This is a genomic window from Streptomyces sp. LBL (assembly GCF_029893585.1).
GTDB lineage: Bacteria > Actinomycetota > Actinomycetes > Streptomycetales > Streptomycetaceae > Streptomyces.
Genome location: NZ_JARXYX010000038.1, coordinates 1 through 94,306, shown reverse-complemented (window position 1 = coordinate 94,306; position 94,306 = coordinate 1). Strand labels below are relative to the sequence as shown.

Below are 94,306 nucleotides of genomic sequence, written 5' to 3'. Positions count from 1 at the left end.
CGGTAAGCGGTCTCGGCGTCGCGCAGGGACTGCTGGAGGACGACCGCGGAGACCTCGCCCAGCCAGGACCGTTCCGCTGTCCGCTTGGCCTCGGTAATCAGCCTCTTCGACAGCTCTGCGGCCTTGGGGAACGGCTGCTCGGCCTTGCGGGCGTCTTCACGGGCGCGGACCGCGTCGTTGAACACGACACGGGCGCATCCGAACGCCTTCGCCAACGCCCTCTGCTGGCCGGTGTCCGGGTACAACCTGAAGGCGTACCTGAGCTGCATGACGATCACGATACATACTTGGGTTATGGCTGAGATGCAGAAGATCAGAACTGGTAGGCACTGTACTTTCGTGATGCACGTCCACTTGGTCTTCGTGACCAAGTTCCGGCATAAAGTGTTCACGGATGATCATCTGACGCGTATGGAGGAGATCATGCGCTCGGTGTGTGCGGACTTCGAGTGCGAACTGGTGGAGTTCAACGGCGAGAACAACCACGTCCACCTGCTGGCGAACTTCCCGCCCAAGATCGCCGTGACCAAACTGGTCAACTCCCTCAAGGGTGTCTCCTCCCGCCGCCTGCGCCTGGGGGTACCGCCCGGCCGAAGGCTGGGGGAGAGTTCCCCGACCTGGAACGGCACTACTGGCGGGCCAACAAGCTCTGGTCCGGGTCCTACTTCGCCGGAACCGTCGGTGGCGCCCCGCTCTCCGTGGTCAAGCAGTACATCGAACAGCAGAACCGGCCGGTGTGAGCGCCGCCCGGCTCCGCCGGACTTGAATCCGCGACGCTCCGCGTCGCCACCACCAGATTCGCCTCACCACCGGCCTGAAGGCCGATGCACTGCGAATGAATCCCGGTAGCTCTTATGTCATCCAGGCAGCCGGTACTCCCTCGTGCGCGACCCGTTCTGGCGGCCTTTCCTCAGCCCGGTCGCGGACCGCGACGCCCAGCACGTGTTCGAGATGACCGACCTGATGCTGTACGCCTTCCAGGGGCGGACGGATCTGCTGAACCCGCTGGGTGACTGAGCGCGGACGGTCCGGTCAGCGGCGACGACACCTGCGGGCGAGCCCGAACGGGTCAGCCGAAAGGCTCAGCCCCGGACGGCCCAGCCCCGAACGGGTCAGCCCCGGTGCCGTCGCCGTTGTCGCACCGTAGGTTCGGGGCCATGCGCTCCGTCGTCGTCGCCGCTCTGGTGTCCGCGTCCCTGCTCGGCCTCGGTGCCGCACCGGGCGGTTCGCCGCCGCCCCTGCCCTCTCCCCTGCCCCTGCCCCTGCCCGCGCGGATGGCCGACACCGGGGGCGGCAGCCAACTGATCACCGCGGTGGCCGCGAAGACCGGCTCCACGTCGGGGACGCTGACGTGGTGGGAACGGCACAACGGGCGGTGGGCGAAGGCCGGTTCGGCGGCCGCCCGGTTCGGGGCGAAGGGGCTCGTCGAGGGGGCCGCGCGCCGGCAGGGGACGAACACGACGCCCACCGGGCTGTACGGCCTGCCGTACGCCTTCGGGATCAAGGAGGCGCCGGGAGGGACGACGTACGGGTACCGGGCGGTTCGGAAGAATTCCTGGTGGTGTCAGGACAATGACTCGCGGTTCTACAACCGGTGGGTGGAGCCGAGACCCGCGGACTGCCGTGCGGGTGAGTCGGAGCGGTTGATCTCGTACGAGCAGCAGTACGCGTACGCGTTCGTCATCGGGTTCAACTACGAGAAGCCGGTGCGGGGGCGGGGGGCCGGGATCTTTCTGCATGTCAACGGGCGTGGGGCCACGGCCGGCTGTGTGTCGGTGTCCGCGGCGGCGATGCGGCGGATGCTGCGGTGGGCCGAGCCGTCCAAGAAGCCGCACATCGCGGTGGGGACGGCGGGAGGCGGTACCGCGATCACGCGGTACTGAGCGTGACCGTGAACGTCGTCGCGCCGGGACGGCTCTCCAGGCTCACGCGCCCGCCGTGCGCCTCCACCACCGCCGCCACGATCGACAGGCCCAGGCCCGCACCGCCGCCCGGGGACCCGGACTTGCGGCGGTCGGCTCTGGTGAAGCGTTCGAAGACGCCGGGGCGGAGGTCTTCGGGGACCCCGGGGCCGTTGTCGTGAACCTTCAGAACGGCTGAGGGGCCCTCGGCGCCCGGGGTGATGTCCAGGATCACCGTCACCTTCGTGCCCACGGGTGTGTGCAAACGGGCGTTGGCCAACAGGTTGGCCAACACCTGTTGCAGGCGGTGTGCGTCGCCCGGCACGGTCACCGGGTCCTCCGGAAGGTCCAGCTCCCACTGGTGGCCGGGGCTCGCCGCCCGGGCGTCGGTGACCGCGTCGAGGATCAGGCGGGTGAGGTCGACGGGGGCGCGTTCCAGCGGACGGCCCGCGTCCAGGCGGGCCAGCAGCAGCAGATCGTCGACCATTTCGCCCATCCGGGACGACTCGGCGGCGATGCGGTCCAGGGCCCGGGTGACCTCCGGCGGCACCGGGCCCGGGTGCAGCAGCGCCAGCTCGGCGTGACCGCGTACCGACGCGACCGGGGTGCGCAACTCGTGGCTGGCGTCGGCGGCGAAGCTGCGCAGCCGTTCCTCGCTGGCATGGCGTTTCGTGAGCGCGTCCTCGACATGGCCGAGCATCCGGTTGAAAGCCCCGGCGACCCGGCCCACCTCGCTGCGCGGGTCCGACTCGGGGACCCGGGGCGGGAGGGTCACCTCGCCGCTGGCCAGCGGGAGTTCACTGACCCGGGTGGCGGTGGCGGCGACCCGGCTCAGCGGCCTGAGCGACCAGCGCACCCAGAGGGCGCCCGCGACGCCGGTGGCGGTGAGGGCCGCGCCGAAGACGATCGCGGCGACCAGTTCCAGGCGGTGGACGGTGGCCTTCACCGGCTCCAGGGGCAGGCCGGTGATCAGGACGTCACCGTCGACGCCCTGGGACGCCCTGACCCGGTAGGCGTCGAGTGCGGACAGGTGGACGCTGTGGCCCCGGCCGTCGCGCGGGACCGCGCTCAGTTGACGCGTGTCCCGTGGTGTCAGGGGGACGTCGGTGACGGTTCCCGGCCGGACGACTGCCGCGTTGGTGACCGCGTCGCCGACCAGGCGGGCGCCGAACGTCCCCGTCGTCTGCCTGCGGGTGTCGCCGTGCTCGTCACCGTCGTGATCGTCGGGCAGCCTCCCGCCGTGTTCCAGGCTCTCCGGGAACTGGTTCCCGGCCTGGTCGAGCTGCTCGTCGAGACGACTGGTGAGGAATCCGTTCAGCTCGACGACGGCGGCCACGCCGACGGCGGCGCAGCTGACCGCCAGCAGCACCACCAGACCGAAGGTGAGACGGGCCCGCAGGGTGCGTGGTCGCGGCAGGCGCCGCAGGGTGGGGCGCCTGAGCGTGGGGCGCCGCAGGGTGGGACGTGGCAGGCCCCGCAGGAACCTCATGCGGTCACCGGCTTGAGCACGTACCCGGCCCCGCGGACCGTGTGGATCATGGGCTCCCGGCCGGCGTCCACCTTCTTGCGCAGGTACGAGATGTACAGCTCGACGACGTGGGCACGGCCGCCGAAGTCGTACGACCAGACCCGGTCGAGGATCTGCGTCTTGCTGAGCACCCGCCGCGGATTGCGCATGAGGAAGCGAAGGAGCTCGAACTCGGTCGGGGACAGCTCGATCAGCTCCCCCGATCGGGTCACCTCGCGGGCCTCCTCGTCCATGACCAGGTCACCGACGGTCAGCCGCGGCCCCTCGTCCAGCTGTCGGGCCATGCCGGCGCGGCGCAGCAGTCCGCGCAGCCTGGCCACGACCTCCTCCAGGCTGAAGGGCTTGGTGACGTAGTCGTCGCCGCCCGCCGTGATGCCCGCGATGCGGTCCTCCACCGCGTCCCGCGCGGTGAGGAACAGCACGCAGACGTCCGGCTTGACGGTGTGCAGCGAGCGCAGCACGGCGAAGCCGTCGGTGTCGGGGAGCATCACGTCGAGGACGACGGCGTCGGGCATCAGCTCCCTGGCCTCCGTCAGCGCCGAGGCGCCGTCGCCGGCCGAGCGGACCTGCCAGCCCTCGTAGCGCAGGGCGCCGGAGAGCACCTCGGCGAGGTCGGGGTCGTCGTCGACGACGAGGACGCGCAGCGGGGTGCCGTCGGGGCGGGTGAGCGCGGGGCGGCCGGAAGGAATGGTGTGCATGGCCCTTCCAGGATCACCCCTCGCGCGGGCGGCGGGCGGCGGGCCGGCCTCTGAGTTTCCTGTGAGTGAGGTCGGAGGGTGCCCGTTCAGAGGGTGCTGAGAGGTTCGGGCCGCAGAGTTGCGTCCAGGACAGGCGAAAGGACGTACCTAATGACCACCGCGTACGAACGGCGGACGGCACCGGCCGTGACGCCGACCGCACGCCGCTCCCCCGCGGGCCCGGTGCTCGCCCTGCTGTGGGCGGGTGCGGCGGCCGTCGTGGCCCTGTGGTGGGCGGACACCGGTTCGGTGGTGGGCGCGGCGGGGTGGCTGACCGGGGCCGGGCGGATCGCCGGGCTGCTGTGCGGGTACGCCTGTGCAGTGCTCGTCGCTCTGATGGCGCGCGTTCCGCTGTTGGAGCGACGGATCGGCTCCGACCGGGTGGCCCGCTGGCACGCCATGGCCGGCCGGTACACCGTCTGTCTGCTGGTCGCGCACATCACGCTGATCCTCCTCGGATACGCGGCCCAGGACCGCGCCTCGCTGTGGCACGAGACGGTCACGGTGGTCCTCGACTACCCGGACATGCTGAAGGCGTCCTTCGGCACGGTCATCCTGTTCGCGGTGGGTATCACCTCGGCGCGCGCCGCACGGCGACGGCTCAGCCACGAGTTCTGGTACTACGTCCACCTGCTCACGTACGTCGCCGTCTTCCTCGCCTTCTTCCACCAGCTGACGCTGGGCAACGACCTCAGCGGCAACGCCCTGGCCACAGCCGCCTGGTACGCGCTGTACCTGGGTGTCGCGGCCCTGGTGGTCTGGTTCCGGTGCCTCGTGCCTGTGCGGCTGAACGTGCGCCACCGGCTGCGGGTGGAGTCCGTGCACCGGGAGGCGCCGGGCGTGTACTCCGTCGTCGTACGGGGACAGCGGCTGGACGAGCTGGGTGCGCGGGCGGGGCAGTTCTTCCGCTGGCGGTTCCTCGGCGGGGGCATGGGCTGGACATCGACGCCGTACTCGCTGTCGGCACCGCCCCGCCAGGACCTGATGCGGATCACCGTCAAGGCCCTCGGCGACCACAGCGCGGCCGTCTCCCGGCTGCGGCCCGGCACGCGGGTGTGGGCGGAGGGCCCGTACGGGTCCCTGACCGCGGACCGGCAGACCGCCCGGAAGTCCCTGCTGATCGCGGGCGGCGTCGGCATCACCCCGCTGCGGGCCCTTTTCGAGACGCTGCCCGGCCACGTCACCCTCCTCTACCGGGCGCGTACGGCCGAAGACCTCGCCCTCGGCGGCGAGCTGGAGGACATCGCACGGTGGCGCGGCGCACAGCTGCTGTACGCGCTCAACGGGCCGGACGGGCGGCGCCCGAGCCTCACGGCCCAGTCCCTGCGTGCGACCGTCCCCGACCTCGCCGGGCACGACGTCTATGTCTGCGGGCCGGACGGCTTCGCCCGCGAGCTGTACGAGGCGCTGCGCGCGGCCGGTGTGCCGGACCGTCGTATCCACCACGAGTCGTTCGATCTGTGAGGTCCCGGAGTGCACGCGTTGAAGAAGAACCGCCCGCTGCGCCGGATCGTGCTGGCGAGCGCCGCCACCGTCTCCGGGATGGTGATGCTGCTGTCGCTGAAGCCGCACTCGACGCCGACGGCGGCCCTGGCCGTACCCGCGCCGTCGAGCAGTTCGAGCAGTTCCGGCGGATCGAACGGGTCCGCCGGATCGAACGGGACGAGTGGCTCCGCCACCGGCACGAAGACCGTCACCGGCGACACGATCCAGACCCGCTGGGGCCCCGTCCAGGTCCGCATCACCCTCAAGAACGGCAGACTCACCCAGGTGACGGCGGTCTCCTACCCCACGGACAACCCCCGGGACCAGGAGATCAACAGCTACGCCCTTCCCAGGCTGCGCGGTGAGGCCCTCGAAGCCCAGAGCGCGCACATCGACGCCGTCTCGGGGGCCACGTACACGAGTGACGGTTACCGCCAGTCACTCCAGTCCGCACTGGACTCGGCACGCGGCTGAACACACCGGCGTCGGGGCACGTACCTGTGGGCCAAGGGACCACCTCGCCACCCCCTTGCCCCGTCCCCGGAGGAACCGTGACCACGACGCTCGCAGGCGGCCGCGCCGCCCGCCGCCAGACGATGCGCCGCATCCGCCCGCGCCGCTCACCGGCGACCCTCCTGCTGATCATCGTCTGGGCCGGCGCGGCGGGCGTGCTGTGGCTGTGGTGGTCCAACACCCCGTCGATCAGCGACAACAACGGCAAGATCCTCAACGCGGGCCGGATCACAGGTCTGCTCGCCGGCTATCTGATGGCGCTCGTCGTGCTGCAGATGGCCCGGGTGCCCGCGCTGGAGCGCCGGGTGGGTTCCGACCGGGTGGCACGCTGGCACGCGATGAGCGGTCGCTACACGCTCTGCCTGACCCTCGCCCACGTCTTCCTGATCATGTGGGGCTATGCCCTCCAGGCCGGCAAGGGCCTCGGCGACATCGTCCAGCAGACCATCGACTCCATCAACCAACTGCCCGACATGGGCAAGGCCGCCATCGGTGTCGGCGTGCTGTTCTTCATCGGGCTGATCTCGATCGGCCCGGTCCGCCGCCTGATCCCGTACGACACCTGGTACCACGTGCACCTGCTGACGTACGCGGCGGTGTTCCTGACGTTCTGGCACCAGCTGACCACCGGCAACGACTTCGCGGTCGAGCCCGTCGCGAAGACCGTCTGGTACGGGCTGTACGGCTCGGTGACGGCCCTGGTGGTCTGGTACCGGATCCTCACTCCGATCCGGCTGAACCTGCGCCACCGGATGCGCGTCGAGGCGGTCATCGAGGAGACCCCCGGCATCGTGTCGGTGCTGATCGGCGGGCGGAAGCTGCACCGGATGGGCGCTGAGGCCGGCCAGTTCTTCCGCTGGCGGTTCCTGGCGCCGGGCATGCGGTTCAGCTCGCACCCGTACTCACTGTCGGCGGCCCCGCGCCCCGGCATGCTGCGGATCACGGTGAAGGCGATCGGCGACCACAGCGAACGGCTGCGCGAGCTGAGGCCCGGCACCAAGGTGTGGGCCGAGGGACCGTACGGCGCGCTGACCGCGTCCCGCCGCAGCCGCGGCAAGGTGCTGCTCGTCGCGGGCGGCGTCGGCATCACCCCGATGCGGGCGCTGTTCGAGACGCTGCCCGGCGCGGCCGGTGACATCACCCTCCTCTACCGGGCCAACAGCACCCAGGACCTGGCCCTGTGGGACGAGTTGGCCACGATCGCCGACGAGCGCGGGGCCCGGCTGATGTACGCGGTCAACAGCCCGGACGGGGAGCGCCCCGACATCTCGGCGGACCGGCTGCGGCAGAAGTTGCCGGACATCGAAAAGCACGACGTCTTCATGTGCGGGCCGACCGGCTTCGCGCAGTCCGTGTACGAAGCACTGCGCGGCGCGGGTGTGCCCGCCCGCCGTATCCATCACGAGTCGTTCGAGATGTGAGCGACGGGATTCAGGAGCTGTTGAAGCGATGAGGAAGAGTCACCCCGTACGACGCGTCGTGCTCGCGACCGCCGCCACCGTGTCCGGCGTCGTGCTGCTGCTGTCACTGAAACCGTCGTCCGACCCGGCCTCCGCGGCGGCCGGCGGCGCAGCGCCCCAGCCACCGCTGGCGCAGGAGTCGGCCCAGGGCGGTGCCCAGGCCGCCGGGACCGGCACGGTCACCGGAGACGCGGCCCAGACCCAGTACGGCGCCGTGCAGGTCCGGCTGACCGTCGCGGGCGGCAAGATCACCAAGGCGGAGGCGGTCCAGGCTCCCAAGGGCGGCACCAGCGACCAGAAGACCGCCCTCTCCGTGCCCAAGCTCAACCAGGAAGCGGTCGCCGCGCAGAACGCGGAGATCGACGCGGTGTCGGGGGCCACGTACACCAGCAACGGCTACAAGCAGTCCCTGCAGTCGGCGCTGGACAAGGCGAAGGCGGCGTCCTCCCAGGGTTCCTCCCAGGACCAGGGTTCCTCCCAGAACCAGGACGCGGGCAGCGCTCAGGCCGCCAAGACCGTGACCGGTGCCGTCGCCCAGACCCAGTACGGCCCGGTCCAGGTCCGTATCACGGTCGCGGGCGGCAAGATCACCAAGGCGGAGGCGGTCCAGGCTCCCAAGGGCGGCACCAGCGACCAGAAGACCGCCCTCTCCGTGCCCAGGCTCAACCAGGAAGCCGTGGCGGCGGGCAGCTCGGACATCGACTCGGTCTCCGGGGCCACGTACACCAGCGCCGGGTACAAGCAGTCCCTGCAGTCGGCGCTGGACCAGGCCGGTGGGTGACACGGTGGCCGAACCGGCACAAGCTCCCGCCGCGGTACGTCATGTGGAGGAGGTCATGGGGACGGTCTTCTCCTTTGACGTCCGCGGCGGGGATCCCGAGGCCGTCCGGGCGGCCTTGCGGGAGGCGGTCGACGGGCTGCACCGGGTCAACGAGGTGTTCACGACCTACCGCGACGACAGCCAGGTCTCCCGCCTGGCCCGGGGCGACCTCACCGTCGAGGAGTGCGATCCGCTGGTCGCCGAGGTGCTCGCCCTGGGCGCCGAGGCGGAACGGACGAGCGACGGCTGGTTCAGCATGCGCTACGAGGGCCGCCTCGACCCCACCGGCATCGTCAAGGGCTGGGCCGCGGAACGCGCGGCCCGCCGGATGGCCGAGTCCGGCGCGACCGGAGTGAGCGTCAACGGCGGCGGAGACGTCCAGATGTTGGGCGTGCCCGGCCCCGAGCGCCCCTGGCGGGTCGGCGTCTCGGACCCGCTCCGCCCGGGCGGTCTGGCAGCGGTCATCTCGGCCGCGGGGGCCTTGGAGCTGGCGGTCGCCACGTCCGGCACCGCGGAACGCGGCGCCCACATAGTCGACCCCCGCACCGGCCGCTCCGCGGTGACCGACCTCGTCGCGGTGACCGTGGTCGCCCCCCAACTGACCTGGGCGGACTGCTGGGCGACGGCGGCCTTCGCGAGGGGTTCCCGGGAGGCGCTGGGCTGGCTGGAGAGCCTGCCCGACGTGGAGGCGTTGCTGATCACGGCGGGCGACGAGGTGCGGTGCACTAAAGGCCTGGCAGCTCGACTGGGGTGAGTGCGTCTCCCCCAGGGCGCGGGGCTGTGTCGATGTGCGCCTCCGCAGCGTGAGCGCGACCGGCCACGCGATGTGCGGCTCCCCCGCGTGAGCGCGCCCGGCCACAGAAGCCCCGCAGCCGGCGGCCCGCGACGGGCCCCGCCCCCTCAGCTTGTTGTTCAACCTCGCCGGGTCAGGTGACCCGGCGAGGTTGAACAACAAGCTCAGTTGCCGTTCTGGGCCGACCTCAGCAGGTGATCCGCCAATGCCTGTCCCCCCACCGGATCCCGGCTGATCAACAACAACGTGTCGTCACCGGCGATGGTCCCCAGGATGTCGTGCAGCTCCGCCTGATCGATGGCCGAGGCGAGGAACTGGGCCGCGCCCGGCGGGGTACGAAGAACCACCAGGTTCGCCGAAGCCTCCGCGGAGATCAACAGCTCCGCCGACAGCCGCCGCATCCGCTCCTCCTTCGCCGACCCTCCCAGCGGCACCCGGGGGGTACGGAATCCCCCCTCGCTCGGCACCGCGTAGATCAGGTCGCCGTCGGTGTTACGGATCTTCACCGCGTTCAGCTCGTCCAGATCCCGGGAGAGCGTCGCCTGTGTGACGCTCAGCCCGTCATCGGCCAGCAACTTCGCCAACTGGCTCTGCGAACGCACCGGTTGCCGGTTGAGGATGTCCACGATCCGGCGGTGCCGGGCGGTGCGGGTCTGCGGAAGGGCAGGCCCGGCGGTCTGCTCGTGATCCTGCGCCTGGCTCATCGTCGTCTCATTCTCCGGATCATCCGTCCCCCTTGGCCGCGTCCAGGATGCCGGGCAGCGCCTGAAGAAACGCGCTCACTTCCGCGTCGCCGAGATTCAGCGGCGGCATGAGCCGTACCACCTCGGGGGTGGGCGCGTTCACCAGGAAACCGGCGTCCTGAGCCGCCTGCTGCACCGTCGGCGCGAGCGACTCGGTGAGCACGATACCCAGCAGCAGGCCCGCACCCCGGACATGGGCGATCAACGGATGTCGAGAGCCGCCGTCGGCGCCCTCGATTCCGTCCCGCAGCTTCTCGCTCTGCCGCTTGACGTTCTCCAGCAGCCCGTCGCCGGCGATGGTGTCGAGTACGGCGAGTCCGGCCGCGCAGGCGATCGGGTTGCCGCCGAAGGTCGTACCGTGCTGCCCCGGCTGGAGCAGTTCGGCGGCGCGTCCGAAGGCCACGGTCGCGCCGAGCGGCAGTCCGCCGCCCAGTCCCTTCGCCAGCGTGACGACGTCCGGCAGGACACCCTCGTGGGCCTGGTACTCGAACCAGTGCCCGGTCCGTCCGATCCCGGTCTGCACCTCGTCCAGCACCAGCAGCGATCCGGTCGCCGCTGTGATCGCCCGGGCCGCCTTGAGGTAGCCGACCGGGGGCACCACGACCCCGTTCTCGCCCTGGATCGGCTCGATGATCACAAGGGCGGTCTCCTCGGTGACCGCGGCGGCCAGCGCCTGCGGGTCGCCGTACGGCACATGGGTCACGTCGCCGGGCAGCGGCAGGAAGGGCTCCTGCTTGCCGGGCTGCCCGGTGAGGGCGAGGGCACCCATGGTCCGGCCGTGGAAGCCGCCCTCGGTGGCCACCATGTGGGTCCGCCCGGTCAGCCGGCCGATCTTGAACGCGCCCTCGTTGGCCTCGGCGCCCGAGTTGCAGAAGAACACCTTGCCGTCGCGGCCGAAGCGCTGGATGAGCCGTTCGGCGAGCGCGACGGGCGGCTCGGCGATGAAGAGGTTGGAGACGTGCCCGAGGGAGGCGATCTGCGTGCTGACCGCCTCGACGATCGCCGGGTGGGCGTGGCCGAGCGCGTTGACCGCGATGCCGCCGACGAAGTCGACGTACTGCTTGCCGTCGGCGTCCCACAGCTTGGCGCCCTCGCCGCGCACGAGGGGCAGCCGGGGGGTGCCGTAGTTGTTCATGAGCGTGCCCTGCCACCGTGCGGTCAGTTCCTCGTTGCTCATGACTCCCCCTCTTGCTCGTCGGGCACGACCATCGTGCCGATTCCTTCGTCCGTGAAGATCTCCAGCAGGATCGAGTGCTGGACCCGGCCGTCGATGACGCGGGCGGTGTTGACGCCGTTGCGTACGGCGTGCAGACAGCCCTCCATCTTCGGCATCATGCCGGAGCTCAACTCCGGCAGCAGCTCCTCCAGTTGGGAAGCGGTGAGACGGCTGATCACCTCGTCGCTGTTCGGCCAGTCCTCGTAGAGGCCCTCCACGTCCGTGAGGACCATGAGCGTTTCGGCGCCCAGTGCGGCAGCGAGCGCCGCGGCCGCCGTGTCGGCATTGACGTTGTAGACACGCCCCCCGTCACCGTCGTCCTGGCTTCGGGCGATCGACGAGACGACCGGGATACGACCGTCGGCGAGCAGTGCCTCGATCGCGCCCGTGTCGATCGCGGTGATCTCACCCACCCGCCCGATGTCGACCGACTCGCCGTCGATCACCGGCTGGTGCTTGGTCGCGGTGATGGTGTGCGCGTCCTCGCCCGTCAACCCCACGGCCAGCGGGCCGTGTTGGTTGAGCAGTCCGACCAGCTCGCGCTGCACCTGTCCGGCGAGCACCATGCGTACGACGTCCATGGCGTCCTCGGTGGTGACCCGCAGGCCCGCCTTGAACTCGCTGACGATGCCGTGCTTGTCGAGGGCGGCGCTGATCTGCGGGCCGCCGCCGTGCACGACGACGGGCTTGAGGCCGGCGTGGTGCAGGAACACGACGTCCTGGGCGAACGCGGACTTCAGGTCCTCGTCGATCATGGCGTTGCCGCCGAACTTGATGACCACCGTCTTGCCGTTGTGCCGCACCAGCCAGGGCAGCGCCTCGATGAGGATCTGGGCCTTGGGCAGGGCGGTGTGCTTACGCGTAGTGCTCACGACGAGTACGCGCTGTTCTCGTGGACGTATTCGGCGGTGAGATCGTTGGTCCAGATGGTGGCGGTCTCGGAGCCGGCAGCGAGGTCGGCGACGATGTGCACCTCGCGGTAGCGCATGTCGACCTTGTCCCGGTCCTCGCCGACACCGCCGTTCTTGCAGACCCAGACGCCGTTGATGGCGACGTTCAACCGGTCCGGCTCGAAGGCGGCCTTGGTGGTACCGATCGCGGACAGGACACGGCCCCAGTTGGGGTCCTCGCCGTGGATCGCGCACTTCAGGAGGTTGTTGCGGGCGATGGAGCGGCCCACCTCGACGGCGTCGTCCTCACTCGCGGCGTTGCGGACCTCGACCTTGATGTCCTTGCTCGCGCCCTCCGCGTCCCGGATCAGCTGCTGTCCGAGGTCGTCGCAGACGGTCCGTACGGCCTCGGCGAACTCGGCGTACTCCGGGGTGACTTCGGCGGCGCCGGAGGCTAGCAGCAGCACGGTGTCGTTGGTGGACATGCAGCCGTCGGAGTCGACGCGGTCGAAGGTCGTCCGCGTGGCGGCGCGCAGGGCCTTGTCCAGTACGCCGCTGTCGACGTCCGCGTCGGTGGTGAGGACGACCAGCATCGTGGCGAGACCCGGGGCGAGCATGCCCGCGCCCTTGGCCATGCCGCCGACGGTCCAGCCTCCCCCAGACTCCGTCCGGGGGGACCCCCAGGTCACGACGGACGTCTTGTGGACGGTGTCGGTGGTCTTGATGGCGATGGCGGCCTTCTCGCCGCCGTGCTCACTCAGGGCCTTTGCCGCCTGCTCGACTCCCGGCAGCAGCTTGTCCATCGGGAGCAGGACACCGATGAGTCCGGTGGAGGCGACGGCGACCTCGCCGGCCCCCAGTCCGAGCACGTCCGCGACCTTCTCGGCGGTGGCATGCGTGTCCTGGAAACCCTTGGGCCCCGTACAGGCGTTGGCGCCCCCGGAGTTGAGGACGACGGCGGTCAGCTCGCCGCCCTTGAGGACCTGCTCCGACCAGAGCACCGGTGCGGCCTTGACGCGGTTGGAGGTGAAGACGCCCGCGGCGGCGCGGCGGGGCCCGGTGTTGACCACGAGGGCCAGGTCCGGGTTGCCGTTCTCCTTGATTCCGGCGGCGATTCCGGCCGCCGTGAATCCCTGTGCTGCCGTGACGCTCACGGTGCGACTCCGATCGTGGAAAGACCGAGCTCCTCGGGAAGCCCGAGGGCGATGTTCATGCTCTGGACGGCACCGCCGGCGGTGCCCTTGGTCAGGTTGTCGATGGCGCTGATCGCGATGATGCGTCCCGCGACCTCGTCGTACGCGACCTGCACCTGAACGGCGTTGGAACCGTAGACGGACGCCGTGGCGGGCCACTGGCCCTCCGGCAGCAGATGGACGAAGGGCTCGTCGGCGAATGCCTTCTCGTAGGCGGCCCGGACGGACTCGGCCGTGACGCCCTCCTTGGCGGCGGCGCTGCACGTGGCGAGGATCCCGCGGGGCATCGGCGCGAGGGTGGGCGTGAAGGAGACCACGACCCGCTCCCCCGCCGCCGCGCTGAGGTTCTGGATCATCTCGGGCGTGTGCCGGTGGACGCCGCCGACGCCGTACGGCGACATGGAACCCATGACCTCGCTGCCCAGCAGGCCGGGCTTGGGCGTCTTGCCCGCGCCGGAGGTGCCGGAGGCGGCGACGATCACGGCCTCGGCCTCGGCGAGTGCGGCGGCGTACGCCGGGAACAGGGCCAGGGAGACGGCGGTGGGGTAGCAACCCGGTACCGCGATGCGCTTGGCCCCCTCCAGCGCGGCCCGGCCACCCGGCAGCTCGGGGAGGCCGTACGGCCAGGTGCCGGCGTGCGGGGAGCCGTAGAACTTCTCCCAGTCGGCCGCGTTCTCAAGCCGGAAGTCGGCGCCCATGTCGACGACGAGCACGTCCGGGCCGAGCTGCTCGGCGACGGCGGCGGACTGCCCGTGCGGAAGGGCGAGGAAGACGACGTCGTGTCCGGCGAGGACCTCGGCGGTGGTCTCCTGGAGGACACGGTCGGCCAGCGGCAGCAGGTGCGGCTGGAGCGCGCCGAGTTTCTGACCCGCGTTGGAGTTCCCGGTCAGGGCGCCGATCTCGACCTCGGGGTGCGTCAGGAGCAGCCGCAGGAGCTCCCCGCCCGCATATCCACTCGCTCCGGCCACCGCCGCGCGTACCGCCATGTCATCCTCCTTCTAGATGGCATGACTATACGTTTCATTGCACGTTTATGCAATCCATGCTGACCATCCCGGCCTGTGTGGTCGCGGAGCTGTGATCCTGAATGACCTGGTCGTGCAGTCGTGCCGTATGCCGGCGATCCAGCCGTCGCCGGTCGGCCGGGTTGAAGTGCTTCTCCAGTTCAGGAGAGCAAGGGCAGGCATAGTCGAAGCCAGGGCCGCCGGGGTGCGCGACGAGCACTGGACCCCTCCCGGCCACGTGGTGATTCATCCGGATGCCGTCGACGCTCAAGGAGCTCATACGATGTGCTTCCTGCCCGTTCAGACGGGTTGTGCCTGACGGGCCCCAAGCTGTACCTGCCGCCGAATCGGGCATGGCCTCCGGGCACGCGGCAACGGATGGGACGGGAGTGGAGCGGGATGGGCGAGTTCTGGCCAGTGCCGGATGTGCTGAGATATCTCGCCGGGAGCTGGCGAGTCGAACGGTCGGCACGGGATCTGGCGAGCGGCGGAGCAGGGGAGTTCACCGGGACGACCCGTTTCGGCCCACTGGACGGCGGTGGCGGACTGCTGCACCGGGAATCCGGAACGTTCGTGTGGCAGGGCGTGCCACGTCCCGCCGAGCGCACCCTGTGCTTCCTGTCCGGGAGTTCACCGGCCAGGGCGGACGTGCGCTTCGCCGACGGCCGTCCCTTCCACGACCTGGACCTGACCACCGGGCACCACGTCGCCGACCATCCTTGCTCGGCCGACCTCTACCGCGGCGAGTTCACCGTTCTGTCCGCGGACCACTGGCGGACGGTGTGGCGGGTGCGCGGCCCCGCCAAGGATCTCGCGCTGACCACTGACTACGCCCGCGAGGACTGAGTGGTCACGCCGTCGAAGCGGAGGTTCCAGCGCCCGGCCCGGCCGGTGACGGCGGTCGTCGACAGGGGCCGAACGTCGATGTTCCAGTAGGTCGAGGGCGGCGCCCGGAGCACGTGGACCAGGGCGGCGCGGATGACTGAGGGCTCGGCCACGGCGACGATCCGGCCGCCGTCCTCGAAGGGCCGGGTGTCGAGCCAGTCGCCGACCCGGGAGATGAACGCCGCCAGCGACTCACCGCCGTGCGGGACGGCCCGCGGGTCGGCGAGCCAGGCGTCCACGGCCGCCGGCTCACGCGCCATCGCCTCGCCGAGCGTCAGTTGGCGCCAGCGCCCCATGTCACAGTCCCTCAGGGCGAGTTGCACGAGCGGCGCATAGCCGAGGGCCTCCCCGGTGACGCGGCTGCGCGGGGTCGGCGAGCAGTAGCGCAGTTCGGCCGCCGCGAGCGGGATCAGGTCGTGGGCGACCCGCTGCACCTCGTCCCATCCGGCCTGGTCCAGCGGACGGTCGTCCTCGAAGCGTTCCGCCAGCAGCGGGGAACTGCGTGCGGCGGCGACGAACGTGACCCGAAGTGGCATGCGGCGATCGTGCGGCGCCGAAGTGCGCAGGTCAAGAGGTGTTACCTGAGAGTTGCCCCGAGCCGGTGGCCGGAAATCAACGTCAGGCACGCCCGTCTCCGGCGGCTAGAGCACCTCGTCGCACGCGGTACGGAGACGTCGTACCCCCTCCACGATCTCTCCCGCGCCCGCCACCGCCGCGAAGCTCAGCCGGATGTGGCCGGCGGAGGATTCGGCGCTGAAGTACGGGCGGCCGGGGGTGATCGCGACGCCCGCCCGGAGGGCGGCGGACATGAGGGCCGGCTCCTGCCCGGAGCCGAAAGCCTGGGAGGTGCCCCCCGTGCCGTCGGGCAGCCGGAGCCACAGGTGGTAGCCGCCCGACGGAACATGGGGCAGGGCCAGTTCGGGCAGTTCGAGTCGCAGCGCGGCCGTCATGGTGTCGCGGCGGGTCTTCAACTCGGCCGAGATCGCGCGCAGATGGCGGGGCCAGGCAGGCGAGCCGACCAGTTCGAGCGCCGCCTCCTGCATCGGCCGGGGGACGAAGAAGCTGTCGACGACCTGGATGGCGCGCAGCCGCTCCAGCACCGGACCGCGCGCGGCGAGCGCACTGACCCGGAAGCTGGGTGAGGTCGCCTTGGTCAGCGAGGAGACGTGGACGACGACTCCGTCGGGGTCGTCGGCGGCGAGCGGACGCGGCAGCTCGCCCGCGTCCTCGTGCACGAGCCGCCGTACGAAGTCGTCCTCGACGACGAACGCGCCCGCCTCGCGCGCGATGCGCAGCACCTCGCCACGCCGCTCGGGCGCGAGCACCGCGCCGGTCGGGTTCTGGAACAACGGCTGGCAGACGAAGACGCGGGCGGCGGTGGCCCGGAAGGCGTCCGCGAGCAGGGCCGGCCGTACGCCGTCCGCGTCCACCGGCACCGGAACGGGCCGCAGACCGGCCGCCCGGGCGATCGCCAGCATGCCCGGATACGTGGGTGATTCGACGAGCACCGGCGCACCCGGCGGCGCGAGGGCGCGCAGGGCGGTGGTCAGCGCGGACTGGCCGCCCGAGCTGATCAGCACCTCCGCGGCCCCGACGCCCCCACCGGGCCCGCCGATGCTCCGCGCGAACCACTCCCGCAGCTCGGGCAGCCCCTCCATGGGTGGTCTCCCCCACGCGCCCGGCCGCCGTCCCGCGCGGGCCAGGGCCGCCGACATCGCCCGCTCCGGTTGCAGCGAGGGATGGAGATAGCCGCCGTTGAACTCGATCACGCCGGGCGACGGCGCGCTCAGCGAGACGAGGACGCCGGACGCGTCCACCGAGCGCGGTACGAGGTCGGCGGTGCCGTCCGCGCTCAGGGCCACCTCCTGCCAGGACGTGTCCCCGGCCGGTGCGGCCGACGCACGCGGCCGGGCCCGGAAGGCCCCGGCTCCGGGCCGCGTCACGACCAGCCCCTCGGCGGCCAGTTGCCCGAGGGCCCGCGAGACGGTCACCGGGCTCACCCGGAACCGTTCCACGAGCGCGCGACTCGACGGGAGCTTTCCACCTGGAGAGTAGCGGTCCAGCTCCCTTCGCAGCCGTTCCGCCAGTTCGCCCACACTGCTACGCTCATGCATGAGAGCACAGAGTAGCGCTATCGGACCGACCCGGATAGCGGTCACCACCACCCCGGCCGCGAGGCCCACGGCCTCCGGCACGCTCCTGGCCGCCCTCGGCGTCGTCGCCTTCTCCCTCACCTTCCCGGCCACCGCCTGGGGTCTGGAGGGCTTCGGGCCCTGGTCCCTCGTCGCCGTACGCTGCGTGCTCGCCGCGCTGATCGCGGGCGGCTGCCTGCTGGCGCTGCGCGTCCCGCCGCCCGACCGACGGCACTGGCCGGGTCTCGCGGTCGTCGCCGCCGGCGTCGTGGCCGGGTTCCCGCTGCTGACCACCCTCGCCCTGCGGACCTCGACCACCGCCCACGCGGCCGTCGTGGTCGGCCTGCTCCCGCTGACCACCGCGCTGCTGTCCGCCCTGCGCGTCGGCACCCGCCCCTCCCGCGCCTTCTGGGCGGCGGCCCTGACCGGCGCGGCCGCGGTGGCCGCCTTCACCGTGCAGCAGAGCGGCGGCGCCCTCAGCACCGCCGACCTGTACCTGTTCGGCGCGCTGCTGGTGTGCGCGGCCGGCTACACCGAAGGCGGCCGGCTGGCCCGGATCATGCCGGGCTGGCAGGTCATCGGCTGGGCGCTGGTGCTGTGTCTGCCGCTCGCCGTGCCCGGCGCCGCGGTGGCGCTGGCGTACGAGCCCGTCCACCTGACCGCGCACAGCGTGGCCGGCCTGCTGTGGGTGGCGGTGGGCTCGCAGTTCCTCGGCCTGGTCGTCTGGTACCGGGGCATGGCGGCCATCGGCATCCCCAAGGCCAGCCAGTTGCAGTTGGCCCAACCCCTGCTCACACTGGTGTGGTCGGTGCTGCTGCTCGGCGAGCACCTGACGGTGGCCGCCCCCCTGACGGCCGCGGCGGTGCTGGTGTGCATCGCCGTCACCCAGCGGACCCGAGGCTGAGCGGCGTGCACACGGCGGTTCCCACCGGGCCCCGGCGCCGTAAACTGGCCACGAACCGCTGCTCCCGTACCTGGTGAGGAGGCCCGACAGATGCGTGCAACCGTGGGCGACCAGCTTGTCCAGCATGGCAGAGTGGTCGGACAGCAGGACAAGATCGGCGAGATCGTCGAAGTGATGGGCCAAAAGGGCAACCCCCCGTACCGCGTCCGCTTCGAGGACGGGCACGAGGGCGTGTGCTCGCCCGGCCCCGACACCCAGATCCGGCACCGGGAAACCCGCCGGTGACTCAGCGCGGGGGTTTCGCCGGCTTCGTGTAGTGGTCGGCGACCACCCGCGCCATCGCCCCGATCCGGTCCGCCGCGACCTCCTTGGCCGCGAAGAAGACGTGCCCGCGCGCCTGCGGGTGATCCCGGGCGAGGGTCAGATGGCGGGACAGCTCGGCCGGGTCCTGCCAGGCTGCGGGCTGCGCCGGATCGCCGGCCTTGTAGAGCGCCTCCCCCAGGTACAGCTTCGTCCTGCTGCCCTTCGCGACATCGGCCCACCAGCGCAGCAGTTCGGCATAGTCGGCGGCGGCGAAGCCGATGTTCCAGTACAGCTGCGGGACGATGTAGTCGATCCAGCCCTCACGGACCCACCTGCGGGTGTCCGCGTGCAGATCGTCGTACGTCTGCACACCCGCTTGCGTCTGAGAGCCGAGCGGGTCGGTGGCGGCGTTGCGCCATACCCCGAAGGGGCTGATGCCGAAGCGGGTGGCGGGGCGGATCCGCTTGATGCGGGCCGCCGTCTCCCGTACCAGCTTGTCGATGTTGTCGCGCCGCCACGCGGCCCGGTGGGGGAAAGCGCCGCCGTGACGGTCGTAGGCCGCGTCGTCGTCGAAGGTCTGGCCCGCCACCGGGTACGGGTAGAAGTAGTCGTCAAAGTGCACCGCGTCCACCGGGTACCTCTTCACCGCGTCCAGCATCGCGTCCTGCACGAAGGCGCGGACCTCGGGCAACCCCGGGTTGTAGTAGAGCTTCCCGCCGTACGGCACCACCCACTCCGGGTGCTTGCGGGCGGGATGGGAGGCGATCAGCCTGGTGACGTCCGTGTGGTTGGCGACGCGGTACGGGTTGAACCAGGCGTGGAGTTCCAGGCCCCGCGCGTGCGCCTCCTCGACCGCCGTGCCGAGCGGGTCCCAGCCGGGATTCTGGCCCTGGGTTCCGGTGAGGTACTGCGACCAGGGTTCGTGGGGCGAGGGCCACAGCGCGTCGGCCGTCGGACGCACCTGGAACACCACGCTGTTGAGGCGGGCCCGGGCGGCCGTGTCCAGATGTGCGAGGAGCTCGGCGCGCTGCCGGTCCGCCGACAGCCCCGGCCGTGAGGGCCAGTCGCGGTTGCTCACCGTCGCCAGCCAGACCCCCCGCATCTCGGTGGTCACCCGCCGCTGCGGCGCGGCCGTCGCCCCCGATGCCGACGTGAGCGTCGACAGCGCGGCCAGCGTGAACGCCCGACGTGACAGTCTCCCCATCCGTACAACCCCCATACACCCTGGATCCACCCGGTCACGGACCGTTTCCGCGCCCCCAGGATGCCCGAACCCCGGCGATCGATCATTGATACTTGGGAGTAACGTGCACGAACGGAGCAGGCACCGGACCAAGGGCGGACCTGCCACAGCCGTACATCAGCGAAAGGGACGATGTGACCGACATCGAACGCGTCGGAGTGGTCGGCTGCGGCCAGATGGGAGCGGGCATCGCCGAGGTGTGCGCCCGCGCCGGCCTGGACGTGAAGGTCGCCGAGACCACCGGCGAGGCCCTGGAGATCGGCCGGACCCGGCTGTTCAACTCCCTGGCCAAGGCGGCGGAGCGCGGCAAGATCACCGAGGAGGAGCTCGACGCGACGCAGGCCCGCCTCGGCTTCACCACCGACCTCGGCGAGTTCGCCGACCGTGACCTGGTGATCGAGGCGGTCGTCGAGAACGAGCAGGTCAAGACCGAGATCTTCCGGGTGCTCGACCAGGTCGTGACCCGGCCGGACGCCATCCTGGCCTCCAACACCTCCTCGATCCCGCTGGTGCGGCTGGCGGTCGCCACCGCACGGCCCGACCACGTCATCGGCATCCACTTCTTCAACCCGGCCCCCGTGCAGCAGCTGGTCGAGCTGATCCCGGCGCTCACCACCTCCGAGGGCACCCTCAGCCGCGCCCAGGTCTTCGCCGAGAAGGTGCTCGGCAAGCACGCGATCCGGGCCCAGGACCGCTCGGGCTTCGTGGTGAACGCGCTGCTGATCCCGTATCTCCTGTCCGCCATCCGGATGTTCGAGTCGGGCATCGCCAGCCGCGAGGACATCGACAACGGCATGGAGCTGGGCTGCGCCCATCCGATGGGCCCGCTGAAGCTGTCCGACCTGATCGGCCTGGACACGGTCGCGTCGGTCGCGTACTCGATGTACGAGGAGTACAAGGAGCCGCTGTACGCCGCTCCCCCGCTGCTCCAGCGCATGGTGGACGCGGGCCGGCTGGGCCGGAAGTCGGGGTCGGGCTTCTACACGTACGGCTGACACACCCACGGCTGACACACCCACGGCTGAGAGACCTGCGCCTGAGACACCCACGGTCGAGACACCCACGGCCGAGTGCACAGTGCCCGTGCCAGGGTGCTGATGACACAGTGCGACGCCCGCGGGCCCGGCACTCTTCGGAGAATCTCTTCGGAGTGCCGGGCCCGCGGCGTTCACACACCGTGTGCGCGCCGGGCCCGCATATGCCCCTCGCACACTCTCCCCACGTACCCGGCAGGCGAGTTGACTCTTCATGCGCATGCAAGGGATGTGACGACTACCGGAAAGGAACGGACTTGTGACCATCGATCCCGATCATCCCGTGGTCCCTGGCGAACTCGCAGAGTTACGCCGACGCCTCGACGTCGCCTACGCGCGCGTCGAGGGAGGACTGGCTCTGCTGAGTCACCGGACCGAGGAGACCGACAAGGAAGTCGACGACCTGAGCGCACGGGTCGTCGCACTGGAGCACGCCCGCTGGCCGTTGCCCGCGGTCGCGGTTCTCGCCACCGTGGGCGCGCTCGTCGTGACGATCTGGCAGGCTCTCGGCCGCTGACACCCAGGACACGTGCCGGTCGGTTCAGGGCATGGCGTCCTGACCGAGCCGGAGATGATGCAGCAGGAGTAACGCGGCCGCCATGTTGGCGGCCGGGACCTCCCCGCGGGCGACCATGTCGGGAACGAGCTTGAGGGGGACCCATTCCCGGCGGTCCGACTCGAAGTCGTCCACGGGGTGCCCGACGTAGTCACCCTCGCCCGACCAGTAGATGTGGTGCCGGGCGTCGGTGAGGCCGTTGGACGGCTCCACACTCATCAGGTGGTGCAGAGGTCCCGGCCGCCAGCCGGTCTCCTCCTCGAGTTCCCTGGCGGCCGCGCAGGCGATGTCCTCGCCGTCCTCGACGACGCCCGCCGCGAGTTCCCATCCCCAGCTGTCGGTGATGAAGCGGTGGCGCCACAGGAGGAGGACCTCGTTGGCCTCGTTCACCACTGTGGCCACGGCGACGGGCCTCAGCCGTATCAGGAAGTGGTCCAGGTGCCGGCCGTTCGGCAGTTCCACATCTGCCAGGTTGACGGTGAACCAGCGGTTTTCATACACAGTTTGTTCGTTCTGTTTCGTCCACTGCACTGTTCTGCCACCTTCCATCGGGTAAGTGGCAATATGGCAGCAGGAATTGTGGACTGTCGGCGCGTGGGTGCCCGTCTACAACGGTACGCGCAGGGCCCCGTCGATGAGTTCGGCTGCCTCGGACGTGCCCGCGCAGCCGCTGCGCACCAGGCGTTCGCGCACCGCTCTGAGTCTGTCGCGCAGCCGCTGGGACTCCATCCCCCGCGCCTGTTCGGCCATCTGCACCGCGGTGACCACGGCCTTGTCGGCGTTGCCCTGGCGCAGTTCGATCGTGCTGAGCATGGCCAGCCGGTGCACCCGGCCCCTGTCGTGGGCGGGGTTGTCGACGGCGGCCATCGCGTGTTCCCGCGCCGCCGCCAGCTCGCCGAGGCTGAGCAGCGCCTCCGCCACCTGGACGTTGACCAGTCCCGGCTGGACATAGCCCGTCTCGTCGGGCTCGTAACCGCGCCGGATGCGTTCGGTGGCCAGCTCGGCCCGCCGGATGCAGGACAACGCGCCGCTGCCGTCGCCGAGGTGGGCGTACGCCTTCGCCTGCATCGCGTACAGGTCGGAGGCGAGCGCGGGGGTGATGTGCTTGCCGGCGGCCCGCAGCGCCGCCTCCGCGAAGGCGACGGCCTGCCGGTACTCCCGCATGAACAGCGACTGGTTGACCAGCAGCGCGATCACATAGGCGCCGAGTCCCCGGTCCCCGCTGGCCTTCGCCAGCCTGAGCGCCTGGTGGAAGTAGCGCTGGGCGAGTCCGTGCGCGTCGGAGTCGTAGGCGCAGATACCGGCGACCGCGACCAACCCGCCGGTGGCCCGGTGCAGTTGACGACCCGTCTCGTCGGTGTAGCTGCCGCGCAGCAGTGGAGCGGCCTCGGCGTTGAGGAAGCCGACGATCCGGCTGCGGGTCGCCATGCCGCCGGCCTTGCGGTACATCTGCTCGTAGTGGGCGCGGGCCGCGCGCAGCATCTCGATGTCGGCCGAGGTGACCCGGTGCCGGCCGCCGCGCGAGACGTCGACGTCCTCGGGCGGGTTCTCCCACTCCCACACCGGCATGACGGCGGGCGTGCCGGTGACCGCCGGCGCACCGAGGATGTGCGGGCGCTGCTGTTCGTCGGAGCGCCACAGGGCGGTGGCCCGCTCGACGAAGCCGGACAGCGAGGTGCCGTGAGGGGCGGAGGGTTCTCCGGGGACGCCGAGTCCGATGTCGTCGAGGGTGACGGGGCGGTGCAGCCGGGCGGCGAGCACCTCGCAGATCACGTCGGGCACCTGGCCCCGGGGCCGCTGTCCCTTCAACCACCGTGCCACGGCGGTGTGTTCGTAGCGGAGGGCGAGCCCGCGGGCCCGGCCCGCCTGGTTCACATGGGCGGCGAGACCCGCGTGCGAGATCCCCGCCTCGTCCAGGATCGCGTCGAGCAGAGTGTTGGGCTGCATGGGAGGCCCCCGGTGGCTCGGTGCGGTCAGCGTAGTGCGTCCGCCTTCACACGGGGTGTGATCCGACTACTCGAATCCGCGCTGTGTGCGCGCTGTCACGGAGAGTTTCCGGCCGGTTGACTGAGACGCCTTGAAAGAGGCCGACCGGGCCGTCGGCTCCCCCTCGTACAGCGCGGCGGCCCGGTACCGCATGTGCGGCAAGCGGATGGCGTCCCATGGCCGGGAAAGGCTCGGGCAGGGGCTCGGGCAGGGGCAGGGGCAGGGGCTGAACCCACGTGCGGTCCGGGGTTGGCTGAAGGTCAAAGGTGCGTGGTCGGCTGCGGGGGCGTGGTGGCCGCTCGTGCCCGCCCGGCGGAGCCAGGCGTCTCACCGTGCCGCGTTCCTGAGGTGTCTTTGCGTTGCCGGTCGTTGCGCAGTACGAGGAGGGCCACGTCGTCCGTCGGGGCGCCTCGGGTGTGGTGCAGGAGTGCGGTGAAGACCGAACCCAGTACGACCTGCGGGACGGCCGCGGGCCGCTCACGCACGGCCTCGGACAGGGCGCCGGACAGGGAGAAGAACCGGCCGCGCGCGTCCCTGGCGTCCTCCGCCCCGTCGGTGTGCAGGACCAACGCCTCGCCCGGAGACAGGTGCCCGCACCGCTCGGGCGGCACCTCGGGCGGGAGCGGGAACGGGCCGAGGGGAGGCAGCGGGTCGGTGCGGGCGAGGGGTTCGGCACTCGTGCCGCTGAGCAGATACGGCCACGGATGGCCGCAGTTGAGCGCGCGCACCTCACCGTCCCGGTGGATCTCCAGCAGCAGGACGGTGACGAACTCCTCGGCGACCGGGTGGTCTGGTTCCGGGCCGGCCGAGGGGTGTTCGGCTCGCGCGCGCTCGCGCAGGTGTCGGGCCAGGGCACGCTCCAGCCGTCGTAGGACACCGTCGAGTCCGGCCTCGTCGTGCACGGCCTCGCGGAAGCTGCCGAGTACGGCGGCGGCGGTGCCGATGGCGGCGAGTCCGTGTCCGCGGACGTCACCCATCACGATCCGTACGCCGTGCTCGGTGGCGACGGCCTCGTACAGGTCGCCGCCGATGGTGGCACCGCGGTCGGCGGAGAGTTGGGCGGCGGCGACGCTCAGCCCGTCGATACGCGGCGGCAACGGCCGCAGCAGCACGCTCTGGGCGACACCCGCGACCCGGCGGATCTGCCGGAGCTCACGCAGCAGGATCCGATGGGCGCGGAGTACCAGTCCGGTGCCGACGGCGAGGAAGAAGGTACTGGTGGCCACCCGGGCGCCCAGCCCGCCCTGTTGGGCCAGCGGACAGGTCAGCTTGTACGTGACCGCGAGGGCACCCCAGATCGTGGGCAGCGCGAGCGCGAAGGCCCGCCGCAGTGGCCGCCGGTCCGGCGTCCGTGGGTCCGTCCGGATCCGTCCCGCCCTGCGGGTAACCCCAGCCTTGATACGGATCATGCCGATGGACCCCCGTTTTGGCCCTGCCAACGCAATCGGACCGACCTCGAAAGGCCGGTCCGATTGTGTCGAGCGCATGGGCCGGACGGGGCGGATCACCGGAAGAAGTCACCCTATTGAGTGAGGTGGCTGCAACCCCCTGAAAGGCGCCCTTCAGACGCTCTCAGCCTCGCAGTACGGCCCCCGTACGCTCCCCCGCCAGGGCCACCGCCGCATCCCGAGCCGCCGAGGCCTCATCGACCGTCAGTGTCCGATCAGCCGCCCGGAACCGCAACGCGTACGCCAGCGACTTCTTGCCCTCACCCAACTGCTCCGCGTTCTCGTACACGTCGAACAGCCGGATCGCCTCCAGCAGTTCACCGGCCCCCTCACGCAACGCGGCCTCCACCTCGGCGTGCGGTACGAACCCGTCGACCACGAGGGCGACATCCTGCGTGGCGACCGGGAACGTGGAGATGCCGGGCGCCCGCACCGTCGCGTCGCCCGCCTCCTCCAGCGCGTCCAGGTCGAGCTCCAGCGCGCAGGTGCGCGCGGGCAGCCCGAGCGCCTTCAGCACCCGCGGATGCAGCTCGCCCGCATGCCCCACGACCCGCTCGCCACCGTCGGCGACGACCGCCAGCTCGGCGCACCGGCCCGGGTGCCACGGCCCGTACTGCCCCCCGCGGACGACCAGTTCGGCACCGGCTTCCCGCGCCACCGCACGCGCCGCCTCGACCGTGTCGGCCCAGTCGGCCGGACGGCCCTTGCCCCACCAGCCGGCCTGCTCGCGGGCGCCCGCGAGGACGACGGCGGCATGGCGCGGCTGCTCGGGCAGTGTGGCGTCGAGCTCGGCGATCTCCTCGTCGGTCGGCCGCCGGTCCACCGGCAGGGCCGCGGCGATCCGCTGCTCCTCGCGTGGCTGGAAGACCAACCCGGTCTCGAAGAGCGCCAGGTCGTGCGAGCCCCGGCCGTCGTTGCGCCGCAGGGCACCCAGCAGACCCGGCAGCAGCGACGTACGGAGTGCGGGCTCCTCGTCGTTGAGCGGGTTGACCAGCTTGACGACCCGGCGAGCCGGGTCGTCGGCGGCCAGGCCGAGCTGGTCGAAGACCTGCTCGCTGACGAAGGGGTGGTTCGGCGCCTCGACGTACCCGGCACCGGCCAGCACCCGGCCGACGCGGCGGTGCAGCCGCTGCCGGTGGGTGAGGCCGCGGCCCGCGGGGGGCCTGGGCAGCGTGGAGGGCAGGTTCTCGTAGCCCTCCAGGCGGATGACCTCCTCCGCCAGGTCGTTCGGGTCGCGCAGGTCGGGCCGCCAGGACGGCACGGTGACGATCAGCTCGTCCTCCCCGCCCGTCGCCCGGCCACCGCCCCTCAAAGACGCGTTCCACGCGGCGGTATTTCCCATGACGTCGCAGCCGACCTCCTGGAGGCGGCGTACGACGACCTCGCGGCCGTACTCGACACCCGCGACCTTGTCGGGGTGGTCGGCGGGGACGGCGATGGAGTGCGGCGCGGACGGGGCGATGACCTCGGTGACGCCGGCCTCGGCGGTGCCGCCGGCGAGCAGCACGAGGAGGTCGACGGTGCGCTGCGCGGCGGCGGAGGCGGCCTGCGGGTCGACTCCGCGCTCGAAGCGCCGCGACGCCTCGGACGACAGCTTGTGGCGGCGGGCGGTGCGCGCGATCGAGACCTGGTGGAAGTGCGCGGCCTCGATGACCACGTCCGTCGTCGCGTTGTCGAGGTCGTCGTGGTCCGCGATCTCCGTGTCGGCGCCGCCCATGACACCGGCGAGCCCGATGGGGCCACGGTCGTCCGTGATCACCAGGTCGTCGGCGTGCAGCTTCCGCTCGACGCCGTCGAGGGTGACGATCTTCTCGCCCTCCTCGGCCCGGCGTACCCCGATCGTGCCCTGGACCAGGTTCCGGTCGTAGGCGTGCAGCGGCTGGCCGAGCTCCATCATCACGTAGTTGGTGACGTCGACGGCGAGCGAGATCGGGCGCATGCCGACCTTCTGCAGTCGGCGCCGCAGCCAGATCGGGGAGCGGACCTCAGGGCTCAGGCCGGTCACCGTGCGGGCGGTGAAGCGGTCGCAGCCGGCCGGTTCCGTGACGCGGACCGGGTAGCCGTACGCGTTGGGGGCCGGGACGTCGAGGAGGGCCGGGTCGCGCAGCGGCAGGCCGTAGGCGATGGCGGTCTCGCGGGCGACACCGCGGATGGACAGGCAGTCGCCGCGGTTGGCGGTGACGGCGATGTCCAGGACCTCGTCGACCAGTTCGAGGAGCTCGATGGCGTCCTTGCCGACCTCGGTCTCCGGCGGCAGCACGATGATGCCGTGGCTGCCGTCGTCGCCCATGCCCAGCTCGTCGCCGGAGCAGATCATGCCGTGGGACGTCTTGCCGTACGTCTTGCGCGCGGAGATGGAGAAGCCGCCGGGCAGCGTGGCGCCGGGCAGGACCACGACGACCTTGTCGCCGACGGCGAAGTTCCGGGCGCCGCAGACGATCTCCTGCGGCTCACCGGTCCCGTTGGTCTGGCCGACGTTCACCGTGCAGAAGCGGATCGGCTTCTTGAAGCCCTCCAGCTCCTCGATGGTCAGCACCTGGCCGACGACCAGGGGGCCCTTGAGGTCGGCGCCGAGGTGCTCGACGGTCTCCACCTCGAGACCCGCGGAAACGAGCTTGGCCTGGACGTCACGGCCGGTCTCCGTCGCCGGCAGGTCGACGTACTCCCGCAGCCAAGAAAGCGGGACCCGCATCAGATCTCCATCCCGAACGGCCGGGTGAACCGGACGTCACCCTCGACCATGTCTCGCATGTCTTCGACGTTGTGGCGGAACATCAGCATCCGCTCGATGCCGAACCCGAAGGCGAAGCCGCTGTACTTCTCCGGGTCGACACCGCAGGCGGTGAGCACCCGCGGGTTGACCATGCCGCAGCCGCCGAGTTCGATCCAGCCCTCGGACGAGCAGGTGCGGCAGGGCCGGTCGGGGTTGCCGACGGACTCGCCGCGGCAGACGTAGCAGACCATGTCCATCTCGGCGGACGGCTCCGTGAAGGGGAAGAAGTTGGGCCGCAGCCGGGTCTTCATGCCCTCGCCGAACAGGGACTGGACCATGTGGTCCAGGGTGCCCTTGAGGTCGGCCATGGTCAGGCCCTCGTCCACGGCGAGCAGCTCGACCTGGTGGAAGACGGGCGTGTGGGTGGCGTCCAGCTCGTCGGTGCGGTACACGCGGCCGGGGCAGATCACGTACACCGGCAGCTCACGGTCGAGCAGCGAGCGGATCTGCACGGGCGAGGTGTGGGTGCGCAGCACGACGCCGGACTCGGTGCCGCCCTGCGGGCCCTGCACGAAGAAGGTGTCGGCCTCGCCGCGGGCCGGGTGGTCGGGGCCGATGTTCAGCGCGTCGAAGTTGAACCACTCGGCCTCGACCTGCGGGCCCTCGGCGACCTCGTAGCCCATGGCCACGAAGATGTCCTCGATGCGCTCCGAGAGCGTGGTGAGCGGGTGGCGGGCGCCGGCCGGTACGCGGTCGTACGGCAGTGTGACGTCCACCGCCTCCTCGACGAGCACCCGCTGGTCGCGCTCGGCCTCCAGCTCGGCCTGACGGGTGGCCAGGGCCTTGTTCACGGCGCCGCGGGCCTGGCCGACCAGCTTGCCGGCGGCGGCCTTGGCGTGCGGGGGCAGGGCGCCGATCTCGCGGTTGGCGAGGGCCAGCGGGGAGGTGCCCCCGGTGTGGGCGACCTTGGCCTCCTGGAGTGCGTCGAGGGAGTCCGCGGCGGCGAAGGCGGCGAGCGCCTCGCCCCGCATCCGCTCGATCTCTTCCGGTTTCAAGGCCTCGACCTCTACAGGGTCGTACGACTTATTCGGTGCCGACATCTCTTCCCGTGCTTCCGATTGGCTGGCTGAAGGTCCCCGTCACCGACTCACTCAGAGGTCAGAGGGCCGTCCATGGGACACATGGGTGCCAAAGGCCGAGTCTAACGGGGTGGGGATGGACGAATGCGCCCGCGGGCCGCTCAGGTCAGGTAGGCCGGAGTGCTCACGGGCAACGTAAATCGGAACCGGGCGCCGCCGCCGGGGGCGCGGCCGACCGTGATGGTGCCGCCGTGGGCCTCGACGATGCCCTTGACGATGTAGAGCCCGAGGCCGGTGCCGCCGCGCTTGCTGCCCCGCCAGAAGCGGGTGAAGACGCGGTTCATGGACTCCTCCGGGATGCCGGCCCCCTCGTCGCTCACCGTGACCGACGTGGCAGCGTCCTGATGGCCTTCGCCCTCTCGGGGGGACGTGGCGGGCGTGATGTCGATGGTGACAGTTCCCTCGCCGTGCCGCACGGCATTTTCCAGCAGGTTGCTGAGCACCTGGTCGACCTTGTCGGGGTCGGCCCACAATGCGGGCAGGGGCTGCTCGATGCGGAGCAGGAACCGGTCGGCGGGCAGTCCGGCGGCGACGTAGGCCTGGATGTGGCGGCCGACAGCGGCGCCCATGTCGACGGGCTGGCGGCGTACCTCCAGCCGCCCGGAGTCGATGCGTGATATGTCGAGGAGTTCGGCGATGAGCCGGGTGACCCGGTCGGCGTCCGCGTCGACGGTCTCCAGCATCAGGCGTTTCTGGTCGTCGGTGAACCTCTCCCACTTGGCGAGGAGCGTGGCGGTGAACCCCTTGACGGAGGTGAGCGGGGAGCGCAGTTCGTGGGCGACGGTGGCGATCAGCTCGGCGTGGCTGCGCTCGGTGCGGCGGCGGGCCTCGGTGTCGCGCAGCTGGACGACGACACGGCGGACGGGTCCGGTGGGCCGGGTGCGGACGTACCGTGCCGAGACCAGGACTTCCCGGCCGCCCGGCAGCAGGAGGTTGCGCTCGGGCTGGCTGACCCGGATGGCGAGGCCGCCGTACGGGTCGGTCAGCTGCCACCAGCGCCGCCCTTCCAGGTCCTCCAACGGGACGGCCTTCTCCAGCCGCTGCCCGAGGGCGTCGGCGGCGGGGACGGCGGTGATGCGCTCGGCGGCGGCGTTGAAGCAGATCACCTGTCCGTGCTCGTCGGCGACGACCAGGCCGTCGGGCAGCTGGTCGGGGTCGATGCCGAGCTCGGCGAGGCCACCGGGCCGGGGCGCGGGCGGGTGCCGCACATCCCGTGACCCCGGTGCGCTGCTCGTGCCGACCCTCATCCCCGTACCCCACCTCCCAGACGGCCGCTCAGCCGACGCAGTGGGCCTCCGAGCTGGTCACCCTACTAGCTCTCGGTGACGGAGCGGCACCCTCCGGAGGCGCGCTGTGCACGGGCCGACGCATAGAGACATACGGCGGCGGCGGTGGCGAGGTTCAGGCTCTCGGCCTTCCCGTGGATCGGGACGCGCACCACGGCGTCCGCGAGCGCGCGGGTCTCCTCCGCGAGCCCCCAGGCCTCGTTCCCGAACACCCAGGCGGTGGGCCCGCCCATGGTCCCCCTGTCGAGCTCGTCGTCGAGGTCGTGGGCTCCGGCACCGTCGGCGGCGAGGATACGGATACCGGCGTCCTTGAGGCCCTCGACCGCCTGCTCCACGGGGACACCGACGGCGACGGGCAGATGGAACAGCGACCCCACGGAGGCCCGTACGGCCTTGGGGTTGTAGAGGTCCACGGACGCGTCGGTCAGTACGACGGCGTCGGCGCCGGCGGCGTCCGCGCACCGCAGTACGGTGCCGGCGTTCCCGGGGTCCCGGACGTTCGCGAGGACGGCGACGAGCTGGGGGCGGGCGCTCAGGATGTCCTCGAAGGGGGTGTCGAGGAACCGGCAGATCCCGACGAGGCCCTGGGGGGTGACGGTGGTCGAGATGTCGGCGATCACCTGCTCGTCGGCGAGGTGTACCCGGGCCCCGGCGGCACGGGCCTCCCCCACGAGGTCGGCGTACCGCTCCGCGGCGGCCGGCGTAGCGAACAGGTCGACCAGCGTGTCCGCATGCCCTGCGGCCTCGCGCACGGCCTGCGGCCCCTCGGCGAGAAACAGCCGCTCCTGCCCCCGGAAGTTCCGCTTGGCCAGCCGGCGGGCGGCCGAGACGCGGGGGGAACGGGGGGAGATCAGCTCGGGGGTGGCGGCGGCCATGCAACTCACCTTCGGTTACCAGTGTCGGTCACCAGTTTCGGTTACCGGTCAACACAACGGACCCGCGGGCACTGCCCACGGGTCCGTTCAGTCACGTCGGCTCGCAGCCGTCGCGGTGATGCGAGGCGTCACGCCGCCTTGGGCGCGTTGACGTCGCTCGGCAGCGCCTTCTGGGCCACCTCGACCAGCGCGGCGAACGCACCGGCGTCGTTCACGGCCAGCTCGGCCAGGATCTTGCGGTCCACCTCGATGTTCGCGGCGTTCAGACCCTGGATGAAGCGGTTGTAGGTGATGCCGTTGGCGCGGGCAGCGGCGTTGATGCGCTGGATCCACAGCCGACGGAAGTCACCCTTGCGCTTCTTGCGGTCGTTGTAGTTGTAGACCAGCGAGTGGGTGACCTGCTCCTTGGCCTTGCGGTACAGGCGCGAACGCTGACCGCGGTAGCCGGACGCCGCCTCGAGGATCGCCCGGCGCTTCTTGTGGGCGTTGACTGCCCGCTTGACGCGTGCCACTTTTAACTCCTTGTAGCGGGGCCGCGGTGGGACTCACGCGGCCCGGAAACGATTGGGTCCCGGTCAGAGATCAGGCGCGCGACGCGCGCCCGATGTCACTTGCCGAGAAGCTTCTTGATCTTCTTGGCGTCGCCCGGGGCCATCTCGGCGTTGCCGGTGAGGCGGCGCGTCACGCGCGACGACTTGTGCTCGAGCAGGTGGCGCTTGCCGGCACGCTCACGGAGCACCTTGCCGGAGCCGGTGATCTTGAAGCGCTTGCTGGCACCGCTGTGCGACTTGTTCTTCGGCATAGCGCCGTTGTCTCCTCGTCGGTGGCGCTCCGGTGCCCGGTCGGGAAAACCGGGCACGGTGGAGCGTCGTACTGGTATCGGTTACGTCCTGGGGACTCACGTCCCCCGGGATCACGCCTCGGCGGATGCCTCGGCCTTGGCTTGGGCCGCCTCAGCCGGAGCTTGGGCCGCCTCAGCCGGAGTCTCGGCGGAAGCCTCTTCCGAGGTCTCGGCAGAGTCCTCGGTGAACTCCTCGTCGAACTCGTTCTCCGCGGCGTTCTGCGACTTGCCGGGGTTGGCCTTCGCCTCAGCCTTGCGGGCTTCCTGCGCCTGGCGAGCCTCGGCCATGGCCTCGGTCTTCTTCTTGTGCGGACCGAGAACCATGATCATGTTTCGGCCGTCCTGCTTCGGGTTCGACTCGATGAAGCCGAGGTCCTGGACGTCCTCCGCGAGACGCTGCAGCAGTCGGAAGCCGAGTTCGGGCCGGGACTGCTCGCGACCACGGAACATGATCGTGATCTTGACCTTGTCGCCCTGCTTGAGGAACCGGACGACGTGACCCTTCTTGGTGTCATAGTCGTGCGGGTCGATCTTCGGCCGGAGTTTCATCTCCTTGATGACCGTGTGCGCCTGGTTCTTGCGCGCCTCACGGGCCTTCATGGCCGACTCGTACTTGAACTTCCCGTAGTCCATGAGCTTGCACACAGGCGGACGGGCGGTCGCCGCCACCTCGACCAGGTCCAGGTCGTACTCCTGTGCAAGCTCCAGTGCCTTGGCCAGGGGGACGATGCCCACCTGCTCGCCACTGGGGCCGACAAGTCGCACCTCTGGAACGCGAATCCGGTCGTTGATGCGGGGCTCGGCGCTGATGGATCCTCCTCGGTTAGCACCACACGGCGGTCTGGCGGACAGCCGCGTTTGTCTCTTTTGACAGACCTGAACGCCCCGAAGCACAAAAAATGCCCCGGACGATCACAGGCGGGGCTCCAAAACACTACCGGAGCACCGCCGCGATGATCGCGGGGCGCGCTTTCGGGCGACTCCATCGTCCGTACGGAACGATGGTGGCCGCCTGACCGGGGTGACCCGCCGTCCCGGGGGACAGTCAGGTGGGAGATCGGAGCCTCCACTTGAGGCCGGTCACACTTACCTACATGTACGTCCGGCCGGTCGTCACACAAGGTTAGCAGCTAGCCGGGGGTGGTGCGAACCGGCGTACACCGGGGCCTATCGTGTGGGCATGAGTGACACCCCTCCTGAGTCCCCCGAGTCCCCCGACTTCGACGCCATGACCCGCGACATCGCCGAGGTCCCCGCCGTCGAGGTGATCGTGACGGTGGCCGTCAACCTGATGAGCGCCGCCGCCGTGAAGCTCGGTCTGACGGAGGAGGGCGACGCGTACAAGGACCTGGACGAGGCCCGCAAGCTGATCCACGCCCTCGCCGGTCTGCTGGACGGCAGCGCGACCGAGATCAGCTCCTTCCACGCGGCTCCGCTGCGGGACGGCCTGAAGTCACTCCAGCTGGCCTTCCGCGAGGCGTCCCTCGTCCCGGACGAGCCGGGCAAGGGCCCTGGCGAGAAGTACACGGGTCCGATCTACGGCTAGATTCCCGACAGTCTCATCCGCGTGCCCGCGACTGCTTCATCGTCGTACGTACAAGGGCTCGCCCGGCGGCGTCGCCCCGGCCGGCAGCAGCGCCAGGTCGAGGCCGCGCACCAGGCGGGCCCTGAGTGTTTCGTCGGCGGCGAGCCGCTCGGCGACCGCGCGGGTCGCCTCGGCCGGAGGCGCGGACGGGTCCAGTACGAGGGCGAGGATGCCGTCGGCCTGCCCGGGCCCGAGGTGGGCGCGGACCACACCCGGCTCGGCCGCCACCGCGGTCCGTACCGCGTCGCGCACGGCCGGGTCGGCGAGCGGGTCGGCCGTCGTCCGGCCCTCCGCGAGCGCGAGCAGCGCGGGCCCGGTCAACTCGTAGGGCACCGGTCCGGCGAGGTCGAGCACGATCGTGTCGGCCTTCTCGTGCGCGGCCGCCTGCAGGGCCTGCCGCAACGGTACGGCGACGGGGCGTGCCGCCGGGTCCCAGCGGGCCAGCGAGTCGGTGGACGTGAAGGCCGGGAGGGCGGTCCGGTGACCCGCCTTCAGCGTCGGTACGGCCATGTCGCTGGTCTTCTCGCGGCGCAGCCCGCTCTCGTCCTCCTCGACCTCACCGAGGACGGCCACCACGGGAACCAGCAGCCGGGCACCCCGGAGCGCCTCCAGGACGGGGCCCTCGGCGTCGCGGTCCTCGGCCCAGGCCGCGAGCGCCGCGCTCAGCCGGGGATCGGCGGAGCCGTCGTCGTCGGAGAAGCCGGAGTCGGGAATGTTCTTGTTCGCCACGGTCACCGACCCTATCGGGGCGGGCGTACGCCTCGGCCTCCGCGTCTGTGTCTTCGGCGGCTTCGGCGGCTTCGGCCGCTTCGGCCGCTTCGGCCGCTTCGGCCCGGTGACCGGTCAGTGGCGGACCAGGCAGAAAGGGTGTCCTGCCGGGTCGGCGTAGATGTGCCAGTCGCGTCCGGCGGAGCTGCCGTCGAGCAGGGTCGCGCCCGCGGCCAGCACGTCCTCCTGCGCCCGGTCCAGGTCCGTGACACCGAAGTCCAGGTGGAACTGCTGGGGCCGGTCGGGATCCGGCCATTGCGGGGCCCGGTGGTCCGCCACCCGCTGGAAGGCGAGCACGAGGCCCGACGGCGCGTGCAGCGTGGCCCAGCCGTCGCCGAGCGCCCACCGCCGGTCCGGCTGGTTGACGGCGCCGCCGAGCAACGAGCGGTAGAACTCGGCCAGCTGACGGGGATCCGCACAGTCCAGGACCACGCACTGCAGGTCGGCGATCATGTCCAGCCGTCGTGGGTCTCGTAGCCGTCGTGGGGGCGGGGTGCGCGGCGGCGACCGCGCCACAGGACGACCGCGCCGATCAGCAGCAGCCCGCCGACGCCGCCCGCCAGGGGGGCCACCCAGCCGGCCGGGCCGTCATCCTCCTCGGCGCTGTCCGGGCCGGGGCCGAAGTACTTCTCGCCGTACGAGGCGGACCGCAGGCCCTCCGGCTCGATCCGGCCGGCCTCGGCGAGCGCGGCGGACGGGTCGATGAAGCCGAAGCCCCGGGAGTCGTCGCGGCCGTCGGCCGGGGCGTTGCGGGCGGTGTCCTCGAGGAGCTTCTTGATCTGGGCCGGAGCCAGGTCCGGGTGGGCGGCCTTGATGAGCGCGACCGCGCCGGAGACGAAGGCGGAGGCCGCGCTGGTGCCCCAGCCCTCGTAGTACTTGTGATCCGGGGCGGCGATGACGACGTCGACGCCGGGGGCGCTGACCGTCGCGTACCAGCGGCGGGTGGAGAAGGAGGCGCGGGTGCCGTACTTGTCGACGGCGGTCGCGGCGATCACGCCCGGGTAGGCGGCCGGGTAGGAGATGTGGTCGCCCTTCTCACCACCGTTGCCGGCCGAGGCGACGACGACGGAGCCCTTCTTCAGGGCGTACTGGACGGCCTCGTCCTCGGCGGGTTCGGGGTGCGCGGAGGCGGAGTCGTCGCCGAGGGAGAGGTTGATGACGTCGGCGCCCTGGTCGGCGGCCCAGCGGATGCCGTCGGACAGGGCGTTGCCGCGGGTGCTGCGGGCCTTGGCGCGGGCCGGGTCGCCGTCCTCGAGGATCACGCGGACGGGGAGGATCCTGGCCTCGGGGGCGATGCCCATCACACCGTCGGCGTTTCCGGGGCCGTGTCCGTGAGCGGCGATGATGCCGGCCATCGCGGTGCCGTGGACGGCCCAGGCGCGATCGCCGTCCTGCGCGCCGAAGCCGACCATGTCCTTGGCGGCGAGGACGTTGCCCACGAGGTCGGGGTTGTCGGCCTCGACTCCGGTGTCCAGGACGGCGACGGTGATGCCCGCGCCCTTCGTGGTGCGCCAGGCCTGCTCGGTGTGCATGGCGTCGAGGGCCCACTGCTGGGCGCGGATGCTGTCCGCGTGCGCCGCGGTGGGCGGTACGAGGGCGACCGAGGCGGCGAGGAGGACGCTCAGGAGACCGGCCTGGCGGGGCCTGACACCTCGTCCGATACGACGTTCGGTACGGCCTTCGGTACGACGTTCGGTACGGCGCCCGATACGACGTTCTCGGCGCCCGACGCGGCTCATGAGGGCTTCTCCGTGGGCGAGCTGACGGTCTTGCGCAGGCCGCGTTCGACGCGGTCGGCGAGGCCCTGTGCCTCGTAGCCGAGGCCGGCCTGGGCCGAGGCGGTGGCGGCGCCGGACGTCATGGCCTCCTGGGCGGACTGCGGGTCGTCCACCGTACGGCCGTCGGCCCAGCCGGAGACCGCGTACACGACGACGGGGGCGTCCGTGAGGACGGACACGGTCCAGGAGGCCCGCTGTCCGGGGCCGAAGCCGGCGGCGAGGGTGCCCTGGGCGGCGTACGGGCGGGGCATGAGGTCGGTGCGGCTGCCGAGGTCCTCGCCCTTGAAGCGCCGGGCGAGGGTGCTCATGGCGGCGCTGTCGGCCTTGGTGAACAGCAGGCCGACCGTGGTGACGTAGCTCTGGGTGGCGTCCGTGTAGGTGGCGCGCAGGAGACGCTGGCAACCCACGGGGGCGAGGGCCTCGCGCAGCAGGGGGTCGAAGGCGTCCTTGCAGCCGGTGTCCGGGGCCACGACGATCCGCGTCCAGGCGCGGTCGGCGCCACCGGGCCCCGCGCCCTGTCCCTCGACGGTCGGCGGGAACAACTGGTCCACGGGAACGCTGTGCCACAGCCCCGCGGCCACGGCGAAGGTGTCCCGCGCCCCGGTGTCCCCGGGCTCTCCCATGAGCCAACTCCCGGTCACGGACCCGCCGATGAGCCCGAGTCCGAGCACGACACACGCCGCCGCGACGGCGACTCTCGGTCGGACCCACAGTCCGATCCCCCGCGGCCGCACCCGCTCGTCATACCTCTCAGGCTCCCCGAACGACACCACAGGCCGCGTGGACCCGAGGGCTCCGCCGGGCGTCATGGGAGCGCTCCAGGAGAGAGCGGGATCCGGAGAGAGGCCGGGAGATTCGGAGCCGCGTGGGGGGTGCGGCGGTTCGGCGGGCTCGGGGGGAAGTGTGGGGGTACGGCTTTTGGGGGTGGCGGCCGCTGCGGACGGGGCGGCCTGCGAGCGGGGTCCGGGGCCGCCCGGCGAAGCCGCCGAGCCGTACGACCGGACGCGAGCGGAACCCGGACGAGAGCCCGGCCGCTGCGGTCCCCGGGCGGGGTCGGACGGGGCGGCCTGCGAGCCGGGCCCCGGGCCGCCGGGCGAAGCCGCCGACCCGTACGACTCGGTGTGCGCCGAGTCCCGGTCGGCGCCGGACTGCGCGGAACCCGAGCCGGGCCCCGACGGCGCCGACGCCGGGTCGGCGGGGATCGGGCGGAGACGGAACGTTGTCTCCGACGCGTTTTCGGCGGGCGCGGAGGTACGGCGGGGCGCTACCGCAGGTCGATGGCTCGGGCGGGGCGGTATCCGGCCCGACGCCGTGGCTCCCTTGCCCGACGGAGGCGGCAGGTGCCCTCCGGTCGCCGGGTTCGTACTCGGCTTGGGCGGCAGGTGTGTCACCGCGGCCGGGTTCGCCTTCGGCTTGGGCGGCAGGTGTCCTCCCGCAGGCGGGCTCGCACTCGGCTTGGGCGGGACGCGTCCCGGCGCGGCGACGTCGGCGCCCGACTGCGGTGGCACGGGGCCCCTCGCGGACGCGTCGGCACCAGACCGCGGCGCTACCGGGTTCCGCGTGGGCAGCGGGTCTCTCGTCCGGGGCGGTACGCGGCCCGGAGCCACCGGTCCGGCGTTCGACTGTGGCGGTACGGAACGCGGCGCCACCGGGTCGTCACTCGGCCGCGGAGCCACGGAATCCGGTACGGCCGGCCTGGCAGCGGCCCGCGGAGGCAGTGGATCGAACACGGACGGCTCGGTGTCCGCATACGGAGCAGTGGAGTCCGGCGCGGACGTTTCCGTGCCCGGCCGCGGCGGCGCGTCCGGGAAGCGGGCCGACGCTCTCGGCGGGGGCGGCGGGGAGGCGGAACCGTTGGCTGCGAAGGGCGGGGTCCGCAGGTGGGGGAAGCGGGCGCCGAAGCTCTGGAAGGACGGCGTACGGCGTGCCTCGTCACCGTCGGACTCACCGTCGCGGCGACCAGCCGACGAACCGGAACCGGAGGAGGAACCAGAAGTCGAACCGGAGGACGAACCGGAGGATGGATGGGAACCAGAACCGAGACCGGAGCCTGAACCGGAACCGTTCTCGGGCATGCTCCCGCCGGCACCTGCCGGACCGCTCTCCTCGCCCCCCGCGGCGGGCGGTTCGGGCGGGCGTGGGGGTATGGGGGCGCGCCGCGCTTCCGTGCTCATGCCCCCCCGTTTCCTCGTGCCCGGGCCGTGTCTCGTACGCGGGCCGGTGTCACCGTCGACCGGGCCCGGCGTGGACTCCGCCCGTCGGGGCACGCATACCCACACGGGCGGACCGGCATCCCGCGTGCGGCCTCGCGGCCAGGGACGGAACGGTCCTCCGTACGTGCGCGTCACTCTACGGGTTGTCGGCGCTCTGACGGGAACCAGTTCGTGAGCCCGGGGCATCTGCCCGGAACATCCCCCTACCCTGCGGTAATCCAGTCTGGCAGGCTGCGACCATGACCACGCGCCCCGCCGACCGGGCCCGTTACAACCGGGCCACCGCCCATCTCGACGCTCCCCTTGCGATCGTGGACCTGGACGCCTTCGACGCGAACGCGGACGACATCGTCCGTCGCGCCGACGGCAAGCCGATCCGTCTCGCGAGCAAGTCCGTACGCTGCCGGGCCCTGCTGGAACGCGTGCTCGCGCGGGACGGCTTCGCGGGCATCATGTCCTTCACCCTCGCCGAGTCCCTCTGGCTGGCCCGGAGCGGATTCGACGACGTCCTGCTCGCCTACCCGTCCGCCGATCGCGCGAGGTTCGCCGAGCTGGCCGCCGATCCCAAGCTCGCCGCCGCCGTGACCGTGATGATCGACGACCCGGCGCAGCTCAGGCTGATCGACGACGCCCGCGCCGGCGGACGCGAAGTCATCCGGGTCTGCCTGGAGTTGGACACCTCGCTGAAGCTCCTCGGGGGCCGCGTGCGAGTCGGGGCGCGCCGCTCGCCGCTGCACTCCCCCGCCCAGGTCGCCGACATGGCCCGTACGGTGGCCCGGCGGCCGGGGTTCAAGGTCGTCGGGATCATGGCGTACGAGGGGCACATCGCCGGTGTCGGGGACGCCGTCGCCGGGCAGCCGCTGCGGTCGCGTGCCGTACGGCTGATGCAGGCCGTCGCCCGCAGGGAACTCACCGAGCGGCGTGCCTCGGTGGTGGGGGCGGTGCGGGCCGTGGTGCCCGACCTGGAGTTCGTCAACGGCGGCGGCACGGGCAGTGTGCAGCACACCGCCGCGGAGGACGCGGTCACCGAGATCGGCGCCGGGTCGGGACTGTACGTACCGCGACTGTTCGACAACTACACGTCCTTCAGCGGGCGCCCGGCCGCGCTCTTCGCCCAGCCCGTCGTGCGACGGCCGGGCGTCGGAGTCGTGACCGTCCTCGGCGGCGGCTACCCCGCCTCCGGCGCGCCCGGCCCCGACCGGCTGCCGGTGCCCTACCTTCCGGAAGGTCTGAAGTACGACCCCCAGGAGGGGCCCGGCGAGGTCCAGACCCCACTGCTCGGCGCCCCCGCCGACGACCTCCTCCTCGGCGACAAGGTGTGGTTCCGGCACGCGAAGGCCGGTGAGCTGTGCGAGCGGTTCGACGCACTGCACCTGATCGAGGGGGACGCGGTGACGGCGACGGTTCCGACATACCGCGGGGAGGGCCACACCTTCCTCTAGCCCTGACACTGCGGCTCACTCCGGCTCGACGTGCCGCCTCGCTCCGGCTCGCTCTGGTGCGCCGCGTCATGCTCGTCCCGGCACCTCAGGACGCGGCGGCCTACAGCGGTGTGACGTAAGCCCCCGAGATCCCGCCGTCCACAAGGAAGTCGGAGGCGTTCACGAAGGAGGAGTCGTCGCTGGCCAGGAACGCGACGGCGGCGGCGATCTCCTCGGCCTCGGCGAACCGGCCGAGCGGGATGTGCACGAGCCGACGGGCGGCCCGCTCCGGGTCCTTCGCGAACAGTTCCCGCAGGAGCGGGGTGTTCACCGGGCCCGGGCACAGCGCGTTGACCCGGATGCCCTCCCGCGCGAACTGGACGCCCAGTTCACGGGACATCGCGAGGACACCGCCCTTGGAGGCCGTGTACGAGATCTGCGAGGTCGCCGCGCCCATCCGGGCCACGAAGGACGCGGTGTTGATGATGGAGCCCTTGCCCTGTCGGCGCATGTAGGGGATCGCGGCCTTGCAGCACAGGTAGACGGAGGTCAGGTTGACCTCCTGGACACGCTTCCAGGCCTCCAGTCCGGTCTCCAGGATGGAGTCGTCGTCGGGCGGGGAGATGCCGGCGTTGTTGAAGGCGATGTCGACGCTGCCGTAGGTGTCGTTCGCCGTCCTGAACAGCGCCTCGACCTGCTCGGGGTCCGTGACGTCGACCTTCACGAAGGTCCCGCCGGCCTCCTCGGCGGCGGCCTTGCCGCGGGTTTCGTCGACGTCTCCGCAGACGACGTGCGCGCCCTCGGAGGCGAGGCGGCGGGTGGTGGCGAGGCCGATGCCGCTGCCGGCTCCGGTGATGACGGCGGTGCGGCCGACCAGGCGGCGGCAGATGATGTCGTCGGATGCGGTCACTGTGCGGGGCCCTCCGTGCTGATGAAGACGTTCTTGGTCTCGGTGAAGGCGGCCAGGGCGTCCGGGCCGAGTTCGCGGCCGATGCCGGACTGCTTGAAGCCGCCGAAGGGCGTCCAGTAGCGGACGCTGGCGTGGGAGTTGACGGACAGGTTGCCCGCCCGGACCGCCTGGGAGACGCGCAGGGCGCGGCCGATGTCCCGGGTCCAGATGGAACCGGAGAGGCCGTACTCGGTGGCGTTGGCGAGCCGGACGGCGTCCGCCTCGTCGTCGAAGGGCAGGACGACCGCGACCGGGCCGAAGACCTCCTCGACGGCGACGCGCGCGTGCGGGTCGACGCCGGTGAGGACGGTGGGCGGGAACCAGAAGCCGGGGCCTTCGGGGGCCTTGCCGCGGATGCCTTCGGCTTCGTCGGGCACGTACGAACGGACGCGGTCCAGCTGGGCCTTGGAGATCAGTGGGCCCATCTGGGTGCTCTCGTCCGCGGGGTCGCCGACGCGGACCGACTCGATCCCCGGGGCCAGCAGGTCCAGGAAACGGTCGTAGGCGGAGCGCTGGACGAGGATGCGGGTGCGGGCGCAGCAGTCCTGGCCGGAGTTGTCGAGGAACGACATGGGTGCGGCGGCCGCGGCGGCTTCGAGGTCGGCGTCGGCGAAGACGATGTTGGGGCTCTTGCCGCCGAGTTCGAGGGTGACCCGTTTGAGGAGCGCCGAGCCTTTTGCCAACACCTGTTTGCCCACGGCCGTTGACCCGGTGAAGACGATCTTCGCGACGCCGGGGTGCTCGACGAGCGCGTTGCCCGCGACGGGGCCGTGCCCGGGCAGCACCTGGAACAGCCCCTCGGGCAGACCTGCCTCCAGGGCGAGTTCGGCCAGGCGCAGGGCGGTCAGCGGGGTGGTTTCGGCGGGTTTCAGGAGCACCGCGTTGCCGGCCGCGAGCGCCGGGGCGGTGCCCCAGGCCGCGATCGGCATCGGGAAGTTCCAGGGCGCGATGACGCCGACGACGCCCAGCGGTTCGAGGATCGTGACGTCCAGCCCGCCCGGAACCGGGATCTGGCGGCCGGTCAGCCGTTCCACTCCCCCGGCCGCGTAGTCGAGCAGGTCACGGACGTTGCCCGCCTCCCAGCGGGCGTTGCCGACGGTGTGACCTGCTTCCCGGACCTCCGACAGGGCGAGTTCGTCGAGGTGTTCGTCGACCTTCGCCGCGAACCGGCGCAGCAGCCGGGCCCGGTCGCCCGGAGCCAGGGCGGCCCACCCGGCCTGCGCCTTCGTGGCGCGTACGACGGCCGCGTCCACGTCGGCGGCGGTGGCGGCCGGGACGGTGGCGATGACCTCCTCTGTCGCGGGATTCAGTACGTCCAGTGCGTGCTCGGAAGACTGGGAAGACTCGGCAGCCTCCCAGGAGGCAGAAGACTCGGAAGACAAGGAGGGCCTCACAGGCGTTCGAAGGAGCGGCGCAGCTCCCAGTCGGTCACCGCGGCGTCGAAGGCGTCCAGTTCGACGCGTGCCATGTTGCGGTAGTGCGCGACGACCTCGTCACCGAAGGCGGCCTTGGCGATCGGGCTGTTCTCCCAGAGGTCGGCGGCCTCGCGGAGCGTGGTGGGGACGTGGGCGTAGTCGGCGGTGTACGCGTTGCCCGTGCAGGCATCCGGGAGCTCCAGCTTCTGCTCGATGCCGTACAGGCCGGCCGCCACCAGTCCGGCCACCGCGAGGTGCGGGTTGACGTCACCGCCGGGCAGCCGGTTCTCGAAGCGCAGGGAGCGGCCGTGGCCGACGACCCGGAGGGCGCAGGTGCGGTTGTCGTACCCCCAGGCGACGGCGGTCGGGGCGAAGGAGCCCGGCTGGAACCGCTTGTAGGAGTTGATGTTGGGGGCGTAGAGGAGCGAGAAGTCCCTCAGCGCGGCCAGTTGCCCGGCGAGGAAGTGGCGCATGACATCCGCCATACCGCCCTCGTCCTGGGAGGAGCCCGCCATGGCGTTGTCGCCGGCCGCGTCCGCGAGCGAGAGGTGGATGTGGCAGGAGTTGCCCTCGCGCTCGTTGTACTTGGCCATGAAGGTGAGCGACACGCCCTCCTGGGAGGCGATCTCCTTGGCGCCGGTCTTGTAGACGGCGTGCTGGTCGCAGGTGACCAGGGCCTCGTCGTAGCGGAAGACGATCTCGTGCTGGCCGGGGTTGCACTCGCCCTTGGCGGACTCGACGGTGAGGCCGGCGGCGGCCATCTCGTTGCGGATGCGCCGCAGCAGGGGCTCGATACGGCCGGTGCCGAGCACCGAGTAGTCGATGTTGTACTGGTTCGCCGGCGTGAGTCCCCGGTAGCCGGCGTCCCAGGCCTGCTCGTAGCTGTCCTTGAAGACGATGAACTCCAGCTCGGTGCCGACCTGGGCGGTGAAGCCGTACTCGGCGAGACGCTCCAGCTGGCGGCGCAGGATCTGGCGGGGTGCGGCGACGACCGGGGAGCCGTCGCTCCAGGCGAGGTCGGCGATGAGCATGGCCGTGCCCGCGTTCCAGGGCACCCGGCGCAGGGTGGACAGGTCCGGGTGCATGGCGAAGTCCCCGTATCCCCGGTCCCAGGAGGACATGGCGTACCCGTCGACGGTGTTCATCTCGGTGTCGACGGCGAGGAGGTAGTTGCAGCCCTCGGTGCCGTGCTGGAGGACCTCGTCGAGGAAGAAACGGGCGGCGAACCGCTTGCCCTGGAGCCGCCCTTGCATGTCGGGGAAGGCCAGGACGACAGTGTCGATCTCACCGCCGGCGACGAGGGTGTGCAGCTCCTCGACGCCGAGCGGGGGTGTGCGGTCTGCCACGTGAAAGCCTCCTTCGGCTTCTTCGGCTTCTTCGGCTTCTCGGCTTCTTCGGTCAGCCGGAAGCCCTAAGGTATTCCGGAGAACCATTGCTTGGGAAGGGGGCGCGGCCATATGTCGCTGGCGGCTGACGGCGGCCCGGACGACCGGTTGACGCCGGTGCTGCGGCCGGTTCGGGCGGGCAACGGCTTCGAGGAGGCGTTGGAGCAGATCCTCCAGGTCGTCCGGCTCGGCCTGGTGCCGGGCGGGGAACGGCTGCCGGCGGAGCGGGACCTGGCGGAGCGGCTCGGGATCAGCCGGGTGACCCTGCGCGAGGTGCTGAAGGTGCTCCAGGACCAGGGGCTGGTCGAGTCGCGGCGCGGACGGTACGGCGGAACGTTTGTCCTGCCGCGCGCGGACGCCGTCGGCGAGGACGAGCTGCGGCGGCGGGTCACCGAGGTCGACATCGAGGACGTGCTGCGCTTCCGGGAGGTGCTGGAGGTGGGTGCGGCGGGCCTGTGCGCCGCGCACGGACTCTCGGCGGACCAGGCGCTCCGGCTGCGCGGGGCGCTGGCCGCGACGCGGGACGCGCCGCTCGCCGAGTACCGCCGCCTGGACACCCTGCTCCACCTCACCCTGGCCGAACTGTGCGGCTCACCCACGCTCACGGCGCAGTACGCGGCGGTACGGGCCTCGGTGAACGACCTCCTCGACTGCATCCCGCTCCTGGTGCGCAACCTGGAGCACTCCCAGCGCCAGCACGCCGCGCTGGTCGAGGCGGTACTGGACGGGGACGCGGACGGGGCGCGGGAGATGATGCGGGAGCACTGCGCGGGGACGGCGGCGCTGCTGCGGGGTTTCCTGGCGTGACGTACGGCCCGCCGGGCTGAAAGGTATGACAGAAGTCCATTGAGAAGCGGAGGAAGTACATGCCGGGCAGGCCACTGATCGGTGTCAGTACGTATCTGGAGGCCGGGGCGCGCTGGGGCGTGTGGGAACTGGAGGCGGCCCTGCTGCCCGCCGGGTACCCGCGGCTCGTACAGCGGGCGGGCGCACTGGCCGCCATGCTCCCGCCCGACGCTCCCGGGCACGCCCTCGCGACCGTCGCCCGCCTCGACGGCCTGGTGATCGCGGGCGGCCCCGACGTCGAGCCGGTCCGCTACGGGGCCGAGCGCGACTCGCGCACCGGCCCGCCCGCCGTCGCCCGGGACACCTGGGAGCTCGCCCTCGTCGACGCCGCCCTCTCCGCCCGCGTCCCCCTGCTCGGCATCTGCCGGGGCATGCAGCTGCTGAACGTGGCCCTGGGTGGCACCCTCGTCCAGCACATCGACGGGCACGTACAGGTGCCCGGCGTCTTCGGCCGCCACCTCGTGAAGCCGGTGCCGGGCACGTCGTACGCCGATGTCGTCCCCGAGGAGACCGCGGTACCCACCTTCCACCACCAGGCGGTGGACCGCCTGGGCACGGGCCTGATCGCCTCGGCGTACGCGGCGGACGGGACGGTGGAGGCGATCGAGCTTCCCGGGCCGCACTGGGTGGTGGGCGTGCAGTGGCATCCGGAGATGGGCGAGGACGTGCGCGTGATGCGGGCGCTGGTCGAGGCGGCTTCTTCGCGGTCCGCCGCCCGGTCTGGCGGGGGTGGCGGGGGGGCCTAGGACGGCGGCTGGGAGCGAACGCACGGAAGTCCCGGAGCGCGGGAGTCCGGGAGTCCGGGAGTCCGGGAGTCCGGGAGCGCGGGAGTCCAGAAGCCCGGGAGCCCAGAAGCGCGGGAGCCCCAAGGACGTCCGCCTACCCCCGTGTCAGGGACAGGAGGTCCCTCGCCGGGCCCACCGGTCGGTGGCCGGTGGGCCACACCGCCCTCAGATCCCGGGCCAGTGAGACTCCCTCCACCGGTACCCTCACCAACCTCCGCATCGCGAGCTCCTCGCCCACCGCCAGTTCGCTCAGTACCGCCGGCCCCGCCCCGCTCACCGCCGCCGCCTTGACCGCCGTCGTGGACGACAGCTCTATCAGTGGCCGCGCCAGGCCGCCCAGTGCCGTGTCGAGGACCTGACGTGTGCCCGAACCCTCCTCGCGGAGGATCAGTGGTGTCACGGCCAGTTCGGAGGCCTCCAGCGGACGGCGACGTCGCGCCCAGGGGTGCCCGGGTGCCGTCACCACGATCAGACGGTCGTGGGCGATGACCACGGAGTCCAGCCCCGTGGGGACACTGAGCCCCTCCACGAACCCCAGGTCCGCCTCGTCCGACAGCACCCGCTCCGCCACCGCCGTCGAGTTGCCGGCGAGCAGGGACACCGCGGTGTCCGGCCGCTGGGCGCGCAGCGCGAGCAGCCAGCCGGGCAGCAGGTACTCGGCGATCGTCATGCTCGCCGCCACCCGGAGCCGGGAGTCGCGGCGGTCCCGCAGGGCCTGCGCCCCGGCGTCGAAGGCCTCCGCCGCCGCCACTATCCGCCGCGCCCAGTCCGTGACCAGCGCCCCGGCGTCCGTGAGCCGGGAACCGCGTGGTGAACGGTCCACCAGCGCCACCCCGAGCTGGCGTTCCATCGAACGGATCCGGCTGCTCGCGGCCGGCTGGGTGATCCCCAACTCGCGGGCCGCCCCGCCCAGGCTGCCGAGCCGGGCCACCGCCAGCAGCAGCTCCAGCGCCCCAAGATCCGGCACCCGGTGCGCCACCGAGCCGCCGCCCGCCTGGCCCTGCCTCTCCACGCCGCCCATAAAGACAGCTTATGCCCTGATGGAGTCATACTCCCTGGTCGTGACTGACCACGGCCGGTAGCAGACTGACCACGGACCGGTCGCGGACCGGTCGCGGACCGGTCGCGGACCGATCACGGACCGGTCGAAGGCCGGTCGCGACCTGCTCAACGCCTGGGGCACCGCCACCGGGCGCATCGTGCACTCCGTCCGTGGCCCGCTCAGCGGAGGGCTGCTCGCAGCACCTCGCCCAACAGGTCGTGGCGCCTCGGCCGGCGAGGGCCCGCACCACCCGCACTACCGCTGCCGGTCCTGGACCGCCTCGATGTGTTCGGCCACCGCGACGACGATCACCCGGGTGTCGGCCACCGTCGCCCGCCAGCGATGGCGCACGCCGCCGGTGAGGTACAGGGTGTCGCCGCGGCCCAGCCGGTAGGCGCGGCCCTCCGCCTCGATCTCCACGGCGCCGTCGGCGACGTACATCAACTGGTCGTTGCGGTACTGGAATTCACGACCCGCGTCGTGGTCGCCGGTGAACTCCGAGGCGTGCATCTGGTGGTGACCACGCACCAGGGAACGTACTTGGGGAGCGAGCAGCGGCTCGGTGCCCTCCGCGCGGACCACGTCGACGCTGCACGCCGGGTCGGCGGCGGCGAGGAGTTCCACGGCGGTGGTGCGCAGGGCGTCGGCGACCTTTTCGAGGGAACTCCGGCTGGGGCGGGCGCGGTCGTTCTCGACCTGGCTGAGGAAGGGGACCGACAGGCCGCTGCGCTCGGCCACGACGGCGAGGGTGAGCTCCAGCGCCCGGCGCCGGCGCCGCACGGCCGCGCCCACCCGAAGGGGCTGTTCTTTGTGGTCGCCCATCGCTCCGGCTCCCTCCTTCGCTCGTCGGTCCGTCGTCCGAGTGCCCCGGCTGGGGCGCACACCGCTCCTGATGGCTTGTCTGCACCCTACGCATGTTCGGCGAACCGTTTCATGCGGCCGTCATATCGAGGTCACGCGGTGTGCGGTCGTACCTCACAATTCGCGCCAGCGGAACGGCCCCGAAACGGCTGAGCCGAGCGTCGGACGACGGTCCTCCCACGGGGGCGCGGGCGTCCGTCCACCGGCTGCTCACGCGACACGACGAAGCTCGGGCGGGGGCGTAGCTCTATGTGGTTGGCCGGATCCTTTCCGTGCGGCGGGGGTCGAGCCGGGAGATGACCCGAGGGGCGGACCCCACCACACGCTGTCAGGACGCGTGGGGAGGCCGCCCCTCGGGCGGCTTCGATACAGCAACCACTGCGGCCACTACAGCCACCGGGGCCGCTACGGCTACTACGGCTACTACGGCTACTACGGGGTCATCCGGCCGACCATGTCCGGGTGCTCCTTCAGCCAGGCGGCGACCGCTTCCTGCTCGTGGCCCTGACCGGTCTGGTTGATCTCGGCCTCCAGGCTGCCGAGCTCGGCCTCGCTCATTTTGAAGTTCTTGATCCACTTGGTGAGCTGCGGATACTGCTCGGGGAACTTCTTGTTGGAAATCGTGCGGATGGTGTTGCCCTCGCCGAAGAGCTTCTTGTCATCCTTCAGCTTGGTGAGGCCGTACTGGCTGTACGCCCAGTGCGGCGACCACAGGACGACCGCGACGGGCTCCTTCTTGGCGTACGCGCGCTTGAGTTCGGCGAGCATCGCGGGCGTGGAGCCGGCGACGATCTTGTACTCCTTGTCCAGGCCGTAGCCGGGCAGGACCTTCGTCTTGAGCAGGTTCATCTCGCCGGTGCCCGGCTCGATGCCGATGATCTTCCCGTTGAAGAGGCCGGCCTTGCCCTTGAGGTCCTCGTAGGACTTCACGCCCTTGACGTACGAGGGCACCGCGACCTCCAGCGAGGTCGGCTCGTACCAGGTGCCGAGGTCCGCGAGTTTGTCCTTGCTCTGGTCCCAGTAGTTCTTCTGGGCGTACGGCAGCCAGGCGTCGAAGTTGAGATCGAGGTCGCCGGAGGCGAGGCCGGTGTAGACCGGGCCGACGTCCATCTGCTTGAGGTCGAGCTTGTAGCCGCGCCGCTCCAGGACGTTCTTCCAGAGGTAGGTGACGGCGATGTCCTCGTCCCAGGGGAACCAGGCCACATCGATGGGATCCTTGGCCTCCGCGGGAGTCGAGCCGGAGCCGCCCGCGACCGGAGCCAGCTTGTCGACCACACCCGGGTTCTTCTTCAGCCAGGCACGCACGGCGTCCTGCTGTTTGCCCTCGCCCGCCTTGTTGATCTCGGCCTCAAGGCTGGTGAGCTGCTTCTCGTCCATCTTGAAGTTCTTCAGCCACCCACCGACGACCGGGTTGGCGGCCGCGAAACCCTTGCGGGCCAGGGTGTGCACGCCGTCGCCCTTGCCCCAGGCACCCTTCGGGTCCTTCAGCTTCTTCAGGTCGTAGTCGCTGTAGGCCCAGTGCGGCGACCAGAGCGTGACGACGATCGGTTCCTTCTTGCTGTACGCGCGCTTGAGCTCGGCCAGCATCGCCGGCGTGGAGCTGTCGACGACCTTGTACTCCTTGTCGAGGCCGTACGTCTTGAGGACCTTGTTCTTCAGAAGGGAGGTCATGCCGGCGCTGGACTCGATGCCGGTGATCTTCCCGTCGAACGTGGCCGCCTTGCCCTTGAGGTCGTCCAGCGAGTCGACGCCCTTCAGGTACGAGGGCACGCTCAGCTCCAGGGACGTCTGGCCGTACCAGGAACCCAGGTCGTCGAGCTTGCTGCCGTACTTCTTCCAGTACTGCTCGTGGGTGGTCGGCAGCCAGGAGTCGGTCTCGAAGTCGACGCTGCCCTGCGCCAGGGAGGTGTAGAGCGGCCCGGCGTCGAACTGCTTGGCGTCCACCTGGAAGCCGCGCTGTTCGAGGATCTCCTTCCACAGGAAGGTGGAGGCGACGCCCTCGTCCCAGGGGATGTAGCCGATGCTGACCTTCTTGCCCTGGCCGACGTCCTTGCCGTCGGCGACGGCGGTGGAGCCGTCCGAGGTGGAGCCGAAAATGCCCATGCCGCCCGCCACGAGGGCGAGGACGACGACACCGATCACGGCGAACTGCGGGCGGGGCCGGTACGACCAGACCTTCAAGCCCTGTGCGGCACGTGCCTTGGCGGCGGCGCGGCGGCCCAGCGGGGAGACCTGGGTGCCCAGGGCGCTGGTCATACGGTCGAGGTAGATCGCGAGGATCACGATGGCGACACCGGCCTCGGAGCCGAGGCCCACGTTGAGCTGGCCGATGGCCTGGTTGACGTCGCCGCCGAGGCCCTCGGTGCCGACCATGCCCGCGATCGCGGCCATGGACAGGCCGAGCATGATGACCTGGTTGACGCCCGCCATCACGGTGGGCAGTGCCAGCGGAAGCTGGACCCGCAGCAGGATGTCGCGGGGCGTGGTGCCGAACGCGTCGGCCGCCTCGACCAGTTCCTTGTCGACCTGGCGGATGCCCAGCTCGGTCATGCGCACGCCGGGGGCGAGCGCGAAGATCAGGGTGGCGACGATGCCCGCGGGGGCACCGGTGCCGAAGAACAGGATCGCCGGGATGAGGTAGATCATCGCGGGCAGCGTCTGCATGAAGTCCAGGACCGGCCTGACCAGTCCGCTGACGCGGTCGGAGCGCGCCGCCCAGATGCCCACCGGCACGGAGATCACCAGCGCGATGATCGTGGCGACGAGGACGAGCGAGAGGGTCACCATCGCGTCGTCCCACAGTTCGAGGGAGTCGATGAAGGCGAATCCCGCGAAGGTGAGGACACCGGCCAGGGTGCCGCGCAGCCAGAACGCCAGCACCGCGAAGATGCCTGCGAGCAGCAGGGGTTCGGGCGCGTGGAGGACGGCGTAGATGCCGTCGTAGGTGCCGGTGAAAATGCTCTTGAGGAAGTCGAAGAGCCAGGCCATATGGCCGAGCAGCCAGTTGACCGCGTCGTTGACCCAGTCGCCGAGCGGGATCCTAGGCACGGGCCACCACCTTCTCACCGTCGGGGTTGTCGCACGAGACGGGTTCGCTGATCTCGTCGCCGAGGAAACGGATCAGCCGCTCCCGCGGCACGACACCGATGACCTGGTTCTCCCCGTCCACCACCGAGACACGGTGCGACAGGCGGGCACTGATCGCGCAGAGCTCCGTGAACGAGGTGCCGGCCATGGCGGTTTCACAGCTGCAGCTGGGGCTGCCGCCAGAGACGGACGTGTCCATGACGGAGGAGGCGGTCAGCACGCGGGAGCGGTCGACGTCCTTGGTGAAGGAGGCGACGTAGTCGTCGGCGGGCCGGACGAGGATGTCCTCCGCCGTACCGATCTGGACGATGCGGCCGTCGCGCATGACGGCGATCCGGTCGCCCAGCCGCATGGCCTCGTTGAGGTCGTGGGTGATGAAGACGATCGTCTTCTTCAGGGACTTCTGGAGCTCGATGAGCTGGTCCTGCATGTCACGGCGGATCAGCGGGTCCAGCGCGCTGAACGACTCGTCCATGAGGAGCAGGTCGGCATCGGTGGCGAGGGCGCGGGCCAGGCCCACGCGCTGCTGCATGCCGCCGGACAGCTCGTCGGGCCAGGATTTCTCCCAGCCGGCCAGTCCGCACAGGGCGAGCGCCTCGGCGGCCCGCTCCTCGCGCTCGCGCCGGGGAACGCCCTGAACGGCCAGGCCGTAGGCGGCGTTCTCCAGGACGCTGCGGTGCGGGAAGAGCGCGAAGTGCTGGAAGACCATGCTGATCTTGTGCGCGCGAACGTCGCGCAGGGCACGGTCGCTGAGAGCGGTCAGGTCCTGCTCTTCGAACCGGACGTGGCCCGCGGTCGGCTCCAGGAGGCCGTTGAGCATCCGCAGCAGCGTCGACTTTCCGGAGCCGGACAGACCCATCACCACGAAGATCTCGCCGGGTTCCACGGTGAAGGAGGCGTCGACCACGGCGGCCGTGATCCCTTCGCCGCGCAGTTCCTCCCGGTCAGCGCCCTGGCGGAGCCGCTCAACCGCGTCGTCGGGTCGTCTTCCGAACACCTTGTAAAGCCCTGCGGCCTCAAGTCTGGATGACACGCGTACCTCTAGTCTCGGCGGGCAGAAGCAGAGACGCGGGCCGCGATCATCGAAAGGCAACCAGCGTCTCTTAGAGGCGGCGCCTGCCCAGACACCGCTGAGACAAACGCACAGGTGTTCCAGTTCACATGGCGTTTACGTCCGCCCGTACCGCCGCCATGCCCCCTCGCTCCTCCGTCGTCCCTCCGACGCCGCCTCCGGTGCGACGTCGGGCGACACCTCCGCCGACGGGTTTTCGGCCGACCGCCATTGTCGGTGCGGTACGGCATGATGCGTGGCGTGACCGGACGACTGATGCTCCTTGACAGTGCCTCCCTCTACTTCCGTGCCTACTTCGGCGTCCCGGAGTCCGTGAAGGCCCCTGACGGCACGCCGGTGAACGCCGTGCGCGGACTGCTGGAGTTCATCGACCGCCTCGTGAAGGACCACCGGCCCGATCACCTGGTGGCGTGCATGGACGCCGACTGGCGGCCTCAGTGGCGGGTCGAGCTGATCCCCTCGTACAAAGCGCATCGCGTCGCCGAGGTGCACGAGGCGGGCCCGGACGAGGAGGAGGTGCCCGACACCCTCTCGCCGCAGGTCCCGATCATCGAGGCCGTCCTGGACGCGCTCGGCATCGCCCGCGTGGGCGTCGCCCGGTACGAGGCGGACGACGTGATCGGCACGTTCACCGCGCGCGCGAAGGGCCCGGTCGACATCGTCACCGGCGACCGCGACCTGTACCAGCTGGTGGACGACGCCCGTGAGGTACGGGTGCTGTACCCGCTCAAGGGCGTGGGCACCCTGCAGTTGACGGACGAGGCGTGGCTGCGGGAGAAGTACGGGGTCGACGGCAAGGGGTACGCGGATCTGGCGCTGCTGCGCGGCGACCCGAGCGACGGTCTGCCCGGCGTGCCCGGGGTCGGCGAGAAGACGGCGGCCAAGCTGCTCGCGGAGTTCGGTGACCTGGCCGGGATCATGGCGGCGGTCGACGACCCGAAGGCGAAGCTCACGCCGACGCAACGCAAGCGCCTGGACGAGTCACGGCCGTATCTGGCAGTGGCGCCGAAGGTCGTCCGGGTCGCGGACGACGTCCCGCTGCCGGAGGTCGACACGGCGGTGCCGCGCACCCCGCTCGATCCCGCGGCCTTGGAGGAGCTGGCGGCGCGCTGGGGGCTGGGTGGATCGTTGCAGCGACTGCTCACCACGCTTGTGGCGTAAGCAGTGATCTCGCTCTCTGCGTGCTCTGCGTGCTCTACGTGCTCTACGTGCTCTACGTGCGAGTTTCACCGGAGCGCGGGCAAACTTCCGCTCAAGAGACCGAGGTCATCTGCTTGGGAGCTTCCACCGGGGGGAGATACTAGTTAGGTTAGCCTAACTACAGGATCAGGGAGGCCGCCATGGCAGAACGACCGGGACGCAAGCCGCGCAAACCGCACACTGCACAGGTCATCCGTACTGAACGGCTGACTCCCCATATGCAGCGCGTGGTGCTCGGCGGCGAGAGCCTGGCCGAGTTCTCGCCGGACACCTGCACCGATCACTATGTGAAGCTGCTCTTCCCGGCCGGGGGCGCGACCTACCCGGAACCCTTCGACATGGAGCGGATCCGCGAGGAGTTCCCGCGTGAGCAGTGGCCGGTGACGCGGACGTACACCGTGCGCGCCTGGGACGCCGAACACCGCGAGCTGACGCTGGACTTCGTGATCCACGGCGACGAGGGCCTGGCCGGCCCCTGGGCACTGCGGGTGCAGCCGGGCGAGACGGTCCGCTTCCTGGGCCCCGGCGGCGCCTACGCTCCCGACCCGAGCGCCGACTGGCATCTGCTCGTCGGGGACGAGAGCGCGCTGCCCGCGATCGCGCGGTCCCTGGAGGCACTGCCGGACGGCGCCCGGGCCCACGCCTTCGTCGAGATCTCCGGGCCGGAGGAGGAGCAGAAGATCGACTCCGATGTGGAGGTCGTCTGGCTGCACCGCGGCGAACGGCCCGTCGGCGCAGCACTGGTCGAGGCCGTGCGGACGCTGGAGTTCCCCGCGGGCCGGGTGTACGCGTTCGTGCACGGCGAGGCGCACTTCGTAAAGGAACTCCGCCACCTGCTCCGCGTCGAGCGCGGGGTCGCGCGCGAGGACCTGTCGATCTCCGGTTACTGGCGCCTGGGCCACAACGAGGACGGCTGGCAAGCCTCCAAGCGGGAGTGGAACGCGCGCATCGAGGCCGAGCAGGAGGGCGCTTCCACGCCCTCCTGACCCACGTCGCGGTCACCTCGACCGTCGGCGGGAACGGAACGTACGGATCGACCGCCACTCGACAGCCACACCTCCGCCGGCGCCGGCAGCCCTCCCCCGCGGCTGAGCACCTCAGCAGGATGGTCAGGCCCTTCTCGTCCACTTCTCGCCGACGAGGAGGGCCGATCGTTTCCCACTCGCGACGGACGCGGTATATCGCGATCGAATGAGTCCCGCACGTACGTGAGGACTTGGGCCCGCCCCGGACACGCCCGCGTGACGCCTTCGAAACAGCGGATCCCTAATTTCTGTCACCCGACAGGAACTAGGGCCGCGGCAGGCAATGTTTGCGCGACGGGGCGAACATTGCCTGTCGCGGCACTGGCTTCCGCTCCCGCTTCCTGCGCCGAAGGCAGGTGCCGCCGTGACCACAACCGCCCCCTCCGACATTCGCCCCGATCCGCCGCACTCCCCCGACGACCGCTCCCTCACCGAGTTCGGCTACCGCCAGGAACTGCACCGCAGCCTGGGCCGGTACGCGTCGTTCGCGGCCGGCTTCTCCTTCATCTCCGTCCTGACCACCGTCTTCCAGTTCTTCGCCTTCGGGTACGCGTTCGGCGGCCCCGTCTTCTTCTGGGCCTGGCCGGTCGTCCTCGTCGGCCAGCTGATGGTGGCCGCCTGCTTCGCCGAGCTGGCCGCGCGCTATCCGATCTCGGGCGCGATCTACCAGTGGTCGTCGCGCCTGTCGAACCTCACGTTCGGCTGGTTCGCCGGCTGGATCATGGTGATCGGGCAGATCGTGGTGGTCGCGGCGGCCGCGCTGGCGCTCCAGATGGTGCTGCCCGCGATCTGGTCGGGCTTCCAGCTGATCGGCACCGACCCGGCGCCCACCTCGGCGGACGGCGCGGCCAACGCGGCCGTCCTCGGCGTGATCCTGCTCGCGTTGACGACACTGGTGAACATCCTCGACAACCGGGTGATGTCGGTGATCAACCGCGTCGGCGTCACCGCAGAGATCATCGGCGCCGTCCTGATCGTCGTCCTGCTGCTGACCCACTCCGAGCGCTCCCCCGGCATCACCTTCCACACCGAGGGCGCCGCCCAGTCCGGTCTGTTGGGTGCCCTCCTGGTGGGCTCGTTCACGGCGGCGTACGTGATGATCGGTTTCGACAGCGCGGGCGAGATGAGCGAGGAGACCCACCACCCCCGCCGCACCGCGCCCCGCACGATCCTCACGGCGCTCGGCGCGGCCGGTCTGCTCGGCGGCCTGATCGTCCTCGGCGGCATCCTCGCCGCGCCCAGCCTCACGGACGGGCACCTGGGGGTCGACGGCCTGAGCTACGTCCTCACCAGCAGCCTGGGCGACGGCGTCGGGCGGGCCCTGCTGGCCGACGTGGTGGTGGCGATCGCGGTGGCCACCCTGGCGATCCAGACGGCGGCCTGCCGGATGCTGTTCTCCATGGCCCGCGACGGCCAACTGCCCTTCTCCGGCCGCCTGGCGAAGGTCAACCCGCGCACGGGCATGCCGAGCGCCCCGGCCCTGGTGGTCGGCGTACTGGCGGCCGTCCTCCTGCTGCTCAACTTCGCCTCCCCGGAGGCGTTCCTGGCCATCGGCACCACCTGCATCGTGATGCTGTACCTGGCGTACGCCATGGTCACCGGCCCGCTCCTGGTCCGCCGTCTGCGCGGCGGGTTCACCGTCGAGGGCACTGACGAGGGCACCGACGAGACGGGCGCCAAGCTCTTCTCCCTCGGCCGCTGGGGCGTCCCGGTCAACGCACTCGCCCTTCTCTACGGCCTGATCATGACGGTCAACCTGGCCTGGCCGCGGGCGGCGGTGTACGACCCGGCGGGCGGACACTGGTACTTCCAGTGGTTCACCGTACTGTTCCTGCTGGTCACCGTAGGCGCAGGTGCCGGATACCGGGCCTGGAAGGCACAACGGGGGCCCGCTGCTCCGGAAAGGTCACCCTCGGCGGCCCCCGCGCAGGTCGCCTGAGCAGCCCGCCCCAGGCCAGGCGCATCCGGATCTCCCGAGGCCGTCCCCGGTGTGAGCAGCGTCTACGCTGGCCGGTGATGAGACGCAAGCGCCGGATCCCGCCCTCTCCCCTGCCTCAGCGCGAAGGGGTGGATCCGGTGCGGGTGCGGTTGCCCGCCGAGGGGTCGTGGGCCACGGTGCGCGAGCATCTGGTGGAGCGACTCGCGGCGGACTCCGGTGTCGTCGAGGGGATGTTCGACGCGGGGCAGGTCGTGGGGACGGACGGGCGGGCAGTGGCCCCGGACACGGCGTACATGCCCGGGATGCTCGTGTGGTTCCACCGGGAACTGCGCGCCGAGGTGCCGGTGCCGTTCCCGGTGGAGGTCGTCCACCGGGACGAGCACATCGTCGTCGCCGACAAGCCGCACTTCCTGGCCACCACCCCACGCGGCAGCCATGTCACCCAGACCGTGCTCGCCCGTCTCCGCCGGGAGCTGGACATCCCCGCGCTCGGCGCCGCCCACCGACTGGACCGGCTCACCGCCGGGCTGGTGCTGTTCACCGTACGGCCCGAGGAACGGGGCGCCTATCAGGCACTGTTCCGCGACCGGCGCATACACAAGGAGTACGAGGCGATCGCCCCGTACGATCCGGGGCTCGCCCTGCCCCGGACGGTGCGCAGCCGGATCGTGAAGGAGCGAGGCGTGCCGGCCGCCTATGAGGTGGAGGGCGAGCCGAACGCGGTCAGCCGCGTCGAGCTGACCGAGCTCCGTGAGGGTGACGAACCCGGTGGGGCCGGCGGCCCCACCGGATCTCCCGGACCGGACAGGCCCACCGGGGCTTGCAGACCCGACGGAACCGCAACGCCCGAGGGGACCCGCCGATCCGACGGGACCGGCAGACCCGACGGGACCGGCAGACCCGACCGGACCCGCCTCGGCCGGTACCGGCTCACTCCCGCCACCGGCCAGACCCACCAGCTGCGGGTCCACATGAACGCGCTCGGCGTACCGATCCTCGGCGACCCGCTCTACCCCGTGGTGACCGGCCCCGTGCCCGCCGGTGATTTCCGGCGTCCGCTCCAACTGCTGGCGCGGTGCCTGGAGTTCACCGATCCGGTCACCGGGGTGGAGCACCGGTTCCGGAGCGGGCGGGTCCTGGAGGCCTGGACGTCGTACGACGACTGGGCCGCGCCGTACGACGCGGGGTCCGCCGGTCAGTAGCCGCGCCACCAGCGCAGGAAGCGCCGCCAGGCGCCCTGCGGGCGGGCCGGTTCGGGCACCGGGGCGGGCTGTGGCGGCGGGACGGCGGCCGGTTGCGGTGCTGGTTGCCGTGCCGGTTGCCGTGCTGATGGCGATTGCGGTTGCCGTGCTGATGGCGATTGCGGTTGCGGTGCCGGTTGGGCCGCGTGTGGCCGTTCCGGCCGGTGCGTGCCGACCTGCCAGGCGTTACGCTGCGGCGGGACCGGCAGGTGACCCGGCGTGAGCATCACATCCTGCGGCGGCTTCGGCGCGAACCGCACCGGGAGCTCCGCCAGGTGGCGTGAGGACATGGACTCCGTCCAGGTCAACTCGTCCTCGTCGCATTCGAGTTCGACGTCCGGCAGCCGCATCATCAGCGCGTCCACACCCGTGTCGGCGATGGCACGGCCGATGTCCTGGCCGGGGCACTCGTGCGGCCCGCCGCCGAAGGCGAGGTGGGAGCGGTTGCCCTGCATGTGGGCGGAGAGGTCGGGCCGCACCCGGGGGTCGACGTTGCCCGGGGCGATACCGAAGAGCAGTCCGTCACCCCTGCGGATGTGCTGGCCGCCCAACTCCGTGTCCTGCTTGGCGAAGTACGCGAAGATCGCGCTGAACGGCGGCTCGTTCCACAGGGACTGCTCGACCGCCTCCGGCACCGTCATCTGGCCGCCGTTGAGCTGGGCGCGGAAGCGCGGGTCGGTGAGCACCATGCGCAGCACGTTGGCGATGAGGTTGGCGGTGGCCTCGTACGCGGCGATGAGCACGAGGCGCAGGTGCTCGCGGACCTCGTCGTCGGTGAGCCGTGCCGGGTGGGTGATGAGGTAGCTGGTGAAGTCCTCCTCGGGACGGGCACGACGGCGGGTGGTGAGCCGGCCAAGGGCGTCCATGATGTACGCGTTGCTGGCGATGGCGGTCTCGGTGCCGCGGAGCATGTCGCGGGCGGCCTGCACGATCCGGTCGTTGTACTCCTCGGGCATGCCGAGGGTCTCGCACATCACGGCCATCGGCAGGTGCTCGGCGAACTGGCTGACCAGATCGGCGGTGCCCTCCTCGCAGAACCGGTTGACCAGGCGCTGGGTGTAGCGGTTGATGTGCCGGCGGACACCGCGGGGGTCGATGGTCGAGATGGCGCCGTTGACCGCGCCACGCAGCCTCAGATGCTCGTCGCCCTCGGCGTGGGCGGCGATGGGCTGCCAGGCGATGTGCGGCATGAGCGGGTGATCGGGCTTGACCAGGCCGTCCAGGAGCGGGGTCCAGATGCGGCTGTCCCGGCAGTACTGCGAGGGCGTACGCACCATGTGCAGGTTCTCGGCGTGGCCGAGCACGACCCACATCGGCACGTCGTCGTGGAGCAGCACCGGCGCCACCGGGCCGTGTTCCTCCCGCAGTTGTTCGTACAGGGAGCCGAGGTCCTCCGCGTCGGGACCGTGGAGCCGGCGCAGCCCGCCGGGGCCGCGGCCGTGGGCGGGGCAGCCGGGCGGTGGGGCGAGGCCGGGGTCCGTACCGATCAGGGAGTGGGATTCAGGCGTCACAGTGATCGCTCCGAAGTGGATCCGGTGTCCGTGTCTGGTAGGTAGGTCGACGCATGATGCGTACATATGTGCGAGTTTCGCCCACGTCTGTACGAGCACGCAGGTCTGTACGGGGGTTGCCCATATCTGTACGGGTGGCTGTGTCCGCACCGGTGTTGCCTTTGTCCGCACGGGGACGCCTGGTCGGGTGCGGCGGTCACCTCAGCGCGCCCGGCGTGGCGAGGGAGTGCAGGAAGTGCATGAGGGTCATCAGGGTGTCGCGGCTGGAGGCGCGGCGGCGCGCGTCGCAGTCGACGATGGGGATGTCCTCGCTCAGGTCGAGCGCGGTGCGCAGCTCCTCGACGGGGTAACGGGGCGCACCCGGGAAGGAGTTGACGGCGACGATGAAGGGCACGCCGCGCTCCTCCAGGCGTCCCATGACGTCGAAGCTGACCTCCAGCCGGCGGGTGTCGATCAGCACGACCGCGCCCAGCGCCCCCTCGAACAGGCCGTTCCACAGGAACCAGAAGCGTTCCTGGCCGGGGGTGCCGAAGAGGTACAGCACGAGTTGGTCGGTGATGCTGATGCGGCCGAAGTCCATCGCCACCGTGGTGGCCGTCTTGGACTCGGAGCCGTAGTCGTCGTCGACGCCGACGCCGGCCTGCGTCATGGTCTCCTCGGTGGTCAGCGGTTTGATCTCGCTGACCGAGCCGACCATGGTGGTCTTCCCGACACCGAAGCCGCCCACGATGACGATCTTCACCGCCGCCTGGGCGGTGTGCGGGAGCTGGTCCTCCTTCCGGGGGCCCGTGACGGTGTCAGAGCTTTTGAAGTCCATGCATCACCGCTTCGAGGAGAGAACGGTCGGCCAGCGCCTGGCGGACGACCGGGGCGCGCGCCGTGACCAGTTCGGCCGTCAGCAGCTCGGTGATCAGCACGGTCACCACGCTGAACGGCAGGCTCAGATAGGCCGACAGCTCGGCCACGGACAGGGGGGCCGTACACAGCCGGAGCAGCGCCGCCTGCTCGGGCGTGGCGGAGGGCGGCGGGTCGGCGCTCGCCACGATCAACGTGACCAGGTCGAGTTCGGTACGCTCGGCGCCGTCCGGACCGGTGATCACGTACAGCCGCTCGGGGTTCTTCTTCTCCCCTTCGGGAAGCTGCTGCACCTCGGGCGGGGGCGTCGGTTCGGGTTCCGCCCTGATGTACGGCTCGGGTTCCTGCTGGGGATATCGCCGCCGGCGTTGCGGAGGAGTCATACGGTCTGCCCGTTGCGCCTCGGCGGGCTGGTGAGATGCGCGCCGATCCGGATGACCAGGTCGCTCATGCGGGCGCTCATGTAGCCGGGTTCGGCGCGTACGTCGGAGAGCACCGCGAGGTAGGCGTTGGGGCCCGCGGCCATCAGGTAGAAGTAGCCGCCGTGGATCTCGATGAGGACCATCTTCATCTCGCCCTCGCTGCCCGGGATCTCCTGGGCGACGGCACCGGCCAGGCTCTGCAGGCCCGCGCAGGCCGCGGCGACGCGGTCGGCGGTGTCCGGGTCGCCGCCGTGGCGGGCGATGCGCAGGCCGTCGGCGGAGAGCACCACGATCATCTGGATGCCCGGCACGCCCTTGGCGAGGTCCTGGAGCATCCAGTCGAAGTTGCCGCGCTGCTGGATCACTTGAGGTCCTTCTCGTCGTCGGCCTCGGCGTGGGCCGGTTCTGTCGGCTGGGTGAATGCGGTGGGGTCCGGGCGCTTGAGTCCGTCGAAGAACGCCTGGACCCACAGGCCCGGCGGGGTGTCGGGGATTTTCTCCGCGGGCTCCGGCTCGGGTTCGGGCTCGCGCTCGGCGGTCGACCAGATGGTCGGCCGGCCCTCCCTTTCGGCCTGCTCGATGGCGGCCTGCTCGGCGTAGCGCTGGGTGAGCGAGGTCTTGACCCGGCTGCGGCGCTGCGGCAGTCCGTTGGCGGTCCACTCGGTGACCTCGGGGACGTCGTCCTCCATGGAAACCGGAGTGACGTGCTTGGGGCTGGTGGGGCGGCGGTTCTTGACCGTGCGCTTGGGGCCGGGGAGCGCGCCGAGTTCGGGCCGGGGCACGGCCGTGGCGCCGATACCGTGGGCGAGTCCGACGCCGGGTTCGGAGGTGAGCATGTCGCTGGGCACGACAAGGATGGCGCGGACCCCGCCGTACGCGGAGGTACGCAGCGAGACCTGCATGTTGTACGTGCGGCACAGGCGGCCCACGACGGCGAGGCCGAGGCGCGGCGCCTCGCCGAGGTCCTGCAGGTCGACGCCGGCCATGGCGCGCTCCAGCATGCCCTCGGCCCGCAGGCGCGCTTCCTCGCTGAGGCTGACGCCGGCGTCCTCGATCTCGATGCAGACGCCGGTCTGTACCTCGGTGGCGGTGACGTGCACCTTGGTCTGCGGGGGCGAGTAGCGGGTGGCGTTGTCGAGGAGTTCGGCCGCCGCGTGGATGACGGGTTCGACGGCGGTGCCCTTGACGTTGACCTTGGCGATGGAGGTCAGGTCGATGCGGTTGTACTCCAGGATCCGGGACATGGCGCCGCGCAGCACGCTGTAGAGCGCGACCGGCTCGGGCCACTGACGACCGGGACGGCCGCCGCCGAGGACGGAGATGGAGTCGGCGAGCCGGCCGATCAGCGCGGTGCCGTGGTCGATGCGCAGCAGGTCGGTGAAGACCTCGGGGTTGCGGCCGTGGTCCTCCTCCATCTCCCGCAGTTCTTCGGCCTGCTGGTGGACGATGGCCTGGACGCGGCGGGCGATGCTGACGAAGGAGCGCTGCGCGGCGTCGCGCATGACGTCTTCCGTGTCGATGACGGTCAGCATCGTCTGGAGCAACGACACCTGGGCCTCGGGGAGTTCACGCCAGCCGGGCTCGAAGTCGCCGAGGCGGCGAATCACCTCTACGGGGGAATTTCCGCCGCGCAGCAGTTGCAGCGCGATCGGCAGGATCTCCTCGGCGAGGCGGGTCATCTCCTCCTCGTGACCGGTGATCCGCCGTTCCAGATACGCGGAGTGACGGGCGTGCTCCGTGCGCAGGTCGCGCAGGGTCCGGCCGCGGCGGACCGCTTCCGCCGCCGTCGCGATCACCAGCAACGTGGCGAGGGCGCCGCACCAGCCGACGGCCGTCCGGGCCGGTGCCGTCACCAGCGCGACGGCGGCCCCGGTGGCTGCGGCCATCGCTATGGAGGGCAGCAACAGCACGCGCGCGTACGGGAGTTCACGGCTACCGGGAGGAGATTGAACACTCACCATGTGGGCCCTCTGAAACAAATCGGCGGGGTGTAGGGGAGCTTGCAGGGGGGAAGTTCTCGGGTGCTTCTGGATCTTCTGCAAGTTTGGGAACAAGCGCACGAATACACCTCAACTCGGTGCGCCGCGGGCGAGCTTAGTCCGACCGGATCATCGCTGTGTCATATTCAGCAAGCACCTGAAACCGGGCGCGCGAGGGGAGTACGCTCGACACTATTTACACACTGAGCTTCTTTTCGCACACGGCGTGTAACAGTGCACGGGCGTACGAAAACACTCACCGTGACGAGTGACGTTCCTTCACCAGGGCCGCGCCATCACAAGAGTCGCGCCATCACAAGAGTCGCGCCATCACAAGAGTCGCGCCTTCGCAAGGAAGCCGAGGAGCGCCCGCGGAGGAGCCGAGAAGCCGAGCAGCCCTCGGATCAGACCCCGGCGATGCGCAGCGCGGCGTCCGCCGTCGCCTCCGCGAACACCGACACGGGCCGCTCGGGGTCGGAGCGGTGGACGAGGATGACACCCTCGATCAACCCGAACACCAGGTCCGTACGCAGATCCAGCTCGCCCTTGGCGAGCGTGCCGCCGACCGCTGTCGCCGCGATCAACTGCCGGTAGGCGTCCTTGAGTTCGGCGCGCACGGCATGGAAGCCGGCGAACCGCTCGGCGCGCACCTCGGGCAGCAGGTAGAGCCCGCCGAGGTCGTGCGGTCCGTCGCACAGCACCTCCACGTCCGCCCGGCACAGCTCCCACAGCCGGTCCTCGACCGGGACGGTGTCGTCGGCGAGCAGTTCACGGGCGTACGCGAGGGAGGGCGTGACCGTGGACTCCAGGAGCTGCGCGAGCAGTTCCTCCTTGCCGGAGACGTAGTGGTACATGGATGCCTGGCGCATACCGGCGCGCTCGGCGACGGCCCGGGTGGAGGTGGCCGCGTAGCCGAGGGTGGTGAACAACTCCGCGGCGGCCGCGAGGAGTTCCTCGCGCGGCTCCAGTCCGCTGTCCGGCCGTTGCGCGGCCCGCGGCCTGCCGACCCGCCGACCGGGCCCTGCACCTGTCGTCCCCATGCGGTCGATCCTCGCACACCAGCGTCCGCGGTGATCTTCGTGAGGGCCCGGTAACCGAGCGGCAACGCGGCGGCAACGCACGCGACCCGCCTCGCGCCTAATTTCTGTCGAGCGACAGAAATAGCACAGCACCCACCGGAGCCGGAGGTCCCGCGATGGCGACAGCGACCACTTACGGAGCCCGCGCCCACGCGCGCGCCCAGCAGGGCACCCACACCGAGGCGATGCCCGTCGTCCCGGCCCAGGACTGGCCGGCCCCGCCCTGCGAGGCGGGCCACCTGGTGTGGGCGGAGACAGTCGCGGGCGGCAACTACACGCACCGGGTCCTGGCCCGCGGCACGGAGCTGCGCCTGACCGATCTGCGCGGTGACGCCTGCGCCCACCTGCTCGTGTACGCGGCCGACCGCCCCTGGGAGCGGCTGAACGTCGCCGACACGGTCAAGGTCCAGTGGAACGCCTACCTGGGCGAGGGCCGGCTCCTCCTGTCCGACCAGGGCCGGGTCCTCGCCTCGGTGGTGGCCGACACCTCCGGTCGGCACGACGCCCTGTGCGGCACCTCCACCCTCGTCCGCAACGCCGGCCGCTACGGCGACGGCACCCCGCAGAGCCCCTCCCCCGCCGGCCGCGAGCTGTTCAAACTGGCGGCCGCCAAGAACGGCCTGGAGCCCCGCGACCTGCCGCCCTCGCTCTCCTTCTTCCAGGGGGTGGAGGTACGCGAGGACGGCACCCTCGACTTCACCGGCTCGGCCGGCCCCGGCGGCAGCGTCACCCTGCGCGCCGAGCAGGACGTCACCGTACTGATCGCGAACGTGCCGCACCCGGCCGATCCACGCCCCGACTACGTCAGCACCCCCCTGGAGGTGCTCGCGTGGCGCGCCGAGGCGACCGCGCCGGGCACCCCCCTGTGGGAGGCCACACCGGAGGGCCGTCGCGCCTTCCTCAACACCGCCGGCTTCCTTGCCGCGAGGGGGCTCGCATGAGCACGAGCACCAGCACCAGCACCAGCACCAGCACCAGCACCAGCACCAGCACCGGTGCCCGCACCAGCACCAGCCTCGTTCCCGCCCGCGCCGCCTGGTCCGCCGTCGTACGCACCGGCGAGACGCTCACCATCACCGACCTGCACGGCAACCAGGCCGTCGACTTCCTCGCCTACGACGCCCACGACACGTCGGTCCGCTACAGCGCCCCCGACACGATCCACGCGCAAGGCAACCTCTTCCTGACCACCGGCAGTGTGCTGATGTCCAACGAGTACACCCCGTTGATGACGGTGATGGCCGACGAGGTCGGCCGGCACGACACGGTCGGCGGCGCCTGCTCCAAGGAGTCGAACACCCTGCGCTACGGCCATCACACCTGGTCGCAGCACGCCTGCGTGGACAACTTCCTCGCCGAGGGCGCCAAGCACGGCCTCGGCAAACGCGACCTGGTCTCCAACATCAACTGGTACATGAACGTGCCGGTCGAGAAGGACGGCACGCTCGGCATCGTGGACGGCCTCTCCGCTCCGGGCCTGAAACTGACCCTGCGCGCCGAGCGGGACGTGCTCGTGCTGGTCTCCAACTGCCCCCAGATCAACAACCCGTGCAACGGCTTCGAGCCGACCGCCGTGGAGATGACGATCGGGGCCGCCGGATGAGCTTCGACACCCTCCTGGTCGCCAACCGGGGCGAGATCGCGGTCCGGATCATCCGCACGGCCCGCGAACTGGGCCTGCGCACGGTCGCCGTGTACTCCGACCCCGACCGCTCGGCGCCCCACGTCCGGCTCGCCGACGAGGCGGTACGGCTCGGCCCGGCGCCCGCGAAGGAGTCGTACCTCGACGCCGACCTGGTGCTGAAGGCGGCCAAGGAGACGGGCGCGGGCGCCATCCACCCCGGCTACGGCTTCCTGTCCGAGGACGCGGCGTTCGCGCGTCGCTGCGAGGACGCCGGGATCGTGTTCGTCGGGCCGACACCGGCGCAGCTGGAACTGTTCGGCGCCAAGCACACCGCCCGGGCGGCGGCGCAGACGGCCGGGGTGCCGCTGGCACCGGGGACGGGGCTGCTGGGTTCGCTCGACGAGGCCCTCGCGCAGGCCTCCGCCATCGGCTATCCGGTCATGCTCAAGGCGACCGGCGGAGGCGGCGGCATCGGTATGTCGGCATGTCGCTCCGCCGCCGAACTCACCGACTCCTGGGAGCGGGTGCAGCGCGTCGCCGCCGCCTCCTTCTCCTCGGCGGGCGTCTTCCTGGAGCGCCTCGTCGAGCGGGCCCGCCATGTCGAGGTGCAGGTCTTCGGCGACGGCGAGGGCCGCGTGGTCACCTTCGGCGACCGTGACTGCTCCCTCCAGCGCCGCAACCAGAAGGTCCTGGAGGAGGCGCCGGCACCGGGCCTGCCCGACCGCGTACGCGCGCAACTGGCGGCCAGTGCACAGGAGTTGTGTGCCTCCGTCGGCTACCGCTCCGCCGGCACCGTCGAGTTCGTCTACGACGCCGCCCGCGAGGAGGCGTACTTCCTGGAGGTCAACACCCGTCTCCAGGTGGAACACCCGGTCACCGAGGAGATCTACGGCGTCGACCTCGTCGCCTGGATGCTCCGCCTGGCCCGCGGCGAGCAGGACGTCGTCCGCGACCCGGGCCCACCGCGCGGCCACGCCGTCGAGGCCCGCCTCTACGCCGAGGACCCCGCACGCGACCACCGGCCCAGCGCGGGCCTGTTGACCCGGGTCGAGTTCCCGCCGGGCGTGCGGGTCGACGGCTGGGTGGAGACGGGCACCGAGGTGACGACCTCGTACGACCCGATGCTCGCCAAGATCATCGCGTACGGCCCGGACCGCGCGCACGCCCTGGAACGCCTGGACGAGGCCCTGGCCCGCACCCGCGTGGACGGCATCGAGACCAACCTGGGCCTGGTGCGGGCGGCGCTGGCCGACCGGGACTTCGGGCGGGCCGCCCACTCCACGGCGACCCTCGCGACCCTCGCCGACCCGACGCCCCGCATCGAGGTCATGGCCGGCGGCACCCTCACCACCGTGCAGGACTGGCCGGGTCGCACCGGCTACTGGCAGGTCGGCGTACCGCCCTGCGGCCCGATGGACGACCTGTCGTTCCGGCTCGGCAATCGCGCGCTCGGCAACGCCGAGGGCACACCGGGGCTCGAGTGCACCCTCCAGGGACCGTCGCTCCGCTTCACGCACGCGACGACCGTGTGCGTGACGGGCGCCCCGGCCCCGGTCACCGTGGACGGCACGCCGGTCGCGCCATGGGAGCCGGTGACGGTGCCGGCGGGGGCCGTACTGGCGATCGGTGCGCCCTCCGAGCACGGTCTGCGGACCTACGTGCTGTTCGCCGGGGGCCTCGACGTGCCGGCCTTCCTCGGCAGCGCGAGCACCTTCACGCTGGGCGGGTTCGGCGGGCACGGCGGGCGGGCACTGCGCACAGGCGACGTCCTGCACAGCGGGACAGTGACCGAGGGCGGAGGTGGAGACCAATGCGGAGGCAGAGACGGAGGCAGAGACGGAGGCAGAGGCGAAGGCGGGGCGGTTCCGCTCGCCGATCGCCCGGACTTCGGTGCCGTATGGCAGGTGAAAGCCGCCGAAGGCCCGCACGCCGCACCGGAGTTCTTCACCGAGGACGACATCCACGACTTCTACGCCGCCGACTGGAAGGTCCACTTCAACTCGGCCCGCACCGGCGTCCGCCTGGTCGGACCGAAGCCGCGCTGGGCACGCACCGACGGCGGTGAGGCGGGCCTGCACCCGTCCAACATCCACGACACCCCGTACTCCGTGGGCGCCGTCGACTACACGGGCGACATGCCGGTGCTGCTGGGCCCGGACGGTCCGTCGCTCGGCGGGTTCGTCTGCCCGGCGACGGTGATCAGCGCCGAACGCTGGAAGCTGGGCCAGCTGCGGCCGGGCGACACGGTGCGCTTCCTGCCGGTGGACGGGTCGGGCGAGCCCCGCCCGACCATCGTGGACGGCGGCATCCTCGCCCGGGACGGCGATGTGACGTACCGCCGCAGCGGCGACGACAACCTGCTGGTCGAGTTCGGCCCGATGCAACTGGACCTCGCCCTGCGCCTGCGCGTCCACGAGCTGATGGAGGCGGTGGCCGAGCAGGGCCCGGAGGGCATCACCGACCTCACGCCGGGCATCCGCTCGCTCCAGATCCGGACGGACCCCAGCCGCCTGACACCGCGTGAACTCCTCGCCGCCGTAAGGGAGATCACCGCGTCCCTCCCCCCGAGCGACGAACTGGTGGTCCCCTCCCGCACCGTCCACCTCCCCCTGTCCTGGGACGACCCGGCGACCCGCGAGGCGATCGCCCGCTACATGGCGGGCGTCCGCGACGACGCCCCCTGGTGCCCGTGGAACATCGAGTTCATCCGCCGCGTCAACGGTCTGGCGTCGGCCGAGGACGTCTACCGCACGGTCTTCGACGCGGAGTACCTGGTCCTGGGCCTCGGCGACGTCTACCTGGGCGCTCCCGTGGCCACACCCCTGGACCCCCGCCACCGCCTGGTGACCACCAAGTACAACCCGGCCCGCACCTGGACCGCCGAGAACTCGGTCGGCATCGGCGGGGCGTATCTGTGCGTCTACGGCATGGAGGGCCCCGGCGGCTACCAGTTCGTCGGGCGGACGACCCAGGTGTGGTCGGGCTGGCAGCAGCGCGGCGCGTTCGAACCGGGCTCGCCCTGGCTGCTGCGCTTCTTCGACCGCATCAAGTGGTATCCGGTGGACGCGGACGAACTCCTCGACCTGCGCGCCGACATCGTCTCCGGCCGCTTTGTGCCACGCATCGAGGAAGGCACCTTCTCGCTCGCCGAATACCAGGCTTTTCTGGCCGAACACGCCGAGTCCATCGGGAAGTTCAGGTCCCGGCAGCAGACGGCGTTCGCCGCGGAGCGGGACGCGTGGGAGGCGGCGGGCGAGTTCACGCGCGCGGAGGCCGTAGCCGCCCCGACTGCTCCTCCGGCGGAGGTGACCGTCCCGCCGGGCGGCCACCTGATCGAGGCCGAGTTCGCCGCCTCCGTATGGCAGTTGAACGTCAACGCGGGCGACGCGGTGGCGGCCGGACAGCCGTTGCTCGCCCTGGAGGCGATGAAGATGGAGTCCAGGGTGCACGCGCCGATGGACGGCGTGGTGGCGGAGATCCTGGCCAGGCCGGGCGACCAGGTGGAGGCGGGAACGGCACTGGTCGTCCTGGCCCCGGCCGCGAACTGAAAGAGGAACACCGTATGTCCACCACCCTCTCCCGCGTCCGCGCCGCCTACGCCCGCATCGCGGCGGTCGACCGCCCCGAGATCTGGATCGACCTGCGCCCGCAGGACGAGGTCGAGCGGGAGGCCCGGGCGCTCGGCGCACGACTGTTGGAAGGCGAGCATCTCCCCCTCGCCGGGCGCCTGTTCGCCGCCAAGGGCAACATCGACGTGGCCGGCCTGCCCACCACCGCGGGCTGCCCGTCGTACGCCTACCATCCCGAGGCCGACGCGCCGGTCGTCGCCCGCCTGCGTGCCGCGGGCGCGATCGTGCTGGGCACCACGAACCTCGACCAGTTCGCGACCGGCCTGGTCGGCACCCGCTCCCCGCACGGCGCCGTCCGGGGCGCCCACGACCCGGCGCGGATCAGCGGCGGCTCCAGCTCCGGCTCGGCCGTCGCCGTGGCCCTGGGCATCGTCGACTTCGCGCTGGGCACCGACACCGCGGGCTCGGGCCGCGTCCCGGCCGCGTTCAACGGCATCGTCGGCCTCAAGCCCACCCGGGGCCTGGTCCCGACCACCGGTGTGGTCCCCGCCTGCGCCTCCCTGGACTGCGTGACGGTCTTCGCCCGCACCCTCCCGGAGGCCGAGCAGGCCCTGGCCCACATGACCTCCCCGCCCGACCGCGACCTCCCCCCGCTCCCCCAGCGCGCCCCGGGCCCCTGGCGGGTGGCGGTCCCACCGCGGGAACAGCTCGGCGAGCTGGACGAGGGCTGGGCGGAGGCGTACGAGGCGGCGGTGGACCAGCTCGTCATCGCGGGCGCCTCGGTACGGGAGATCGACCTCGGTCCGTTCACCGACGCCGCGGCGATGCTCTACCAGGGCGCGTTCGTGGCCGAGCGCTACACAGCCGTAGGGGGCTTCATCGACAAAGCGCTGGCCGCGAACGACCCGTCCCTCGACCCCACCGTCGCCGGCATCATCACCCGCGCCCGTGACATCCCGGCCCACCAGCTCTACGCCGACACCGACCGCCTGGCCACCCTGCGCACCCGAGCTCTCGCCGAGCTGGCCGACGCGGACGCCCTCCTGCTCCCCACCACCCCGGGCCACCCCACCCTCGCCGAGGTCGCCGCCGACCCCCTGGGCGCCAACGCCCGCCTGGGCCGCTTCACCAACTCCACCAACCTCTTCGACCTGGCGGCGGTAGCCGTGCCGGCCGGCGAGACCAACGGCCGCCCCTTCGGCGTCATGCTGATCGGGCCGGCCTTCACGGACGAACGCCTGGCCACGATCGCCCGCTTCCTCCAGCCGGAGACACGTCTGGCGGTGGTAGGAGCGCACCTGTCGGGTCAGCCCCTCAACCCGCATCTGCTGTCCCTGGGTGCCCGCCTGGACCGTACGACGACGACGGCCCCGGTCTATCGCCTGCACGCCCTGCGAACCGACCCGCCGAAGCCGGGCCTGGTCCACGTGGACGAGGGCGGCGCGGCGATCGAGACGGAGATCTGGCGCCTCCCGGCAGAGGGCCTCGGCCGCCTACTGGCCGCACTCCCCCGCCCCATGACCCTGGGCAGCGTGCGACTGGCGGACGGCACTCAGGTGCCGGGCTTCCTCTGCGAGCCGATGGCTCTCACGGACGCGGAGGACATCACGCGTCACGGCGGCTGGCGTTCCTACCTCAACAAGCGCTGAGGCGAGGTACCCGAGGCGCGCGGGGCGCGGAGCCGTGTCCAGGTGCGGCTCCGCCGCGTGGACACGACCAGCCACAGCGAACCCGCACACCCGCACCCGCACCCGCACCCGCACCCGCACCCGCACCCGCACCCGCACCCGCCGGAACCTGTCATCCCACCGACGAGTAGGCCACAACCCCCCGCAACAGCGCCTCGACCGCCTTACGCGCGTTCTTCGGAACCGTCGACGCCCCGGAAGGGGCCGCGGCGGAGATCTGCCCCAGCACATCGATCACCTGCTTGCACCAGCGCACAAAGTCCCCCGCGGGCATCTCCACCTCGCGCAGCACCTCGTCGAGCCCCTTCCCGCCCGCCCACATGTACGCGGCCCAGGCGAATCCGAGATCCGGCTCCCGCTGCCCCACCCCTTCGGTCTGCGTGATCCGGAAATCCTCCTCCAGGGCATCCAGTCGCCCCCAGATCCGGACCATCTCCCCGAGGGCGGCCTTCGCCATACCCGAGGGCACCTTGGGCGCCGTCGCATCGTCGGAGACCCGGGACTCGTACACCAACGCCGAGGCACACGCGGCGAGTTCGGCGGGGGAGAGCCCCTCCCACACCCCGGCCCGCAGGCATTCGCTCGCCAGCAGATCGAGTTCGCCGTACAGCCGGGCCAGCCGCTTGCCGTGCTCGGTGACCTCGTCGCCGCGCAGGTAGTCCAGGTCGGTCAGCAGCGCGACGATCCGATCGAACGTCCGCGCGATCGTGTTCGTACGTCCCTCGATGCGGCGCTCCAACTGCGAGGTGTCCCGCAGCAGTCGGTGATACCGCTCGGCCCAACGCGCGTGGTCCTCACGGTCGTTGCACCCGTGACACGGATGCGCCCGGATCGCCGTACGCAACCGGGCGATCTCCCGGTCGTCGGCGGCCTGGGAGCGCTGCTTGCGGGCCCGTTCCGGCGGGATGTGCCCGGCCTTGGTGCGCAGCGCGGAGGCGAGGTCCCGACGGGACTGCGGCGAGCGCGGGTTGAAGGACTTCGGAATCCGCATCCGATCGAGCGCTTCGACGGGCACCGGGAAGTCCATCGACGCGAGCCGCTTGACCTGGCGCTCGGCGGTCAGCACCAGGGGGCGCGGGCCGTCGTGGTGCTCGAAGCCGCGGTGACCGTTGGACCGCCCGGCCGACAGCCCGGGGTCCAGCACCAGCGCGAGGCCCGCGTACTTGCCGGTCGGGACGTGGATGACGTCCCCGGGCTTCAACTTCTCCAGGGCGACCGCCGCTTCCGCGCGCCGCTGGGACGCGCCCTGCTTGGCCAGTTCGGTCTCGCGATCCTTGAGTTCTCGGCGCAGCCGCGCGTACTCCTCGAAGTCGCCGAGGTGGCAGGTCATGGAGGCCTTGTAACCGTCCAGGCCCTCCTCGTTGCGCTGCACCTGCCGAGAGATCCCGACGACCGACTTGTCGGCCTGGAACTGCGCGAAGGACGTCTCCAGCAGCTCGCGTGAGCGGTGCCGGCCGAACTGCTCGACCAGGTTGACGGCCATGTTGTACGAGGGCTTGAAGCTGGAGCGCAGCGGATACGTGCGCGTGCCGGCCAGTCCCGCGAGGTGGTCGGGGCTCGCCCCGCGCTGCCACAGCACCACGGCGTGGCCCTCGACATCGATGCCGCGCCGGCCCGCCCGCCCGGTCAACTGGGTGTACTCGCCCGGGGTGATGTCGGCGTGCTGCTCGCCGTTCCACTTGACGAGCTTCTCCAACACCACCGACCGCGCGGGCATGTTGATGCCCAGCGCGAGTGTCTCGGTCGCGAACACGGCCTTCACCAGGCCACGGAGGAACAGCTCCTCCACGACCTCCTTGAACGTCGGCAGCATGCCCGCGTGGTGGGCCGCGATACCGCGCTCCAGGCCCTCCAGCCACTCGTAGTACCCGAGGACGTGCAGGTCCTCGGTCGGGATGGACGCCGTGCGCTCCTCGACCAGGGCGCGCACCCTTTCCCGCGCCTCGTCGTCGTTGAGTCTGAGGCCCGCGTACAGGCACTGCTGTACGGCGGCCTCGCAGGCGGCACGGCTGAAGATGAACGTGATGGCCGGCAGCAGGCTCTCGGAGTCGAGCCGTTCGATGACCTCGGGCCGGCTCGGTGTCCACACCCGGGAGCGGTTTCGGCGCTCCCGCTCCCGGTCGGCGTCGCGCATGGCCCGGCCGCGTTTGCGGTCCTGGTACGAGGGCCGGCTGGCCTCCATACGGGCCAGCCGCGTGAGGTCGGGGTTGACGGCCTTCTTGTTGCCCTCGCCCTCCTCGAAGAGGTCGTACATCCGCCGCCCGGCGAGCACGTGCTGGAACAGCGGCACGGGACGGTGCTCGGAGACGATCACCTGGGTGTCGCCGCGCACGGTGTCGAGCCAGTCTCCGAACTCCTCGGCGTTCGACACGGTGGCCGACAGCGAGACAAGGGTGACCGACTCGGGGAGGTGAATGATCACTTCCTCCCACACGGCGCCACGGAAGCGGTCGGAGAGGTAGTGCACCTCGTCCATGACCACGTACCCGAGGCCGAGCAGGGTCTGTGAACCCGCGTACAGCATGTTCCGCAGGACCTCGGTCGTCATCACGACCACCGGGGCGTCGGAGTTGACGCTGTTGTCGCCGGTGAGCAGACCGACCTTGTCCGCGCCGTACCGGCGGCAGAGGTCGGCGTACTTCTGGTTCGACAGCGCCTTGATGGGCGTCGTGTAGAAGCACTTCTTGCCCTGCTGGAGCGCGAGGTGGACGGCGAACTCGCCGACGATCGTCTTGCCCGAGCCGGTGGGGGCGGCCACCAGCACGCCCTTCCCCGCTTCGAGTGCCTGGCAGGCCTCGATCTGGAAGGGGTCGAGGCCGAAGTCGTACATCTCGCGGAAGTCCGCGAGTGCGGTGGCCTGCTCGACGGCACGCCTACGTGCTGCCGCGTACCGCTCGGCCGGTGAGAGGTCCTCTGTCATCGTGCCTTCGAGCGTACCGGGCCCCACTGACAACAGGACGATCATTATCCGGATCCGCTCTCCGCGGACCCGGGATCTGCGCAGTTCACGGCCCCGGGACCCGTACACCCCGGCATACGGGTCACTCGGCGCACGTCAGGGGAGGAAGTGGCGGGAGGAGGCAGCGGAAGGCAGGAGGAGGAATCTCAGGTCACGTCGTCGTACCCGTTGACCCGTTCGGTACTCGCCTGCTCGGGCAGTGCCCGGTTCGCGGAGACGGTCTCCACCTCGCCGATGTCCTCGGGGGTGAGGTCCAGCTCGGAGGCCTCGTCGTCGTCGGGGCCGGCGGCCTCGCGGCGGCGCCTGCGCGCGTCGTTGAGCATGGAGAACAGGACGGCGCCGAAGTACAGGAGCCAGATCGGTCCGGCCAGCGCCAGCATCGTCAGCGGATCCGTGCTGGGGGTCGCGATGGCCGCGAACACGGTGATACCCATGATCATCGCACGCCACCAGCCGAGCATCCGCTTGCCGGTGATCATCCCGGTGAGGTTGAGGAAGACCAGCAGCAGGGGCAGTTCGAAGGAGAGGCCGAAGACGATGACCATGCGGGTGACGAGGTCGAGCAGATCGTCCAGCGGCAGCAGGTTGGAGGCTTGGGCCGGCGTGAACTCGAGGAGCACCTTCGCCGTGGTGGGCAGCACCCGGTAGGCGAAGTAGGCGCCACCGATGAAGAGCGGGACGCCCGTGCCGACGAACCCGTAGGCGTACTTGCGCTCGTGCCTGTGCAGACCCGGGGCGATGAAGGCCCACAGCTGGTACAGCCACACCGGCGAGGCCAGCACCACACCGGCCATCAGGGAGACCTTCAGGGCCAGAGTGAACGGCGTGAGCAGACCGTTGATGGTGATCTGGGCGCAGGGTTCGGTCGACTTCGACCTCGCCAGCTCCTCGAAGGTCTTGTCACAGCCGACCGAGTCCAGGATCGGCTTGGTGAAGAAGTTGATGATGTCGTTGTAGAAGAAAGCGGCGACGACGGTGACGACGACGATGGCCAGCATCGCCTTCGCGAGCCGGTTGCGGAGCTCGCGAAGGTGCTCCGCGAGGGGCATCCGCCCCTCGGGATCCTTCTCCTTCTTGCGGGCAGGCTTCAGCAACCCACGTTCCCATCTCGTGCGGCGGGCCGGAGGTCACCGGCCCTGCGTCAGCGCTTGGTCGAGTCCGTCGGCTCGGTGACCGGACGAGAGCTGGTCACATCGCCGGGGGACGCCTTGATGGTGCGCTGGACCGTGGGCTGCTGGTCGTCGTGCGGCGGGGCCGCGGGAGCGGACGCGTTGTCCTGGCCCTCGGACTTCATCGCCTTGGCCTCGCTCTTGAGGATGCGGGCCGACTTGCCGAGGGAGCGCGCCATGTCGGGAAGCTTCTTGGCGCCGAACAGCAGGATGACGACGACAAGGATGAGAATGATCTCGGGGGCGCCGAGCCTTCCGAACATAAGTCTTTACCTTCTCACCGAGGCGGCTGGGTGGGGGTACTGTCCGACTGGTCGGACCAGTGTCCGATCGATCGTGCTCGACAGCGATCGTAACGCTCAGGGGTGAACGCCTGGCAATCCCTGTGCGTACTCCCGGTCCGCGGTCCGGGCCTCGTTCTCCGGTCCACGATCAGCAGAGTACCTGCCTATCCCACCAAGGTGACAGGGCGAAGCAGCCCGCAGCGCATCGCCCCCGCAACTCACAGGGGCCTCCCTGGTGCGCTCAGCGCTCAGAGTGAGTCCGCGGCGCGGGCCGCGCTCAGGGACGCGCGCTCCAGGTCCTCCGCGGCGCGGTTGATCCGATGGGCGGAGTCCGTGACCTGCCTGCCCAGACGCCGCGCCTCCAGGAAGACCCGGACGGCCAGCACACCGAGAACGGCGAGACCCAGAAAACCCACAGCTACCGCGAACATCGGCCAGAACATGACGCCGAGCCTAGAGGGTGGAGTGCAGCCGCAGTGTCCTGACCCCGCCGCCGGTGAGCAGTTCGACGATGCGTTCACCGGCGGGCTTACGGACCGCGGATCCGCACTCGGGGCAGGTGAAGGAGTAGAACGTGGTGCGGCTGCTGGCGCCGATGACAAGGCGCAGGGCGCTCGCGGCGAGCTCGAAACGGCCCCGGCAGTCCGGACAGCCCGCCTTGAAGGTCGCCGGGATCACGCTTCTCATCCCGGCGAACGCGGCAGCCACCGTCATGTCCGCGCCGGGCGTCGACGACTCGCTCAAAGCCCCTGCTCCTCTTTCTCCTGGTCGTTCGCCTCGGGGGCGCCCCAGCCGGGTGTCGAGGGGCGGCCGTGCTCAGTCTCCCGGGCCGCCTCGCCCCGGCCGCCCCGACCACCCCGGCCGCCCCGCCTCCAGCGTGCCGACGCGGCTCACTTCGGCCCGTCGTGGGGCCCGTCCTGGGCCTTGTCCTGGGCCTTGTCCTGGTGCCGGTCGTGCACTGCCCGCACCATGTGTGCCGCGTCGGCGCCGTGCGCCTCTATCCCGTCGTACGCAGCCAGCGCCTCGCGGGCCGCCGCGCGGGCGCTGTCGGCGAGGCCGCCCGGCGAGACGATCCGGCCGTCGCGCCCCAGCCGCAGCGCCAGCCGCCTCAGCGACGCCGGCTCCGGGGTCCGCAAGGTGATACGGAGACCGCCGTCCGGAAGCTCATCCGCACTGTCGTGCGGGTAGTACTCGGCGACCCAGCGCCCGCCCGGACCGACCTCGACCACGACCTCCGGGTCCTCCGCGGCGGGCTGCACCAGCGCCTCGGACAGGTCCCGCAGCTCGATCTCGGGCGGCGCGGTGGGCTCGTCCAGGATCCTGATCTCGGCGACCCGGTCGAGCCGGAAGGTGCGGCGCGCCTCGGAGCGCCGGCACCAGGCCTCCACGTAGGTGTGACCGACGCTGACCAGCCGGATCGGGTCGATCTCGCGCTCGGTGAGCTCGTCCCGGGCGGGCGAGTAGTAGCGGATCCACAGGCGGCGCCGCTCGGAGATCGCCCGGTCGACGTCGGCGAAGACCCCGCCCTCGGACTCGAAGGTCACGGAGAGCCGGGAGCTGGCGCCCGCCTGTTCACCGGCCGCGGCCTCGACCTTGGCGGTGGCCCGCAGCAACGCCTGTCGGTCGCTCTCACGCAGTCCCGGCAGCGTGGACACCGCACGGGCGGCGACCAGCAGCGCGGTGGCCTCGTCGGCGGCGAGCCTGAGCGGTTCGGCCGCCTCCGCCCCGAGGGCGGCGGGGTTGTGCCACCAGATCCGCTCACCGTCGGTGTCGATGTCGAGGAGGTCACCACCGCGGAAGCTGGTTCCGCACATGGGCAGGATGTCGAGGTCGGAGACCAGTTCGTCCTCGGTGATCCCGAAGGCACGGGCGACGTCCTCGATCCGGGCACCGGGCCGCTCCCGCAGATACGTCACCAGGGAGAGCATCCGCCGGGTCTGGTCGATGGCGTTGCCCGGCCTGGCCGGTTTTCCCACCACTTTCTTACGTCCCCTCAACCCTTGGCCACGGCTCGCAGCCGGTCCAGCACATCGGCCCGCAGCTCGGCGGGCTCCAGGACCACCACGTCCGGCCCGAACTCCACCAGCCAGGCGTCCAGCCCATGGCCGTACGGAATCTCCAACTCGTCCCAGCCGTCCCCCAGTTCCCGCACCGAGGCGGCCCTCGCCCGCAAGGGGTACCCCGCGCCGGTGCGCAGCCGGATCAGCGCGGAGCGGTCGGCGGTCTCCCCCGCCCAGCTCGCGACGGTCTCGCGCACGGTGACGACATCGGGGACCGGGACGGTGAAGCGCGTACCGCGCGAACGCACCTTGCCGGTGATCCGGGACAGCCGGAAGACCCGCTCGGCGCCCCGGTCACTGTCGAAACCGGCCAGGTACCAGTGGCCGCGCCAGCACTCCAGCGCCCACGGCTCGACATGCCGGGGCTCGGGATGGGCGGCGCTGGCCTTGCGGTAGTCGAAGACAACCGGACGGCGGTCGCGGCAGGCCAGCATCAGCGGTTCGAACGCGGCCTCGTGCACCGGGATCCGGGGCTCCAGCGCGCTGTGGGCCTCGTACGGGTCGACGTCCTCGGGGAGACCGGCCGCGCGCAGCTTCTGCAGGGCACCGCTGGCCGCGCCGGCGAGCCGGGCCTGCTGCCACACCTTGGCCGCCAGGCCCAAGGCGGCGGCCTCCTCGGCGTCCAGGGTGATGGGCGGGAGGCGGTTGCTGTCACGGCGGGCCAGGTAGCCGACCTCGCCGTCCAGGTTCTCCACGGTCTCGATGACCAGGCCCAGTTCGCGCAGATCGTCCTTGTCGCGCTCGAACATCCGGTTGAAGGAGTCATCGCTGCCCGCTTCGAGGTAGGCCTCGATGGACTCTCGCAGCTCGCGCTTGCTGAGCGGCCGTCGGGTCCCGAGCAGACACAGCGCCAGGTTCATCAGCCGCTCGGCCTTGGCAATGGCCATCGACGCCCTTCGCCTCCCTATGGTGCTTACGGACGATGACCGTACCGTCCCGATGTGGCGCGGCAAAAGCCGAGGGCCCATGCCCGGACAGGCATGGGCCCCAGCTGGTCGAGACCGGTCGTACGACGATCAGACTCCGAGGAGGTCGACCACGAAGATCAGGGTCTCGCCGGGCTTGATCGCCGGGGTCGGGCTCTGGTTGCCGTAGGCGAGGTGGGCGGGGATGGTCAGCTGGCGACGGCCGCCGACCTTCATGCCCTGCACGCCCTGGTCCCAGCCCTTGATGACCCGGCCCCCGCCCAGCGGGAAACTGAACGGGTTGCCACGGTTCCAGCTGGCGTCGAACTCCTCGCCGGTGCTGAAGGCAACGCCCACGTAGTGGACGGTGACGGTCTGGCCCGCCTGCGCCACGGCGCCGTCGCCCTCCCAGAGGTCCTTGATCTCCAGGTCGGCCGGGGGCTCTCCGCCCGGGAAGTCGATCTCGGGCTTGTCGATGCTCACGTCTCTAGCTCCTGCTTGTGTACGGAAAGGCAACAGGCACAGTCTTGCACCTCGGCACGGGTTACAGCTTCGCCAGGATGTCGACCGTGAAGACCATCGTGGAGTCCTTCTTGATGCCGCTGCCGGCCGGCGGCTGGGCGCCGTAGCCCAGCTCCGGCGGGATGACGATGACGATGCGGCTGCCCACCTTCTTGCCGGTCATGCCCTGCGACCATCCCTTGACGACCTGCTGGAGCGAGAACGACGTCAGCTCCTTGCGGCCGTACGTCGAGTCGAACTCCTTGCCGGTGTCCCACAGCACACCCTTGTACTGCACGAGCACGGAGTCCGTGGCGGCCACCTTGGGGCCGTCGCCCTCGATGACGTAGTTCGCCACCAGCTTCTTCGGCGCGTCGCCCTTGGGGACCTCGATGGAGGGCGCCTTGCCGTCGGTGTTGGTGCCGACCTTGGGCAGGTCGACGTCGTCCTGCGCCACGTCGGTGCCCTTGGCGGAACTCTTCGCGTTGAACGTCCCCTGCACGTCGACCACGAAGACCAGCGTGTCCGTGCCCTTGATACCGGCCTGCGCCTGACCCTGCGCGCCGTACCCCCAGGTGGGCGGGACGGAGAACTCGACGCGGCTGCCGACCTTCTTGCCCGCCAGGGCATACCGCCAGCCGTCGATGATGCGACCCGGGGCGAGCTGGATCACCAGCGACGTCTTGCGGTCGTACGAGTTGTCGAAGACCTTCCCGGAGTCCCAGATCTGACCGAGATAGCCCGCCTGGACGTAGTCGCCCTCCGCCACGGTGGTGCCGCTGCCCGCGACGAGCGTCTTCACCGCCAGCTGTTTCGACGGCTCACCGCTGCCCTTGGGCAGCGTCGGCTTCTCACCGAACTTCACGCCCGCGGTGACCGCCGGCAGCGGCCCGTCGACGATCTTCGGCGGGGGCGCGGCCGACGCCGGCGCGGACGCCGAGGCCGAGGGCGACGTGCTCTCGCTCGCCTTGCTCGAGTCGGACTCGTCGTCTCCGCATCCGGCGAGTGTGACCAGTCCTGCGGGTACGGCGGCAAGGATGAGTGAGCGTCGACGCACGGTGGGGGCCTCGTAATCGGTCGATCTTGTGATGGCGTGCGCGCAACTCTACGACGTGAGAAGGGCGCCGTACGGGAAACGTACGGCGCCCGTGTTGCGTTCCGAACCTCGTCCGGAACGCGTTGCTCACATCCCTGCGATCAGCTTCTCCACCCGGTCGTCCACGGACCGGAACGGGTCCTTGCACAACACGGTGCGCTGTGCCTGGTCGTTGAGCTTGAGGTGGACCCAGTCGACCGTGAAGTCACGGCGCTGTTCCTGCGCCCGCCGGATGAAGTCGCCGCGCAACCGCGCCCGAGTGGTCTGCGGGGGAACCGACTTGCCCTCGAAGATCTTCAAGTCGTTGCAGATCCGCGCGGCTTGGCCCCTCTTCTCCAGCAGGTAGTACAGGCCACGACGACGATGGATGTCGTGGTAGGCGAGGTCTATCTGCGCCACCCGCGGATGCGACATGGTCATGTTGTGCTTGGCCCGGTACCGCTCGATGAGCTTGTACTTCATGACCCAGTCGATCTCGGTACCGATCCGGTCGAGGTCCTCGGCCTCGATCGCGTCCAATGTGCGGCCCCACAGCTCCAGCACCTGTTCGACGGTGCCGGTGCGGATGCCGCGGCGCTCGCAGAAGTCCACGGCCTTCTCGTAGTACTCGCGCTGCACCTCCAGTGCGGAGGCCTCGCGGCCGCTGGCCAGACGCACCTTGCGCCGACCGGTGATGTCGTGACTGACCTCGCGGATCGCCCGGATCGGGTTCTCCAGGGTCAGGTCCCGCATCACGGTGCCCGCCTCGATCATGCGCAGCACCAGGTCGGTCGCGCCGACCTTGAGCAGCATCGTGGTCTCGGACATGTTCGAGTCGCCCACGATGACGTGCAGACGACGGTAACGCTCGGCGTCGGCGTGCGGCTCGTCCCGGGTGTTGATGATCGGCCGGGAGCGGGTCGTCGCCGAGGAGACGCCCTCCCAGATGTGCTCGGCCCGCTGGCTGACGCAGTACACCGCCCCGCGCGGCGTCTGTAGCACCTTGCCCGCCCCGCACAGGAGCTGACGGGTGACGAGGAACGGAATGAGAATGTCCGCGAGCCGGGAGAACTCGCCGTGCCGCGCCACCAGATAGTTCTCGTGGCATCCGTACGAGTTGCCCGCCGAGTCGGTGTTGTTCTTGAAGAGGTAGACGTCGCCCGCGATTCCTTCCTCATGCAGGCGTCGCTCTGCGTCCACCAGGAGTCCTTCGAGAATGCGCTCGCCTGCTTTGTCGTGCGTGACCAGCTCGGTCACATTGTCACATTCGGGTGTCGCGTATTCCGGATGTGACCCGACATCGAGATAGAGGCGGGCGCCGTTCCGCAGAAAGACATTGCTGCTACGGCCCCATGACACGACACGGCGGAAGAGGTACCGCGCCACCTCGTCGGGAGACAGGCGGCGCTGTCCCCTGAACGTACACGTGACGCCGTACTCGTTCTCCAGCCCGAAAATGCGGCGGTCCATGAGTGAACATTACGCCCGATCCCCCGAGCTGAAACGGGGTTCGACAGCACGGTTTGGATCATTTTCCCATGAAGACGCAACCACCGCACTCCCCACGGCAGCTGCGAGGACCCGCCCCGTGGCCAGTAGGACCACCAGCGACACACCCCCCGCGGCGGCCGGCACGGCGAAGCCCCACAAGGCCCCGCCCGCCTCGACGACCGGCCCCGCGAGCCCCGTTCCGACGGACGCACCGACCGTGAACGTCGTCACCAGCCAGGAGAACGCCTCGGTGACCGTCCCCCGCGGCGCGTGCCGGTCCACCAGAACGAACGCGCAAGCGATGGCAGGCGCCAGGAACACGCCCGCGAGGACCGTCAGCGACGTCATGGCCACCGCGCCCGGCATCAGCGTCAGCGGCAGGTAACACACCGCCAGAAGCGCCACCAGGACCTGCAGTCGACGGGCCGGGTCACCGGTCCACTGCCGCGCCCCGTAGAAGACGCCGCCGACCAGCGCGCCCAGCCCGATGCCCGCCATCAGCCAGCCGTACACCACGTCGCCCCCGTGGCCGTCCGCGTACGACACGGACGCCACCGTGATGGAGCCGAGCGCGATGCCGACGAACAGGAACGCGGCGAGCAGCGCGAGGAGCCCGGGCGAGCGCAGCGCGCCGAGCCAGTGCGCCGCACGCGGCGCCGAGCGCCACGCGCGCGAGGGCGGCGACACGACCACGGAAAGCGCGCCGAGCAGCCCGATGACGTTCAGGACGATCAGCGCCGCCCTTTCCGACCACAACGACACGCACAGCGTGACGAGCAGCGGCCCGACGGTGAACATCACTTCCTGCGCTATGGCGTCCAGGGCGTACGCCGTGTGCACCTTGTCCTCCTTGCCGAGGACGGAGGGCCACAGCGCCCGCAGGCCGCCCTCCAGAGGCGGCGTGAAGAGCCCGGCGGCGGCCACCGCGGCGTAGGCGAGCGGCAGCGGCTCCACACCTGTGAACGCGAAGACGGCCATCGCGAGGCCCGACAGGATTCCCGCCGGGAGCTGGACACGCGGCTGGCCGTACAGGTCCACCAGCCGCCCCAGCACCGGCTGCCCCACGGCATTGGCCACGCCGTACAGGGCCACCAGTCCGCCGGCCAGGGTGTACGAACCGCCCTCCGCGCGCACGAACAGCATGATCGCGATCGCGGCGGTGGCGTTCGGCAACCGCCCGACCAGCGTGCCCGTCAACAGCCGGACGGCATGCCTCGCCCTGAGGATCTCCAGGTACCCCGCGGCCATGTCCCCGCCCTTCGCTCGCCCGGTGCGTCGGTGACGCATGAGGTTTTACGTATAACTCGCCCTGCCATACGTACCATGTGCGCTGTTCAGTCGTCCAGACGAAAGCGCAGGCAGCCGGTGGCCCGAGGCAGCACCCGTCCCACCAGCCGCGACGTCGCCCACGCCGCCGGCGTCTCCCAGGCCGCGGTCTCTCTGGTCCTCGGCGACAAATGGCGCGGCCGGGTGTCGGAAACCACCGCCGACCGCGTCCGGGAAGCGGCCCGCGAGCTGGGCTACCGCCCCAACCTGGCGGCCCGCAACCTACGCCTGGGCCGCACCCGCACCGTCCTCCTCGTCGTCCCCGCCCTGACCACCGAGTTCTTCGCAGGCGTCTACACCGGCGCGGCCCGGGTCGCCGCCGAACACGGCTTCGGCGTGGTCCTGTACCCCTCCCCCGAAGGCATCGGCCCGGCCCGGGACCCCTTCGCCTCCGCACAAGCCGCCCTGGACGGCGTCATCGCCTCCTCCATGGCCGCCGACGCCCTCACCCCCATCCGCGGCGACCAGTTGCCCCTGGTGATGCTGGACAGCGACCCGACCGGAAGCCTCGGCGCGGCCACCGTCAACCTCGACATCGCCGACGGCGTACGACAGATCACCGAACACCTGCTCAGCCTGGGACACCGCCGCTTCCTGCACCTCGCGGCAAACGTGCCGTCCTGGACCTTCGAGGTGCGCGCACGCGAGCTGGCCGCCCGGATCGGCGAGGTCCCCGGCACGACGCTCCACACCACCCACACGCCGCTCTCCATCGAGGGCGCCGTGGCCGCCGCCGAGACCGCGCTCTCCGCACCGGGCCCGCCACCGACCGCCCTCGTCTGCGACGACGACAAACTCGCCGCCGGCGCCTACAAAGCCCTGCGCCGCCTCGGCCTGCGCATCCCCGACGACGTCTCGGTCACCGGCCTCGACGACCTCGCACTGGCCACCGCCATCGACCCGGAACTGACGACCGTCCACCTGGACGCCGAACTCTTCGGCGAACACGGCATGCGAGCCCTGCTGGCCGTCCTGGAGGGCCGCACACCCGACGCGGGAGACATTCCCGTCGAGCTGGTCGTACGGGGCTCCACGGCACCACCGAAGGCCTCCTGAACACCCTTGTGCCCCGACCGAGTCATCGGCCGGGGCACAAGGGGAAGAGCAAGCGACCGGATCACACGCCGCCGGAACTCTCCGCTCACTCGTCCTGATTACTCGTCCCGCTTGACCCGCTCGTCCTACTCGTCCTCGTCGGAGCTCTCCGCCTCGGTGCTCGCCCCACCGACCTCCAGCAACCGGCCGAGCTGACGACCGACGATGCGCTTGAACTTGCGCTGCTGCGGACGCGTACGATCCAGCACCGCGACCTCCAGACGCTCAGCGGGAATCTCCCGCTCGCTGCCGTTGGTGTCGCGAGACAGAGCCTGGACAGCCAGCGCAAGGGCCTCAGAAAGGCTCATGCCGTCCTGATGACGCTGGTCCAGATAGCTGCTGATCGTCTCGGCGTTACCGCCGACCGCGACCGAACCGTGCTCGTCCACGATCGAACCATCGTGCGGAAGCCGATAGATCTGGTCACCCTCGGGCGTCTCCCCCACCTCCGCGACAACCAGCTCCACCTCGTACGGCTTCTCGGCCGCGCTGGAGAAGATCGTGCCCAGCGTCTGGGCGTACACGTTGGCGAGACCGCGAGCGGTCACGTCGTCCCGGTCATAGGTGTAACCCCGCAGATCGGCATAACGCACCCCGCCGATCCGCAGATTCTCGTACTCGTTGTACTTGCCGGCGGCGGCGAAACCGATCCGGTCATAGATCTCGCTGAACTTGTGCAGCGCACGGGACGGGTTCTCGCCGACGAACACGATGCCGTCGGCATACTGCAGCACGACCAGGCTGCGGCCACGGGCGATGCCCTTCCGGGCGTACTCCGCCCGGTCGGCCATGGCCTGCTGGGGTGAGACATAGAACGGCGTCGACACCGGCTATCCGTCCCTTTCTGTCGAAGTCACTGGATCACCTGGACAAGAAACCGAGCGCCGACTACAGCAGCGCGGCACGCGGGCCATCAGGCTGCTCCAGACGCCGCTCCAGAATCGAGCGGGCGATCTCCGAAGACTCGGCCTCGGTCAGCCGACGGAAGCCGTCCTCGGTGATCACGGTGACGATCGGATAGATCCGGCGGGCGACATCGGGACCACCGGTCGCCGAGTCGTCGTCTGCCGCGTCATACAGGGCCTGCACCACCAGCGTCGTGGCATCGGCCTCACTCAGATCGCCGCGGAAGAGCTTCTTCATCGCACCACGCGCGAACACCGAACCCGAGCCGGTCGCGGCGAAGTGATGCTCCTCGGAACGGCCACCGGTGACGTCGTAGGAGAAAATGCGACCCCTTCCCCGGTCCACGTCGAACCCGGCGAAGAGCGGAACCACGGCCAGACCCTGCATGGCCATGCCCAGGTTGGAACGGATCATGGTCGACAGCCGGTTCGCCTTGCCCTCCAAGGAGAGCTGCGCCCCCTCGACCTTCTCGAAGTGCTCCAGCTCCAGCTGGAACAGCTTGACCATCTCTACCGCGAGACCGGCGGTGCCGGCGATACCGACGGCCGAGTACTCGTCGGCCGGGAACACCTTCTCGATGTCACGCTGCGCGATGACGTTGCCCATCGTGGCCCGTCGGTCACCGGCCAGCACGACGCCACCGGGGAAGGTGACAGCCACGATCGTCGTCCCGTGCGGCGCCTCGATCACACCCTGGACGGGCGGCAGCTGCCGCTTGCCGGGCAGCATCTCCGGCTGGTGCTCGGACAGGAAGTCCATGAAGGACGAGGACCCAGGCGTCAGGAAGGCAGCTGGTAGACGCCCGGTGCTACGAGTGTTGGCTTCCACGCGATTCCTTCCACGTAAGCAGCAGCCCGCCTTATGGCATCGGGCCGATCCTTGAACTGCCCCAGTGCGGCGTTGCAGCTGAAGCACAGTACGCCTCGGACCCTACCCGTGTCGTGGCAGTGATCCACATGCTCGGCAGGGGCGGCAAGGCATATGCGGCAGATTCCTTGCTGCTCCGCGATCATCGCGTCCAACTCTGCTGGAGTGAGGCCGTACTTCCGCCGAAAGTAGCTCACCCGATTCCGCTCGGCGCGGCACTCCCGGCAATAGCTCGCCCAGCCATCCGAGGACGAATTGTTGCGTTCCCACTGCGAGTGAGGCTTCACCTCTTCACATTGAGAGCAGCGCTTACACCCCGCCGGAACCGGCACCTTGACACGCACCGACTTGCCGTTGGCCTCCTGGCGCTGCCGGTAGTACTCCGCAGAGCACTCCCGGCAGTACGCCTGGAGTCCATCGGGCATCGACTTGTTGCTGGCGAAAGCCGTTCGCGGCACGTACTCCTTGCACCGCGAGCAGCGTCTCGCCTCCGATGAATCGACCACCCAGACCCCCGAGTTTCACCTTCGATTAGAAGGTGAAATCACTCTCCACCCTTCTGAACGAAGGACCTCACGAAATCCTCGGCGTTCTCCTCGAGTACATCATCGATTTCATCGAGGACGGAGTCCACGTCGTCGCTCAGCTTCTCCTGGCGCTCCTTGAGGTCCTCGGAACCCTGCGTTTCCGCAGTCTGCTCCTCGACCTCCTCGGTATTGCGCGTCGCCTTCTGCTGTCCGCCGCCGGTGTCCTTGGTCGCCATAACCCTCACCCCGCTCGGTTCGACGTTCTTGATCAGACCCTACAAGCAGGGTCCGACATCGGCCCCTCTGTTGCCTCAACGTACGGGGACCACTTCGATGATTCCCGTACGTCGACCTTTCCACCCTGTGGGCCACGTGGGCCCCGAGGGCCCCGTCAGTTGCCCGACAGCACCCTGACCAGGTCTTCCGCCGTACGACAGCGGTCCAGGAGCTCCTTGACGTGATTACGCGTTCCGCGAAGCGGTTCCAGGGTTGGGACGCGCTGGAGCGAGTCCCGTCCCGGCAGGTCGAAGATCACGGAGTCCCAGGAGGCCGCCGCGACGTCGTCCGCGTACTGCTCCAGGCAGCGTCCGCGGAAGTACGCGCGGGTGTCCTCCGGCGGCTTCGTACGGGCCCGCTCGACCTCGCTCTCGTCCAGCAGCCGCTTGATGCGCCCGCGGGCCGCCAGCCGGTTGTAGAGGCCCTTCTCGGGGCGTACGTCGGCGTACTGGAGGTCGACCAGGTGCAGCCGCGGCGCGTCCCAGTCGAGGTTGTCGCGGCGCCGGTAGCCCTCCATGAGTTCCCGCTTGGCGACCCAGTCCAGCTCTCCGGCCAGGCTCATCGGGTCGTGCTCGAGGCGGTTGAGGGTGTCCTCCCAGCGTGCCAGGACGTCCTTGGTCTGGTCGTCGGCGTCGGCGCCGTACCGCTCCTCGACGTACTTGCGTGACAGTTCGAAGTACTCCATCTGCAGTTGGACCGCGGTGAGTGTGCGGCCGCTCCGGAGAGTGACCAGGCGCTTGAGTGTCGGGTCGTGGGAGACCTGATGGAGTGTGCGGACGGGCTGGTCCACGGCGAGGTCGACGGCGATGAAGCCGTCTTCGATCATGGACAGGACGAGCGCTGTCGTGCCCAGCTTCAGGTAGGTGGAGATCTCCGAGAGGTTCGCGTCGCCGATGATCACGTGGAGGCGGCGGTACTTCTCGGCGTCGGCGTGCGGCTCGTCGCGGGTGTTGATGATCGGGCGCTTGAGCGTGGTCTCGAGGCCGACCTCCACCTCGAAGTAGTCCGCGCGCTGACTGAGCTGGAAGCCGTGCTCGTGTCCGTCCTGACCGATGCCGACGCGGCCCGCTCCGGCGAAGACCTGACGGGAGACGAAGAACGGCGTGAGGTGGCGCACGATGTCCGAGAAGGGGGTTTCCCGCTTCATCAGGTAGTTCTCGTGCGTTCCGTAGGACGCGCCCTTGTTGTCGGTGTTGTTCTTGTACAGGTGGATCGGCTGGGCGCCGGGAAGCTGGGCGGCCCGTTCCGCTGCTTCGGCCATGATGCGTTCGCCGGCTTTGTCCCAGAGGACGGCGTCGCGCGGGTTGGTGACCTCGGGAGCGCTGTATTCGGGGTGTGCGTGGTCGACGTAGAGTCGCGCGCCGTTGGTGAGGATCACGTTGGCGAGGCCGATGTCCTCGTCGGTGAGCTGGCTGGAGTCGGCGCCCTCTCGGGCGAGGTCGAAGCCTCGCGCGTCCCGCAGCGGGTTCTCCTCCTCGAAGTCCCAGCGGGCCCGGCGGGCCCGGTGCATCGCCGCCGCGTAGGCGTTGACGATCTGGGACGAGGTGAGCATGGCATTGGCGTTGGGGTGACCGGGGACGGAGATCCCGTACTCCGTCTCGATGCCCATTACTCGCCGTACGGTCATGCGGCCCTCCTTGCCCGGCGGCGCCCTCGGTCGGGGGCGCCGCTCAAGTACCGCTGGCGCTCCGGTGCGTGTGCGGTGCCCGTCCCCGCACTGCGCGATTCGGCGGTACCGAAGAGCCTAGAACGCCTCTGCGCTGGTGGGGAGATCATTTGCGTCATTGCCTTGCTTGAGCCGTGGCCTGGAAAACAGTCGGCTGCGGATACCCGGTGAGGGCACCCGCAGCCGCCCTGCTTTTTACAGGTACTGCCCGGTGTTTGCCACCGTGTCGATGGAGCGTCCGGTGTCCGCGCCCTGCTTTCCGGTGATGAGCGTACGGATGTAGACGATCCGTTCGCCCTTCTTGCCGGAGATACGGGCCCAGTCGTCGGGGTTGGTGGTGTTCGGCAGGTCCTCGTTCTCCTTGAACTCGTCCACGCATGCCTGGAGGAGGTGGGAGACGCGAAGGCCCTTCTGCTCGTGCTCCAGGAAGTCCTTGATCGCCATTTTCTTGGCGCGGCCCACGATGTTCTCGATCATGGCGCCGGAATTGAAGTCCTTGAAGTAGAGGACTTCCTTGTCGCCGTTGGCGTAGGTGACTTCCAGGAAGCGGTTTTCCTCGGATTCGGCATACATGTGTTCGACGGCCGTCTGGATCATGCTTCCGACGGTGGTGGCCCTGCTGCCGCCGTGCTCCCCGAGGTCGTCGGAGTGCAGAGGGAGGCGCTCGGTGAGGTACTTGGCGAAGATGTCCTTGGCCGCCTCGGCGTCCGGACGCTCGATCTTGATCTTCACGTCCAGCCGGCCGGGTCGCAGGATGGCGGGGTCGATCATGTCCTCGCGGTTGGAGGCGCCGATCACGACCACGTTCTGCAGGCCCTCCACGCCGTCGATCTCAGCGAGCAGCTGCGGGACGATGGTGTTCTCCACGTCCGAGCTGACGCCGGAACCACGGGTGCGGAAGAGTGACTCCATCTCGTCGAAGAAGACGATCACGGGGGTGCCTTCGCTGGCCTTCTCACGAGCACGCTGGAAGACGAGGCGGATCTGCCGCTCGGTCTCGCCGACGTACTTGTTCAGGAGCTCGGGGCCCTTGATGTTGAGGAAGAAACTCTTGCCGGAGGCCTGGCCGGTGACCTCGGCGACCTTCTTGGCCAGTGAGTTGGCGACGGCCTTGGCGATGAGCGTCTTACCGCATCCGGGCGGCCCGTACAGGAGGACGCCCTTGGGGGGGCGCAGTTCGTGCTCCTTGAACAGGTCCGGGTAGAGGTACGGAAGCTCGACGGCGTCGCGGATGGCCTCGATCTGGCCGCCCAGGCCGCCGATCTGCTCGTAGCCGATGTCGGGGACCTCTTCGAGGACGAGTTCCTCGACCTCGCTCTTGGGAACGACTTCGTAGACGTAGCCGGAGCGGGGTTCGAGTAGCAGGGCGTCGCCGGGGCGGATGGTGATGTCCAGCAGGGGCTCGGCGAGCCTCACCACCCGTTCCTCGTCGGTGTGCCCCACTACAAGGGCTCGATCGCCGTCCTCAAGGATCTCCTTGAGGGTGACGATGTCGCCGACGCTCTCGTATTCCATGGCCTCGACCACGTTGAGAGCTTCATTGAGCATGACTTCCTGGCCGCGCCGGAGCTCGTCGAGTTCCACGCTGGGGCTGACGTTCACCCGCAGCTTGCGGCCGCCGGTGAAGATGTCCGCCGTGCCGTCCTCGTTCGCCGTGAGGAAGACACCGAAGCCGGCCGGTGGCTGTGCGAGCCGGTCGACCTCCTCCTTGAGGGCCACGATCTGGTCGCGGGCCTCACGGAGCGTGTTGGCGAGTCTCTCGTTCTGGGCGGACACGCCGGCCAGATTGGTCTGCAGCTCGACGATCCGCTCTTCGAGAATCCTCGTGTGTCGCGGAGAGTCGGCGAGCTTGCGTCGCAGGACGGCGATCTCCTGCTCAAGGTAGGCAATCTGCCCGGCGGGGTCTTCGGACCCTCGTCCCGGGCGGATGCCGCGGTTCATGTCGTCGTCGTGGGCTGCCACGGTCCTCACCTCCTCCAAGGGGAGCTGGACGCTTCCAGACCCTACCTGGGTGGGTGTTGATTGAAACCCCTAGATCACAAAGACGGTAGGGGTGTGTCCGATCTTCACCCTTGCGCTCTCCCTCACGCCAGGGGAATACCCACCGAACATGGAGGGGAAGCCGCCGGAGGTAGGGTCAAAGTGTTCAACACCCGTCAGAGCTGGCTGGATTCCCGTTTGGCTCGACGAGAAACGGCAGGAGATATGAGCGTGCAGCAGGAGGCCGGGGTCGACATCGAGGCGCTGGAGGTCTGGATCGACCAGGATCTCTGTACCGGCGACGGCATCTGCGTCCAGTACGCGCCGGAGGTGTTCGAGCTGGACATCGACGGGCTGGCCTATGTCAGGGGCGCGGAGGACGAGCTGCTGCAGGACAAGGGCGCCACAACGCCCGTACCGCTGCCGCTTCTCACGGATGTGGCCGACTCCGCGAAGGAGTGTCCGGGCGAGTGCATCCATGTGCGTCGGGTTTCGGACAGGACCGAGGTCTACGGTCCGGACGCGGAGTGACCGGACCGTCACCCGCTGCGACGCCTGTCTGATTCATCACAACGCGTCGGTGGCGCGGGTCAGACGGTGTGTGAGTCGGCGGGTGCCGAGCGGGCGAACGCGCCGTTCTTCCACCGCCACTTCACGCTGTCCTTCGTGTCGGGGCAGCAACTGGGTACGTCGGCTGTGGAGTAGCCGAGGAGCGTGGCGAGCACGGTTCCGTCCCGCAGGGCGAAGTCGGTCACGCTCCGGCGCTCCTTGGGGGCGACGAGAGTGGCCACCACTCGGGGCCTGCCGGTGTCCGCGGACCGGGTGAGGACGTAGACGCCGTCGGGCGGGGTGCCCATCGGTGCGTCGCAGTGCACCACGGCGGCTGTTTCCGGTCGGCCGTCTCCGTCGAGGTCTCCGGTGGCCTTCTTGATCACGAGCGCCTTGACCGGGCCGCACTCGATCGGGAAGGCGACGCCCGTGGGGTCGGGGGGCGCGGTGACGGCCGGGGCTTTCTTGGTCTCCGGGCCGGCTGCCTGGGCGGCTGTCGCCGGGTTGGGCTGCAGGACCGAGGACAGGGCCACCACGCCTGCGACCGCCGTCGCGGTGGCGACCCAGTGGATCGGTCGGGTGTGGGTGTGTGCCAGTTCCGGGACGGCGGATTGCTGCACTCGGAGCGTCTCCTGGGCTGTGCCGGTGGGGGTGGCTGCATGGTGCCACACGTCACAGTGAGGGGGGAACGGCGGGGTCGGAACTCCGCCGGCCCAGGTCGTACGGATTCTGGTGCCGTGTCAACACGAGTACGCCGTGGCCGAGTTCCGCGATGTCTGTGGGAACTCGGCCACGGCATTCGTGCGTTGTCGCGGGACGGGCCGCCTCGCGGGACGGGCCGCCTCAGCGGGCGGCGCCGCCCTCGGCGTTGGGGCCGGTGTAGTCATCGCCGTAGGCGCCCTTGGCGGGTCGGCGGCGGCGCATGGGCGGCTCGACGCCGTCGGCGAGGCGGCGGGCGGTGAGCAGGAAGCCGGTGTGGCCGATCATCCGGTGGTCCGGGCGGACGGCCAGGCCTTCCACGTGCCAGTTGCGGATCATCGACTCCCAGGAGGTCGGCTCGTTGAAGCTGCCGATCTCGCGGATGGACTCGACGGTCCGGGCAAGCTGCGTGGTGGTCGCCACGTAGCAGCACAGGATGCCGCCGGGCACGAGGGCCTTGGAGACGGCCTCCAGGCACTCCCAGGGAGCCAGCATGTCGAGGATGACGCGGTCGACGTCCATGTCGGACAGGTTGTCCTGGAGGTCTCCGACGGTGAGTTGCCAGGCGGGGTGGGGGCCGCCGAAGTAGCGCTCCACGTTCTGCCGGGCGATGTCGGCGAAGTCTTCGCGGCGCTCGTAGCTGTGCAGCATGCCCTGGTCACCGATGGCACGCAGCAGGAAGCTGCTGAGCGAGCCGGAGCCGACGCCTGCTTCCACGACGCGTGCGCCGGGGAAGATGTCGGCGAAGGCGAGGATCTGCCCCGCGTCCTTGGGATAGACCACGGCGGCGCCGCGGGGCATGGACAGGACGTAGTCGGGGAGCAGGGGGCGCAGCGCGAGGTAGGCGACGTTCCCAGTGGTACGGACAACGCTGCCCTCGGGAGCGCCGATCAGTTCGTCGTGCGGGAAGGAACCCTTGTGGGTGTGGAAGTTCTTCCCGGCCTCGAGCGTGAACGTGTAGTGGCGGCCCTTGGGGTCGGTCAGCTGAACCTGGTCCCCGACCTTGAAGGGCCCGCGTCTGCGGGCGGCACCGGTCGGTTCGGACATGTGACCAGCCTACCGGTCCCGGCGGGGGCCTCGGACCACTAGGACGGCCTGGCCATCGCCTTCACGAAGGCGCGCTCCACGTCGGCCGCCGACAGGACACCGTAGATCTCGCCGTTCTCCTCGACGACGAGGTACTCGGTGGCCGGGGTGGCGCGCAGGGTGTCCAGGAGTGCCTCGCCGGCCAGTTCCGCGGAGACGCGCATGCCTTCGGTGAGGTCCTGGGCGAGGCCGCTGACGGCGACCCAGGGGCGGCGGTGTTCCGGTACGCCGACGATGGCGGCCTCGCGGACGAGGGAGAGCGGGTGACCGTCGGCGTCGACGACGACCAGGGCGCGGGCGCCGGCGGCGTTGGCACGGCGCAGGGCTTCCGAGAGGGGGGTGCCGGTTTCGACGGGGACCGCGCGGCGGGTGAGGGTACGGGCGCGCAGTTCGGGCAGGTGCTCACGCAGCCGGGCCATGCGCAGGCTGTTGCCGGCGCCGGTCCAGATGATCGCGGCGAGGATGGCGGCGAGCAGGGCGTCCATCACGGTGTCCATGCCGACGTTGTCCTCGGCGTTGGAGCCGAGCGCTCCGGACTGGGTGAGCAGCGGCAGGCCGATCAGGACGGAGACGGCGAGGGCACGGCCTACCCAGGCGGCGGCGATGGTGCCGGTCATCGGCCTGCCGGTGATCTTCCAGACGACCGCGCGGAGCATCCTGCCGCCGTCGAGGGGCAGGCCGGGCAGGAGGTTGAAGACGGCGACGATCAGGTTGGAGGCCATCAGGCCGGCCAGCAGGACGCCGGGGACCGTACCGGGCTCGACGGGCTGCAGGGCGAGGTAGAAGAGGCCGGAGAGGACGAGGGAGAGCAGCGGGCCGACGAAGGCCAGCCAGAACTCGCGGCCGGGAGTCTCGGCCTCCTTCTCGATCTCGGAGACGCCACCGAAGAACTGGAGCTGGATTCGGCGGACCGGGAGATTGAAGCGGAGGGCCGCGACCGTGTGGGCGAGTTCGTGCACCAGTACGGAGGCGTAGAAGGCGATGGCGAAGAAGAGGGAGACGAGGTAGCGGGCGGCGCCGAGTTCGGGCAGCACCCGGTCGAGCTGGCCGCCGAACACCCAGGTGATCAGGGCGGCGACGAGGAACCAGCTGGGCGCGACGTACACGGGTACGCCGAACGGCCGCCCCATCAGCAGCCCGCCTCCGGGTCCTCGTTCGCGCCGGGAAGGGCGACCCTTGGTGGCACCGGTGTGGGCGAGGGGTCGGTCACCGACGGTGTCGGAGTGCTCCGGGCTGCCGGTGTGCGCTTCGGTCCGGTGATGGTCGGCGTGCTGAGGGGCGTGGGGCTCGGTGCCGTCCTCGGCGGCTGTGGCCTCGTGGTCCCTGGGGGCCTGGTCCTTGGAGGGCTGGTCCTTGGAGGGCTGGTCCTTGGAGGGCTGGTCCTTGGAGGGCTGGTCCTTGGAGGGCTGGTCCTGGGGGGCCTGGCCTTCGGCGGGCCGGCCTTCGGTGGGCTTGTCCCGCGAGGCTTCGCCCGTGGGGGTCTCAGCTCCGGAGCGACCGGGGCTCTCGCCCCCGGTGGCCTCGTCGCCGGCGGCGTCACTGGGGGTCTCGGGCAGGGCGCCCAACCGGCGTACGACCATGGTCGGTTCGTCGGCCGGTGGGGCCTCGTCGGTGTCGGTGGCCCGTCGGGGCCGGCCGGGACGTGCGGGGCCGGTGGCCGGGGTCGCAGGTGTTGCGGGGTGCTCGGCCGGCTCGTCGTTGCCGGACCGCGGCTGCCCGCTCCCGCCGCTCTCGTCCACGGTGTCCCCTCGTTCGAAGCGTCTCCCGCACCTGCCGGACGGGAGGGTCTCGGGTCGATGGTATGCGGCCGTCGCGACGCATTCCGCCCCGGCACCCCCGTGTTTCCCCGGTGGTCGCGCCGGTCACGCGACGACGGCTGGGTCACTGTCAGTGGCGGGCCGTATGGTCTGTGGTCATGGAGACGAGCACGGAGGGCGCCGCGGAGGCCGCCGGCCAAGGCAGCGCGCAGGCGGACCCGCCGGTCCCGGCCGAGCCGACGGCCGCGACGGTTACCGCGACGGCAACGGCCACGGACACCGACACGGCAGCGGCGGAAGAGTCAACGGCGGGGGTCACCGCGACGACGGACACGGCAGCGGCAGGCACAGGAACAGGGGCAGCGGCAACAGCAACAGCAACAGCAACAGCAACGGACGAGGGGATCACGATCGCGACCGCCCCCACCGCCATGGCCCCCGCCTCCTTGTCCCCCTCCCGTGCGGGCGACTTCATGCAGTGCCCCCTGTTGTACCGGTTCCGGGTGATCGACCGGCTGCCCGAGAAGCCGAGCGAGGCGGCGACGCGCGGCACCCTGGTGCACGCGGTCCTGGAGCGGCTCTTCGACGCCCCGGCCGCCGAACGGACCGCTCCCCGTGCCACGTCGCTCATCCCCGGCCAGTGGGACCGGCTGCGGGAGACCCGGCCGGAGGTCGTCGAGCTGTTCGCCGACGATCCGGAGGGCGAGCGGCTGGCGCGCTGGCTCGGCGAGGCGGAGCAGCTGGTGGAGCGCTGGTTCACGCTGGAGGACCCCACCCGGCTCGAGCCGGTGGAGCGTGAGCTGTTCATCGAGACCCAGCTGGAGTCCGGGCTGAAGCTGCGCGGGATCATCGACCGGGTCGACGTGGCGCCCACCGGTGAGGTGCGGATCGTCGACTACAAGACGGGCAAGGCGCCCCGGCCCCAGTACGCCGAGGGCGCGCTGTTCCAGATGAAGTTCTACGCCCTGGTGGTGTGGCGCCTGAAGAACGTCGTCCCTCGCCGGCTGCAGCTCGTCTATCTCGGCAGCGGCGACGTCCTGACGTACGACCCCGTGGTCGCCGACCTGGAGCGTGTCGAGCGCAAGCTGCACGCGCTGTGGGAGGCGATCCGTCAGGCCACGGAGACCGGGGACTGGCGGCCGCGTCCGACCAAGCTGTGCGGCTGGTGCGACCACCAGGCGCACTGCCCGGAGTTCGGCGGTACTCCCCCGCCCTATCCGCTGCCGGTGAGGGCGCCCGAGTCCGGCGGCGGCCCGCAGGGCAGAATGGGGCCGGACTAGCGAAGGAGACTTACGTGGCCATCCGCGTCCTACTGGTCGACGACCAGCCGCTGCTGCGCACCGGCTTCCGGATGATTCTGGAGGCCGAGCAGGACATCGCGGTCGTCGGCGAGGCCGGAGACGGCCTCCAGGCTCTGGACCAGGTGCGGGCCCTGCAGCCCGACGTGGTCCTGATGGACATCCGTATGCCGCGGATGGACGGTGTGGAGGCGACCCGGCAGATCACCGGACCGGGGCGGGACGGCCCGGCCAAGGTGCTGGTGCTGACCACCTTCGACCTCGACGAGTACGTGGTGGAGGCACTGCGGGCGGGTGCCAGCGGCTTCCTGTTGAAGGACGCCCCGGCCAACGAGCTGGTGCAGGCCATCCGCGTGGTGGCCGCGGGTGAGGCGCTGCTCGCGCCGAGCATCACCCGCCGGCTGCTCGACAAGTACGCCACGCATCTGCCGTCCGGCGACGAGCCGGTGCCGGACACCCTGCACACGCTCACCGATCGCGAGGTCGAGGTGCTGAAGCTGGTGGCGCGCGGGCTGTCCAATGCCGAGATCGCCGCCGACCTGTTCGTCAGTGAGACCACCGTCAAGACGCACGTCGGCCATGTCCTCACCAAACTGGGGCTGCGTGACCGGGTGCAGGCCGCGGTGTACGCGTACGAGAGCGGCCTGGTGCGCCCCGGCGCGCAGTAGGCGGTACGTGCGTATCAGGCAGTACCTGCGCATCGAATCAGGCAGTACCTGGGAATCAGGTCCTACGAACGTGGAGGGGGGGCCCCCCCGCGGGGGCGCCCCCCCCCGTAGTTCAGCCGTCCCTGAGCTGTTGGCGCGTCCCCCCTGGGGGTAGTTGTCATAGGGGGTCGCTCTGTGTGAGCCGCGCACGCCCCGC

The 94,306-nt window shown here is 70.6% G+C and carries 87 protein-coding genes and 1 pseudogene; 29 read left to right on the top strand and 59 right to left on the bottom strand.

The window, feature by feature from the left end; translation table 11 throughout:
- On the bottom strand, positions 1 to 269 hold a 269-nt coding region (locus tag M2271_RS35600), incomplete at its 3' end, for a transposase (RefSeq protein ID WP_280891577.1).
- A gap of 25 nt (positions 270 to 294) precedes the next feature.
- On the opposite strand from M2271_RS35600, the pseudogene tnpA reads away from it, so the two are divergent.
- The 3 genes and pseudogenes from tnpA (at position 295) to M2271_RS35585 (ending at position 1,883) form a co-directional block, all read left to right on the top strand.
- A pseudogene (gene tnpA / locus M2271_RS35595) lies at positions 295 to 740 on the top strand (IS200/IS605 family transposase).
- 142 nt (positions 741 to 882) lie between these two features.
- Entirely contained in the window at positions 883 to 1,017 is a 135-nt protein-coding gene (locus M2271_RS35590; protein WP_280891576.1) for a hypothetical protein, read from the top strand.
- A 140-nt stretch (positions 1,018 to 1,157) separates the two neighbouring features.
- Entirely contained in the window at positions 1,158 to 1,883 is a 726-nt protein-coding gene (locus M2271_RS35585) for a L,D-transpeptidase family protein (RefSeq protein WP_280891575.1), read from the top strand.
- Here the strand turns inward: M2271_RS35585 and M2271_RS35580 are convergent.
- On the bottom strand, positions 1,870 to 3,390 hold the full coding sequence (locus M2271_RS35580; protein WP_280891574.1) for a HAMP domain-containing sensor histidine kinase: 1,521 nt from the start codon (positions 3,388 to 3,390) through the stop codon (positions 1,870 to 1,872). The genes M2271_RS35585 and M2271_RS35580 overlap by 14 nt on opposite strands.
- Entirely contained in the window at positions 3,387 to 4,127 is a 741-nt protein-coding gene (locus M2271_RS35575) for a response regulator transcription factor (protein ID WP_280891573.1), read from the bottom strand. The genes M2271_RS35580 and M2271_RS35575 overlap by 4 nt, the downstream gene beginning before the upstream one ends.
- A 150-nt stretch (positions 4,128 to 4,277) precedes the next feature.
- Here M2271_RS35575 and M2271_RS35570 point away from each other — a divergent pair, with 150 nt between their 5' ends.
- From M2271_RS35570 to M2271_RS35550, 5 genes are all read left to right on the top strand, one after another.
- Positions 4,278 to 5,630 carry a ferredoxin reductase family protein gene (locus tag M2271_RS35570; RefSeq protein WP_280891572.1) on the top strand — a complete coding sequence of 451 codons (1,353 nt, stop codon included), beginning with the start codon at positions 4,278 to 4,280 and terminating at the stop codon, positions 5,628 to 5,630.
- A gap of 9 nt (positions 5,631 to 5,639) precedes the next feature.
- Complete coding sequence (locus tag M2271_RS35565) at positions 5,640 to 6,125, top strand: FMN-binding protein (RefSeq protein ID WP_280891571.1); 486 nt, start codon at positions 5,640 to 5,642, stop codon at positions 6,123 to 6,125.
- Between the two features lie 77 nt (positions 6,126 to 6,202).
- Positions 6,203 to 7,585 carry a ferredoxin reductase family protein gene (locus M2271_RS35560; RefSeq protein WP_280891570.1) on the top strand — a complete coding sequence of 461 codons (1,383 nt, stop codon included), beginning with the start codon at positions 6,203 to 6,205 and terminating at the stop codon, positions 7,583 to 7,585.
- A 28-nt stretch (positions 7,586 to 7,613) separates the two neighbouring features.
- Positions 7,614 to 8,405, top strand: coding sequence for an FMN-binding protein (locus M2271_RS35555; protein WP_280891569.1), 792 nt, complete (start codon positions 7,614 to 7,616; stop codon positions 8,403 to 8,405).
- 4 nt (positions 8,406 to 8,409) lie between these two features.
- On the top strand, positions 8,410 to 9,198 hold the full coding sequence (locus tag M2271_RS35550; RefSeq protein WP_280891584.1) for an FAD:protein FMN transferase: 789 nt from the start codon (positions 8,410 to 8,412) through the stop codon (positions 9,196 to 9,198).
- A 203-nt stretch (positions 9,199 to 9,401) separates the two neighbouring features.
- Here M2271_RS35550 and M2271_RS35545 read toward each other — a convergent pair whose 3' ends face one another.
- From M2271_RS35545 to M2271_RS35520, 6 genes are read right to left on the bottom strand one after another with little or no spacing between them, the layout of a single operon-like run.
- On the bottom strand, positions 9,402 to 9,941 hold the full coding sequence (locus M2271_RS35545; RefSeq protein WP_280891568.1) for an arginine repressor: 540 nt from the start codon (positions 9,939 to 9,941) through the stop codon (positions 9,402 to 9,404).
- 19 nt (positions 9,942 to 9,960) lie between these two features.
- Complete coding sequence (locus M2271_RS35540) at positions 9,961 to 11,157, bottom strand: acetylornithine transaminase (protein WP_280891567.1); 1,197 nt, start codon at positions 11,155 to 11,157, stop codon at positions 9,961 to 9,963.
- Positions 11,154 to 12,068, bottom strand: coding sequence for an acetylglutamate kinase (gene argB, locus M2271_RS35535; protein WP_280891566.1), 915 nt, complete (start codon positions 12,066 to 12,068; stop codon positions 11,154 to 11,156). Before argB ends, M2271_RS35540 begins: the two co-directional genes overlap by 4 nt.
- Entirely contained in the window at positions 12,065 to 13,240 is a 1,176-nt protein-coding gene (gene argJ / locus M2271_RS35530) for a bifunctional glutamate N-acetyltransferase/amino-acid acetyltransferase ArgJ (protein ID WP_280891565.1), read from the bottom strand. Before argJ ends, argB begins: the two co-directional genes overlap by 4 nt.
- A complete protein-coding gene (gene argC / locus M2271_RS35525) occupies positions 13,237 to 14,265 on the bottom strand; it encodes an N-acetyl-gamma-glutamyl-phosphate reductase (RefSeq protein WP_280891564.1) in 1,029 nt (342 codons plus the stop codon). Before argC ends, argJ begins: the two co-directional genes overlap by 4 nt.
- A 34-nt stretch (positions 14,266 to 14,299) precedes the next feature.
- The gene (locus M2271_RS35520; RefSeq protein ID WP_280891563.1) at positions 14,300 to 14,563 is read right to left on the bottom strand and encodes a hypothetical protein; all 264 of its coding nucleotides are present in this window, start codon (positions 14,561 to 14,563) and stop codon (positions 14,300 to 14,302) included.
- Positions 14,564 to 14,682: 119 nt separating this feature from the next.
- Here M2271_RS35520 and M2271_RS35515 point away from each other — a divergent pair, with 119 nt between their 5' ends.
- Positions 14,683 to 15,129 (top strand): DUF6314 family protein, encoded by a 447-nt coding sequence (locus M2271_RS35515; RefSeq protein ID WP_280891561.1) that lies wholly within the window; start codon positions 14,683 to 14,685, stop codon positions 15,127 to 15,129.
- On the opposite strand, the gene M2271_RS35510 is transcribed toward M2271_RS35515, so the two are convergent.
- Positions 15,111 to 15,704, bottom strand: a complete 594-nt coding sequence (locus tag M2271_RS35510) for a histidine phosphatase family protein (protein ID WP_280891559.1) — start codon at positions 15,702 to 15,704, stop codon at positions 15,111 to 15,113. The genes M2271_RS35515 and M2271_RS35510 overlap by 19 nt on opposite strands.
- Before the next feature lie 105 nt (positions 15,705 to 15,809).
- Complete coding sequence (locus tag M2271_RS35505; RefSeq protein ID WP_280891558.1) at positions 15,810 to 17,282, bottom strand: PLP-dependent aminotransferase family protein; 1,473 nt, start codon at positions 17,280 to 17,282, stop codon at positions 15,810 to 15,812.
- Between M2271_RS35505 and M2271_RS35500 the strand changes: the two genes are divergently transcribed.
- Positions 17,281 to 18,204, top strand: a complete 924-nt coding sequence (locus tag M2271_RS35500; protein ID WP_280891557.1) for a DMT family transporter — start codon at positions 17,281 to 17,283, stop codon at positions 18,202 to 18,204. The genes M2271_RS35505 and M2271_RS35500 overlap by 2 nt on opposite strands.
- 90 nt (positions 18,205 to 18,294) lie before the next feature.
- Complete coding sequence (locus M2271_RS35495; RefSeq protein ID WP_280891556.1) at positions 18,295 to 18,489, top strand: DUF1918 domain-containing protein; 195 nt, start codon at positions 18,295 to 18,297, stop codon at positions 18,487 to 18,489.
- Between the two features lies 1 nt (position 18,490).
- Here the strand turns inward: M2271_RS35495 and M2271_RS35490 are convergent, their stop codons facing one another.
- A complete protein-coding gene (locus M2271_RS35490; RefSeq protein WP_280891555.1) occupies positions 18,491 to 19,711 on the bottom strand; it encodes a family 10 glycosylhydrolase in 1,221 nt (406 codons plus the stop codon).
- Positions 19,712 to 19,884: 173 nt separating this feature from the next.
- Here M2271_RS35490 and M2271_RS35485 point away from each other — a divergent pair, with 173 nt between their 5' ends.
- Together M2271_RS35485 and M2271_RS35480 are read left to right on the top strand one after the other, a co-directional pair.
- Positions 19,885 to 20,745, top strand: coding sequence for a 3-hydroxybutyryl-CoA dehydrogenase (locus M2271_RS35485; protein ID WP_280891554.1), 861 nt, complete (start codon positions 19,885 to 19,887; stop codon positions 20,743 to 20,745).
- 298 nt (positions 20,746 to 21,043) lie between these two features.
- The gene (locus M2271_RS35480) at positions 21,044 to 21,301 is read left to right on the top strand and encodes a hypothetical protein (protein ID WP_280891553.1); all 258 of its coding nucleotides are present in this window, start codon (positions 21,044 to 21,046) and stop codon (positions 21,299 to 21,301) included.
- A 24-nt stretch (positions 21,302 to 21,325) separates the two neighbouring features.
- Here the strand turns inward: M2271_RS35480 and M2271_RS35475 are convergent, their stop codons facing one another.
- From M2271_RS35475 to infC, 10 genes are all read right to left on the bottom strand, one after another.
- On the bottom strand, positions 21,326 to 21,871 hold the full coding sequence (locus M2271_RS35475) for an NUDIX hydrolase (protein WP_280891552.1): 546 nt from the start codon (positions 21,869 to 21,871) through the stop codon (positions 21,326 to 21,328).
- A gap of 75 nt (positions 21,872 to 21,946) precedes the next feature.
- Positions 21,947 to 23,287 carry a transcriptional regulator gene (locus M2271_RS35470; protein WP_280891551.1) on the bottom strand — a complete coding sequence of 447 codons (1,341 nt, stop codon included), beginning with the start codon at positions 23,285 to 23,287 and terminating at the stop codon, positions 21,947 to 21,949.
- 299 nt (positions 23,288 to 23,586) lie between these two features.
- The gene (locus M2271_RS35465) at positions 23,587 to 24,735 is read right to left on the bottom strand and encodes a PP2C family protein-serine/threonine phosphatase (RefSeq protein ID WP_280891550.1); all 1,149 of its coding nucleotides are present in this window, start codon (positions 24,733 to 24,735) and stop codon (positions 23,587 to 23,589) included.
- Between the two features lie 163 nt (positions 24,736 to 24,898).
- The gene (gene pheT, locus M2271_RS35460; protein WP_280891549.1) at positions 24,899 to 27,466 is read right to left on the bottom strand and encodes a phenylalanine--tRNA ligase subunit beta; all 2,568 of its coding nucleotides are present in this window, start codon (positions 27,464 to 27,466) and stop codon (positions 24,899 to 24,901) included.
- Positions 27,466 to 28,587: a phenylalanine--tRNA ligase subunit alpha gene (pheS, locus tag M2271_RS35455; RefSeq protein ID WP_280891547.1), complete on the bottom strand. Its 1,122-nt coding sequence runs from the start codon at positions 28,585 to 28,587 to the stop codon at positions 27,466 to 27,468. The genes pheT and pheS overlap by 1 nt, the downstream gene beginning before the upstream one ends.
- Before the next feature lie 140 nt (positions 28,588 to 28,727).
- Complete coding sequence (locus M2271_RS35450; RefSeq protein WP_280891545.1) at positions 28,728 to 29,873, bottom strand: ATP-binding protein; 1,146 nt, start codon at positions 29,871 to 29,873, stop codon at positions 28,728 to 28,730.
- A 65-nt stretch (positions 29,874 to 29,938) separates the two neighbouring features.
- Positions 29,939 to 30,787: an RNA methyltransferase gene (locus M2271_RS35445; protein ID WP_280891544.1), complete on the bottom strand. Its 849-nt coding sequence runs from the start codon at positions 30,785 to 30,787 to the stop codon at positions 29,939 to 29,941.
- Between the two features lie 128 nt (positions 30,788 to 30,915).
- Entirely contained in the window at positions 30,916 to 31,299 is a 384-nt protein-coding gene (gene rplT / locus M2271_RS35440) for a 50S ribosomal protein L20 (protein WP_019066261.1), read from the bottom strand.
- Between the two features lie 95 nt (positions 31,300 to 31,394).
- Positions 31,395 to 31,589, bottom strand: coding sequence for a 50S ribosomal protein L35 (gene rpmI / locus M2271_RS35435; RefSeq protein ID WP_019065473.1), 195 nt, complete (start codon positions 31,587 to 31,589; stop codon positions 31,395 to 31,397).
- 111 nt (positions 31,590 to 31,700) lie between these two features.
- Positions 31,701 to 32,438 carry a translation initiation factor IF-3 gene (gene infC / locus M2271_RS35430; RefSeq protein WP_280891583.1) on the bottom strand — a complete coding sequence of 246 codons (738 nt, stop codon included), beginning with the start codon at positions 32,436 to 32,438 and terminating at the stop codon, positions 31,701 to 31,703.
- Positions 32,439 to 32,808: 370 nt separating this feature from the next.
- Between infC and M2271_RS35425 the strand changes: the two genes are divergently transcribed.
- The gene (locus tag M2271_RS35425) at positions 32,809 to 33,174 is read left to right on the top strand and encodes a DUF1844 domain-containing protein (RefSeq protein WP_280891543.1); all 366 of its coding nucleotides are present in this window, start codon (positions 32,809 to 32,811) and stop codon (positions 33,172 to 33,174) included.
- A gap of 36 nt (positions 33,175 to 33,210) precedes the next feature.
- On the opposite strand, the gene M2271_RS35420 is transcribed toward M2271_RS35425, so the two are convergent.
- The 4 genes from M2271_RS35420 to M2271_RS35405 form a co-directional block, all read right to left on the bottom strand.
- Entirely contained in the window at positions 33,211 to 33,942 is a 732-nt protein-coding gene (locus tag M2271_RS35420) for an SseB family protein (RefSeq protein WP_280891542.1), read from the bottom strand.
- Between the two features lie 114 nt (positions 33,943 to 34,056).
- A complete protein-coding gene (locus tag M2271_RS35415; protein WP_280891541.1) occupies positions 34,057 to 34,434 on the bottom strand; it encodes a VOC family protein in 378 nt (125 codons plus the stop codon).
- Positions 34,431 to 35,720 carry a type VII secretion-associated serine protease mycosin gene (gene mycP, locus M2271_RS35410; RefSeq protein WP_280891540.1) on the bottom strand — a complete coding sequence of 430 codons (1,290 nt, stop codon included), beginning with the start codon at positions 35,718 to 35,720 and terminating at the stop codon, positions 34,431 to 34,433. Before mycP ends, M2271_RS35415 begins: the two co-directional genes overlap by 4 nt.
- Positions 35,717 to 36,568, bottom strand: a complete 852-nt coding sequence (locus M2271_RS35405; RefSeq protein WP_280891539.1) for a hypothetical protein — start codon at positions 36,566 to 36,568, stop codon at positions 35,717 to 35,719. Before M2271_RS35405 ends, mycP begins: the two co-directional genes overlap by 4 nt.
- Positions 36,569 to 38,211: 1,643 nt before the next feature.
- On the opposite strand from M2271_RS35405, the gene M2271_RS35400 reads away from it, so the two are divergent.
- Positions 38,212 to 39,414, top strand: coding sequence for an amino acid deaminase/aldolase (locus M2271_RS35400; RefSeq protein WP_280891538.1), 1,203 nt, complete (start codon positions 38,212 to 38,214; stop codon positions 39,412 to 39,414).
- A 100-nt stretch (positions 39,415 to 39,514) separates the two neighbouring features.
- Here the strand turns inward: M2271_RS35400 and M2271_RS35395 are convergent, their stop codons facing one another.
- From M2271_RS35395 to M2271_RS35385, 3 genes are read right to left on the bottom strand one after another with little or no spacing between them, the layout of a single operon-like run.
- Complete coding sequence (locus M2271_RS35395; protein ID WP_280891537.1) at positions 39,515 to 40,303, bottom strand: 3-oxoacyl-ACP reductase; 789 nt, start codon at positions 40,301 to 40,303, stop codon at positions 39,515 to 39,517.
- Positions 40,300 to 41,724 carry an aldehyde dehydrogenase family protein gene (locus tag M2271_RS35390; protein WP_280891536.1) on the bottom strand — a complete coding sequence of 475 codons (1,425 nt, stop codon included), beginning with the start codon at positions 41,722 to 41,724 and terminating at the stop codon, positions 40,300 to 40,302. The genes M2271_RS35395 and M2271_RS35390 overlap by 4 nt, the downstream gene beginning before the upstream one ends.
- A gap of 8 nt (positions 41,725 to 41,732) precedes the next feature.
- Positions 41,733 to 43,103: a glutamine synthetase family protein gene (locus tag M2271_RS35385; protein ID WP_280891535.1), complete on the bottom strand. Its 1,371-nt coding sequence runs from the start codon at positions 43,101 to 43,103 to the stop codon at positions 41,733 to 41,735.
- Between the two features lie 111 nt (positions 43,104 to 43,214).
- On the opposite strand from M2271_RS35385, the gene M2271_RS35380 reads away from it, so the two are divergent.
- The gene (locus tag M2271_RS35380; protein WP_280891534.1) at positions 43,215 to 43,949 is read left to right on the top strand and encodes an FCD domain-containing protein; all 735 of its coding nucleotides are present in this window, start codon (positions 43,215 to 43,217) and stop codon (positions 43,947 to 43,949) included.
- Between the two features lie 59 nt (positions 43,950 to 44,008).
- Positions 44,009 to 44,734, top strand: a complete 726-nt coding sequence (locus tag M2271_RS35375) for a gamma-glutamyl-gamma-aminobutyrate hydrolase family protein (RefSeq protein WP_280891533.1) — start codon at positions 44,009 to 44,011, stop codon at positions 44,732 to 44,734.
- Positions 44,735 to 44,867: 133 nt separating this feature from the next.
- Here M2271_RS35375 and M2271_RS35370 read toward each other — a convergent pair whose 3' ends face one another.
- The 4 genes from M2271_RS35370 to M2271_RS35355 form a co-directional block, all read right to left on the bottom strand.
- The gene (locus M2271_RS35370; protein ID WP_280891532.1) at positions 44,868 to 45,794 is read right to left on the bottom strand and encodes a LysR family transcriptional regulator; all 927 of its coding nucleotides are present in this window, start codon (positions 45,792 to 45,794) and stop codon (positions 44,868 to 44,870) included.
- 276 nt (positions 45,795 to 46,070) lie between these two features.
- Positions 46,071 to 46,637, bottom strand: a complete 567-nt coding sequence (locus M2271_RS35365) for an XRE family transcriptional regulator (RefSeq protein ID WP_280891531.1) — start codon at positions 46,635 to 46,637, stop codon at positions 46,071 to 46,073.
- Between the two features lie 471 nt (positions 46,638 to 47,108).
- Positions 47,109 to 49,724 carry an ABC transporter permease/substrate binding protein gene (locus M2271_RS35360; protein ID WP_280891530.1) on the bottom strand — a complete coding sequence of 872 codons (2,616 nt, stop codon included), beginning with the start codon at positions 49,722 to 49,724 and terminating at the stop codon, positions 47,109 to 47,111.
- Complete coding sequence (locus M2271_RS35355) at positions 49,717 to 50,796, bottom strand: glycine betaine/L-proline ABC transporter ATP-binding protein (protein WP_280891529.1); 1,080 nt, start codon at positions 50,794 to 50,796, stop codon at positions 49,717 to 49,719. The genes M2271_RS35360 and M2271_RS35355 overlap by 8 nt, the downstream gene beginning before the upstream one ends.
- A 270-nt stretch (positions 50,797 to 51,066) precedes the next feature.
- Here M2271_RS35355 and M2271_RS35350 point away from each other — a divergent pair, with 270 nt between their 5' ends.
- The 4 genes from M2271_RS35350 to M2271_RS35335 all read left to right on the top strand — a co-directional run bounded on the left by M2271_RS35350 (position 51,067) and on the right by M2271_RS35335 (position 56,201).
- On the top strand, positions 51,067 to 51,996 hold the full coding sequence (locus M2271_RS35350) for a 5'-3' exonuclease (RefSeq protein ID WP_280891582.1): 930 nt from the start codon (positions 51,067 to 51,069) through the stop codon (positions 51,994 to 51,996).
- A gap of 179 nt (positions 51,997 to 52,175) precedes the next feature.
- Positions 52,176 to 53,021, top strand: coding sequence for a siderophore-interacting protein (locus M2271_RS35345; protein ID WP_280891528.1), 846 nt, complete (start codon positions 52,176 to 52,178; stop codon positions 53,019 to 53,021).
- A 403-nt stretch (positions 53,022 to 53,424) separates the two neighbouring features.
- The gene (locus M2271_RS35340; protein ID WP_280891527.1) at positions 53,425 to 54,999 is read left to right on the top strand and encodes an amino acid permease; all 1,575 of its coding nucleotides are present in this window, start codon (positions 53,425 to 53,427) and stop codon (positions 54,997 to 54,999) included.
- A gap of 77 nt (positions 55,000 to 55,076) precedes the next feature.
- Positions 55,077 to 56,201, top strand: coding sequence for a pseudouridine synthase (locus M2271_RS35335; RefSeq protein ID WP_280891526.1), 1,125 nt, complete (start codon positions 55,077 to 55,079; stop codon positions 56,199 to 56,201).
- On the opposite strand, the gene M2271_RS35330 is transcribed toward M2271_RS35335, so the two are convergent.
- The 6 genes from M2271_RS35330 to M2271_RS35305 all read right to left on the bottom strand — a co-directional run bounded on the left by M2271_RS35330 (position 56,195) and on the right by M2271_RS35305 (position 62,046).
- Positions 56,195 to 57,751, bottom strand: coding sequence for a cytochrome P450 (locus M2271_RS35330; RefSeq protein ID WP_280891524.1), 1,557 nt, complete (start codon positions 57,749 to 57,751; stop codon positions 56,195 to 56,197). The genes M2271_RS35335 and M2271_RS35330 overlap by 7 nt on opposite strands.
- Before the next feature lie 196 nt (positions 57,752 to 57,947).
- Positions 57,948 to 58,568, bottom strand: coding sequence for an ATP/GTP-binding protein (locus tag M2271_RS35325; RefSeq protein ID WP_280891522.1), 621 nt, complete (start codon positions 58,566 to 58,568; stop codon positions 57,948 to 57,950).
- Complete coding sequence (locus M2271_RS35320) at positions 58,549 to 58,989, bottom strand: DUF742 domain-containing protein (RefSeq protein WP_280891521.1); 441 nt, start codon at positions 58,987 to 58,989, stop codon at positions 58,549 to 58,551. Before M2271_RS35320 ends, M2271_RS35325 begins: the two co-directional genes overlap by 20 nt.
- A complete protein-coding gene (locus M2271_RS35315) occupies positions 58,986 to 59,393 on the bottom strand; it encodes a roadblock/LC7 domain-containing protein (protein WP_030672479.1) in 408 nt (135 codons plus the stop codon). The genes M2271_RS35320 and M2271_RS35315 overlap by 4 nt, the downstream gene beginning before the upstream one ends.
- Positions 59,390 to 60,988: an ATP-binding protein gene (locus M2271_RS35310; protein ID WP_280891520.1), complete on the bottom strand. Its 1,599-nt coding sequence runs from the start codon at positions 60,986 to 60,988 to the stop codon at positions 59,390 to 59,392. Before M2271_RS35310 ends, M2271_RS35315 begins: the two co-directional genes overlap by 4 nt.
- A gap of 422 nt (positions 60,989 to 61,410) precedes the next feature.
- Positions 61,411 to 62,046, bottom strand: coding sequence for a TetR/AcrR family transcriptional regulator (locus M2271_RS35305; protein WP_280891519.1), 636 nt, complete (start codon positions 62,044 to 62,046; stop codon positions 61,411 to 61,413).
- A 155-nt stretch (positions 62,047 to 62,201) separates the two neighbouring features.
- Here M2271_RS35305 and M2271_RS35300 point away from each other — a divergent pair, with 155 nt between their 5' ends.
- From M2271_RS35300 to atzF, 4 genes are read left to right on the top strand one after another with little or no spacing between them, the layout of a single operon-like run.
- Positions 62,202 to 63,026, top strand: a complete 825-nt coding sequence (locus M2271_RS35300) for an urea amidolyase associated protein UAAP1 (protein ID WP_280891518.1) — start codon at positions 62,202 to 62,204, stop codon at positions 63,024 to 63,026.
- Positions 63,023 to 63,688 carry an urea amidolyase associated protein UAAP2 gene (locus M2271_RS35295; RefSeq protein WP_280891517.1) on the top strand — a complete coding sequence of 222 codons (666 nt, stop codon included), beginning with the start codon at positions 63,023 to 63,025 and terminating at the stop codon, positions 63,686 to 63,688. The genes M2271_RS35300 and M2271_RS35295 overlap by 4 nt, the downstream gene beginning before the upstream one ends.
- Positions 63,685 to 67,257: a 5-oxoprolinase/urea amidolyase family protein gene (locus M2271_RS35290; RefSeq protein WP_280891516.1), complete on the top strand. Its 3,573-nt coding sequence runs from the start codon at positions 63,685 to 63,687 to the stop codon at positions 67,255 to 67,257. Before M2271_RS35295 ends, M2271_RS35290 begins: the two co-directional genes overlap by 4 nt.
- Positions 67,258 to 67,271: 14 nt before the next feature.
- Complete coding sequence (gene atzF, locus M2271_RS35285; protein WP_280891515.1) at positions 67,272 to 68,927, top strand: allophanate hydrolase; 1,656 nt, start codon at positions 67,272 to 67,274, stop codon at positions 68,925 to 68,927.
- A gap of 151 nt (positions 68,928 to 69,078) precedes the next feature.
- On the opposite strand, the gene M2271_RS35280 is transcribed toward atzF, so the two are convergent.
- From M2271_RS35280 to M2271_RS35230, 11 genes are all read right to left on the bottom strand, one after another.
- A complete protein-coding gene (locus M2271_RS35280; RefSeq protein ID WP_280891514.1) occupies positions 69,079 to 71,931 on the bottom strand; it encodes a DEAD/DEAH box helicase in 2,853 nt (950 codons plus the stop codon).
- A 140-nt stretch (positions 71,932 to 72,071) separates the two neighbouring features.
- Entirely contained in the window at positions 72,072 to 73,019 is a 948-nt protein-coding gene (gene tatC / locus M2271_RS35275; protein WP_280891513.1) for a twin-arginine translocase subunit TatC, read from the bottom strand.
- A gap of 47 nt (positions 73,020 to 73,066) precedes the next feature.
- Positions 73,067 to 73,357 (bottom strand): Sec-independent protein translocase subunit TatA, encoded by a 291-nt coding sequence (gene tatA / locus M2271_RS35270; RefSeq protein ID WP_280891512.1) that lies wholly within the window; start codon positions 73,355 to 73,357, stop codon positions 73,067 to 73,069.
- Positions 73,358 to 73,626: 269 nt separating this feature from the next.
- On the bottom strand, positions 73,627 to 73,821 hold the full coding sequence (locus M2271_RS35265; protein WP_280891511.1) for a hypothetical protein: 195 nt from the start codon (positions 73,819 to 73,821) through the stop codon (positions 73,627 to 73,629).
- 10 nt (positions 73,822 to 73,831) lie between these two features.
- Positions 73,832 to 74,092, bottom strand: coding sequence for a hypothetical protein (locus tag M2271_RS35260; RefSeq protein WP_280891581.1), 261 nt, complete (start codon positions 74,090 to 74,092; stop codon positions 73,832 to 73,834).
- 176 nt (positions 74,093 to 74,268) lie between these two features.
- Positions 74,269 to 75,357 carry a WYL domain-containing protein gene (locus M2271_RS35255; RefSeq protein WP_280891510.1) on the bottom strand — a complete coding sequence of 363 codons (1,089 nt, stop codon included), beginning with the start codon at positions 75,355 to 75,357 and terminating at the stop codon, positions 74,269 to 74,271.
- 14 nt (positions 75,358 to 75,371) lie between these two features.
- On the bottom strand, positions 75,372 to 76,325 hold the full coding sequence (locus M2271_RS35250) for a WYL domain-containing protein (protein ID WP_280891509.1): 954 nt from the start codon (positions 76,323 to 76,325) through the stop codon (positions 75,372 to 75,374).
- A gap of 129 nt (positions 76,326 to 76,454) precedes the next feature.
- Positions 76,455 to 76,826 carry an FKBP-type peptidyl-prolyl cis-trans isomerase gene (locus M2271_RS35245; protein ID WP_280891508.1) on the bottom strand — a complete coding sequence of 124 codons (372 nt, stop codon included), beginning with the start codon at positions 76,824 to 76,826 and terminating at the stop codon, positions 76,455 to 76,457.
- A 61-nt stretch (positions 76,827 to 76,887) separates the two neighbouring features.
- Entirely contained in the window at positions 76,888 to 77,901 is a 1,014-nt protein-coding gene (locus M2271_RS35240) for an FKBP-type peptidyl-prolyl cis-trans isomerase (protein WP_280891507.1), read from the bottom strand.
- Positions 77,902 to 78,027: 126 nt separating this feature from the next.
- A complete protein-coding gene (pafA, locus tag M2271_RS35235; protein ID WP_217550317.1) occupies positions 78,028 to 79,389 on the bottom strand; it encodes a Pup--protein ligase in 1,362 nt (453 codons plus the stop codon).
- Between the two features lie 9 nt (positions 79,390 to 79,398).
- The gene (locus M2271_RS35230) at positions 79,399 to 80,658 is read right to left on the bottom strand and encodes an MFS transporter (RefSeq protein WP_280891580.1); all 1,260 of its coding nucleotides are present in this window, start codon (positions 80,656 to 80,658) and stop codon (positions 79,399 to 79,401) included.
- Between the two features lie 117 nt (positions 80,659 to 80,775).
- Here M2271_RS35230 and M2271_RS35225 point away from each other — a divergent pair, with 117 nt between their 5' ends.
- Positions 80,776 to 81,792, top strand: coding sequence for a LacI family DNA-binding transcriptional regulator (locus M2271_RS35225; protein WP_280891506.1), 1,017 nt, complete (start codon positions 80,776 to 80,778; stop codon positions 81,790 to 81,792).
- A gap of 125 nt (positions 81,793 to 81,917) precedes the next feature.
- Here M2271_RS35225 and prcA read toward each other — a convergent pair whose 3' ends face one another.
- The 6 genes from prcA to arc form a co-directional block, all read right to left on the bottom strand.
- Positions 81,918 to 82,658 (bottom strand): proteasome subunit alpha, encoded by a 741-nt coding sequence (gene prcA, locus M2271_RS35220; RefSeq protein WP_280891505.1) that lies wholly within the window; start codon positions 82,656 to 82,658, stop codon positions 81,918 to 81,920.
- A gap of 61 nt (positions 82,659 to 82,719) precedes the next feature.
- Positions 82,720 to 83,565: a proteasome subunit beta gene (gene prcB, locus M2271_RS35215; RefSeq protein WP_280891504.1), complete on the bottom strand. Its 846-nt coding sequence runs from the start codon at positions 83,563 to 83,565 to the stop codon at positions 82,720 to 82,722.
- Entirely contained in the window at positions 83,517 to 84,029 is a 513-nt protein-coding gene (locus M2271_RS35210; RefSeq protein ID WP_280891579.1) for an endonuclease VII domain-containing protein, read from the bottom strand. The genes prcB and M2271_RS35210 overlap by 49 nt, the downstream gene beginning before the upstream one ends.
- 119 nt (positions 84,030 to 84,148) lie before the next feature.
- Positions 84,149 to 84,367: a ubiquitin-like protein Pup gene (locus M2271_RS35205; RefSeq protein WP_007380863.1), complete on the bottom strand. Its 219-nt coding sequence runs from the start codon at positions 84,365 to 84,367 to the stop codon at positions 84,149 to 84,151.
- Positions 84,368 to 84,522: 155 nt separating this feature from the next.
- Entirely contained in the window at positions 84,523 to 86,034 is a 1,512-nt protein-coding gene (gene dop, locus M2271_RS35200) for a depupylase/deamidase Dop (RefSeq protein WP_348539221.1), read from the bottom strand.
- Positions 86,035 to 86,268: 234 nt separating this feature from the next.
- Complete coding sequence (gene arc, locus M2271_RS35195; RefSeq protein WP_280891503.1) at positions 86,269 to 88,035, bottom strand: proteasome ATPase; 1,767 nt, start codon at positions 88,033 to 88,035, stop codon at positions 86,269 to 86,271.
- Between the two features lie 243 nt (positions 88,036 to 88,278).
- On the opposite strand from arc, the gene M2271_RS35190 reads away from it, so the two are divergent.
- Positions 88,279 to 88,584 (top strand): ferredoxin, encoded by a 306-nt coding sequence (locus tag M2271_RS35190; protein WP_280891502.1) that lies wholly within the window; start codon positions 88,279 to 88,281, stop codon positions 88,582 to 88,584.
- Positions 88,585 to 88,643: 59 nt separating this feature from the next.
- On the opposite strand, the gene M2271_RS35185 is transcribed toward M2271_RS35190, so the two are convergent.
- The 3 genes from M2271_RS35185 to M2271_RS35175 all read right to left on the bottom strand — a co-directional run bounded on the left by M2271_RS35185 (position 88,644) and on the right by M2271_RS35175 (position 92,126).
- Positions 88,644 to 89,222: a hypothetical protein gene (locus tag M2271_RS35185; protein WP_280891501.1), complete on the bottom strand. Its 579-nt coding sequence runs from the start codon at positions 89,220 to 89,222 to the stop codon at positions 88,644 to 88,646.
- 223 nt (positions 89,223 to 89,445) lie between these two features.
- Complete coding sequence (locus M2271_RS35180; RefSeq protein ID WP_280891500.1) at positions 89,446 to 90,348, bottom strand: tRNA (adenine-N1)-methyltransferase; 903 nt, start codon at positions 90,346 to 90,348, stop codon at positions 89,446 to 89,448.
- Between the two features lie 38 nt (positions 90,349 to 90,386).
- On the bottom strand, positions 90,387 to 92,126 hold the full coding sequence (locus M2271_RS35175) for a site-2 protease family protein (RefSeq protein WP_280891499.1): 1,740 nt from the start codon (positions 92,124 to 92,126) through the stop codon (positions 90,387 to 90,389).
- Positions 92,127 to 92,302: 176 nt separating this feature from the next.
- Between M2271_RS35175 and M2271_RS35170 the strand changes: the two genes are divergently transcribed.
- Positions 92,303 to 93,424 (top strand): RecB family exonuclease, encoded by a 1,122-nt coding sequence (locus tag M2271_RS35170; RefSeq protein WP_280891498.1) that lies wholly within the window; start codon positions 92,303 to 92,305, stop codon positions 93,422 to 93,424.
- 14 nt (positions 93,425 to 93,438) lie between these two features.
- Entirely contained in the window at positions 93,439 to 94,110 is a 672-nt protein-coding gene (locus tag M2271_RS35165) for a response regulator transcription factor (RefSeq protein WP_037670515.1), read from the top strand.
- The last annotated feature ends 196 nt before the right edge of the window (positions 94,111 to 94,306 follow it).

Coding starts and splice junctions, on each gene's coding strand:
- M2271_RS35520 (WP_280891563.1), bottom strand. CDS start 14,563: ATGAGCTCCTTGAGCGTCGACGGCATCCGGATGAATCACCACGTGGCC.
- M2271_RS35305 (WP_280891519.1), bottom strand. CDS start 62,046: ATGGGGACGACAGGTGCAGGGCCCGGTCGGCGGGTCGGCAGGCCGCGG.
- M2271_RS35280 (WP_280891514.1), bottom strand. CDS start 71,931: ATGATCGTCCTGTTGTCAGTGGGGCCCGGTACGCTCGAAGGCACGATG.
- M2271_RS35380 (WP_280891534.1), top strand. CDS start 43,215: ATGTCGCTGGCGGCTGACGGCGGCCCGGACGACCGGTTGACGCCGGTG.
- pheT (WP_280891549.1), bottom strand. CDS start 27,466: ATGCGGGTCCCGCTTTCTTGGCTGCGGGAGTACGTCGACCTGCCGGCG.
- M2271_RS35505 (WP_280891558.1), bottom strand. CDS start 17,282: ATGCATGAGCGTAGCAGTGTGGGCGAACTGGCGGAACGGCTGCGAAGG.
- M2271_RS35365 (WP_280891531.1), bottom strand. CDS start 46,637: ATGGGCGACCACAAAGAACAGCCCCTTCGGGTGGGCGCGGCCGTGCGG.
- M2271_RS35370 (WP_280891532.1), bottom strand. CDS start 45,794: ATGGGCGGCGTGGAGAGGCAGGGCCAGGCGGGCGGCGGCTCGGTGGCG.
- M2271_RS35320 (WP_280891521.1), bottom strand. CDS start 58,989: ATGACTCCTCCGCAACGCCGGCGGCGATATCCCCAGCAGGAACCCGAG.
- M2271_RS35400 (WP_280891538.1), top strand. CDS start 38,212: ATGACCACGCGCCCCGCCGACCGGGCCCGTTACAACCGGGCCACCGCC.
- M2271_RS35445 (WP_280891544.1), bottom strand. CDS start 30,787: ATGGCCGCCGCCACCCCCGAGCTGATCTCCCCCCGTTCCCCCCGCGTC.
- M2271_RS35310 (WP_280891520.1), bottom strand. CDS start 60,988: ATGGTGAGTGTTCAATCTCCTCCCGGTAGCCGTGAACTCCCGTACGCG.
- M2271_RS35570 (WP_280891572.1), top strand. CDS start 4,278: ATGACCACCGCGTACGAACGGCGGACGGCACCGGCCGTGACGCCGACC.
- M2271_RS35415 (WP_280891541.1), bottom strand. CDS start 34,434: ATGATCGCCGACCTGCAGTGCGTGGTCCTGGACTGTGCGGATCCCCGT.
- M2271_RS35510 (WP_280891559.1), bottom strand. CDS start 15,704: ATGCCACTTCGGGTCACGTTCGTCGCCGCCGCACGCAGTTCCCCGCTG.
- M2271_RS35250 (WP_280891509.1), bottom strand. CDS start 76,325: ATGGCCATTGCCAAGGCCGAGCGGCTGATGAACCTGGCGCTGTGTCTG.
- M2271_RS35515 (WP_280891561.1), top strand. CDS start 14,683: ATGGGCGAGTTCTGGCCAGTGCCGGATGTGCTGAGATATCTCGCCGGG.
- M2271_RS35585 (WP_280891575.1), top strand. CDS start 1,158: ATGCGCTCCGTCGTCGTCGCCGCTCTGGTGTCCGCGTCCCTGCTCGGC.
- M2271_RS35555 (WP_280891569.1), top strand. CDS start 7,614: ATGAGGAAGAGTCACCCCGTACGACGCGTCGTGCTCGCGACCGCCGCC.
- M2271_RS35545 (WP_280891568.1), bottom strand. CDS start 9,941: ATGAGCCAGGCGCAGGATCACGAGCAGACCGCCGGGCCTGCCCTTCCG.
- pheS (WP_280891547.1), bottom strand. CDS start 28,587: ATGTCGGCACCGAATAAGTCGTACGACCCTGTAGAGGTCGAGGCCTTG.
- mycP (WP_280891540.1), bottom strand. CDS start 35,720: ATGAGCCGCGTCGGGCGCCGAGAACGTCGTATCGGGCGCCGTACCGAA.
- M2271_RS35575 (WP_280891573.1), bottom strand. CDS start 4,127: ATGCACACCATTCCTTCCGGCCGCCCCGCGCTCACCCGCCCCGACGGC.
- M2271_RS35300 (WP_280891518.1), top strand. CDS start 62,202: ATGGCGACAGCGACCACTTACGGAGCCCGCGCCCACGCGCGCGCCCAG.
- M2271_RS35540 (WP_280891567.1), bottom strand. CDS start 11,157: ATGAGCAACGAGGAACTGACCGCACGGTGGCAGGGCACGCTCATGAAC.
- M2271_RS35500 (WP_280891557.1), top strand. CDS start 17,281: ATGAGAGCACAGAGTAGCGCTATCGGACCGACCCGGATAGCGGTCACC.
- M2271_RS35405 (WP_280891539.1), bottom strand. CDS start 36,568: ATGACGCCCGGCGGAGCCCTCGGGTCCACGCGGCCTGTGGTGTCGTTC.
- M2271_RS35230 (WP_280891580.1), bottom strand. CDS start 80,658: ATGGCCGCGGGGTACCTGGAGATCCTCAGGGCGAGGCATGCCGTCCGG.
- M2271_RS35290 (WP_280891516.1), top strand. CDS start 63,685: ATGAGCTTCGACACCCTCCTGGTCGCCAACCGGGGCGAGATCGCGGTC.
- argC (WP_280891564.1), bottom strand. CDS start 14,265: ATGGCGGTACGCGCGGCGGTGGCCGGAGCGAGTGGATATGCGGGCGGG.
- dop (WP_348539221.1), bottom strand. CDS start 86,034: ATGACCGTACGGCGAGTAATGGGCATCGAGACGGAGTACGGGATCTCC.
- M2271_RS35260 (WP_280891581.1), bottom strand. CDS start 74,092: ATGACGGTGGCTGCCGCGTTCGCCGGGATGAGAAGCGTGATCCCGGCG.
- M2271_RS35205 (WP_007380863.1), bottom strand. CDS start 84,367: ATGGCGACCAAGGACACCGGCGGCGGACAGCAGAAGGCGACGCGCAAT.
- M2271_RS35425 (WP_280891543.1), top strand. CDS start 32,809: ATGAGTGACACCCCTCCTGAGTCCCCCGAGTCCCCCGACTTCGACGCC.
- M2271_RS35295 (WP_280891517.1), top strand. CDS start 63,023: ATGAGCACGAGCACCAGCACCAGCACCAGCACCAGCACCAGCACCAGC.
- atzF (WP_280891515.1), top strand. CDS start 67,272: ATGTCCACCACCCTCTCCCGCGTCCGCGCCGCCTACGCCCGCATCGCG.
- M2271_RS35180 (WP_280891500.1), bottom strand. CDS start 90,348: ATGTCCGAACCGACCGGTGCCGCCCGCAGACGCGGGCCCTTCAAGGTC.
- M2271_RS35335 (WP_280891526.1), top strand. CDS start 55,077: ATGAGACGCAAGCGCCGGATCCCGCCCTCTCCCCTGCCTCAGCGCGAA.
- M2271_RS35170 (WP_280891498.1), top strand. CDS start 92,303: ATGGAGACGAGCACGGAGGGCGCCGCGGAGGCCGCCGGCCAAGGCAGC.
- M2271_RS35190 (WP_280891502.1), top strand. CDS start 88,279: ATGAGCGTGCAGCAGGAGGCCGGGGTCGACATCGAGGCGCTGGAGGTC.
- M2271_RS35210 (WP_280891579.1), bottom strand. CDS start 84,029: ATGCCCGATGGACTCCAGGCGTACTGCCGGGAGTGCTCTGCGGAGTAC.
- M2271_RS35490 (WP_280891555.1), bottom strand. CDS start 19,711: ATGGGGAGACTGTCACGTCGGGCGTTCACGCTGGCCGCGCTGTCGACG.
- M2271_RS35350 (WP_280891582.1), top strand. CDS start 51,067: ATGCGTGGCGTGACCGGACGACTGATGCTCCTTGACAGTGCCTCCCTC.
- tatA (WP_280891512.1), bottom strand. CDS start 73,357: ATGTTCGGAAGGCTCGGCGCCCCCGAGATCATTCTCATCCTTGTCGTC.
- M2271_RS35325 (WP_280891522.1), bottom strand. CDS start 58,568: ATGGACTTCAAAAGCTCTGACACCGTCACGGGCCCCCGGAAGGAGGAC.
- M2271_RS35580 (WP_280891574.1), bottom strand. CDS start 3,390: ATGAGGTTCCTGCGGGGCCTGCCACGTCCCACCCTGCGGCGCCCCACG.
- M2271_RS35495 (WP_280891556.1), top strand. CDS start 18,295: ATGCGTGCAACCGTGGGCGACCAGCTTGTCCAGCATGGCAGAGTGGTC.
- rpmI (WP_019065473.1), bottom strand. CDS start 31,589: ATGCCGAAGAACAAGTCGCACAGCGGTGCCAGCAAGCGCTTCAAGATC.
- M2271_RS35345 (WP_280891528.1), top strand. CDS start 52,176: ATGGCAGAACGACCGGGACGCAAGCCGCGCAAACCGCACACTGCACAG.
- M2271_RS35470 (WP_280891551.1), bottom strand. CDS start 23,287: ATGCAGCCCAACACTCTGCTCGACGCGATCCTGGACGAGGCGGGGATC.
- M2271_RS35375 (WP_280891533.1), top strand. CDS start 44,009: ATGCCGGGCAGGCCACTGATCGGTGTCAGTACGTATCTGGAGGCCGGG.
- pafA (WP_217550317.1), bottom strand. CDS start 79,389: ATGGACCGCCGCATTTTCGGGCTGGAGAACGAGTACGGCGTCACGTGT.
- M2271_RS35265 (WP_280891511.1), bottom strand. CDS start 73,821: ATGTTCTGGCCGATGTTCGCGGTAGCTGTGGGTTTTCTGGGTCTCGCC.
- M2271_RS35465 (WP_280891550.1), bottom strand. CDS start 24,735: ATGATCCGTATCAAGGCTGGGGTTACCCGCAGGGCGGGACGGATCCGG.
- M2271_RS35450 (WP_280891545.1), bottom strand. CDS start 29,873: ATGAGGGTCGGCACGAGCAGCGCACCGGGGTCACGGGATGTGCGGCAC.